Annotated in this window: 81 protein-coding genes and 1 pseudogene; 34 read left to right on the top strand and 48 right to left on the bottom strand. The window is 72.7% G+C overall.

Features of this window, described 5'->3' with window-relative positions:
• Positions 1–452 precede the first annotated feature (452 nt).
• Positions 453–815: a chaplin gene (locus J7E86_RS10480; protein WP_215081293.1), complete on the top strand. Its 363-nt coding sequence runs from the start codon at positions 453–455 to the stop codon at positions 813–815.
• Between the two features lie 352 nt (positions 816–1,167).
• Here the strand turns inward: J7E86_RS10480 and J7E86_RS10475 are convergent, their stop codons facing one another.
• Entirely contained in the window at positions 1,168–1,980 is an 813-nt protein-coding gene (locus J7E86_RS10475; RefSeq protein WP_215081292.1) for a sigma-70 family RNA polymerase sigma factor, read from the bottom strand.
• Between the two features lie 403 nt (positions 1,981–2,383).
• Between J7E86_RS10475 and J7E86_RS10470 the strand changes: the two genes are divergently transcribed.
• Together J7E86_RS10470 and J7E86_RS10465 are read left to right on the top strand one after the other, a co-directional pair.
• Positions 2,384–4,786: a phosphoketolase gene (locus J7E86_RS10470; RefSeq protein ID WP_215081291.1), complete on the top strand. Its 2,403-nt coding sequence runs from the start codon at positions 2,384–2,386 to the stop codon at positions 4,784–4,786.
• 49 nt (positions 4,787–4,835) lie between these two features.
• Complete coding sequence (locus tag J7E86_RS10465) at positions 4,836–5,759, top strand: ribokinase (protein WP_215081290.1); 924 nt, start codon at positions 4,836–4,838, stop codon at positions 5,757–5,759.
• A 63-nt stretch (positions 5,760–5,822) separates the two neighbouring features.
• Here the strand turns inward: J7E86_RS10465 and J7E86_RS10460 are convergent, their stop codons facing one another.
• From J7E86_RS10460 to J7E86_RS30930, 7 genes are all read right to left on the bottom strand, one after another.
• Complete coding sequence (locus J7E86_RS10460) at positions 5,823–6,872, bottom strand: methyltransferase (protein ID WP_215081289.1); 1,050 nt, start codon at positions 6,870–6,872, stop codon at positions 5,823–5,825.
• 60 nt (positions 6,873–6,932) lie between these two features.
• Positions 6,933–7,772, bottom strand: a complete 840-nt coding sequence (locus J7E86_RS10455; RefSeq protein ID WP_308312545.1) for an NAD(P)H-binding protein — start codon at positions 7,770–7,772, stop codon at positions 6,933–6,935.
• Positions 7,773–7,831: 59 nt separating this feature from the next.
• The gene (locus J7E86_RS10450; protein WP_215081287.1) at positions 7,832–8,863 is read right to left on the bottom strand and encodes a histidinol-phosphate transaminase; all 1,032 of its coding nucleotides are present in this window, start codon (positions 8,861–8,863) and stop codon (positions 7,832–7,834) included.
• Positions 8,864–8,877: 14 nt separating this feature from the next.
• A complete protein-coding gene (locus J7E86_RS10445) occupies positions 8,878–10,473 on the bottom strand; it encodes an FAD-binding oxidoreductase (RefSeq protein ID WP_215081286.1) in 1,596 nt (531 codons plus the stop codon).
• Positions 10,474–10,498: 25 nt separating this feature from the next.
• Positions 10,499–12,265 carry a thiamine pyrophosphate-binding protein gene (locus tag J7E86_RS10440; RefSeq protein WP_215081285.1) on the bottom strand — a complete coding sequence of 589 codons (1,767 nt, stop codon included), beginning with the start codon at positions 12,263–12,265 and terminating at the stop codon, positions 10,499–10,501.
• Complete coding sequence (locus J7E86_RS10435) at positions 12,252–12,962, bottom strand: hypothetical protein (RefSeq protein ID WP_251018929.1); 711 nt, start codon at positions 12,960–12,962, stop codon at positions 12,252–12,254. The genes J7E86_RS10440 and J7E86_RS10435 overlap by 14 nt, the downstream gene beginning before the upstream one ends.
• A 158-nt stretch (positions 12,963–13,120) precedes the next feature.
• Positions 13,121–14,137 carry a 3-oxoacyl-[acyl-carrier-protein] synthase III C-terminal domain-containing protein gene (locus tag J7E86_RS30930; protein WP_215081284.1) on the bottom strand — a complete coding sequence of 339 codons (1,017 nt, stop codon included), beginning with the start codon at positions 14,135–14,137 and terminating at the stop codon, positions 13,121–13,123.
• Between the two features lie 225 nt (positions 14,138–14,362).
• Between J7E86_RS30930 and J7E86_RS10425 the strand changes: the two genes are divergently transcribed.
• Positions 14,363–15,385, top strand: a complete 1,023-nt coding sequence (locus tag J7E86_RS10425) for a helix-turn-helix transcriptional regulator (RefSeq protein ID WP_215081283.1) — start codon at positions 14,363–14,365, stop codon at positions 15,383–15,385.
• 157 nt (positions 15,386–15,542) lie between these two features.
• The gene (locus tag J7E86_RS10420) at positions 15,543–16,049 is read left to right on the top strand and encodes a hypothetical protein (protein ID WP_215081282.1); all 507 of its coding nucleotides are present in this window, start codon (positions 15,543–15,545) and stop codon (positions 16,047–16,049) included.
• A 222-nt stretch (positions 16,050–16,271) separates the two neighbouring features.
• On the opposite strand, the gene J7E86_RS10415 is transcribed toward J7E86_RS10420, so the two are convergent.
• From J7E86_RS10415 to J7E86_RS10400, 4 genes are all read right to left on the bottom strand, one after another.
• Entirely contained in the window at positions 16,272–18,344 is a 2,073-nt protein-coding gene (locus J7E86_RS10415; protein WP_215081281.1) for a SpoIIE family protein phosphatase, read from the bottom strand.
• Between the two features lie 211 nt (positions 18,345–18,555).
• Positions 18,556–19,089, bottom strand: coding sequence for an ATP-binding protein (locus J7E86_RS10410; RefSeq protein ID WP_215081280.1), 534 nt, complete (start codon positions 19,087–19,089; stop codon positions 18,556–18,558).
• A gap of 343 nt (positions 19,090–19,432) precedes the next feature.
• On the bottom strand, positions 19,433–20,083 hold the full coding sequence (locus J7E86_RS10405) for a DUF4360 domain-containing protein (RefSeq protein ID WP_215081279.1): 651 nt from the start codon (positions 20,081–20,083) through the stop codon (positions 19,433–19,435).
• A 354-nt stretch (positions 20,084–20,437) separates the two neighbouring features.
• The gene (locus J7E86_RS10400) at positions 20,438–21,367 is read right to left on the bottom strand and encodes an NADP-dependent oxidoreductase (protein ID WP_215081278.1); all 930 of its coding nucleotides are present in this window, start codon (positions 21,365–21,367) and stop codon (positions 20,438–20,440) included.
• Positions 21,368–21,432: 65 nt separating this feature from the next.
• On the opposite strand from J7E86_RS10400, the gene J7E86_RS10395 reads away from it, so the two are divergent.
• A complete protein-coding gene (locus tag J7E86_RS10395; protein ID WP_215081277.1) occupies positions 21,433–21,846 on the top strand; it encodes a helix-turn-helix domain-containing protein in 414 nt (137 codons plus the stop codon).
• Positions 21,847–21,929: 83 nt separating this feature from the next.
• Positions 21,930–22,076, top strand: a complete 147-nt coding sequence (locus tag J7E86_RS10390) for a hypothetical protein (protein ID WP_215081276.1) — start codon at positions 21,930–21,932, stop codon at positions 22,074–22,076.
• Here J7E86_RS10390 and J7E86_RS10385 read toward each other — a convergent pair.
• The 4 genes from J7E86_RS10385 to J7E86_RS10370 all read right to left on the bottom strand — a co-directional run bounded on the left by J7E86_RS10385 (position 22,047) and on the right by J7E86_RS10370 (position 26,686).
• Positions 22,047–24,044: an ABC transporter ATP-binding protein gene (locus J7E86_RS10385; protein WP_215081275.1), complete on the bottom strand. Its 1,998-nt coding sequence runs from the start codon at positions 24,042–24,044 to the stop codon at positions 22,047–22,049. The two genes, J7E86_RS10390 and J7E86_RS10385, sit on opposite strands and share 30 nt — an antisense overlap.
• 475 nt (positions 24,045–24,519) lie before the next feature.
• Complete coding sequence (locus tag J7E86_RS10380; protein WP_215081274.1) at positions 24,520–25,467, bottom strand: serine hydrolase; 948 nt, start codon at positions 25,465–25,467, stop codon at positions 24,520–24,522.
• Positions 25,468–25,680: 213 nt separating this feature from the next.
• Positions 25,681–26,448, bottom strand: coding sequence for a CbtA family protein (locus J7E86_RS10375; protein WP_215081273.1), 768 nt, complete (start codon positions 26,446–26,448; stop codon positions 25,681–25,683).
• 19 nt (positions 26,449–26,467) lie between these two features.
• Positions 26,468–26,686 (bottom strand): CbtB-domain containing protein, encoded by a 219-nt coding sequence (locus tag J7E86_RS10370; protein ID WP_215081272.1) that lies wholly within the window; start codon positions 26,684–26,686, stop codon positions 26,468–26,470.
• A 333-nt stretch (positions 26,687–27,019) separates the two neighbouring features.
• On the opposite strand from J7E86_RS10370, the gene J7E86_RS10365 reads away from it, so the two are divergent.
• The 3 genes from J7E86_RS10365 (at position 27,020) to fes (ending at position 31,337) form a co-directional block, all read left to right on the top strand.
• A complete protein-coding gene (locus J7E86_RS10365) occupies positions 27,020–27,607 on the top strand; it encodes a histidine phosphatase family protein (RefSeq protein ID WP_215081271.1) in 588 nt (195 codons plus the stop codon).
• A gap of 73 nt (positions 27,608–27,680) precedes the next feature.
• Positions 27,681–29,867, top strand: coding sequence for a Fe(3+)-hydroxamate ABC transporter permease FhuB (gene fhuB / locus J7E86_RS10360; protein WP_215081270.1), 2,187 nt, complete (start codon positions 27,681–27,683; stop codon positions 29,865–29,867).
• A gap of 246 nt (positions 29,868–30,113) precedes the next feature.
• Positions 30,114–31,337: an enterochelin esterase gene (gene fes / locus J7E86_RS10355; RefSeq protein WP_215081269.1), complete on the top strand. Its 1,224-nt coding sequence runs from the start codon at positions 30,114–30,116 to the stop codon at positions 31,335–31,337.
• A gap of 81 nt (positions 31,338–31,418) precedes the next feature.
• On the opposite strand, the gene J7E86_RS10350 is transcribed toward fes, so the two are convergent.
• The 3 genes from J7E86_RS10350 to J7E86_RS10340 are packed head-to-tail and all read right to left on the bottom strand — an operon-like array spanning position 31,419 to position 40,262.
• Complete coding sequence (locus tag J7E86_RS10350) at positions 31,419–32,837, bottom strand: DHA2 family efflux MFS transporter permease subunit (RefSeq protein ID WP_215081268.1); 1,419 nt, start codon at positions 32,835–32,837, stop codon at positions 31,419–31,421.
• A gap of 5 nt (positions 32,838–32,842) precedes the next feature.
• Positions 32,843–33,043: an MbtH family NRPS accessory protein gene (locus J7E86_RS10345; protein ID WP_215081267.1), complete on the bottom strand. Its 201-nt coding sequence runs from the start codon at positions 33,041–33,043 to the stop codon at positions 32,843–32,845.
• A gap of 4 nt (positions 33,044–33,047) precedes the next feature.
• Entirely contained in the window at positions 33,048–40,262 is a 7,215-nt protein-coding gene (locus J7E86_RS10340; RefSeq protein WP_215081266.1) for a non-ribosomal peptide synthetase, read from the bottom strand.
• A 139-nt stretch (positions 40,263–40,401) separates the two neighbouring features.
• On the opposite strand from J7E86_RS10340, the gene J7E86_RS10335 reads away from it, so the two are divergent.
• Positions 40,402–41,532, top strand: coding sequence for a M20 family metallopeptidase (locus J7E86_RS10335; protein ID WP_215081265.1), 1,131 nt, complete (start codon positions 40,402–40,404; stop codon positions 41,530–41,532).
• A gap of 101 nt (positions 41,533–41,633) precedes the next feature.
• On the opposite strand, the gene J7E86_RS10330 is transcribed toward J7E86_RS10335, so the two are convergent.
• Positions 41,634–42,629: an ABC transporter substrate-binding protein gene (locus tag J7E86_RS10330; protein ID WP_215081264.1), complete on the bottom strand. Its 996-nt coding sequence runs from the start codon at positions 42,627–42,629 to the stop codon at positions 41,634–41,636.
• Between the two features lie 198 nt (positions 42,630–42,827).
• On the opposite strand from J7E86_RS10330, the gene J7E86_RS10325 reads away from it, so the two are divergent.
• From J7E86_RS10325 to J7E86_RS10310, 4 genes are all read left to right on the top strand, one after another.
• A complete protein-coding gene (locus J7E86_RS10325) occupies positions 42,828–43,628 on the top strand; it encodes an ABC transporter ATP-binding protein (protein ID WP_215081263.1) in 801 nt (266 codons plus the stop codon).
• A gap of 312 nt (positions 43,629–43,940) precedes the next feature.
• A complete protein-coding gene (locus J7E86_RS10320) occupies positions 43,941–45,140 on the top strand; it encodes an MFS transporter (RefSeq protein WP_374223785.1) in 1,200 nt (399 codons plus the stop codon).
• Between the two features lie 66 nt (positions 45,141–45,206).
• A complete protein-coding gene (locus J7E86_RS10315; protein WP_215081262.1) occupies positions 45,207–45,773 on the top strand; it encodes a TetR/AcrR family transcriptional regulator in 567 nt (188 codons plus the stop codon).
• A gap of 13 nt (positions 45,774–45,786) precedes the next feature.
• Positions 45,787–46,425, top strand: coding sequence for a DUF4865 family protein (locus tag J7E86_RS10310; protein ID WP_215081261.1), 639 nt, complete (start codon positions 45,787–45,789; stop codon positions 46,423–46,425).
• Here J7E86_RS10310 and J7E86_RS31825 read toward each other — a convergent pair.
• The 5 genes from J7E86_RS31825 to J7E86_RS10285 form a co-directional block, all read right to left on the bottom strand.
• The gene (locus tag J7E86_RS31825) at positions 46,377–46,961 is read right to left on the bottom strand and encodes an RNA polymerase sigma factor (RefSeq protein WP_215081260.1); all 585 of its coding nucleotides are present in this window, start codon (positions 46,959–46,961) and stop codon (positions 46,377–46,379) included. The two genes, J7E86_RS10310 and J7E86_RS31825, sit on opposite strands and share 49 nt — an antisense overlap.
• Positions 46,962–47,154: 193 nt before the next feature.
• On the bottom strand, positions 47,155–48,366 hold the full coding sequence (locus J7E86_RS10300) for a hypothetical protein (RefSeq protein ID WP_251018928.1): 1,212 nt from the start codon (positions 48,364–48,366) through the stop codon (positions 47,155–47,157).
• Positions 48,367–48,434: 68 nt separating this feature from the next.
• A complete protein-coding gene (locus J7E86_RS10295; protein WP_251018927.1) occupies positions 48,435–48,848 on the bottom strand; it encodes a GntR family transcriptional regulator in 414 nt (137 codons plus the stop codon).
• Positions 48,849–48,876: 28 nt separating this feature from the next.
• Positions 48,877–49,872 carry an ABC transporter permease subunit gene (locus J7E86_RS10290; protein ID WP_215081259.1) on the bottom strand — a complete coding sequence of 332 codons (996 nt, stop codon included), beginning with the start codon at positions 49,870–49,872 and terminating at the stop codon, positions 48,877–48,879.
• Entirely contained in the window at positions 49,869–50,831 is a 963-nt protein-coding gene (locus J7E86_RS10285; protein WP_215081258.1) for an ABC transporter ATP-binding protein, read from the bottom strand. Before J7E86_RS10285 ends, J7E86_RS10290 begins: the two co-directional genes overlap by 4 nt.
• Positions 50,832–51,209: 378 nt before the next feature.
• On the opposite strand from J7E86_RS10285, the gene J7E86_RS10280 reads away from it, so the two are divergent.
• Complete coding sequence (locus tag J7E86_RS10280) at positions 51,210–51,779, top strand: papain-like cysteine protease family protein (protein ID WP_215081257.1); 570 nt, start codon at positions 51,210–51,212, stop codon at positions 51,777–51,779.
• An 11-nt stretch (positions 51,780–51,790) separates the two neighbouring features.
• Positions 51,791–52,633: a hypothetical protein gene (locus J7E86_RS10275; RefSeq protein ID WP_215081256.1), complete on the top strand. Its 843-nt coding sequence runs from the start codon at positions 51,791–51,793 to the stop codon at positions 52,631–52,633.
• 102 nt (positions 52,634–52,735) lie between these two features.
• Here J7E86_RS10275 and J7E86_RS10270 read toward each other — a convergent pair whose 3' ends face one another.
• The 10 genes from J7E86_RS10270 to J7E86_RS10225 all read right to left on the bottom strand — a co-directional run bounded on the left by J7E86_RS10270 (position 52,736) and on the right by J7E86_RS10225 (position 62,666).
• Complete coding sequence (locus tag J7E86_RS10270; RefSeq protein WP_251018926.1) at positions 52,736–54,052, bottom strand: MFS transporter; 1,317 nt, start codon at positions 54,050–54,052, stop codon at positions 52,736–52,738.
• Between the two features lie 173 nt (positions 54,053–54,225).
• Positions 54,226–55,452, bottom strand: coding sequence for a cytochrome P450 (locus tag J7E86_RS10265; protein ID WP_215081254.1), 1,227 nt, complete (start codon positions 55,450–55,452; stop codon positions 54,226–54,228).
• A 52-nt stretch (positions 55,453–55,504) separates the two neighbouring features.
• Complete coding sequence (locus J7E86_RS10260; protein ID WP_374223784.1) at positions 55,505–55,687, bottom strand: rubredoxin; 183 nt, start codon at positions 55,685–55,687, stop codon at positions 55,505–55,507.
• A complete protein-coding gene (locus tag J7E86_RS10255) occupies positions 55,684–56,544 on the bottom strand; it encodes an alpha/beta fold hydrolase (RefSeq protein WP_215081253.1) in 861 nt (286 codons plus the stop codon). Before J7E86_RS10255 ends, J7E86_RS10260 begins: the two co-directional genes overlap by 4 nt.
• A complete protein-coding gene (locus J7E86_RS10250) occupies positions 56,541–57,644 on the bottom strand; it encodes a fatty acid desaturase (protein WP_215081252.1) in 1,104 nt (367 codons plus the stop codon). The genes J7E86_RS10255 and J7E86_RS10250 overlap by 4 nt, the downstream gene beginning before the upstream one ends.
• A 14-nt stretch (positions 57,645–57,658) precedes the next feature.
• Positions 57,659–57,955, bottom strand: coding sequence for an acyl carrier protein (locus J7E86_RS10245; RefSeq protein ID WP_215081251.1), 297 nt, complete (start codon positions 57,953–57,955; stop codon positions 57,659–57,661).
• Positions 57,956–58,030: 75 nt separating this feature from the next.
• On the bottom strand, positions 58,031–58,978 hold the full coding sequence (locus J7E86_RS10240) for a fatty acid desaturase (protein ID WP_308312543.1): 948 nt from the start codon (positions 58,976–58,978) through the stop codon (positions 58,031–58,033).
• A gap of 17 nt (positions 58,979–58,995) precedes the next feature.
• Complete coding sequence (locus J7E86_RS10235) at positions 58,996–59,958, bottom strand: acyl-CoA desaturase (protein ID WP_215081249.1); 963 nt, start codon at positions 59,956–59,958, stop codon at positions 58,996–58,998.
• Between the two features lie 12 nt (positions 59,959–59,970).
• Positions 59,971–61,713 (bottom strand): fatty acyl-AMP ligase, encoded by a 1,743-nt coding sequence (locus J7E86_RS10230; RefSeq protein WP_251018925.1) that lies wholly within the window; start codon positions 61,711–61,713, stop codon positions 59,971–59,973.
• A 155-nt stretch (positions 61,714–61,868) separates the two neighbouring features.
• Positions 61,869–62,666, bottom strand: coding sequence for a thioesterase family protein (locus tag J7E86_RS10225; RefSeq protein ID WP_308312542.1), 798 nt, complete (start codon positions 62,664–62,666; stop codon positions 61,869–61,871).
• A gap of 705 nt (positions 62,667–63,371) precedes the next feature.
• On the opposite strand from J7E86_RS10225, the gene J7E86_RS10220 reads away from it, so the two are divergent.
• From J7E86_RS10220 to J7E86_RS10195, 6 genes are all read left to right on the top strand, one after another.
• Complete coding sequence (locus tag J7E86_RS10220) at positions 63,372–64,370, top strand: beta-ketoacyl-ACP synthase III (RefSeq protein ID WP_374223786.1); 999 nt, start codon at positions 63,372–63,374, stop codon at positions 64,368–64,370.
• Positions 64,371–64,556: 186 nt separating this feature from the next.
• Positions 64,557–65,327 (top strand): 2OG-Fe dioxygenase family protein, encoded by a 771-nt coding sequence (locus J7E86_RS10215; RefSeq protein ID WP_215081247.1) that lies wholly within the window; start codon positions 64,557–64,559, stop codon positions 65,325–65,327.
• Positions 65,328–65,478: 151 nt separating this feature from the next.
• Entirely contained in the window at positions 65,479–66,750 is a 1,272-nt protein-coding gene (locus tag J7E86_RS10210; protein WP_215081246.1) for a beta-ketoacyl synthase, read from the top strand.
• Positions 66,747–67,967 (top strand): ketosynthase chain-length factor, encoded by a 1,221-nt coding sequence (locus tag J7E86_RS10205; protein WP_215081245.1) that lies wholly within the window; start codon positions 66,747–66,749, stop codon positions 67,965–67,967. Before J7E86_RS10210 ends, J7E86_RS10205 begins: the two co-directional genes overlap by 4 nt.
• A gap of 41 nt (positions 67,968–68,008) precedes the next feature.
• Positions 68,009–68,293 (top strand): acyl carrier protein, encoded by a 285-nt coding sequence (locus tag J7E86_RS10200; protein ID WP_215081244.1) that lies wholly within the window; start codon positions 68,009–68,011, stop codon positions 68,291–68,293.
• A complete protein-coding gene (locus J7E86_RS10195) occupies positions 68,290–69,243 on the top strand; it encodes an aromatase/cyclase (RefSeq protein ID WP_308312541.1) in 954 nt (317 codons plus the stop codon). Before J7E86_RS10200 ends, J7E86_RS10195 begins: the two co-directional genes overlap by 4 nt.
• A gap of 62 nt (positions 69,244–69,305) precedes the next feature.
• On the opposite strand, the gene J7E86_RS10190 is transcribed toward J7E86_RS10195, so the two are convergent.
• The 3 genes from J7E86_RS10190 to J7E86_RS10180 are packed head-to-tail and all read right to left on the bottom strand — an operon-like array spanning position 69,306 to position 71,834.
• Positions 69,306–70,451 (bottom strand): hydrolase, encoded by a 1,146-nt coding sequence (locus tag J7E86_RS10190; protein ID WP_215081243.1) that lies wholly within the window; start codon positions 70,449–70,451, stop codon positions 69,306–69,308.
• A 5-nt stretch (positions 70,452–70,456) separates the two neighbouring features.
• Positions 70,457–70,849 (bottom strand): DoxX family protein, encoded by a 393-nt coding sequence (locus tag J7E86_RS10185; protein ID WP_215081242.1) that lies wholly within the window; start codon positions 70,847–70,849, stop codon positions 70,457–70,459.
• 28 nt (positions 70,850–70,877) lie between these two features.
• The gene (locus J7E86_RS10180) at positions 70,878–71,834 is read right to left on the bottom strand and encodes a DUF6081 family protein (RefSeq protein ID WP_215081241.1); all 957 of its coding nucleotides are present in this window, start codon (positions 71,832–71,834) and stop codon (positions 70,878–70,880) included.
• A gap of 178 nt (positions 71,835–72,012) precedes the next feature.
• Between J7E86_RS10180 and J7E86_RS10175 the strand changes: the two genes are divergently transcribed.
• The 3 genes from J7E86_RS10175 to J7E86_RS10165 are packed head-to-tail and all read left to right on the top strand — an operon-like array spanning position 72,013 to position 75,076.
• Positions 72,013–72,903: an NmrA/HSCARG family protein gene (locus tag J7E86_RS10175; protein WP_215081240.1), complete on the top strand. Its 891-nt coding sequence runs from the start codon at positions 72,013–72,015 to the stop codon at positions 72,901–72,903.
• Positions 72,900–74,054, top strand: coding sequence for an acyltransferase (locus J7E86_RS10170; protein WP_251018924.1), 1,155 nt, complete (start codon positions 72,900–72,902; stop codon positions 74,052–74,054). Before J7E86_RS10175 ends, J7E86_RS10170 begins: the two co-directional genes overlap by 4 nt.
• A complete protein-coding gene (locus J7E86_RS10165; RefSeq protein ID WP_215081239.1) occupies positions 74,051–75,076 on the top strand; it encodes a methyltransferase in 1,026 nt (341 codons plus the stop codon). The genes J7E86_RS10170 and J7E86_RS10165 overlap by 4 nt, the downstream gene beginning before the upstream one ends.
• Positions 75,077–75,220: 144 nt before the next feature.
• On the opposite strand, the gene J7E86_RS10160 is transcribed toward J7E86_RS10165, so the two are convergent.
• Positions 75,221–76,726, bottom strand: a complete 1,506-nt coding sequence (locus tag J7E86_RS10160) for a DHA2 family efflux MFS transporter permease subunit (RefSeq protein ID WP_215081238.1) — start codon at positions 76,724–76,726, stop codon at positions 75,221–75,223.
• Between the two features lie 64 nt (positions 76,727–76,790).
• Here J7E86_RS10160 and J7E86_RS10155 point away from each other — a divergent pair, with 64 nt between their 5' ends.
• Positions 76,791–77,555: a TetR family transcriptional regulator gene (locus J7E86_RS10155; RefSeq protein WP_215081237.1), complete on the top strand. Its 765-nt coding sequence runs from the start codon at positions 76,791–76,793 to the stop codon at positions 77,553–77,555.
• A gap of 239 nt (positions 77,556–77,794) precedes the next feature.
• Here the strand turns inward: J7E86_RS10155 and J7E86_RS10150 are convergent, their stop codons facing one another.
• Positions 77,795–78,706, bottom strand: a complete 912-nt coding sequence (locus J7E86_RS10150) for a TIGR03619 family F420-dependent LLM class oxidoreductase (protein WP_215081236.1) — start codon at positions 78,704–78,706, stop codon at positions 77,795–77,797.
• Positions 78,707–78,897: 191 nt separating this feature from the next.
• Between J7E86_RS10150 and J7E86_RS10145 the strand changes: the two genes are divergently transcribed.
• Together J7E86_RS10145 and J7E86_RS10140 are read left to right on the top strand one after the other, a co-directional pair.
• Complete coding sequence (locus J7E86_RS10145; protein ID WP_215081235.1) at positions 78,898–79,749, top strand: SAM-dependent methyltransferase; 852 nt, start codon at positions 78,898–78,900, stop codon at positions 79,747–79,749.
• A gap of 3 nt (positions 79,750–79,752) precedes the next feature.
• Positions 79,753–80,301, top strand: a complete 549-nt coding sequence (locus J7E86_RS10140; protein WP_215081234.1) for a hypothetical protein — start codon at positions 79,753–79,755, stop codon at positions 80,299–80,301.
• 220 nt (positions 80,302–80,521) lie between these two features.
• On the opposite strand, the gene J7E86_RS10135 is transcribed toward J7E86_RS10140, so the two are convergent.
• The 3 genes from J7E86_RS10135 to fabG are packed head-to-tail and all read right to left on the bottom strand — an operon-like array spanning position 80,522 to position 83,135.
• Positions 80,522–81,553 (bottom strand): LLM class flavin-dependent oxidoreductase, encoded by a 1,032-nt coding sequence (locus J7E86_RS10135; RefSeq protein ID WP_215081233.1) that lies wholly within the window; start codon positions 81,551–81,553, stop codon positions 80,522–80,524.
• Positions 81,554–81,609: 56 nt separating this feature from the next.
• A complete protein-coding gene (locus J7E86_RS10130) occupies positions 81,610–82,350 on the bottom strand; it encodes an SDR family NAD(P)-dependent oxidoreductase (RefSeq protein WP_215081232.1) in 741 nt (246 codons plus the stop codon).
• On the bottom strand, positions 82,350–83,135 hold the full coding sequence (fabG, locus tag J7E86_RS10125; RefSeq protein ID WP_215081231.1) for a 3-oxoacyl-ACP reductase FabG: 786 nt from the start codon (positions 83,133–83,135) through the stop codon (positions 82,350–82,352). The genes J7E86_RS10130 and fabG overlap by 1 nt, the downstream gene beginning before the upstream one ends.
• Before the next feature lie 228 nt (positions 83,136–83,363).
• Between fabG and J7E86_RS10120 the strand changes: the two genes are divergently transcribed.
• A complete protein-coding gene (locus tag J7E86_RS10120) occupies positions 83,364–83,795 on the top strand; it encodes a nuclear transport factor 2 family protein (protein WP_215081230.1) in 432 nt (143 codons plus the stop codon).
• 244 nt (positions 83,796–84,039) lie between these two features.
• Here the strand turns inward: J7E86_RS10120 and J7E86_RS10115 are convergent, their stop codons facing one another.
• The gene (locus tag J7E86_RS10115) at positions 84,040–84,855 is read right to left on the bottom strand and encodes an AfsR/SARP family transcriptional regulator (protein WP_215081229.1); all 816 of its coding nucleotides are present in this window, start codon (positions 84,853–84,855) and stop codon (positions 84,040–84,042) included.
• A gap of 323 nt (positions 84,856–85,178) precedes the next feature.
• On the opposite strand from J7E86_RS10115, the gene J7E86_RS31820 reads away from it, so the two are divergent.
• On the top strand, positions 85,179–86,324 hold the full coding sequence (locus J7E86_RS31820; protein WP_215081228.1) for a histidine kinase: 1,146 nt from the start codon (positions 85,179–85,181) through the stop codon (positions 86,322–86,324).
• Here J7E86_RS31820 and J7E86_RS10105 read toward each other — a convergent pair.
• Positions 86,263–86,898, bottom strand: coding sequence for a DNA-binding response regulator (locus J7E86_RS10105; RefSeq protein WP_215081227.1), 636 nt, complete (start codon positions 86,896–86,898; stop codon positions 86,263–86,265). The two genes, J7E86_RS31820 and J7E86_RS10105, sit on opposite strands and share 62 nt — an antisense overlap.
• Positions 86,899–87,109: 211 nt before the next feature.
• Between J7E86_RS10105 and J7E86_RS10100 the strand changes: the two genes are divergently transcribed.
• Entirely contained in the window at positions 87,110–88,039 is a 930-nt protein-coding gene (locus J7E86_RS10100; RefSeq protein WP_308312540.1) for an MBL fold metallo-hydrolase, read from the top strand.
• On the opposite strand, the gene J7E86_RS10095 is transcribed toward J7E86_RS10100, so the two are convergent.
• From J7E86_RS10095 to J7E86_RS10085, 3 genes are all read right to left on the bottom strand, one after another.
• Positions 88,009–88,521, bottom strand: coding sequence for a flavin reductase family protein (locus J7E86_RS10095; protein ID WP_215081225.1), 513 nt, complete (start codon positions 88,519–88,521; stop codon positions 88,009–88,011). The genes J7E86_RS10100 and J7E86_RS10095 overlap by 31 nt on opposite strands.
• A 113-nt stretch (positions 88,522–88,634) precedes the next feature.
• A complete protein-coding gene (locus J7E86_RS10090) occupies positions 88,635–90,197 on the bottom strand; it encodes an FAD-dependent oxidoreductase (protein ID WP_215081224.1) in 1,563 nt (520 codons plus the stop codon).
• 126 nt (positions 90,198–90,323) lie between these two features.
• Positions 90,324–90,485, bottom strand: a complete 162-nt coding sequence (locus J7E86_RS10085) for a hypothetical protein (protein ID WP_215081223.1) — start codon at positions 90,483–90,485, stop codon at positions 90,324–90,326.
• A gap of 221 nt (positions 90,486–90,706) precedes the next feature.
• Between J7E86_RS10085 and J7E86_RS10080 the strand changes: the two genes are divergently transcribed.
• Together J7E86_RS10080 and J7E86_RS10075 are read left to right on the top strand one after the other, a co-directional pair.
• Entirely contained in the window at positions 90,707–91,792 is a 1,086-nt protein-coding gene (locus J7E86_RS10080) for a glutamate--cysteine ligase (RefSeq protein WP_215081222.1), read from the top strand.
• 139 nt (positions 91,793–91,931) lie between these two features.
• A pseudogene (locus J7E86_RS10075) lies at positions 91,932–92,119 on the top strand (beta-aspartyl-peptidase); the annotation flags it as partial.

The raw sequence follows: 92,119 nt of genomic DNA, 5'->3' as shown, positions 1-92,119 counted from the left end.
GGCGCACGGCCAGCGCGCCGACGGCGCCGATGGTGGCCGCGCAGCCGCCCACCGCCCATTCCAGGGCGGTGACCGGGCCGATGAGGACGAGGTCGAACAACAGAAGCAGCGACCACCACACGGCGAACATCCCTGCGCCCGTGTACGTCCCGGTCCTGTGGCGCATGGTCCCCGGACCTCCTCCGACTCGCCCTACCCGACATTCAGCGCATAACGGGTATACCGGCCGGGCGCCACCCGGCCAACGCCCCGCGCCGTAACGGCCGGACCCGTGCGGGACTGCGGGTTTCCCGCGGAGGGGCGGCCAAACGCCCCTTCTCAACCCTCCAGTCATTCCATACGACTTATTGGGCTTACCGGGTTAATTATGGCCTTTCATGCCCGAATTGAATGAGTCTCTCCGGATTCTCTGGCAACAATTGCCGCTCACCACCCATTAGAAAGGTTTAGCCATGTCGCGTATCGCCAAGGCCGCCGCACTCACCCTCGCCACTGGTGTAGCTGTCTCCGGTGCCGCGGGAGTCGCCGTAGCCAACGCCGGAGCGCAGGGCGCGGCCGTGGGCTCCCCCGGCATCATCTCGGGCAACGTCATCCAGGTCCCGATCCAGATCCCGATCAACCTGTGCGGGAACACGATCGACATCATCGGCCTGCTCAACCCGACCTTCGGCAACACCTGCATCAACGCCGACGTCGAGGAGCACCAGCACCTCCACCAGCACCGCCACCACCAGGGTCGTCACCACGAGGGCGGCCACCACGACGACCACCACGGTGACCACCACCACGGCGACGACGACCACGACAAGTGGTAAGCCCCGCGTCCGGAGCGGCCTAGCCGCATCCGCGCGGTAGCGCGGGGAGGGTCACAGTCAGCCGCCGGAACCCTCGTCTGCGCGTTCGTGGCGCCCATCATGCTCATGGTGGGCGCCACCGCCATGACCGGACGCCTCGGGCCCATCGGCGTCCTCGGCCTTCCCCCGGACGCGGCGGGGTCGCTGGGCACCGGGGAGATCGGGCACCTCGACGGTCGGCGGCAGGTCGGGGGTGAGATGGGTGTGACCGGACGTCATGATGATGCGCCTGTCTGTCGGGGCGGGGAGAGACGGGGGAGACGGGGAGACCGGAGAAACACGGACCGGGAACGGCGAGTGCGCGGCGGCCGGCTCAGCCGGCGGCGCGGGTCCGGCCCGGCGGCGCGGCCGTGCCCAGCAGCTCGCGGCGCAGCCGGGCGCACGTACGGCTGAGGATGCGGGAGATCTGCATCTGGGACACTCCCAGCCGGGCGCCGATCTGCTTCTGGGTGAGGTTGCCGAAGAACCGCCAGTACAGGACGTACTTCTCGCGCTCCGGCAACGCGCTCAACAGGGGCCGCAGGGACTGCCGGTCGATCACCAGGTCCAGCGCCAGGTCGGCGCAGCCGAGGGTGTCGGAGAGCGGGAGGTCGTCGGCGCCGAGCACCGGGTGGTCCAGCGACAGCGTGTGGTGCACGCCCTCGGCGGCGAGTCCGCGCCGCACCTCCTCCTCGGACAGCCCGCATTCGACGGCGAGTTCGGCCGGGCTCGTACGGGTCCGGGCGCCGCGCTGCCCCAGGGACACCTGGGCGGAGCGGACGGCCGTGCGCAACTCCTGGTCCCTGCGCGGAATGTGGACGGACCAGGCGTGATCACGGATATGGCGCTTGAGTTCGCCGTTGATGGTGGGGACGGCGAAGGTCTCGAAGGCGTAGCCGAGCCGTGGGTCGTAGCGGTCCACGGCGTTGACCAGGCCGAGCGCGGCCACCTGCCGCAGGTCCGCGGGGCTCTCGCCGCTGCTGCGGAACCGCAGGCTGATGCGTTCGGCCATGGGCAGCCAGGCGGCGATGACCTCCTGCCGCAGTCGGTCGCGCTCCGGCCCCGGGGACAGGGTCACCAGACGCTCGAAGGCTTCCGCGGTGTCGGGCGCGTCGCGGTGGCGACGCCGGGGCGTTGTCTCTGCCATGGTCACAGCTGTCCCTTCGCTCCTGCGCAAAGGAGTGCCCGCCGGCCGAGGCACATTCCAGTTCTTGCGGCTGCCCGCGCGAGGCGCTCGGTGACAGGCCGGGCGCTGGGGCGCCTCCGGGCCGGGGCGGCCGGTGCCGGCCACGGTTCCCTCAGCATCACCCGCCTCAGGACGTCCCGCGACTCGGAGCGTGCGACCTCTGGCAGAGGGTCACCGGCACCGGCTCGTACACCCCGCGTCGGCAGCGCCCCGTTTCCCGCTCCGGACAGGGGGTACCCCGTCCAGATCCCGGACGTCGGCCCCGGGAGCGCCCCGGCCGCGGGGATTCACTCCACCGGCGGAACGGCGCCGCGCGCCGGTCACGTGGGGCGACCGTCACCGGCCGTCACGACGAGGAGGCTCCATGACGACGCGCCCCCAGCCCGCCGGCCGCACCGCCGGACCGGCGGCGGAGCTCACCGAGGCCGAGGTCGCGGCCCTGGACGCGCACTGGCGCGCCGCCAACTACCTGGCGGTCGGCCAGATCTATCTGATGAGCAATCCCCTGCTGGCCGTGCCGCTGGAGCCCGAACACATCAAGCCCCGGCTGCTGGGGCACTGGGGCACCTCCCCCGGGCTCAATCTCGTGCACACCCACCTCAACCGCGTCGTCAAGGCCCGCGGCCTCGACGCCATCTGCGTGTGGGGGCCCGGGCACGGTGGACCGGCCGTGCTCGCCAACTCCTGGCTGGAGGGCAGCTACTCCGAGGTCTACCCGGACGTCGGCCGTGACGCGGAGGGGATGGAGCGGCTGTTCCGGCAGTTCTCCTTCCCCGGCGGCGTCCCCAGCCATGTGGCACCGGAGACGCCCGGCTCCCTCCACGAGGGCGGCGAACTCGGCTACTCCCTGGCCCACGCCTACGGCGCCGCCTTCGACAACCCCCACCTGCTCGTCGCCTGTGTGATCGGCGACGGCGAGGCCGAGACCGGCCCGCTGGCCGCCTCCTGGCACGCCAACAAGTTCCTCGACCCGGTCCACGACGGCGCGGTCCTGCCCATCCTCCACCTCAACGGCTACAAGATCGCCAATCCGACGATCCTGGCCCGTCTCCCGGAGGAGGAGCTCGACAGGCTGCTGCGCGGCTACGGACACGAGCCCCTGCACGTGTCCGGTGACGACCCGCGGCAGGTGCACCGCGCCCTGGCCGCCGCCATGGACCGGGCGCTGGACCACATCGCCACCGCGCAGCGCGTCGCCCGCGAGGACGGCGTGCGCGACCGGCCGCACTGGCCGCTGATCGTACTGCGCACCCCCAAGGGCTGGACCGGCCCGGCCGAGGTCGACGGGACGCCCGTCGCGGGCACCTGGCGCGCGCACCAGGTGCCGCTCTCCGGTGTCCGCGACAACCCCGGGCACCTGCGGCAGCTGGAGGACTGGCTGCGTTCGTACCGACCGCGGGAGCTGTTCGACGACGACGGCGGGCCGCTCCCCCAGGTCCTGGAGTGCGTGCCGGAGGGCGAGCGGCGCCTGGGCGCCAATCCGCACGCCAACGGCGGCCTGCTCACCCGCAGCCTGCCCCTCCCGCCGCTGGAGCACTACGCCGTGCCGGTGGACAAGCCCGGCGCGGCCGCGCACCAGCCCACCCAGGTGCTCGGGGGCCTGCTGGCCCAGATCATGGCCGACACCGCCCGCAGCCGGAACTTCCGTCTCGTCGGGCCCGACGAGACCGCCTCCAACCGGCTGGACGCCGTCTACGCGGCGACCGGCAAGGCGTGGCAGGCGGCGACCCTGCCCACCGACGAACACCTCGCCCACGACGGGCGGGTGATGGAGGTGCTGTCGGAACACCTGTGCCAGGGGTGGCTGGAGGGCTACCTCCTCACCGGCCGGCACGGGCTGTTCTCCTGCTACGAGGCGTTCGTCCACATCGTCGACTCCATGGTCAACCAGCACATCAAGTGGCTCAAGACCTCCCGCGGCCTGTCCTGGCGCCGCCCGATCCCGTCCCTCAACTACCTGCTGACCTCGCACGTCTGGCGGCAGGACCACAACGGCTTCTCCCACCAGGACCCCGGCTTCGTCGACCACGTCCTCAACAAGTCCCCCGACGTCGTCCGCGTCTACCTCCCCCCGGACGCCAACACCCTGCTCTCCGTGGCCGACCACGTCCTGCGCAGCCGCGACTACGTCAATGTCGTCGTCGCCGGCAAACAGCCCTGCTTCGACTGGCTCGGTCTCGACGAGGCCCGCGCGCACTGCGCGCGCGGCGCCGGCACATGGGCCTGGGCGGGCACGGAGACGGGCGAGCGGACCCCGGACGTGGTCCTCGGCTGCGCGGGCGACGTCCCCACCCAGGAGGTGCTCGCCGCCGCGAGCCTCCTGCGCCGGCACCTGCCGGAGCTGTCCGTACGGGTCGTCAACGTCGTCGACATGACGCGGCTGCTGCCGCGGGAAGAGCACCCCCACGGCATGCCGGACGCGGAGTACGACGCGCTGTTCACCACCGACAAACCGGTCGTCTTCGCCTACCACGGCTACCCGTGGCTGATCCACCGCCTCGCCTACCGCCGCACCGGCCACGCGAACCTCCACGTCCGGGGCTACAAGGAGCAGGGCACCACCACGACGCCGTTCGACATGGTCGTGAGCAACGACCTCGACCGCTACCGCCTCGTCATGGACGTCATCGACCGCGTCCCCGGCCTCGGCGTCCGCGCCGTCTCCGTGCGCCAGGCCATGGCCGACGCCCGCAGCCGCCACCACGCCTGGATCCGCGAGCACGGCACCGACCTGCCGGAGGTCGCGGACTGGTCGTGGTCCGGCTGAGCGGGCCGCGGCTTGACGGAAGGGGCCGGTCGCGCGTAGGGCTGGGGCGATGAGCGAGCGGCGAGAGACGTACGACGTGCTGGTGATCGGGTCGGCCAACGCGGACCTGACGGTGCGGGTGGACAGGCGGCCGGACGCGGGCGAGACCGTGCTCGGGACGGACCTGGTCGAGTCGGCCGGCGGCAAGGGCGCCAACCAGGCCGCGGCGGCGGCACGCCTGGGAGCCCGTACGGCGCTGCTGGCGCGGATCGGCGACGACGCCTTCGGGGAACTGCTGCTCGCGGGCCAGCGCGAGGCCGGTGCCACGACGCGGCACGTGCTGGTCGAGAAGGGCGCCCGGACCGGCACGGCGATGATCGTCGTCGGGCCGGACGGCGACAACACCATCGTCGTGTCCCCCGGGGCCAACGCCCGCCTCTCCCCCGCCGACGTCGAGGCGGCGCGGCCGGTGGTGGCGGCCTCGGCCGTGGTCTCGCTCCAGCTGGAGATCCCCCCGGAGACCGTGCGGGCGGCGGTCGGGCTGGCGCGGGAGGCCGGTGCGCGCGTGGTGCTCAACCCCTCGCCGGTACCGGACCGGCTCGCCCCCGAGCTCCTGGCGGCCGCCGATCCGCTGGTCGTCAACGAACACGAGGCGCGGCTGCTGTCGGGGCTCACGGACGGCGGCCCCGCCGGGTGGGCCCGCGCCCTGCGGGACCGGGGTGCCCGCTCGGTCGTGGTCACCCTGGGCGGCGACGGCGCCGTGGTCCTGGACGGCGCGGAGGCGGTGCCGGTGCCCGGCGTCGCGGTGGAGGCCGTGGACACGACGGGCGCCGGGGACGCCTTCACCGGCGCCCTCGCCACGCGGCTGGCGGACGGTGCGCCGCTGGTGGAGGCGGCCCGGTTCGCCGTACGGGTCGGCGCCGCGTCCGTCACCAGGCCGGGAGCGCAGCCGTCGTACCCGGCGGCGGACGAACTGCCGGGGGCGGGAACGTAGGCGGGCGTCGCCCGCCCGGCGACGCCGCGCCCCCCGGGCGGGGGTGTGCGGCGTCGCCGGTGGTCAGGGCTTGCGGGCGATGAGCGCGCCGTTCGCCAGGGGCGCGTCGATGACGAAACCGACGCGGCGGATGTCGGTGAACCCCGCCCCGGTCAGCAGCGCCGTGTACTCCGCCCGGCTGCGGTTGGCGCCCTCGGCCGTCTCGACCAGCATGTTCAGGCCGGCGACGGCGCCGGCCACCGGGCCGGTCCCGTCGTCGTCGAGGAACGCCTCGCCGATGATGACCTCGCCGCCGGAGCCGAGCGCGGTGTGGCACTTGGCCAGCAGCGCCGCGCCCTGCTCGGTGTTCCAGTCGTGGAGGATGTTGGTCAGCAGGATGGCGTCGTAGCCGGTGGGCAGGTCGTCCGCGAAGAAGTCGCCGCCCTTGGCGTCGACCCGGTCGGCCAGGGGTGTCTCCGCGAGGCGTTTCTCAGCCATCCGGGCGACGAACGGCAGATCGTAGACGGTGGCCCGCAGGTGCGGATGGTGCGCGCAGAGCTCGCCGCAGAACGAGCCGAGGCCGCCGCCGACATCGAGCAGCCGCCGGTAGGGGCGGAAGTCGACCGACAGGGCCATGGCGCGCGCGGTGAACACCGCACCGGCGTGCGCCGCCTTGGGAAAGAGCTCCGCCATGTGCTCGTCCTGCGGGTCGAACAGCGTCTCGTCCGTCTCCGGATTCCAGGTGGTCGGCCGGTTGGTGCGGATCGCGACGTCCAGCTTGGCCCACGCGTCGTACTCGCGCCGGTCGGTGAAGGTGACCAGGTCGCCGAAGAAGTAGTGCTTGCCGCGGACCAGGAACTCCTCGGCCATCGCGGAGTTGACGTAGCGCCCGTCGTGCCGGTCGAGCAGGCCGAGCGAGGCGCACGCGGTCAGCAGCAGCCGCGCGGGCCGCTCGGCGATCCCCTCGGTGCGGGCCAGCTCGTCGGCCGTGATGCCGTCGGTGCCGCTCACCTTGGTGAACAGGTCGAAGTCGAGGGCGACGGCGAGCACCTTGGCGACGCGGAAGCCGTCCGCCATCGCCATCAGCGGTGCGGGAGTCAGCGGGCGGACCCCGGTGTACGAAGTGTTGTTCATGCGACCCTCCCCGGGTGGCCGGCACCTTCCGGTGCCGGCCACCCGCATGTGTGGACGTGATCAGTCGGACGTGCCGGCCCACGCACCCGACTCGGCGGCCGCGCGCACATAGGCGTCGAAGTCGCGGGGATCCCGGCCGAGGGCGTCCCGCACACCGGTGCTCAGGTGCGCGTCCCACCCGTTGCGAATGGCCTGGAAGAGGCCCAGGAGGATGGCGGCGTGCTCGTCCGGCACACCGGCGTCGGCCGATCCCTTCAGGAAGGAATCGCTGTCGAGGTCGACGAAGCGGATCTCCCGGCCGGTCGCCGCGCCGATGCGCGCCGCCGCCTCGGCGAACGACAGCGCCTCCGGTCCGGAGAGCTCGTAGATCTTGCCGTGGTGACCGTCGCCGGTGAGCGCGGCGACCGCCACGTCGGCGATGTCGTCGACGTCCACGAACGGTTCCCGGCCCTCGCCGGCGGGCACCGCGAGGACGCCGCCCAGGATCTGCGGGAGGAAGAACGCCTCGCTGAAGTTCTGTGCGAACCAGGCGGGCCGCACGATGGTCCACTGCGCCCCGGACTCCCGCACCGTGCGCTCGGAGGTCAGGAGCTTCTCGTCGCCCGCCGCGTCGATGCCGCGGGCGGACAGCAGCACCAGCCGCCGTACGCCCGCCGACACGGCGCGCTTCACGAACGACGGGACCACCTGCTGTGCCTGGCTGGGCAGGGTCGGCGGCACCAGGTACACGGCCTGGGCACCGGTCAGCGCCGCCGCCCAGGTCGACTCGTCCCCCCAGTCGAAGCGCGTCCCGCCGCTCCGGCTCGCGGGCCGTACGTCCCGGCCGGCCTCGCGCAGCCGGGCCGTCACCCGGCGGCCGGTCTTGCCGGTGGCTCCCAGTACCAAGATTGTCTCGCTCATCATGTCCCTTCGAAGGTGTGTGCTGTGTGCGTCTTCCTGCGACTGTGTCCCTGATCGGGTCAACGGGCCATCGTCGGCGCCCCTTTCGTCGTTCCGGAGGCGACGGATCCGGCCGCGCGCAGGACGAGGTCGTCGGCCTCCCGCGAGCCGACGGTGAGCCGCAGTCCCTCGCCCGGGTAGCAGCGCACGAGGGCGCCGGCCCGGCTCAGCGCCGCGGCCAGGTGCTCGCTGCGGGCGCCGGCGTCGAGCCACAGGAAGTTGCCGTGGCTGGGGAAGCTGCTCCAGCCGAGCCGGGTGAGCTCCGCCCGCAGCCGGTCGCGCTCCGCCACGATCGCGTCGACGCGGTCGGCCAGCTGCGCCCGGGCCCGCAGTGACGCGGCCACCGCGACCTGCGCGAGCCGGCCGATGCCGAACGGCAGCGCCCGGTCCCTGACGCGCCCGGCCGTCGCCGGCGCCGCGACGGCGTAACCGACCCGGAGGGCGGCCAGTCCGTACGCCTTGGAGAACGTGCGCAGCACCACGACATTGGGGTGGTCCGCGAGATGGTCCAGGCCGTCGGCCGCCCCGGGGTCACGGGAGAACTCGTGGTACGCCTCGTCGAGGACGACCGTGACCCGGTCGGGCAGGGCGGCGAGGAAGCGTTCCATCGCCGGCCGGCCGATCGTCGTGCCCGTCGGGTTGTGCGGGTTGCACAGCACGACGACCCTGGTCCGGTGGGTGACGGCGGCGAGCATGCCGTCGAGGTCCTGCTCGCCGGTGGGCGTCAGGGCCACCTCGACGGGCTCGGCCCCGGCCATCCGGGTGATGAGCGGATAGGCGTCGAACGACCGCCATCCGTAGATCACTTGATCGCCCGGTCCGGTGCACATGTCCAGGACCTGCAGGGCGATTCCGACCGAACCGCTGCCGACCGCCACCTGTTCGCGGGCGACGCCCAGCCACTGGGCGACCATGGTGACGAGGGTCTCCGGGGTGAACTCGGGATAGCGGTTCACCGCGTCCAGCTCCGCCGCGAGGGCGTCGCGCACCTCGGGCAGGGGCGGGTAGGGGTTCTCGTTGAGGTGCAGCCTGAGTTCGAGTTCTCGTAACATCCGGGGCGGGCCCCTCACTTCGCCGGGAGCGACTGGGTGTGCTGGAAGACGTCGTGCGGGTCGAAGGCGCGCTTGGCCTCGATGAGGGCCTCGTAGTTCTCGCCGTAGTAGAGCCGGTGCGCGGAGACGCCCGACCGGTTGAACTCGGGGTCGTCGAGGTCGACGTCCGGGTAGTTGAAGTAGCAGCCGTCGGTCTCGGCGTTGGTGACGGGCACGCCGCCGGTGTCGGCGTACACGGCCGCGTAGAAGTCGCGGATCCACTGGAGGTGGACGGGCTCCTCGGCGTCCTCGTACCAGGCGGTGACATAGTGCATCTCCATCACCGCGTCGCGGTGCGGGAACGCCGTCGCCTCGCGCGCCCTGGTGTTGGTCTTCCCGCCGAAGGCGATCATGAGCAGCCGGGCCGCCGGGTTCGGGTACTCGACCTCCGTGAGGTACTTGTACATCGCGCGGATCTGCCGGTCCGGCAGGGTGCGGCGCTGGTACGCCGACTTGGCCTTGAACCGGAAGGTGGGGGTGTTCGGGCCGGCGAGGCCCGGCCACTGGGTGGCGTGCAGCCACGGCAGGCGCCGCTTCTCCACCCGCGGGGTCAGGCCCGTCCCCTCGTTGATCTCCGCGAAGTACGCGTCCAGCAGCCGTTCCGCGTCCGGGCCGGTGGCGTCGAACTGCGTGATCATGCTGAATGAGCCGGCGGCGCGCGGTGTCGGCTGGAACTGGCTGTAGAGGCTGTCGTAGGCCGAGCCCGCGGCGTGCCGTTCGCACCAGGAGCTGTAGTTCTTCGCGAGCCGGGTGAAGGCCGCCTCCGTCATCCCCTCCCACGACCAGGTGACGGTGGAGACGAACACCTCGCCGGGGGGCTTGGGCAGGAGCCGCCGGGGATCGTCGCCCTTGCCGCCGGGGGTGCGGAACCAGTAGCGGGTGACGACGCCGAAGTTGCCGCCGCCCCCGCCGGTGTGCGCCCACCACAGCGCGCCCTTGGGCCGGCCGTGCTCGTAGTCCTCGCGGGTGGCGACGACGGTGGTGACGCGGCCCGCGGCGTTGACGGTGACCACTTCGACGGCGTGCAGGTAGTCGGTGGTGATGCCGTGCAGCCGGGACAGCGGCCCGTGGCCGCCGCCGGCGATGTGCCCGCCGATGCCCACCGAGGGGCAGGCGCCGCCGGGCAGGACGACGCCCCACGTCTCGTACAGGGCCTCGTAGACCTCTCCGAGCGTCGCCCCGGGCTCGATGGCGAACGCCCCGCGCGACGCGTCGAAGGTCACGGAGTTCATGCTCGACAGATCGATGACGACCTTCGCGTCGGTGCCGAAGCCCTCGTAACAGTGACCGCCGCTGCGGACGGCGATCCTCTTGCCGGCCCGGAACGCCTCGCGGACCGCGTCCTCGACCTGCCGCCGGCTGTCGGCCATGCGGATGGCCTCCGGGCGGAAGACCCAGCGCAGGTTGTATCCGCGAGTCAGATCGGCGTACCGGGAGTCGCCGGGCGTGACCGTGATCGCCCCGCCGCTCGCGGCGGTGTCCGCCTCGGCCGGTGGTGTCCGCCCGTCGGCCGCGGCACCGCCGTCGGCGGCGTGCTCGGCGAGGAAGGCACGGCGAGATTCTTGCTCCATCGATTTCCCCCTGATCGTTCTGTGCTCAGCCGGCCAGTACCCGGCTGTCGGCCCGGCGTCCGACGACGTACGTCGGCTCGTCCTCCGGCAGGAAGGCCGCGAAGGGCGGCACTTCCTCGGCGGGGAGCCTCAGTTCGAGGACGCCCGGGAGGTGTGTGTGGCGGTCGTGGTAGTCGGCCAGCCGGTCGCGCAGTTCGTGCGGCGTGCCCGCGGTGCCGACCCACAGCCGGTCGGGCCCGCCCAGGCCGCACGCCACCGTGGCCACGTCCAGCGCCGGATAGCTCACGCACTCCAGGCGCGAGTCGAAGAACGTCTGCTGGCGGGTGACGCACATGCCGTGCATGTTGTTGTTGAAGACCACGTACAGGACGGGCAGCCGCTCGGCCACGGCGGTGTGGACCTCGAAGCCGTTCATCAGGAAGGCCCCGTCACCACAGAGGACGACGGTCCGCGCGTCCGGGGCCGAGCCCAGCTGGGCGCCGATCGCCGCGGCGATGCTGTAGCCCATGCCGCCCATGCCGAGGGCGATGGTCGACGAGGCGCCCTCGGGCACCTGCGCCAGGTGGATGGCGGCGGAGGCGCAGTTGCCCGCGTCCAGCAGGATGTTGCCGCCGCGCGGCAGGTAGTCCTCGATGACCCGGATCGCCTCGCTCTGGCGCAGGGTGTCGCGTGTGGTGCGCGCGTCGTGCGGCCTGCCGGTGACGGGCGCCAGGCGCGGGCGGTACCGGCGCAGTTCGTAGCCGTCGGGCGGAGGCGCGGTGAACGGCTCGGCGTCGAGGAGCGCCGACAGGGTGCGGAAGGCCGCTTTGGCGTCCTCGGCGACCACGATGCCGGGCGCGGTGGCCCGCTCGGCCTCGCCGGGGTCGATGTTGACCACGGCGAGCCGTCCGGGGTCCAGCCTGCCGAGCGGCGCCCGGGTCATGACGCCGAGCCCGGTGCCGACCGCGACGACGAGGTCGGACTCCTTGAGGTAGGTGTGCGCCGAGGGGTGGCCCGCGGCGCCCGCGACCCCCAGGAACAGCGGGTCGTCGTTCGGGAACTCGCCGCGCGCCGCCATGGTGGCGGCCACCGGGACGCCCGCGCGGCGGGCGAAGGAGGTGATCTCGTCGGCGGCGCCGCTGCGGCGCACGCCGTGTCCGATGAGCAGGACCGGACGGTGGGCCGCGCGGAGCGCGTCGAAGAGCGGGCGGACGGTGTGCCGATCCACCGCCCGGGGCGTGAGCAGGGCGGACAGGTCGGCCGGCCAGTCCGCGGGCCGGGGGCCCACGGGCAGGTCGAAGACGTCGCGGGGCAGCAGCAGCGCCACCGGGCCGGGGCGGCCGGTGAGCGCCGCGACCGCGGCCGCGCGCAGCTCGGGCCAGAAGTCGGCCGGGTCCTCGATCTTGGCGACCCGCTTGGTCGCCGCCCGCAGCAGGCCGGTGGCGTCGACCGTGCGGCCGATCCCGGACGAGTCCTGGAAGGCGCCGCGCCCCTCGAACTGCCGTGGCGGCTGTCCGATGAGGGCCAGGACCGGGACCGACTCCGCGTACGACTCGGCGAGTCCGGCCAGCAGGTTGACCATGCCGCCGCCGGAGGTCGCGCAGCAGACGCCGAGGGTGCGGTGGACGCGGGCCCGGCCGTCGGCCATGAACGCGGCGCCGTCCTCGCGCCGGGCCATGACCGACCGCAGCCGGTCGCCGCCGAGGCGGTGGATCGCGTCGTGGACGTGCTCGATGTTGGCCCCGCTGACGCCGAAGACGTGCCGGACGTCCCAGTCGCGCAGCGTGGAGACCAGTGCGTCAGCCAACCGCATCGGACCGTCCTGACGCCGTGGCGGAGCCGGCCGGACCGACGGCGCCGACCGAGAAGCGGTGTTCGAGGATCCGCTTGAGGTTGGCCATCTCGACCTTGTGGATCGCGTCGAACTGGGGCCAGATGTCCCCGACCCAGTAGCGGTCGGTGCGCGCCCGGCCGGCGGCGATGTAATCCGGTACGTCCGTGACGTCGCGGTCGTAATAGGGGTGCCGGCAGTTCGTCCAGACGATCAACGTTCCGGGGCGGCGCAGGGTGCGCCAGGCGTCGACGACGGTGAAGTAGTAGCGCATCCACAGCTCGTGCCCCTGGTCCCAGGCACAGGGCCAGACCACCTGCCCGTGCTCGGGGCCCTTCAGCACGTCCGCGCGGATGAAGATCTCGGTGCCGGGCTGGATGGCCTCGCGCCCGCGGTAGAGGCCGCCGCCGACGTGCTTCAGTTCCCGCATGCTGTACGACCATTCCTCCAGGGAACGGATATCGGCCAGGTAGTCGAAAACCACGTCGTACGGGACGTCGATGTGCTCGCCGAGGGTACAGAACGAGCCGAATACCTCGTCGTGCGAGTAGGACTCCTTGGTCATGTCGACCATCAATTTGTGGATGTCCTCCGCGTCGGTGTTCTCACAGCGGATGAGATCCAGCCGGGCCAGGTCGGAACCGGCCGGCTCGGTGGCGGGATTCAGCTCAGGCGTCATGGCGCCCCCTTGAATGCGAAAGATGCGAAGCAACGGAAAGGAGAAGCGGAATTCGCGAATTCGGAAACGCGCGGGCAGCGCGCGGCGACCGAAACGGAATCACGCGTATCAGTGGAATCACCCCGGGGTCCGGTGCGGGACCGCGCCGGATCCGCGGCTCACACCCGGGCCGCGGGCCAGCGCAGCGTCATCGCGCTGACCATGTCCCCGCCGTTGGAGAAGGTGCCCAGCGCCAGCACCTCGCCCGGCTTGACCAGGGAGTTGTCCAGCGCGTCGGCCAGGGTCACCGGGATCGAGCCGGCGAACAGGTTGCCGTACTTGGCGAGCGTGTCGTGCGCGCGCGGCGGTTCGATGCCACAGCGCCGGCGCCACTCGGCGAGGTACTCCTCGTTCGGCTGGTGGGTGATGAGGAGCGCGACGTCCCGGCTTTTGAACCCGGCCCGGTCGAGGCTGATCGCTACGGCCTCGGGTACGAGGCTCATCGCGTTCTCGCGCAGCGCGTCGATGCGCTCACGGGTGAAGCTGACGGTGATGGGGCCGCAGCCCCGCTCCCAGTAGTCCTTGAACACGCCGTCCACGACGTCCGGTTCGAAGCGGAGCAGTCCGTAGTGCTCGCCGTGCGACCGCTCGTACGTGGACAGGATCGTCCGCTCCCCCGGCGCCAGCAGCGTCGCGGTGGCGCCGTCGCCGAGGACGCGCGACCGCGCGGACTTCTGGAATTCCGGCAGCCGCGAGACGAAGTTGGTGACGGTCAGGACGACGACGTTGCGGTGCTGCCCGGACTCGATGAACGCCGCGGCCGTGCGCAGCGCGGACAGCCAGGAGCAGCAGCTCGTGTCGACCTGCAGGATCGCCGCGCGCCGCGCGCCGACGCCGTGCTGCACCGCCGGCCCGATGCCGGGCCAGAAGGTGTCGTTGAAGACGCAGTTGTAGATGATGAGGTCGATGTCGGCGGCGTCCAGGCCGGTGCGGCCCAGGAGTTTCCCGACCGCGCGGGTACCGAGGTCCGCCGACGTGTGGTCGGGCGAGGCGAACCGGCGCTCGGCCACTCCGCGAAAAAATGGATCTTCCCCCAGTTCGTCGCCGGCGTCCCCCGAGCCATTGGCGACGACACGTTCGGGAAGATAGCTGACCACATCAATGATCTGGGCATACGTCGCCCGGTTGTTGCGCACCCCGTTGTCCCCCCTTGTGGCATTTCCCCCGTCACGGACACGGGTGCGTGGCGCGGCACCGGCCGTGACACATCGAGTATGCGCAGTGTCCCGACCGCCGGGCCACGACGCAGCGATGTCCTATAGTGACCTGGCAAAAACCGGAAAGCGGTGTCCTATAGTGACCTGGCAAGAAGTGGAAATCGGGGGAGCGATCAAGGACGTTGAGAATACCGGGGGCAAAAGTTGACAGAGCTGGATTCCACCTGCGTTTCCGCCTACACGCTGGCTCTTCGGCACGGTTCCTTCCACGAGGCCACGATCATGGAGAAGCTCGGCATCTCCCCAGGTGAACTGGCACATGCCCGTGACGCGCTCCGCGCGATGGGCCTGCTCTCCTCGGCCGGCGGCGGGAGCCCGCTGGTCGCCGTGCACCCGGAGGTCGCCGAGGCGATCGCGTGCGGCCCGCTGGAGCGCGACATCCACGAACACGAGCAACGCATCGCGCGGATGCGCGGCCAGTTGCACGCGCTGGTGCCCGTCTACCAGGACAGCGCCGGGTCGGCACAGCCCGCGGACGGCACCCGTACCGTCCATGACCCGGCGGAGGTACAGCGCCAGTTGGCCGCGGCCGCCCGCCGCTGCCGGCACGAGGCGGTGGCGATCCAGCCGAGCAACGGCCGCGACGCGGAGGCCGTACAGCACGCGCGCGCCTGGAGCCTGGCACTGCTGCGCCGGGGCGTGCGGATGCGCATCCTGTACCAGCACGCCGAGCGGGCCAGCCTGGCCACCCGCGCCTATGTGTGCCAGGCGGCCGAGGCCGGGGCCGAGGTGCGCACCAGTGCCGAGGTCTGCGAGCACCTCGTGGTGTTCGACCGGTCCCTGGTCTTCGTGCCGCAGTCGACGGCGGACGGCGGGGGCGGCGGCGCGGCGTTGGTGACCAACACGACCGTCGCCGAGTTCATGTACCGCCGGTTCGAGGACGTCTGGATGCTCGGGCAGCCGTTCGACCCGCAGGAAGCGCCGTACGAGAAGGTCGCCGACGAGCTGAACCGGACCGTACTGCACCTGATGGCGGCCGGGTTGAAGGACGAGGTGATCGCACGCCGGCTGGCCGTCTCGACCCGGACGTGCCGCCGTTACATGAAGGCCGCGATGGCGGAGCTGGGCGCGGTCAGCCGCTTCCAGGCGGGCGCCCGCGCGGCCGAGCTGGGCCTGCTGCGCACGCCCGTTCCCCATGTCCCCCGGACCCTGGACACCGCGACCTGAGCCCCTGGCGGGAATGGCGGTATCTGATGGGTGACTTCGTGTCGGCGGACCGTCGCTCCGCGATACCGTCGGCGTCGAGGTGAACGCAGCGCCGGACGGGGCGGGTGGGGGAACCGTGACTCGGGGGCGCTGCACCGGACTTGACCTGGAGGCCCCCATGTTCCGTGACCGTCCCCGCCGCGCCCTGACCGTCCTCGCCGCCGCGGCGGCCGTCGCCGGTGCCGTGACGTTCAGCGCGCTGTCCTCGTCGTCCGCAGCGGCGGACGGGGATCGCGAGCTCCGGCTGACGGCGGTGCAGAAGGTCGGCACCCAGCCGGACAACCCGAGGACCGGTGACAGCTGGGTCACCTACTTCGACCTGCACACCACCGCCGTCGACCGGGCCGGCAAGGAGAGCGCGGGCAGGCGCGTCGGGGACGCGAGCGACCGCTGCGAGGTCGTCCTCGCGCGGTACGAGGGCGTGGTGACCCAGTGCCAGCGCGTGCTGCGGACCGACGACGGCACGCTGGTCCTGACGTCCATGACCGACCGGTTCGGCCGCGGCCCGTGGGTCACGACCGCGGCGGTCACGGGCGGCACCGGCACGTACGCGGGTGCGACCGGCGAGGCCCGCATCACGCTGGACGGCGAACGGGCCTCGTACCGCGTGCGGCTGACCGGCTGACCGGCTGACCGGCTTCCGGGCTCTACGCGGGCCGTGTCGTGCGCAACGCCGCTGCGCGGTGGTGTCCTCAAGCGCCGGACAGGCTTGATTGTGGCTGAGCTCAGCCGAAATCAAGCCCGTTGGGGGCACCTCCCAGCGGTAGCTGGGGGAATTTGAGGACGCGCCCGCAGGGCGCCCGCCGCCGCAGGCGGCAAAGACAGCCCGCGGGCGAGGAGCCGCCGGTCACACCCGACCCGTGACGCGGGCGATCAGGAGAGCCACGTCGTCCTGGTCGTTCCCGGCGCGCAGGGTCGACAGCAGCAGATCGCAGGTCCCCTCCAGGTCCGCGGGGGCGGCGTCGTCGAGAACGGTGAGCAGGGTCTCCAGCCGGCTGTCGATGTCCTGGTCACGCGTTTCGACCAGGCCGTCGGTGTAGAGGACGAGCTCGTCGCCGGGGACGAGATCCACGGAGACGCTCTCGAAGGGCACGCCCCCGACGCCCAGCGGGGCGCCGGCGGGCAGGTCCAGCAGGGCCGGGCGCCGGCCGGGGCGTACGAGGGCGGGCGGCAGGTGGCCCGCGTTGGCCGCGCAGCACCGGCCGCGCTCCGGGTCGTAGACCGCGTAGAGACACGTGGCGATCATCTGGTCCAGACCACTGGCGGTGCGGTCGAGGTGGTGCATCACCTCGGCGGGGTCCAGGCCCAGCTGGGAGAGCGTCCGGGCGGCCGTGCGCAGCTGGCCCATGGCGGCGGCGGCGTTGATGCCGCTGCCCATGACGTCGCCGACGACCAGGGCGCTCTTCTCCCCGTCCTGCGGGATGACGTCGAACCAGTCGCCGCCCACCTGGCTGGCGGTGCCGGCGGGCTGGTAGCGGTAGGCGATCTCCAGGCCGGGCAGCCGCGGGGGCCGCTGCGGGAGCAGGTCGCGCTGGAGGGTGAGGGCCGTGGAGCGCTCGCGCTGGTACCAGCGGGCGTTGTCGATGCAGACGGCGGCGCGGGCGGCCAGTTCCGCGGCGAGGGCGACGTCCTCCTCCCCGAAGGGCTGCGGGTTGCTCAGGCGCTTGAGGTCCAGGGCGCCGAGCACCTCGCCCCGGGCGATCAGCGGCACCGCCAGGTAGGAGTGCAGGCCGGCGCGGTCCAGCAGCGCGGCGGCCTCGCTGTCGCGAGCGATGCCCGGCAGGTCCTCCTTCCGTACGTGGGGGACGTGGACGGGGTGGCCGGTCCGCACGCACCGGGTGACCAGCCGGTCGGCGGCGTACTGGGCGATCTGGCCGGGCGGGTCGGCGGCGCGGACGGCGTCGGGGGCGTCGTTCGCGGCCACGGCCAGCGCCCGGAACACCGCGGCCCGCCCGTCCGGCGGAGCGTGCTCGCCGCCGAGGACGGTGTCCAGGATGTCGACCGCGGCGACGTCGGCCAGGCCGGGCACCACGACCTCGGCGAGCTCCCGGGCGGTCTGGTCGAGGTCGAGCGTGGTGCCGATGAGCACGGAGGCGTCGGCGATCAGGGCGGTCCGGCGGCGCGCCTCGGTGTCCACGCGGTGCCGGTCGGTGACGTCGACCACCGAGGTGGCGAGGCCGAGCGGCCGGCCGGCCGGGTCCTCCAGCCGGTAGTAGGAAACCAGCTGCGCCGTCTCCTCGGTGGCACCCCCGCCCCTGGCGCCCACGGCGAACCGGTCCAGCAGCGGGACGCCCGTGGCCAGCACTTCACGCATGGCCGACTCGATCTCCTCGACGTCGGCTTCCGGCAGCGCCTCGCCGACCCGGCGGCCGAGGTGCGCCTCGGAGGGCAGGCCGTGGATGCGTTCCAGGGCGGGGTTGACCATGACGAAGCGCAGGTCGTTGTCCAGGACGGCCAGCCCGATCGGGGACTGGGCGACGAGCCGGATCGAGAGGGCGAGATCGCGCTCGACGTGCCGCAGGACCTCCTGGTCGGTGGCCATGCCGAGGGCATAGAAGCTCCCGCTCTGGTCCTCCAGCCGCATGTTGCGGAACTCCACCAGGCGGGCGGTGCCGTCCTTGTGGCGGGCGGGGAAGACGCCGGCCCAGGACTCGCCGCCCATCACCTTGGCGAACAGTTCCAGGACCGCGTCGAGGTATTCGTCGAGGACCAGCAGCTGGGCGGCGTAGCGGCCGAGCGCCTCCCGGGCGCTCCAGCCGAACAGTTCCTCCGCCTGGGGGCTCCACAGGACGATCCGCCCCTGCTCGTCGAGGACGACGGCGGCCACGCTGAGCACGTCCAGCAGTCCGCCCGGCTCGAAGGGGGCTCCCGTGGGCCGGACGGGTTCCGACCGGAACGCGTCGGCGTCGGTCGTACCCATCGGGGTCCTCCTTCCGCCCGCCGTGGGTGGTGCGGCGGCCCCGCGCCGACCGGACCCGTGTCGTCGGGTGCGCCGTGTGCGCCGCAGTGTCTTCCATCGTCTCTCCGAAGGGGCCCACCGCGCAGCCCGCGGCACAGGGCCGGTGCGTCGGCAACCGGAGGGGGCCGGCCAAGGGGAGGCCCGGAAAAGGAAGGGAGAGGAGGTGCGGGGGCTACGGAAGACGGAGGGTGAACCAGACGGTCTTGCCGTTGCCGGAGGCATGGTGGCCCCAGCGGGCGGCGATCTGCTCGACGAGCCACATGCCGCGGCCGCCCTCGCTGTCCGGGCCCGCCCGCCCGCAGCGGGGCAGGTGGCCGCCCGCGTCGGTGACCTGGGCGATCAGGTGGCCCTGGGAGCGGGTCAGGACGAGCTCGATGCCGGCCGCCTCGGGGACGTGCACGATGGCGTTGGTGACGAGCTCCGAGAGCAGGAGGGCCGCGTCGTCGGCCAGTTCCTGCAGTCCCCACTCGGCCAGCATCAGGTCGCAGAAGCGGCGGGCGGCGGAGACGGACCGGGTCGTCGCGGGAAGCGAGACGGCACGGGAGGGGTGGCCCGGCGGGAGCAGGTGGTGCAGCCGCCAGCGGGTGGGCGGGCTGTGCATGCACAGGGGGATTCCGGGGCCCCAGGGGCCCGCGGCTCCGCGCGGGGGAAGGAACCGGTCGACGACCGGGTCGTGGGCGCCGGTGAAGGCGTCGGCCGTATGCAAGGGACTCACGGTGTCGCGTCTGGTAGCAGGCATGAGGCTCAATGCGATCGAGGTAGCGCGAAGGGCGCTGCGTGAGAACTCGTCTCCGACGCCGGTACGGTCCTGTGAGGGGGCTCCGGGGCCGTTCTGTCTTCGCGTGGTTCCCCCCACATTCGCTTGCTTTTCGCCAGAGGTCTATACCCTCTAGGTCACCGGGAATCAGCGGAGCGCGATCGCCGCAGGTAGGGGCGGTATCGCCGGGAATAAAGTCCCCGTCAAGAGCTCACCAAGTCCGCGTCCACCGCACCGGTGCCCGTCACCGGCCCCCGGAGACGCTCCGGGAGCCGGTGGACGCGCCTACCCCTTACGTGTGGGGGCACTCCTTCCAGGCCAGGTGGTAGACGGTGTTGATGTCGGTGTCCGTCGAGTCCATGGTCATGAAGCTGGTGGTCTTCGTCGGGTCCGAGGTGCCGGCGTTGACGCGCACCTCGGTGTTGATGTTGAAGTTCCGCTTCTCGCCGCAGGGCGACCAGACCAGCGCGGCGACGTCGACTCTGTCGGTCGCCTGCCAGTTGTCCTCGTAGTTGCCTCTGAAGTTGTGGACGCTGGGCACGGTCGTCGACGAGCCCTGGAAGTAGTACGACGCCTTCTGCTGACCGATGGCGCCGCTCTCCAGCTTCGCGTAGCCGCGGTAGTCGGCGCTGGCGATGGCGTAGGTGAAGCCCTGCGGTACGTGCACGATCAGGTTGAGCTGGCAGTTCTTACGGGCGTCCGTCGGCTTGGACCCCACGCCCACCTGGGCGAGGTAGTCGCTGTAGGTGACGGTGAAGGCCGTGTTGTCGGGCGAGACGGCCACCGCGGCGGTGCCTGCGCGACAGCCCGATCCGTTGACCGTCGCGAGCTCGATGACGATCTTGTCCGGCGGCGGGTTGACGATGATCGAGGCGTCGTACGTGGAAAACGGCGAGGCGAACAGGGTCGCTATCGCGGCTCCTGCGAAAAGAACGCCGGGCATGGCTCTCCAATCGATGGTCCTGGGGACGAACGGCTGCGGGCGGGCCGGATACCAGAGCGGGTACGGCCCGAATCGATCGAGGGACACGAGCAATTCAGGGCATGCCCATGACAATCTTCGATCCCTCGAACGCCCGTGGGACGGGGAGCGTTCGAATGGTAGGAGGCCCTCACCCGCTCCGCCATACCGCGCGCAGCGCGTGCCCGCCCTTGGCTCGTAATGGCGCCTGGCGCCTTCATCCGTCGGCCACGGCGACGCTCCGCGGCGAGGCGGCGCCCGATCACGGCACGGGCAGGGTCCGGGCCCCGTTGTCGGCCGGAGGAGACGAAGCCCTCCGACCGGTTCGCCGCTTCGTCAGGGCACGAGCACGATCTTGCCGCGCACCCGGCCCGTCTCGCTCAGTTCGTGCGCCTTGGCCGCCTCGGTCAGAGGCAGCGTCTCCTGGACGGCCGGCCGCAGGTCACCCCGCGCCACCAGGCCGGCCAGGCCCGCCAGGTCGGCCGGGGTCGGCTCCAGGTAGTACTCGACGAACCGCAGCCCGCTCGCCTCCGCCCGCTCCTTCACGGCCGTACGGTCGATCCCGACGCCCACGACGTCGATGAGGATGCCGCCGGGATTGAGCGTGCGCAGTGACCTCGGCCCGTAGTCGTTGCTGATCGTGTCCAGCACGACGTCCACGTGCCGCGTGTTCGCGAAATCGGTCGTCGTGTAGTCGATGAGCTCGTCGGCGCCCAGCTGCCGCAGGAAGTCGTGTTTGGCCGCCCGCGCCGTGCCGATGACGTGGGCGCCGCGCGCCTTGGCGACCTGGACGGCCAGGTGCCCGACGCCGCCCGCCGCTCCGTGCACCAGGACCCGCTGACCAGGCCGCACCTGCGCGATGTCGACCAGCGCCTGATACGCGGTCAGCCCCGCGATGGGCAGGGCAGCGGCGTGCACATGGTCGATGTTCGCCGGCTTCGCGGCGAGGGAGGTCTGCGGTACGAGCACGTAGTCGGCGTAGCTGCCGTGCGGCGGGGTCACCCACCCGAAGACCTCGTCCCCGGCCCGGAACGCGGTCACCTCCGGCCCCACCCCGGCCACGACCCCGCTGAACTCATGGCCGAGGACGAACGGTGGCTCACCGAACCACCGCACATGACCGGAACGGACCTTCCAGTCCGCCGGATTGACGCCGGTGGCCCGCACGCGGACCAGGACCTCGCCGGAGGAAGGACGGGGCCGGTCGGTCTCCGCGACCTCCAACACCTCGGGACCGCCTATGGATTGCTGAGTGATCGTTCGCATGCGCCCATCCTCGAATAGACAGTATCCGCTGTAAAGTAGGCACCTTGATGAAAGGTAGGTACCTGATGGATACTGCCCCTGGCGAGGCAAAGGGCACCTGGACCGTGCCGGCGGTGGAATGTCCTTCCCGCACGGTGGTCGAGGTGCTGGCCAACAAGTGGGCGCTGTACGTGCTCGGCGCACTCCGACAGCAACCGCGGCCCCTGCGCTTCAACCAGCTCGGCCGCACCCTGCCCGGCATCACCCAGAAGATGCTGACCCAGACCCTGCGCACGCTGGAGCGCGACGGCCTGGTCACCCGCACGGTCTACCCGACGGTCCCGCCGCGCGTGGAATACGGCCTGACTCCCCTCGGGCACGAGGCCGGACTGCTGACCGTCGCCATCGGCGAATGGGCGCTCGCCCACGTCGATCACATCCTGACCGCCCGTCAGGCATTCGACGCCCAGGCGGGCACCGAGCCGCGGCCGGTCGGCTGACGGCAGTCGGCTCGATTCCGGCCCCGCACCCGCGTCATTTGGCCGAGAGTCCGGGAAAGGCGTGACCCAGGAGGACGCAGAGCATGGAGATGAGCACCGCCGCCGTGATCACTCCCAGGCATCCGAAGACATCGCGCAAGGTGCTCGCCAACGGCCCCATCGGCTCCCGGGGCGGCTCCGGCGGGGCGGCGGGGCGGTCGTCAGGTCTGGGCGGGCTGTGCATGCGGTGAGCCGTCGCGCCGAGCGGTGCCGGAGGCGGCGGGCACGGCGGAGCCGATGCCGTACTGGGCCGCCTGGAGTTCGTACATCGAGCGGTAGAGGCCGCCCTCGACGGCCATCAGCTCCTCGTGCGTGCCCTTGCCCACCAGGCGGCCGCGGTCGAGGACGTAGATGAGGTCGGCGGTCGCGGTCGCGGCGAGGCGGTGGGTGATCAGCAGCACGGTCGTGCCGTCGTCGGTGAGGGTCCGCAGCGACTGGAACGCCTCGATCTCCGCCTTGGGGTCCAGCGCCGACGTCGGCTCGTCCACGATGAGCAGGGGCGCGCGGCGGTAGCGGGCGCGGGCGCTGCCGAGCCGCTGCCACTGCCCGCCGGAGATCTGCGTGCCGCGCTCGAACCCCTTGATCACCAGGCTGTCCCACTGGTGCGGCAGGGACTCGACGACCTCGGTCGCGTCCGCCTCGGCGGCCGCGCGGTCGATGCGGCCCTGGTCCATCGGCTGGCCGGGGCGGCCGATGTGCACATTGGCGCGGGCCGTCATGGGCCAGCGCGGGAAGTCCTGGGACAGCACGGCGACCCGGTCGAAGAGCTGGTCCCGGTCGGCCTCCTTGATGTCGACGCCGTTCCACGACAGCCGGCCCGACGTCGGCAGATACAGGCCGGCCACCAGCTTGGACAGCGTCGTCTTGCCGGAGCCGTTCTCGCCGACGAGGGCGACGACCTTGCCGGGCGGAATGGCCAGGCTGACGTCGCGGAGCGCCGGGGCAGGGGCGTCGGGATAGCGGAAGGACACCTTCTCCAGCCGGATCTCCCGCACCCCGCCGGCCAGTGGCGTGCCGCCGGTCGGGATCGCCTGCCGCTCGGCGGCCGCGCAGGCGTCCTCCAGGTCGCCGAGGTACATGGCCTCCTCGTAGAGGCGGTTGACCTGCATCACCAGGGAGGTGAGGACGGAGCTGGAGGAGCGTACGGCGAGCACGGCGGTGCCGGCGACGGCCAGCGGCATGCCGCCCGCGGCGAGCAGCAGCCACAGCACGCCGTACGCGGCGAGGGCCGCGAGCCCCGACAGCGCGGAGGCTGCACTCTGGGTGGCGGCCTGGGCGCGGGCCAGGCGCTGCTGTTCCTTCTCCATGGTGGCGGACATGTCGTCGTAGGCGTCGACGAGCATCCGGCCGGCGCCGTGGACGCGGATCTCGGCGGCGGAGTCCTGGCCGGTGAGCGTGGAGGTGATGACGGAGATGGCGCGCCGGTGCTCGATCCAGGTGTGGCGCGAGGCGTACTGCCGGCGGGCGGAGACCACCGCGCCCCAGCCCTTGGGCGCGGCGACCAGCACCAGCATGCACACCAGCGCCGGGTGCAGCAGCGCGAGGACGCCGGCGGCCGCGATCAGCCCGATCAGGGCGTTGAGGACCAGCACCGAGGAGCTGAGCATCATCCGCACGGAGTCGGTGCCGAAGCGCCCGGCGTCGAGCATGCGGTGGAACTCCTTGTTCTCCAGCGCCGCGAGTTCGACCCGCACCGCCGTCCGGTAGAAGCGGGCGGTGCAGACCCGTTCCACCTTGGGCTCCAGCTGTCCGGCGGCCGCGAGGGAGACGGCCGAGAGCAGGGCGGAGGCGGCGGTGACCACCGTGACCGCCAGCAGCGCGGGCAGGGCCGCGCGCAGCCGTTCGGGCGTGGGCCCGGCGGAGAACAGGGCGACGAGCACCTGGCTGGTGGCGATCAGCCCGAAGGCCCGTGCCAGGCCCTGTCCGAGCTCGGCGCCGAGCAGCGTGAGCAGGGCGGCGGGGTCCTCCCGCCAGGCGGCGCGTGCCACGGTACCGATCATGGCCGGGAACTGCCTCGCCATGGACCAGAACGTCATCCGCAGCAGGGGCCGCTCGCGGGTCGCGAAGGGGCCTTCGTAGCGCAAGGCCCCGCCGAACAGGAGGAGTTCGCTGGAGGACACGGGGATGTCACCGGTGGTCGGCCACCTGAAGAGCGTCATCGCCCCTCCGGCCCGTCGCTCGCCGCGGCCGCCGGGCCGTGCGGGGCGAGCCGCCTCGGCGCCTCGGCGATCGGGCGGTGGGCTCGGAGCCGGTTTCGGGCGGGCATGACGCCTCCAGGGGTCGCGGGACGAGGGGGTGGTAGCGCTCCCGTTCTCGGGCAGGGGTACGGCCCATGGGCACGAGGAAGCCGCGGTCGCGGTGACGTGCCGAAGGAGGAAGGGTCGGGCTCGGGGTGGTGAACGGCCTCCGGGGGTCGGTGGTTCATTCCGACACCGCCGGCTGAGGCGGTGGCCCGGCGCCCGATTCCGGACAGGAAGACTCTATCCGGCCTGGCCCCGGGGGGAGTTCACCATCCTCCACATCCCTGCTGACGGTTCACTCGTTCAGGTATAAATCAAGCCCGGACCCTCGTGGGGTCCGGGCTCGTGGGACACGCGCGGGAGGAGCCGGCCGACGCCCGGAGGGGGTGGAGCGTCAGTCCTCGTGCGCCATCGACGGGAGCTGACGGAGCTTCAGCGGCGTGTGCTTCCTGTACGCGAAGTCCAGCATCCTGGCGGCATCGGGGTAGCGGCCGCCGGGATCGTCGAGGAGGACGCCGATCACGGTCCGGCCGGAGCGCTTGGCGGCGAAGACGAGGCAGGGGCCGGCGGCCGAGGTGGTGCCGGTCTTGATCCCGATCACGCCGCTGTAGGAGCCGAGCAGCTTGTTGGTGTTGTACCAGGTGTAGAGGCGGTTGACGTTGACCGCCTTCTGCTGGGTGCTCATGGTGCCCATGACACCGGCCAGGGTGCGGTCGGCGAGCGCGTGACGGGAGAGCTTCGCCAGGTCCCGGGGCGTGGTGAGGTTTCCGCCATGGGAGGAGATGCCGTCGAACGAGTCGTACGTGGTGTCCCGCAGCCCCAGGCGCGCGGCCTGCTCGTTCATCCTGGCCACGAAGGAGGCGGTGCGCTCGGCCTCGCTGTCGCCGCTTCCGAAGGCGTCGGCGAGCGCGTACGCGGCGTCGCAGCCCGACGGCAGCATCAGCGCGTACAGGAGCTGACGAACGGTCAGCTCGTCGCCGGTGCGCAGGTCGGCGGTGCTGGCGCCGGTCCGCGCGACGTAGTCGCGGTAGGACTGCTTGATGGCGATCGGCCTGCCGAGGTCGACGCCCGGGCTGTCGAGCACCACGACCGCGGTCATGATCTTGGTGGTGCTGGCCATCTGCCGGCGGGTGTTCGCCTCCTTGCCCCACAGGGGGCGGTTGGTGCCGCCGTCGAGCAGATAGGCGCCCTTCGCGGAGATGCCCGACGGGCCGTGCGTGGCCTCCGCCCCGGACGCCGGGAGGACGAGGGCAAGGGCCGCGGCCGACACGGTCAGCGACACCCCCCAGCGACCCCGCCTGGTGGCCGGTACTCCCCCACAGTGCTCCACAGTGCGCTCCATTCCCTTGCGTTCCGGTCGGGGCGAGCGCATCGTCGCACCCGGCGCTGTACGTCGGGAAATCGGAAAACCCTAATGGGTGAGGGCACTTGGGGCGGTGACGGCCGGGGCCGGGGACCGGTCCGTCCGCGACCGCCCCTCACATGCGAGAGCCCGCCCGGGGTCACCCCCGGACGGGCTGCGGTGTCGGCGCGAGGTGTGCCGGCACACCGGCTCTCAGTGCGCCGACGCGGCCGTTCGCGCCGCCGCGTCGGACTGCCGGTCACGTGCCGGCCCGGGAAGGAGCAGCCGCTCGGCCAGGTGACCGAAGAGGAGGCCGAACCCGGTCCACAGGAAGGCCTGCATGGCGAGGGCGGACAGCCGGAACCGCCAGAGCAGGGTGGCGGAGAACTCCTCCGGCACCTCGTTGATCGCGGGCAGGAAGGCGTAGGCGAGCCCGACCGCGACGAGGAAGGCCGCGCCCGCCGCCACGGTGGCGTTCCAGTTGCCCAGCCGGGGTGCGAGCCGCCGGCCGAGGACGACCGCGCCGACCGCCAGCAGCACGCTGAGCGCGATCATCAGGAAGTACAGCGTGGTCCGTTTGCCGATGGTGCCGGGGTCGCCGATGGAGGGCGGGTTGGCCGGGTACTTCAGGAACGGCACCACATAGACGGCCAGGAGCGCGCCGAGGGAGACCAGGGCGGCCGTCGCCCGGGGGCCGAACCGGCCGATGCGGCCCAGCGCGACGGAGAAGGCCAGCGAGGCGATGCCGCCGAGCGCGACGCCGTAGACGAGGATGCCGGTGGCCAGTCCGGCGGTGGACTGGAGGGTGCGGCTGACGGCCTCCTCGCCGCCGTGCTCATGGCTGTGCGCCTCTTCGAAGGCGATGGCGGAGTCCACCTGGGGCTCGCCCAGGAGATAGGCGACGATCAGGGCGAGGACGCCGGCGGCGAGGCCGGCGAGCATGCCGCGTACGAGCAGCGCTCTCACGGAGACGGAGTTCACGAGTCGGTTCCCGTCGCCGTCAGTGGCAGGGGAAGCCGAGCAGGTGGCGTCCGTCGTGGAGCCACTCGTGGACGTCCTCACCGGCGATGAGCGAGGTGGCGCCCTGCTCCGCGCCGACGAAGTACAGCAGGACGAGCATCAGGACGCCGACGAAGAGCGCCCACGGGGCGATCGCCTTCAGCGAGATGGGGGCGACCGCCGGTATGGCGGGGCGGGCGGGCGCGGCTGACTGAGCCATGGCAGAACCTCCTGGGGAACACGCGTCCCGAATCATTGGGCCTGGGACGACAGTGCCGGGTCTGACTTCCCCGTCGAGGCCCGTGAGCGGGGGCCGTGTCGGCGGGTTCACAGTGGCGCGACCGTTCCGGATTCTCACCGGCTTCCGTCACACCGTCGTCATTGCCACGTGACCGTACCGCGCGCCGAGGTCATGCGCCACGGCGTGCGGGCGCACACCCCGGCGTGCGCCCTGCGCGGGGCCCGTGATCTGCTGTGACGCCGGTCGAACGGGCCCGGACGAGTGGGTGGAAGACGGGCACGGGGGAACAAGGGAGAGGATCCGAGGGAGACGATGACCGCACGTGTGACGCTGATCTCACCCGCCGCCGGTGCCGCCCTGCGGGAGGCGCGCTTCGACGACGGCTTCCCTCTCGACGAGGCCGGCAGGCGCGGGGCCGCCGCGGTCGCGGGTGCGCTGCCGCCTGCCGGCACGCATCTCACGGCACCCTCCGTCCGCTGTCGCGAGACCTGTACCGCGCTCGGCCTGGACGCCCGGGCGGTGGACGGCCTGCGCGACCTCGACGTCGGCCGCTGGCGTGGCCGTTCGCTCACGGAGGTGGGCGCGGCCGAACCCCGGGCGGTGGCGGAGTGGCTGGCGGATCCGGCGGCCGCGCCGCACGGCGGCGAGTCGGTGCTCGCGCTGGCCGGCCGGGTCGGTGCCTGGCTGGAGGAGCGTACCGCCGAGGGGGGCAGGGTGCTGGCCGTCGTCGAACCGGCGGTGGTGCGCGCGGCCGTCGTCCACGCGCTCGGCCTGCCGCCGGAGACCTTCTGGCGGCTCGACGTCCCGCCCTTGTCGCTGACCGAGCTCACGGGGCGCGCCGGCCGGTGGAACCTGCGCTGCGGAACACCCTTGCGCGCGGCGGACTCCGCCGGCGCGTGACCGCGGGGACGCCGACGCCCTGATCGGGCCCTCCGCCTGCGGAAACCCAACCCGCTTAGGCTAGCCTTACCTTATGACTTTGTCGCAAGTGGGCCCTCCGGAGGTGCGGCCCGCCGGCCAACAGGCCCCGGCGGGCCGCCGGAACGGCACCCGGACCATCGCGGTCGCCTCGGTCGCCCTGGTACTCGCCGTTCTCGCCCTGTCCGCCCTCTCGCTGTCCGTGGGCGCCGGCGAGGTCGGGCCCGGCGACGTCCTGGACTACCTCCTGGGCCGGAACGGCGCTCGCGACAACTCCCGTCTGTCCCTGGTCGTCGGAGACCTGCGGATCCCCCGCACGCTCACCGCGCTCGCCGTCGGCGCCGCGCTCGGCACGGCCGGCTGTCTGCTCCAGGCCGTCACCCGCAACCCCCTCGCCGAGACGGGACTCCTCGGCGTCAACGCCGGCGCCTCGCTCGGCGTCGTGGTCGCCATCGCCTTCCTCGGCGTGCAGAGCGGCTTCGGCCACCTGCTGTGGGCCTTCGGCGGAGCCGTGGTCGCCAGCGCGCTGGTGCTGTTCATGGCGGGCCGCCGGGGCGGGGGTTCACCGATGCGGCTGGTGCTCGCCGGATCCGCGCTGGGCGCCACCTTCGGCGGCATCACCAGCGTGGTGATCGTGAACTCCGCCGAGACCTACGACCGCTTCCGGTTCTGGGTGCTGGGCTCGCTGGCCGGCGTCGAGGGCTTCACCAAGCTCGGCAGCCTCGTGCCCGTCCTGGCCATGGGCTTCGTGGTGGCCCTGCTGGTCGCCCGGCCGCTGTCCGCGCTCGCCCTCGGCGACGACCTCGCCCGCGGACTGGGCCACCGGCCCGGCGCGATCCGGGTCGTGGTCGCCCTCGCGGTGACCCTGCTGACCGCCGCGTCCGTGGCGCTGATCGGCCCGGTCTCCTTCCTCGGCCTGCTCGCGGGCTTCCTCGCGCGCGCCGTCACCGGGCCCCGGCTGACGGCACAGATCGCCCTCGCCGGGCTCATCGGCGCGGGCGTCCTGACCGGCTCCGACATCCTCGCCCGCGTGGTCTCCCGGCCCTTCGAGGCGCCGGTGTCCGTCATCATCGCGCTCTTCGGCGCCCCCGTCCTCATCGGCGTCGTCCGCTCGAAGCGGCTGGGCGCGATGGGCATGACCGACCCCGCCACCGCCGAGGGCGGCACGCCCGGCCGGCGCCGGCTGCCCCGGCTCCCCCGCCCGGCCCGGGAGCGCGCCGACAGTCTCGTCCTGCGGCGCGGCGCGCTGTCGCTGCTCGTACCGCGCCGGGCGGCGCTCGCCGCACTGCTGCTGACCGCCCTGTTGGTGGGGGCCGTCGTGCTGTCCGCGTACGCCGGGCAGAGCGAGATGAGCCTGAGCCGCACGTTCGGCGCGGTCTTCGGCTCCGGCGACCGCTTCGACGTCCTGCTGGTACAGAAGTTCCGGCTCGGCCGCATCGTGGCCGGCCTCGCGGCCGGCGCGGCCCTCGGGCTCGCCGGCTGCCTGACCCAGACCCTCGCCCGCAACCGCCTCGCCACACCCGAGCTCCTGGGCGTCAACGACGGCGCGACGGCCGCCGTGCTGCTCTCCGCCACCCTCAGCGGCACGTTCGGCGCGTGGTGGGCGGGGCCGGTCGGCGCGCTCGCCGCCGTCCTGGTCGTCACCACCGTCTCCGGCGGGCTGGGGCAGCGCGGGTACCGCGTGCTGGTCGTGGGCCTGGCCATGTCGGCACTCGCCTCCGCCGTCACCCAGGTCGTGCTCTCCCGCCGTTCCCTCAACTCCGCGAGCTCCCTGTACGTGTGGACCTCCGGCAGCCTCAACGGGCGCGGCTACTCCGTGGCCGGCCCGGTCCTCATCGGCCTGGCCGTCCTCGTACCGCTCGCCCTGGTCGTGGCCCGCCGCCTCGACGTGCTGCGCTTCGACGACTCGACGGCCGCGTCGCTGGGCGTCGCGCCCGCCCGGGTGCGGCTGCTGTGCCTGCTGCTCGCGGTGGGCCTGGCCGGCCTGGCGGTGGGGATCTGCGGGCCCGTCGGTTTCGTGGCGCTGGCATCGCCGGTGATCGCGGGGCGGCTGGCGGGGCCGCTGCGGGTGCCGGTGCTGGGGTCGATGCTGGTGGGTGCCGTGCTGATCGTCCTCGCGGACACGGTGGGGCGGGTCGTCTTTTCCGGGGTCGAGGTGCCGGTGGGCATCGTGACGACCGTTCTGGGCGGGCCGTTCCTGCTGTGGGTGTTGCTGGGGCGGTCGGGGGCGGCGCGGGTGTAGGTCGCCGGCGGTTCCTTCCCCGACCCGCCCCTTCCCGTAACCGGGGCTCCGCCCCGGGCCCCCGACCGCGCTGCGCGCGGTGGCCTCAAACGCCGGCCGGGCTGGATTTCCGCCGGTTCCGGGCACCATTCAGCCCGTCCGGCGATTGAGGACTGGGGTCCGGGGCGAAGCCCCGGTTACGGGAAGGGGCGGGATCGGGGCTCTTCACTCCGGCACCTCCGGGTACCTGCCACCGAAAGGAAGTCCATGGAGACCCAGAGCCCGACACTGCGCAAGCTCGCCGACGACATACGAGCCGGCGAGCCCCGTGCCGAAGAGCACTTCTGGCAAAAGGCGCAAGCCACCGGCACTCCCCTCGTCGAACCCGACCGGAACGGCGATCCCGCCTACCGCCTCGTCACCTTCCTCTGGCGGGACGCGCTCGCCACCGACGTGCTGGCCCTCCTGCACACCGTCACCGACAAGGACCGGCACGCCGGCGACCTGAGCCCGCATCTGATGCGCAGGGTGCCGGGTACGGACGTGTGGGCGATCAGTCACCGGCTGCGTGCCGATCACCGGGCGTCGTATCAGTTCTCCGTGCGGCGCGGCCCCCGCGCGGAGGCGCCGCGCACCGATCGCCGGGCCTGGCTGGGCGTGCTCGACTCGGCCGTGCCGGATCCGCTGAACGGGGCGCCGGTGCTGCCGTCGCGCGACGGCCGGCACCCGTCGTCCGTACTGGAGCTCTCCGACGCCCCGGCCCAGCCCTGGGCGCACCCGCGTCCGGACGTACCGCGCGGCGAGCGGATCGAGGCCGTGGTCGACGGCCGGCGCGTGGGGGTCCATCTGCCCGCCGGGCACCGCGCGGCGGACGGCCCGTACGCCGTCGCCGTGCTGCTGGACGGCGAGATGTGGGGCCCGGTGCTGGACTTCGGGGACACGCTCGACAATCTGCACGCGGAGAAGCGCGTTCCGCCGACGGTCACGCTGCTGGTGGAGACCATGGGCCGGGACCGGCGGATGGCCGACCTCAGTTGCAGTGAGGAGTTCGTGGACTGGCTGGCCGATGTGCTGCTGCCGTGGGCCGTGCGGGAGTACGGGGCGGCGGAGGATCCGGCGCGGACGGTCGTGGCCGGGCAGAGCGCGGGCGGGCTGACGGCGGCGTTCGCCGCCTTCCGCAGGCCGGAGCGGTTCGGGAACGCGCTGTCGCAGTCGGGCTCGTTCTGGTGGCCGGACGGGACGGAGTTCGACAGCGGCAGCGAGTGGCTGACCCGCCAGTACGCGGCGCGGGAGCGGCTGCCCGTCCGTTTCCACCTGGAGGTGGGTCTTCAGGAGTGGATGCTGCTGCCGCAGAACCGCCATCTCCGGGACGTCCTGCGGGCACGCGGCTACGAGGTCGCGTACGAGGAGTTCAACGGCGGCCATGACTATGCCTGCTGGCGCGGCGGGCTCGCCACCGGGCTCGCCGGCCTGCTGGCCGACCGCTCCTGACCGCCGGTCCCGTACACCCGCACAGGTCCGCCCCCTGCCGACGCGAGCCGGCAGGGGGCGGAGCGGTGCGGGGCGGCCGGGTCAGGCCGCCGCCGGTGTCTCCCGCTCCCGCGGTTCGTCGTCGAACAGTGGGGGCGCGGGGGCGTCCTTGGGCAGCTTCAGGGCGAAGAGCGTGCCGAGGGCGACCAGGCCGGCGGTGGTGAGGATCGCCGCCCGATAGGGGCCGGGGGCCGCGTCGCCGCCGTCTCCGTCCCCGCCGCCGGCCGCGGCGATGACGCCCGCGGTCGCGGCGATGCCCAGCGCGCCGCCCAGGGTGCGCACGATGGTGAACAGCCCCATCGCCTGGCCCATGGCCGGGGGCGCGACGTCCGCGAACCCGGCGATCTGGACGGTGAGTACGGCCGTTCCCAGCACCAGGCCCACGCAGAACATCAGGGCCCGGACCGCCCAGGCGTTCTCGGCCACGCCGGGCAGGGCCAGCGCGGCGAAGACCGCCGTCGCCAGGATCAGGGCGGGTGCGGCGAGCAGGCGGGGTCCGAGCCGGGGCAGCAGTCGGTCGACCGCCTGGGAGGCCAGCATCAGTCCCAGCGCCTCCGGGAAGACGCTCAGCCCCGCGTCCAGGGCCGAGGCCCCCAGGGCCGCCTGGTAGAGCAGCGGGAAGGCGAAGAGGACGCCCATCAGCCCGGCCGAGGTGACCAGGGCGAGAACCGTGGCCGACGCGAAGACCCGGTCGGTGAGGAGTCTCAGGTCCAGCAGCGGCGCCTTCGCCTTCCGCAGGTGGACACAGGCGGCGACGAGCAGGGCGACGCCGAGCACGGCGCTCGCCGCGACGGCCGGCGAGGTCCACCCGTGGGCGGGGCCGAAGCCGAGCGCGTAGGTGAGCAGGCCGAGGGCGGGCGTGGCGAGCAGGAAGCCGGTCCGGTCGAAGCCGTCCTCGGTGCCCTCCACCTGCTCTCGCAGCGCGAGCGCACCGAGCAGAACGGCGGCGGCGCCGATCGGCACGTTGACGAAGAACAGCCAGTGCCAGGAGAGGTGCTCGGTCAGGAAGCCGCCGAGCGGCGGGCCGAGAGCGGGCATCAGGGCCGTCGGCACGATGAGCACCTTCGACAGCTTCACCCGCTCGTGCGGGGGGAACGTGCGGAAGAGCAGGGTCATGCCGACGGGCGTGAGCAGCCCGCCCGCGATGCCCTGCGCCACACGGGCGAGCACCAGTTCCGGCAGCCCCTGGGCCAGTCCGCAGGCGGCGGAGGCCGCGGTGAAGACGGCCAGCGCGCCGAGGAAGACGCGCTTGGTGCCGAGGCGGTCGCCGAGCCATCCCGCGGCGGGCAGGGCGACGGCGAGCGCGACGAGGAAGGCGACCTCGACGGTGTTGGCGGCCGACACCGGTTCGCCGAAGTCCCGGGCGATGGTGAGCAGCGCCGGGTTGACGATGGTGGAGTCGAGCCCGTTCATGCACATCGCCGCCGTGTAGACGATCACGACGGCGATGCGCGGCGTCATGCCTCTCACCGGGCCGCCGGCGTCAGATCGGTCCAGTGCTCGGTGATCCAGTCGAGGGCGGCCTGCCGCTCGCACGGGCCGTGGACGACGGTCCAGCCGCCGGGCACGGCGGCGAACCCGGGCCAGAGGCTGTGCCGGCCCTCGGCGTTGACGAGGACGAGGAACTCTCCGTCGCCGTCGAAGGGGTTGGCGGGTGCGTCGCTCATGGGGTCAGTTCTCCAGGTTCCGCAGGTGGTCGGCGATGACGCTCGCGATGTGCGCGATCGGTTCGGGCAGGGTCATGTCCTTGTGCGAGCAGGCGACGTCGGTATTGACGATGCGCCCGGTCACATAGGGGGTCCAGGTCTCAGGGGTGAGGGCGTCGTCGATGGTGTCGATGGTGGCCCGGAAGAAGAGCACGTCGCCGTCGAAGACGCGGTGGTCGAACTCGCGCACCAGGTGGTTGGTGTTGAGGTAGGTGCGGTTGAGGGCCTCGATGGTGGCGTCGTCCAGGCTGGCCAGCGGCGAGCCCTCGCGGCGCAGCACCTCGGTGACGTGGGCGAGTTCGAAGGGCTTGCCCTCCAGGCTGTCCGGTCCGTAACCGCCCATGGCGAGCAGGGCTTCGAGGGCCTCGGCCTGGTCGGGCACGGGCAGCTCGCGGAAGCCCTCGGCCGGGTAGGCGTCGAGGATGGCGAGCAGCTCGACCTCGGCGCCGAGGTCCTGCAGGCGGGTGGCCATGGCCTGGGCGATGATGCCGCCGGTGGACCAGCCCATCAGGCGGTACGGGCCCGCCGGCTGGACCTCGCGGAGCCGGTCGGCGTAGTGCGCGGCCAGCTCCTCCAGGGTCCGGGGCAGCGGGAGGGCGGCGGTGGCCGAGCCGACGCCCTGCGCCTGGAGGCCGTAGATCGGCACGTCGGCGGGCAGATGGCGGATGAGTCCGGCGTAGCACCAGCTGAGGCCGCCGGCGGGGTGGACGCAGTACAGCGGTGATTTTCCCGAGAGGCCGGCCTCGTTCGCCGGGCGCAGCGGCAGCAGGACGTCCAGCGCGTCCGTGCCCTCCGTCGCGTCGAGCGCGGCGTCGAGGGCGGCCACCGTCGGCGCCTGGAAGACGGTGCCGATGCCGACCTCGGCTCCGACGGCCTCCTTGACGCGGCCGGCGAGGCGCACGGCGAGGAGCGAGTGGCCGCCGAGGTCGAAGAAGTTGTCGTCGACGCCGACCCGGGGCAGGCCCAGGACATCGGCGAAGATCGCGCACAGCTGTTCCTCGCGGGGGCCGCGCGGGGGCCGGCCGCCGGTGACGGCGGCGGCGAGGTCGGGTGCGGGCAGGGCCTCGCGGTCGAGCTTGCCGTTGGCGGTCAGCGGCAGCCGGTCCAGGAGCACGACGGCCGACGGCACCATGTGGGCGGGCAGTCCGGTGCCCGCGTGCTCGCGCAGCAGGGCCGGTGTGGTCTCGCGGGCGGGCACGGCGTAGGCGACGAGGCGCTTGTCGCCGGGGGTGTCCTCGCGGACGACGACGGCGGCGTCGGCGACGTCCGGGTGATCGGCGAGGACGCCCTCGATCTCGCCGAGTTCGATACGGAAGCCGCGGATCTTGACCTGGTGGTCGGCGCGGCCGAAGTAGTCGAGGTCGCCGTCGCGGCGGCGGCGGGCGAGGTCGCCCGAGCGGTACATCCGGGTGCCGCTCTCGCCGAAGAGGTGGGCGAAGGGGTCGGCGACGAACCGTTCGGCGGTCAGGGCGTGGCGGCCGAGGTAGCCGCGGGCCAGGCCCTCGCCGGCGACGTACATCTCGCCGGTGACGCCGGGCGGCACGGGCTGGAGGCTGTCGTCGAGGACGTAGACGCGCAGGTCGGGGATGTTGACGCCGATGGTGCTCGACGCGCCGGCGGCTGCCTTGGCCCGGTCGAGGGCGATGTGGGAGACGTGCACGGTGGTCTCGGTGATGCCGTACATGTTGACGAGGGTGGGGGCGTCCTCGGCGTGGCGGTCGTACCAGTCGGCGAGGCGGGCGAGTTCGAGTGCCTCGCCGCCGAAGACGACGTAGCGCAGGGCGAGGTCGCTGCCCGGGTGCTCCTTGTCGGCCGCGCTGAGCTGGTAGAAGGCGGACGGCGTCTGGTTGAGGACGGTGACGCGCTCGGCGGCGAGGAGGCGCAGGAACGCGGCCGGGTCGCGGCTGACGAGGTGGGGGACGACGACGAGCCGGCCGCCGTGCAGGAGGGCGCCCCACAGTTCCCAGACGGAGAAGTCGAAGGCGTAGGAGTGGAAGAGCGTCCAGACGTCGTCGGCGCCGAAGCCGAACCACCGGTCGGTGGCGGAGAACAGCCGGGCGACGTTGTGGTGGGTGACGGGGACGCCCTTGGGGCGGCCGGTGGAGCCGGAGGTGTAGATGACGTACGCGACGTCGCCGGGCCGCAGGGGGCGGGCGCGTTCGCCGGGTGCCAGGTCGGTGGGCTCGTACGCGTCGGCCTCGGTGCCGTCGACGAGGACGGTCGGCAGGTCGTGGGCGGGGATGCGCGCCGCGGTCGCGGTGTCGGTGACGACGGCGGCGGGGGCGGCGTCCCGGAGCATGTACGCCAGGCGGTCGGCCGGGTAGTCGGGGTCCATCGGCAGGTAGGCGGCGCCGGACTTGGCGACGGCCAGCAGGCCGGTGACGAGTTCGGGCGACCGGGGCAGGGCGAGCGCGACGATGGAGCCGGGGCCGATGCCGCGCGCGGTGAGCAGGCGGGCGAGGCGGTTGGCGCGGGCGGACAGCTCGGCGTAGGTGAGGCCGGTGCCCTCGCAGGTGACGGCGGTGCGCCCGGGGTGGCGGCGGGCGGCGTCCTCGTAGAGCTCGACGAGGGTCTGCTTGACGGGTTCGGGGGCGGGCGTGCCGGTGTTCCACTCGACGAGGGAGCGGTGGCGCTCGGCGTCGTCGAGGAGCGGCAGGCGGCCGATGGGGGTGTCGGGGTCGGCGGCGGCCGCGGCGAGCAGCCGGGCGAGGTGGGTGGAGAGGGCTTCGGCGGTGGCGGCGTCGAAGAGGTCGGTGCGGTATTCGAGGAAACCGGTGATGCCGCCGCCCGGCCGCTCACCGGCGTTGAGGGTGAGGTCGAACTTGGCGGTGCCGGAGGGAACCGTTCCCATGCGGGCGGTGAGGCCGGGGCCCATCGCGAACTCGGCGTCGGGCACGGACTGCCAGGCGAGCATCACCTGGAACAAGGGGTTCCGCGCGCGGGAGCGGGACGGGTTGAGTGCCTCGACGAGCCGGTCGAAGGGCAGGTCGCCGTGGTCGTGAGCGGAGAGCGTGGCGGTGCGGACGCGGTCGAGGAGAGTGCGGAAGGTGGGGGCGCCGGTGGTGTCGGTGCGCAGGACGAGCGTGTTGACGAAGAAGCCGACGAGGTCGGCGGTCGCCTCGTCGTCGCGCCCGGCGACAGGGGTGCCGATGGGGATGTCCGTGCCGCAGCCGTAACGGGAGAGGAGGGCGGCGAGGGCGGCCTGGACGACCATGAAGACGCTGGTGCCGGTGGTGCGGGCGAGCGCTTCGACGGCGGCATGGGCGGGGCGGTCGAGGTGGAAGGGGACGGTGTCGCCGTCGTGGGAGGCGACGGCGGGGCGGGGGCGGTCGGTGGGGAGTTCGAGCTGGTCGGGCAGGCCGGCGAGGGCCTGCTTCCAGTGGTCGAGCTGCCGGGTGGCGAGGGGGGTGGGGGCTTCGGTGGTGCCGAGGAGGCACTGCCGCCATGCGGTGTGGTCGGTGTACTGGATGGGCAGGGGCGGGAGTTCGGGTTCTCGGCCCGCGGCGCGGGCGACGTAGGCGGTGGCGAGGTCGCGGGCGAGGGGGGTGGTGGAGGCGCCGTCGCCGGCGATGTGGTGCAGGAGGAGGAGAAGGGTGTGGCTGCCTTCCCCGTCGGAGAAGAGGGTGGCGCGCAGTGGGGGTTCGGCGGCGAGGTCGAAGCAGTGGCGTACGGCCTTGGTGATGTCGGCCTGGTCGGCTGAGGGCGCGATGTGCAGCTCGGGGCAGGCCTCGTCGGGGGCGAGAATCCGCTGGTAGGGCTCGTTGTCAGTGGCGGGGTATACCGTCCGAAGTGTCTCGTGACGCTGGGTGAGGTCGCGGAGGGCGAGGCCGAGTGCGTCCCGGTCGAGGGGGCCGGAAAGGGTGAGGAGGAGCGGGATGTTGTACGTGGGGCTGGCGCCTTCGAGGCGGTACATGAACCACAGCCCCTTCTGGGCCGGGGACAAGGGCATCCGGTCCATACGGGGTACGGGCACGAGGGCGGGCTGGTCGTCGCTGCTGCTGTTATTACTGTCGCTGTCGCTGTTGCCGAGGAGGGCCGCGAGGGCAGCTGGGGTGGGGTTGCGGAAGACGTCGGCGAGGCGGATGGTCCCGTCGACGGCGTCGCGGATCCGGGAGGCGAGGCGCCCGGCGAGCAGCGAGTGGCCGCCGAGGGCGAAGAAGTCGGCGTCTGTGGACGGCGGGGCGTCCAGGCCCAGGACGTCGTGGAAGAGAGCGCACACGATCTCTTCCTGCGGGGTGCGCGGTCCCCGGTGCGCGGAGCTCGTCAGGAGCTCCGGGTCGGGCAGGGCGCGGTGGTCGAGCTTGTCGTTGGCGGTGCGGGGCAGGGCGTCGAGGAGGACGATCGCGGCGGGCACCATATGCGCGGGGAGCCGGTCGGCGAGGTGGGCGCGCAGGTCATCGCCGAGGTCTGACATACCGGAGGCGTCGGCGGTAGGCACGGCGTAGCCGAGGAGCCGCTTGCCGTGGGCGGTGTCGCGGGCGATCACGGCGGCCTGGGCGACGGCCGGGTGGTCGGCCACGACGGCCTGGATCTCGCCGAGTTCGATGCGGAAGCCGCGGATCTTCACCTGGTCGTCGGCGCGGCCGAGGAACTCCAGGGTGCCGTCGGGGCGGCGGCGCACGAGGTCGCCGGTGCGGTACATGGCGGCGCCGGGCTCGCCGTGGAGGGCGCCGAAGGGGTCGGCGGTGAAGCGTTCGGCGGTGAGGTCGGGGCGGCCGAGGTAGCCGCGGGCGAGGCAGGCGCCGGCGATGTAGAGCTCGCCGGTGACGCCGGTCGGCGCGGGCCGCAGGGAGTTGTCGAGGACGTAGGCGCGGGAGGCGCGCACGGGGCTGCCGTGGGCCTGCCCGTCCTCGCCGGGCACCCAGTAATAGGCGTCGACGGTGGTCTCGGTGGGGCCGTAGAGGTTCAGGGGGGTCAGGCCCTCGGTGGCGGCCAGGCGGCGCCACAGGGGTTCGGGCACGGTCTCGCCGCCGACGACGACCATGGCCGGGTGGTGGCGGCCCTCGTCCAGGAGCCCTTCGGCGAGGAGGGCCTCGGCGTAGGAGGGGGTGACGTCGAGGTAGTCGACGCGTTCGGTGTGGACGTAGGCGGCGAGGGCGGCCGGGTCTCGGTAGCCGGCGTCGTCCAGGAGGTGCAGTTCGTGGCCGTGGACCATCCAGATCAGCGGGTCCCAGGAGGCGTCGAAGGCGAAGGAGGCGCTGTGGGCGACGCGCAGCCGGTCCCGGCCGGTGCGCCGGACGGCGGGTGCGATGTGGTCGGTGCCGTGCCCGGCGTGGAGGTTGGCGAGGGAGGCGTGGGTGACGACGACGCCCTTGGGGCGGCCGGTGGAGCCGGAGGTGTGGATGATGTACGCGGCTCGGGCGAGTCCGGGGGCGGGGGGTGCCGTGGCGGGCCGGGCGTCGATCCGGGCGCGGGTGGCCGGGTCGTCCAGGAGCACGATAGGCATGGAGTGCGCGGGCAGCCCGTGGACGGCGTCGGCGGTGCCGAGGAGGCAGCCGGGGCGGGTGTCGTCGAGGACGGCGGTCAGGCGCTGTTCGGGGTGGCCGAGGTCGAGGGGCTGGCAGACGCCGCCCGCCTTGAGGACGGCGAGCAGGGCGACGACGGTGTCCGCGCTGCGCGGCAGGGCCAGGGCGACGGAGGTCTCCGCCTGCACGCCGGAGGCGGTGAGTTCGTGGGCGAGGCGGTTGGCGGCGGACTCGAGTTCGGCGAAGGTGAGGGTGATGCCGCCGCTGCGGACGGCCACGGCGTCGGGAGTACGGGCCGCCTGTGCGGTGAAGAGCTCGGGCAGGGTGCGGTCGGGGGCCGGTTCGGCGCGCCCGGCGGTGGCCCGGTGGATCTCGTCGGCGTCGAGGAGGTCGAGGGTGCCGATGGGACGGTCCGGGGCGTCCAGGAGCAGGCCGGTGAGGGCGTCGAGGTAGCGGAGCAGCGCCTGTTCATGTCCGGCGAGCGATCCGGCGTCGTAGCGTGCCGGGTTGGCGTCCAGGCCGATCCGCAGTGCGCCGTGCGGGGCGGGGACGACGGAGACGGCGAGGTCGTCGACGGGGCCGGCGGCGAGGTTGTGTACGGTGCCGGGCAGTCCGGCGAAGTCCAGGTCCTCGCCCTCGAACGCCTTGATGTTGACCATCGGCCCGAACAGAGGCTGTTCGCTGCCGGTGAGGCCGAGGTCCCGGCGGAGGTCCTCCAGCCGGTAGCGCCCGTGACGGTTGACGGCGCGCATCTCGCGGACGACGCGGCGCAGGAGTTCGGCGCCGGTGTCCTGGGGGCGTACGGCGATGCGCAGCGGCATGACGTTGACGGTCATGGCGGGGGTGCGCAGGGCGGCGCCGCGGCGGTTGGCGAGCGGCAGGCCGAGGACGACGTCCGGGGTACCGGTGAGGCGGTGCACATAGCCGGCTGTGGCGGCGACGAAGAGCTCCACCCAGGTGGCCTTGACGGTGTCGGCGGCCTCCGTCAGGCGGTTCTGGGTGCCTGCGGGGAGGGTGCTGGTGCGGCGCACGACCGCGCGCGCGGAGGCGACGGGCCGGTCGGAGAGCGAGACGGGTTCGGGCCGGTCGGCGAAGCGCTCGCGCCAGAAGTCGCGGTCGGCGGTGCGCTGTTCACCGGCGAGGTAGGCGGCTTCGTCGTCGGCCAGCTCGCGCAGGGTGCCGAAGGGGTTGGGGGCGGGCTCCTCGCCGGCGGCGAGGGCGGTGTAGACCTCGGCGACGCGGCGGCCGATGAGGGTCAGGGCGTAGGCGTCGACGGCGAAGTGGTGGACGCGCTGGTACCACCAGTAGCGGTCGTCGGCGAGGCGCAGGAGGGCCTGGGTGACCAGCGGACCGCGGGTGAGGTCGACGGGCCGGGCGAGGTCCGCGCGCGTCCACGCCGCGGCCTCGGCGCGCGGGTCGGCGGCGGTGCGCAGGTCGATCCGCCGAAGTGCCGACGGTCCTGCGGAAACGCGCTGCGCGGGAGGTGCGTCACCGGCGCCCGCGGTCACGAGGAGGCCCAGGCTCTCGGCTTCGCCGGCCGTGCGGCGCAGGGCCCGTTCGAAGCGCTCCTCGTCCAGGGGCCCTTGGATCTCCACGCGGTCACCGGTGTTGTAGACCGGGCTGTCGGGGGCGAGTTCCTGCGCGTACAGGATTCCGGCCTGGGCGGCGAGCAGCGGCAGCGCGGCAGGATCGGTCTCGGCCTGGTGGTGACGCATGGCGTGGGGACTCCCGTTGTATGACAGCGATCTGGCCACACCGGACCCCCGGCATGTCAGCTTAGGTAAGCCTAAGCTATTTTTTTACCCGCCCGTGAGAGTCTCCGTCACAGCGGGCGATACGAACAGGAGCCAGACCATGACCGCGGCCGACGACCTCAAGCCCGCCCTGCGCGCACGCGTACTCGCCCACCGCGAGGATCTCCTGACGCTGAGCCGGCGCATCCACGCGCACCCCGAGACCGCCTTCGCCGAGCACCGCGCCGCCGGCTGGTGCGCGGACTTCCTGCGCGGGCACGGCTTCGACGTCACCGCACCGGCGTACGGGCTCGACACGGCCTTCACCGCGACGGCCGGTTCGGGCCCGGTGACCGTGGCCATCGCCTGCGAGTACGACGCCCTGCCCGGACTCGGCCACGCCTGCGGGCACAATCTGATCGCCGCCGCCGGCGTGGGCGCGGCGCTCGCCCTTGCGCCGCACGCCGACGAACTGGGGCTGACGGTACGGGTCGTGGGCACCCCGGCCGAGGAGCGCGGTGCGGGCAAGGCGCTGCTGCTGGAGGCCGGCGCGTTCGACGGGGTGGACGCGGCGATGATGGTGCATCCGTGCCCGTTCGAGGTGGCGGAGTTCCGCTCGTTCGCGCTGGGCACCCTCTCGGTCGCGTACACCGGGAAGGCCGCCCACCCCAGCCTCAATCCGCACGAGGGCCGCAACGCCGCCGACGCCCTGACGGTCGCCCAGGTCGCGCTCGGCCTGCTGCGCCAGCAACTGCCGCCGCAGTGGAAGGTGCACGGCGTGACCACCGGCGCCGGCACGGCGCCGAACCTGATCCCCGACCGGGCGACCGCCGAGTACGAGATCCGCGCGTCGGCCGCGGAGGACCTGCGCGAGCTGCGGGAGCGGGTCGAGGCGTGCTTCCGCGCGGGGGCGCTGGCCACGGGGTGCGAGGTCGCGCTCACCCGCCCCGAGCCGGACTACCTGGACTTCCGCACCGACCCCGGGCTCATCGCGCTGTGGCGGGCCAACGCGCGGGAGCTGGGCCGCCCGGAGCCGCAGCGGCGGGAGGCGTTCGCCTGCACGGACATGGGCAACGTCTCGCACGTGGTGCCGTCGATTCATCCGGTGCTGGACATCACGGGGGGCTCCTGCGGGCCGCACGAGCCGGAGTTCGTGGAGGCGGCGGTGTCGCCCATGGGTGAGCAGGCGCTGCTGGACGGGGCGGTGGGCATGGCCTGGACGGCGGCGGATTTCGCGGCGGCGCGCGCATAGCCCGACCGCACTGCCGCGCGGTGTCCTCGATCGCCGGACAGGCTCCAGAGGAGCCTGTCCGGCGATCGAGGACCAGGACCCGGGGCGGAGCCCCGGTCACTTCACGACTTCGTCAGCGCCTTCGTGATGTCGTCGATGACGACCTCGCTCGCCAGCGGCCCACCCCGCGTCGACCACACCGAACCGTCCACCGTCACGGCGTGGTTCTTCTTGACCGCGTTCAGGTCCTTGTACGCCGGCTTCTCCTGGACCTCCTTCAGCGCCTTCTCACCGTCGGAGGTGAGGGTGGAGAGGAAGAGCCAGTCGCCGTCGATCTCGTTGATCCTCTCCAGGCTCAGCGCCGGCGTGTGCGCGTTGCCGTCCTTGTCCTGGGACTTCGGGCGCTTGAGGCCCATGTCCAGGGCGACGCCACTGGCGAACTGCTTCCTCTCCATCCAGCTGGGGCCGTCCGGGTTCCAGCGCACGATGCTGACCTCGGCGCCCTTGTTGCCGCCCAGGCCCTCTCCGGCCTTCTTGGCCTTGGCCTCGTAGCCGGAGATGACCTTGTTGGCCTTGTCCAGGGCGTTGACGGCGTTGCCGACGCCACGGAAGGACAGCTTCCAGTCGTCGGTCGGGGCCATAGTGACCAGCGTGGCGGGCGTGATCTCGCGCAGCTGCTTGAGCATCTGCTCGTCCTGCATGTCGCCGGCCAGGATGAGGTCGGGCTTGGCGGCGACGACCTTGTCGATCACCGGCTGGAGCAGGTTGCCGACGACCTTGATGTCCTTGACCTTGTCCGCGAGGTAGGCGGGCGGCTTGGCGAGGCCCTGGCCGTTGGTGATGCCGACCGGCTTGATGCCGAGGGCCAGCACCGCGTCGAGGTCCTCCTGAGTGAGCGTCACGACGCGCTTGGGGTGGGCCGGGACCTGGATCGCCTTGCCGGTCGCGTCCTTGACCGTGCGGCTGTCGGCGGAGTCGGACGCCGCCTCCGACGCGCCGGAGCCCTTGCCCGAGTCCGAGCCGCAGCCCGTCACCAGCACGGCCGCCGCGCCGACGGCGGCGCATACCTGCACCACACGGCGCGGGGCGGACAGCAGGAAGCGGTGGGGTGAGGTCATCGAAAGCTCCGGGCGTGTAAGGAGGGGTGGAGAAAAAAGAGGTGAAGAAAGGGGTGCGGCAAAGGAAAACGCGTCGACCGGCCGCACAAGGGTTCCCTCGCACGGGTCGACGATGGACATTAGGTTAGCCTTACCTTAAAGCTCTCCGGCCAGGAGGGTCCATAACAATCCGGCGATCGTCCCGAAAGGCCCCCGCCCGTGGAGCTCCGCGTCGAACAGCTCATCGCCGGTTACCCCGGCCACCGCGCCGTGGCAGGCGTCGACCTCACCGTCCCCTCCGGCGAGGTCGTCGCCATCGTCGGGCCCAACGGCTGCGGCAAGTCCACGCTGCTGCGCTCCATCGCCCGCCTCCACCAGCCCGAGTCCGGCCGGATCCTCGCGGGCGACGCCGACATCTGGCAGCTCCGGCAGCGGCAGGCCGCCCATCGCATCGCGCTCCTCCCCCAGTCCCCGCTGGCCCCCGAGGCCGTCACGGTCGCCGGGCTCGTACGCTACGGACGCCACCCGCACCAGGGCCTGTTCCGCCAGTGGTCCCGCGAGGACGAGCGGGCCGTCGGGGAGGCGCTGCGCGCCACCGGCGTCGCCGGCCTCGCCGACCGCCGCCTCGACCAGCTCTCCGGGGGCCAGCGGCAGCGCTGCTGGCTGGCGATGGTGCTGGCCCAGGAGACCCCGGTGGTCCTCCTCGACGAGCCGACCAGCGCGCTCGACATCGGCCATGCCGTCGAGGTCCTCGACCTCGTGCGCGAGGTGGCCGTGGCGGGCCGTACGGTCGTGATGGTCCTGCACGACCTGGCCGGCGCGGCCCGCTACGCCGACACCGTCGTCGCCATGAAGGACGGGCGGATCGTCGCCCAGGGGGCGCCCCGCGACGTCGTCGACAGCGCCTTGGTGCGCGAGCTGTACGGCATCGAGGCCGACATCCTCCAGGCCCCGGACGACGGCTCCCCCGTCGTCGTCCCGGCCGCGCGGCACGCGGCAGCGGCGGTCGCCGCGCGCTAGCGGTGTCCGGTGGATCGGGTGCGGGCGGCTGCGGGCCGTCGTCGTGCGCACCACCGCTGCGCGGCGGTGTCCTCAATCGCCGGACGGGCTGGAATTGGCTGAGCTCAGCCGAATTCAAGCCCGTTGGGGGTACCTACCAGCGGTAGCTGGGGGAGTTTGAGGACGCGCACGCAGGGCGCCCGCCGCCGCAGACGGCAAAGACGGCCACGGCTCGCCGGACACCATGAGCGGTCCCCGCCAACCGCCATTTCGCAGCGATTCGCCCCGGTATGGCAAGCCCGTCAAGGCCGGCCATCCGGCAAGAATGGCGGCGTGATCGCTCAAGACGTGGGACAACGTCGCGCCCAGGACTGGTATCTCGCGGCCGCAGGGGTGTTCGCGGTCGGCATGGCGGGGACCACGCTGCCGACGCCGCTGTACGGGCTCTACCAGGAACGGATCGGGTTCTCCGAGCTGATGGTGACCGTGATCTTCGCGGTCTACGCGTTCGGTGTGATCGCCGCGCTGCTGGTGGCCGGCGACTTCTCCGACGTTCTGGGCCGGCGCCCGGTGCTGCTGTCCGCTCTGGGGCTGTCGGTCCTGAGCGCGGGGTGCTTCCTGGGGGAGAGCGGACTGCCGCTGCTGTTCGCGGGACGGCTGCTCTCGGGATGCGCCGCGGGGCTCTTCAGCGGGGCCGCGACGGCCGCCGTACTGGAACTGGCGCCTCCGGAGCGGCGCGGACAGGCGGCGTTCGCCGCCACGGCCGCCAACATGGGCGGCCTGGGCTGTGGTCCCCTGCTGTCGGGGTTCCTGGCGCAGTACGCACCCTGGCCGCTCCGGCTGCCCTTCCTGGTGCACATCGCTCTGCTCGCGGCGGCCTTCGCCGTCACCCGCGCCCTGCCGGAGACCGTGGAGCCCCGCACTCCTCGCCCGCCGCTGCGCCCTCAGGGCATGGTCGTACCCCAGGAGACGCGCGGAGCGTTCGTGCCGGCCGGGCTGGCCGCGTTCGCCGGCTTCTCCGTCCTGGGACTGTTCACCGCGGTGGCGCCGGGCTTCCTCGCCCAGACCCTGGGAGAGCACGACCTGGCCGTTACGGGCCTGGTCGTCTTCTCGGTGTTCTGCTCCTCCACGGCCGGCCAGTTCTCGATGGGCCGGGTGGGCGCGCGGCGCGCGCTGCCCACCGGTTGCCTGGTACTGACGGCCGGCATGGCCGTCGTGGCGACCTCCCTCCTGGTGGAATCCCTGCCGGTGCTGGTCGTCGGCGCGGTGGGCGTGGGCCTCGGCCAGGGACTCGCCTTCCGCGCGGCCCTGACCAGCGTGAGCGCGGTGGCCCCGGACGAGCGCCGGGGCGCGACGATCTCGGCCTTCTTCGCCGTCGCCTACGTCGGAATCTCCTTGCCGGTGATGGGAGTCGGGGCCCTCACCCTGGCTCTGGGGCTGCGCGGGGCGGGCCTGGTCTTCGCGGGGTGCGTGATGGTCCTGACGGCCACCGTGGGCGCGTACCTCCTGCGCCGGCCCCTACGGACGGACTGACCGAAGGCGCGGTGCGCGCGCCCCCGGGACTCGCTCCTGTACCTACCAGTATGTAAAGTGCTCCGCGTGAGCACCTCGGAACGTCTGATCGACAGCACGCGCGAACTCCTCTGGGAACGCGGCTACGTGGGTACGAGCCCCAAGGCCATCCAGCAGCGCGCCGGCGCCGGACAGGGCAGCATGTACCACCACTTCACCGGCAAGCCGGATCTCGCCCTCGCGGCGATCCGGCGCACGGCGGAGGAGATGCGGGCCACGGCGGAGGAGCGGTTCGCGGGGCCGGGCACGGCCCTGGAGCGGATCTCCGCCTACCTGCTGCGCGAGCGCGACGTCCTCAAGGGCTGCCCGATCGGCCGCCTCACCCAGGATCCGGACATCGTCGCCGACCCCGTGCTGCGCCGGCCGGTCGACGAGACCTTCGACTGGCTGCGCGGCCGGCTCGCGGAGCTCCTCGCCCAGGGCCGCGAACGCGGTGAACTCGACGCCTCGCTCGACCCCGTGGCCACGGCCTCGACCGTCGTCGCGGTCCTCCAGGGCGGCTACGTCCTCGCCCGCGCGGCCGACTCGGCCGAGCCGTTCCACCAGGCCGTCGAGGGCGTCCTCGGCCTGCTCACCCGCCACGCCCGCGCATAAGGGAGTTCCGCACGTGTACGCCATGCAGTACGAGATCACCCTGCCCGCCGACTACGACATGAAGGTCATCCGCAACCGGGTCGCCCGCTCCGGCCACCTCCTCGACGACCGGCCCGGACTCGGCCTCAAGGCGTACGTCATCCGCGAACGCGGCACCGACGGCTCGCCCGTCAACCAGTACGCCCCCTTCTACCTCTGGAACGACACCGGCGCGATGAGCCACTTCCTCGTCGGCGGCGGTGGCTTCCAGAACATCCTGCGCGACTTCGGGCGGCCCGCCGTACGGCACTGGACCGGCGTCGCGTGCGAGGCCGGTCCGGCCCGCGGCGGCACGCCCCGGGCGGCCTCCCGGCACATCACCACCCTGCCGTCCGGCGCCGATCCGGCGGCGGCCGTCGAGGAGGCGCTCGGCGCGCTGCTCCTGACGGCGCGGGAGGAGGGCGTGCACACGACGGCGCTCGCCTTCGATCCGTGCGGGTGGCAGCTGCTGCGGTTCACGCTGTGGCGGGACGCGGTGCCGGAGGCGGAGCCGGCCACAGAGCGCTACGAGGTCCTGCACCTGTCGGCGCCGGGGCTGCGGTCACCACTCCAGGGCCCCGGGCCTCACACCCCGGCCGGGCTGGATTCCACGGCCGGTGCGGCGGGCACCTGACACGGCGTCGCCCTGCCGCGGTGCCGCGCCGCCGGTACGGCGGCGAGCGCGCGTCGCGCGTGGCCGATGTGGGAACGGGCCGTGGCCTCCTCGACGCCGAGGAGTTCCGCGACCTGCCCCACGGTGTAGCCGATCACGAAGTGGAGCACGAGGGCGTCGCGCTGCCGTTCGGGCAGCCGGGCGACGGCCGCGCACAGCTCCATCTCTTCCTCCGGCGGGCCGGACCGCCATGGGTGCTCCTCCCGGAGCGGGTGGGCGGCCGTACCGCGGTCGACCGGGTGGCGGTCGAGGTGCTCCCGCAATAAGGACCACGCGCAGGACTCCGCCGACGGCTGCCGCAGGACGTGCGGCCAGCACGGCCGCAGCCGGGCGAAGACCTCCGCCACGATCCGCTCGGCGGCCTCCCGGTCCCCGGTGCGCACCCGGGCGTACGCGCCCCACTTGGCGGCGTGCAGCTCGTGGAAGGCCACGAAGGTGACGGCCAGGCGACGGCGGCGCGTGCCGGCCGGCGGAAGCCGCTCCCAGTCTCCAGTCACAGATCCCTCGATCCGTAGAACCGCCGCGCGGCGTGGATGTGCGTGCCGGCCGGTGCCGCTGCCCGGCGCACCGGAGGACCGGGCCTTTGATGCGGCAACACGTCAAAAATCTTAGCTCTCCGCGTCCGGTCGGTGACGGGTTTGCGGTCAGCGCTTCCCTGCCGGACGGGCGGAACCGCTCGGTCGCCGCGGTTCAAATGGCGTAGTGCCAGGTGGTGAGCATGTAGGCGCCGTACCAGCAGCCGAACAGGGTGGCCGCGCCGAGGGTGACGGCCGCCGTACGGGTCCGGGCCCGGGCCAGCGCGCGGGCGGCGGGGACGAGGAAGAGGACGGCGGGGACCAGCAGCCGCAGTTTGGAGTGGGAGTAGTTGCTCTGGCAGAGGGTCAGCACGACGATGCCGGTGCCGTACACCAGCAAGGGCGGCCAGGTGACCCGGTGCCAGGTGAGCAGGGTGGCGCAGACCAGTCCGAGGAGGAGGACGGCGGCGCTCACCGGCACCCAGCCCTCGCCGTGGCGAAGCGTTTCCGCGAGGAAGTCCAGGAACGCCGCGCCGTTGTCCCAGTGGGTGCCCCAGCCGGCCTCCTGGATGCGGAACCACGCGTCCGGCTCGCCCACCCGCTCCCCCACCCACCACAGGTACAGCGGGGTGCCGGCGCAGGCGAGGGCGACCGCCGCCACCGGGCGCCGGATGAGGCGGCGTTCGCGCAGCAGGTGCAGGCCGGCGGCGACGGCGAGGGCGGCGACGGCCGCGACGGCGGCGGGCCGGGTCAGGCCGGTGAGCAGCGCCAGGGTGCCGGCGGTGAGCCAGGCGCGGCGGTGCGCGGCGAGGAGCGTTCCGGCGGCCAGGGCCAGGAACAGGGCCTCGCTGTAGGACATCAGGAAGGCCAGGGCCATGGGCTGCGCCCCGGCCAGCAGCACGAGGGCCACGAGCGCGGTGCGGCGCCCGTACAGCCGGGTGAGCAGCTCGCCCACGACGACGAGCGCGGCGATCAGCGAGAGGTGGGCGGCCACGATGCCGGCCGTCCCGTGGTCGAGGCGGGTGACCGTGTGGACCACGCGGATCAGCAGTGGGTACAGCGGGAAGAACGCCAGGTTGTTGCCGGTGAGCCGGCCGTCCTCGCCGTAGGAGAAAGCGTCCGGGTAGCCGTTGGCCGCGATGTCCGCGTAGAGGTTGCCGTCCCAGGACAGCAGGCGCCGGCGCAGGCCGGGGTCGTCGGGGCCGCCCATGGCGGCGAGCAGCACGAGGTGGAGCACGGCGGTGACCGCGTAGATGGCGAGCGCGGGCCGCACCCGAGTGAAGAATCGTTTCGGCAGAGGGGTGTGCCCGGGCTCGCTCCACGAGGGCCGGGCGCGGGGCACCGTCGTGGAGGAGCCGGGTATGAGGGCCGGGTTCATCGTTGTCATGCCGTTCCGTCTGGTGTGCTCGTGCTGCGTCCGGGGCGGACCGAGCCCGTGGTGGGCCGGCCGGTTCCTCAGGGCGTCGGGTAGTGCTCGGCGCGTGCCGCGGTGACGAGGGCGGAGACGTCCGCCCAGTCCAGGCCCGCTCCGCGTGCCCGGCGCATCCACTCCGAGAGCTCCCCGCGCAGCGGGGAGTCGGCGAGTGGCCTGGTCTGCGCCGGGATGGCGCTGACGAAGGTTCCCACGCCGGGGCGGGGTTCGACGAGACCCAGGTGTTCGAGCTCCCGGTACGCCTTGAGCGTCGTGTTGGGGTTGAGCCGGGTGTCGCGGGCGACCCGGGCCGCGGTGGGCAGCTGGTCGCCGACGGCCAGGATGCCCAGCCGGAGGGCCTCCTGGACCTGCTGGACGATCTGCAGGTAGGCGGCCATCCCGCTGTGCCGGTCGATCCTGAACTCGACCATCTGCGGCCGCCCCCTCATTCCGTCCATGTGCGCGACGACCGGAAGGTCCCGCGGCTCACAGCGGTCGCCGGCGGGCCCACCACAGGGTGAGGCCGGTGATCGCGGCGGTGACCGCCAGCAGGATCGCGGCGCAGGTCCACTGCATGGCGCTCATCTGGTCGTAGCCGAAGTATTCCAGGCGTTCGGCGACGATCCCCTTGTTGGCCCGGCAGGCGGCGCCCGTGCGCTCGTTGAAGCAGGTGCCGAAGCCGTGGAACCCGCCGTTCGCGTCGACGGTCCAGTTGTCGTACGCCACGGCGGCCCGGGGTACGTGGGGCTGTCCCAGCTCGACCGGGTTGGTGATCACGCGGGGCGTGAACGGCAGCAGCCGGACCCGGTCCCACACCTCCGTCATGGCGAAGGCGAAGCCGAAGGTGAGGACCATGGCGGGCAGCGTCCGGCGGACGAGCACACCGGCGGCGACACCGACGGCGAGGTGGAGCAGGGCCATCGCCACCGGCATCGGTCCGGTGTGGTCGAAGATGGTACCGCCCGACCACTCCCCCACGTTGACGACCTCGTGCGCGGGCTCCCACCACCAGGTGAAGACGGCGGAGAGCAGGGCCGAGCACACGACGGTGACCAGCGCCGCCATGCCGAGCTTGGTGGCCAGCCAGCGGCCGCGCGTGACCGACTGGGTGGTCACCAGCTTCACGGTGCCGCGCTCCCGGTCGCCGGAGATCAGCGGGGCGCCGAGGAATACGCCCGCGACGATGGGCACCATCGACAGGATCCAGGACCCGTCCTGGAAGGCCGCGCCGTACGCGTCCTGCATCTCCATCAGCAGGTCGCGCGGCACGGGGGTGGCCACCTCGTGCCGGCGCAGCCAGTCGTTCATCGAGGCCCGCTGCCAGAGCATGTTCACGCTCGCGGCGGCGGTCAGGAGCAGACAGGCCACGAAGGCGGTGCGGTGCTGGCGCCACACCAGCCACGCCAGGCCGCGCAGGACGCGCGGCGGCTGCTTGCCGGCCTCGCCCGCGCGCCCGGCCGATTCCTCTGCGGTCGCGCTCACGCGGCCTCCTCCTGCGGTTCGCTCTGTTCGTCTTCGGGGTGCTCGACGCGGGCGCCGGGCGTCACCAGGGCCGGGGTGCCGGGTGAGCGCAGGTAGCCCAGCAGCACCTCCTCCAGGGAGGGCTCGGTGACCCGCCAGTCGCCCTCCACCGGTCCGTGCCGCCGGATCAGGGCGGTGAACTGGCGGCCCGTGGCGCGCGATTCGACGACGGTGTGCCGGGCGATCTCCTGCGGGACGCCGTCCACGAGGTGGGCGCCGGTCACCAGACGGTGGGCGCCCAGCAGCTCGTCGATCTCGCCCGCGAGGCGGAGCCGGCCGTCGGCGACGGCCAGCAGGTGGTCGCACATGGTGGCCACGTCGGACAGCTGGTGGGAGGACATGAGCACGGTCGTGCCCTGTTCGGCCGCCTCGGCCATCAGCAGGCCCGCGATGTCGTGGGCGGCGAGCGGGTCCAGTGCGGCCACCGGTTCGTCGAGCAGCAGCAGTTCGGGCCGCTTGCCGAAGGCCAGCGCGAGCGCCAGCCGGGAGCGCTGGCCGCCGGAGAGGGCTCCGACGCGGGTGTGCGGGGCCAGCCGGCCGGACCGTACGATCCGCTCGGCGATCCCCTGGTCCCAGCGCGGATTGAGCTCCCGGCCCAGGCGCAGGGTCTCCTCGACGGTGAACCTCGGGAACAGCGGCTTGTCCTGTGCCACGAAGGCGCACCGGGCCGGCGCCGCCGGGCCGGTGACGGGCATGCCGAGGATCCGCAGGCTCCCGGTCGTCGGCCGGGTGATCCGCGCCGCGATGCTCAGCAGCGTGCTCTTGCCCGCGCCGTTGGACCCCACGAGCCCGCAGACGGCCCCGGCCGGCAGCCGGAACGAGCAGTCCCGCAGGGCCCACCGCCGCCGGTACCGCTTCCCCAGCCCCCGCGCCTCGATCGCCCAACGGCTCACGCCGTCGGCTGACGTCGTCCCACCCATGACCCACCTTGCTTGCTAATTAACTAGTCAGCTAGTGGAATGAGCATTAAGGATCACCGGGTCGCATGTCAATACACGGAATGAAAGTCACAAGTCGCCCAGATCGCCATCATTGGTGCACACCGTGCGCTCATTGGGGTGAATCATCTCCGCGCCCTCTGCCCGAGGTTGACGCATGATGCTGTGCTGACATCGCGCCCGGCGACAGGGAATCACCTCCGGGCCGGGGCACGGGCCGGCCACGGTTCGCCCGGCCCGATCGAGCGCGAGACGCGCGTATCGCTTGCCGCCCGGCGGATCCGGCAAGTCATCGGTCTCCATCCCCCGAGAGAACTCACCCCGTCGCGGCCGGCGCGGCGCGGGTCCAGGGAGGACGTCATGAGACGCAAGCTCATCGCCGGAGCGGCGGCCGCGGCACTGGCCGGCCCGGCCCTGCTGACGGCCACCGCGGCACCGGCCCGGGCCGAGCAGCGCTGGCTCGGCATCACCATGCTGAAGCAGGAGAAGTCCCAGTGGTGCTGGGACGCCTCCGGCCTGACGATCGCGCGGTACTTCGGCCACACCCAGTACAGCCAGACCGATTTCTGCGACCTCGCGGCCAAGAACAGCGGCCTGAGCTGCAACAATCAGCCCGCCACGCTCGACGACATGGCCAACGCCTGGTCCAACATGGGCTTCCGCAGCACCGGGCAGGGCCTCAGCCGCGCCGCCACCTTCAACGAGGTCGGCCAGGAGATCGAGGGCATCCGGCCCGTCGCCGTCCGCATCGGCTGGAAGTCCGGCGGCGGCCACATGAACGTCGTCTACGGCTACGACCCGAACCAGTCGACCGTGGGGGTCGGCGACCCCTGGCCGGACACCGCCACGTACACGTGGTGGGACTACGACGCGTACGTCAACAACAGCTCGTTCAGCTGGACCCATTCCCGCATCGGCGAGACAGGCTGAGGCAGGCGGTCATGCGCGGCACGCGAATCTCCCCCGAGCTGTTCCTCGGCCTGCCCCTCGGCGCGGCGGCACTGCTGGCCGCCGTCTGCGCACCGGCACAGGCCGCCGGCGGCCCCAAGGACGTCCCCGACTACCAGGGTGCCCTCACGGTGCTCCACTCGGCCCCGGTCAAGGACAAGGTCTGCCGCTTCCTCACCATGATGGCCAAGAGCGGTGGGAAGACCGGTGAGCAGAAGGCTCCCGTCAAGGCCGGGCCCTGCGATCCGAAGCAGACGTTCAGCACGCAGGACCCGATCGCCCTGAACGAGATCACACCCGATTTCGTCGCCGGAAAGGCGAAGCCGGACCTGCTGGAGGCGGTGCGGCTCACCTATCTGGTGTCCCTGGTGACCAGCGCCGACGGCAAACAGGCCACCGTCATGCTCGTGCTCCCCGGCGGGGGCGGCGAATGGCGGCTGGCGGCCGTGCGTGACGGTGACGGCGACTTCACCTTCGCCGGCAGGGCCACGCCGGCCATCACGGTGTTCGCCGAGCCGCAGATCCGCGCCTGGTACCGGGTCACCCTCGACAGCGTCGCCCCGCTCAACGACGCGGCGACCGCCGGGCTCGGTGGCAAGGACAAGGTGTCGCTCGCCGAGTACCAGAAGCTGGTGACCGCCCGCTACGCGGACAAGTTGCCGGGCTCGGAGTACGACACGAAGGGCCTCTCCAGCGGCTACCGGCCCACCGCGGCGGCGCGGGACAGCGAGTCCCCGGCGCCCCTGGTGCTCGGCGGCTCGGGCGCGGCGCTGACGCTCGCGGGCGGCGCGTTCGCCCTGCGCGCGTACCGCGGGCGGACCCGGCCGCGGTCGTGAACCGGTAGAAGACGAAAGGGCCGGGCGGTCGTACGCGGACGGGGGGCGCCGCATACGACCGCCCGGCAGGGCCGGCTCGGGAGTCTCCCCGGGTGCGGGGCGTCAGGCCGCCGTCTTCTTGGGACGGGGGATGAAGACGCACGCCAACGCCGCCGCCGCGGTCGACGCGAGGGTGAACTCCCAGCCGTGGTCGAAGGAAGTGATGGGGTCGCCGTCACCGGGGGTGCCCAGGAAGGCGACGAGCAGGGCCACGCCCAGGACCGAACCGACCTGACGGGCCATGGTCACCACCGCCGAGCCGGTGGAGAAGCTCTGCGGCGGCAGCGCGGCCACGGCGGCACCGACCAGGGTCGGTACGACCATGCCCACACCGACTCCGGTGAGGAGCATGCCGGGGAGCAGTCCCCCGGCGTAGTCGTGCGCGGTGTCCAGGCGGTAGATCCACCAGCCGATGCCGGCGCCGAAGAGCACCGACCCGGTGGCGGAGACCGCGCCGGAGCCGAACCGCCGGATGACCGGGCCGACCCCCATGGCCAGGAAGGGGACCATCAGCGGGCCGGGCGCGATGGCGAGGCCGGTCTTCAGCGGGGACCAGTGCCACACCTGCTGGCACCAGAGCACCGAGGACAGGAGCATCGCGCCGAAGGCCACCGCGAAGAGGAGGTTGGCGAGGGTCGCGGGGCCCACCGGGCGGATCCGCAGCAGGTCCAGGGGCAGGATCGGGGACGGGTGGCGGGCCGAGCTCAGGACGAACAGGCCGAGCAGCACCACGCCGATCGCCAGCGAGCCGAGCACCTCGACGGAGATCCAGCCCCAGTCCTCGCTCTTGACCAGGCCGAGCGCCACGACGGCGATGCCGAGGGTGAGCAGCGCGGCGCCGACGAGGTCGAGCCTGTCGGTGGTGGCGCGCTTGGGTGTGCGCGGCAGCGCGCGGGCGCCGACGAGCAGGGCGAACAGGCCGATGGGCAGGTTGATCAGGAAGACCCAGCGCCAGTCGAGCTCGGTCAGCAGACCGCCGGCCACCGGGCCGAGCGCCGCGGCCAGGCCGCTGATGGCGGTCCAGGCGCGCACCGCGGGCACCCGCTTCTCGGGCGGGGCCGCGGCGAGCAGGATGCCCAGCGACGCGGGGATGAGCATCGCCGCGCCGACCGCCTGGACGACGCGGGCGGCGACCAGGATCCATACGCCCGGTGCCACCGCGCAGGCGGCGGAGGCGACCGTGAAGACGGCGATGCCGAGCAGGTAGGCCTGGCGGGGGCTGGTGCGGTCCGCGAGGCCGCCCGCCGGGATGAGCAGGGCGGCGAAGATCACGGCGTAGGCATTGAGGATCCACGACAGCGATGCCAGCGAGGACCCGGAGAACTGTGCGCCGATGTCGGGAAGGGCAACGTTGACGATGAACATGTCGAGGTTGGACATCACAACCCCGGCTACAACGACGGCGAACACCAAGGCAAAGCCGGGCTTCGTCGCACTGCCCGCTTGAGCAGCGGCAGTCTGAGTCATCGCTCTCCTCGTTAGTGGGTTGGCTTTTCCAACTCACCTGAGCATACAGCTCTCCGGAGGCTCACTCCGCAGTTGTCCGAGAGGCGTCAGCCACACTTCACGGGCAGTTGGTCGAAACCGCGCTGGACCAGCTGGTCGCGGAAGGTCGGCTCACCCGCGAGCGTGATCCCGGGGAAACGGCGCAGGACTTGGGGGATCGCCCGCTCGGCCATCATCCGGGCCAGTGCCGCCCCCAGGCAGAAGTGGGCACCGCCGCTGAAGGTCAGCGCGTGGTTGCCGCTGCGGTAGGGGTCGAACGTCAACGGGTCGGCGAACCGGCGCAGGTCGCGGTTGCCGGCGGCGATCAGGAGGGTGACCTTCGTCCCCGCGGTGAGCGGCACGCCGAAGAAGTCCAGGTCGGTCGCGGCCATGCGGTTCAGCGCCTGGGCGGCGGGGTCGAAGCGCAGGGTCTCCTCGATGAAGCCGGGTGCCAGCTCCGGGTCCTCGCGCAGCCGGTCGGCGTGCTGGGGGTGCTCGACGGCGAGCCGCATCGCGTTGCCGATGAGGTCCATCGGCGCCTCCGTGCCGGCGACCAGGAGCAGCATGAAGTTGGCGATCAGCTCCTCCTCGCTGAGCTCGCCGCCCTCGTCCCGGGCCCGCGTCATCTGGCTGACCAGGTCGTCCGTGGGGTCCGCCCGGCGCTTGGCGACCAGATCCGCGAAGTAGTCGGCCATCCAGTCCATTCCGCCGTCGCCCCGGTCGAGCTGGGCCAGGTCCCGGATCGGCTCCAGGGCGGTGGTGATGTCGCCGACGGGGCCGCGGAAGTCCGGCCAGTCCTCCTTGGGGATGCCGATCAGGTGGCCCACCACGGCCATGGGCACCCGGAAGGCGAACTCCGCCATGAAGTCCACCGGCCGCCCGTCCGCGCCCAGCTCCGCCAGCCGGTCGACCAGCTCGTCGATCAGGCGCTCCACCACGGGCCGCATCTCGGCGATCCGCCGCGGGGTGAACGCGCCGCTGAAGAAGCGCCGGTAGCGCTCGTGGTCCGGGGAGTTGCTGAAGAGCATGTTCTGGGCGAGCCAGACCCACGAGGAGTGGTCGCGCCACCCGGGCATCATCCGGTCCTGCACCGGCCCGTCGGTCGACAGCAGCCCGGGCTCGCGCAGCGCGCGGAAGCACTCGGCGTGGCCGGTGACCACCAGCTGGTCGGGACCGAGCCGCAGCAGCGGTCCGTACGAGCGCAACGCCTCGTACAGGGGGTAGGGGTCACGCTTGCCCTCCCGCGTCATCAGCGTCATCATCGCCGTGCCGGGGTCCATCACCGATGTGCTCATCTGCTCTCCTCTGGAAAATTCCGGACGTGGTACGCGCTGGAGCCCGCCGCCGTTACAGCGGAGCCATGACGAAGTCCTCCTTGGTGGTGCCGCAGTCCGGGCACTCCCAGTCATCCGGTATCTCCTCCCAGGGCGTGCCCGGTGCGATGCCCTCCTCGGGCAGGCCCAGTGCCTCGTAGTAGACCCAGCCGCACACGAGGCACATCCATGCCCTTTTCCCGGCTTCTTCGCTCACGGGATGGTCTCTCCAGTTCTTGTTCCGTGTTCGGCGACGAACGCGGAGATGGCGCTTTTCACTTCGGGCGACATGAGGATGCCCATGTGCCCCCGGCCGGGGGCCGTCAGGAGCCGTGCGTCGCGCAGGCCGGCGACGACGTTCTCGGCCTCGCAGAACGGCACGACGGGGTCGTCGGGATCGTGGATCGCCAGCACGGGGATGTCGAGGTCGCGGCCGAGGCCCACGACGTCCCAGTGGCTGACGGGTACACCGTTGCGGCGGTGCAGCTCGCGGTAGATGCGGTCGACGATGGGTCGGGCCAGCCGCAGTTCGCCCTTCGACCAGCTCTCCAGCACGGCCGTCAGGGTGCAGGTCGGCGCGACCAGGGCGACGCAGTCGACGGGCTCCTCGGGCCGCAGCGCCACGGCGCCGACCGCGGCGATGGAGCCCAGCGAGTGGGCGACGATCACCCGGGCCCCGCCGAGGGAGTCCAGGGCGGCCCGGACGGCCGCCGTGTACTGGGTCATCGTCGCCTGCTTGCCCTCGGACACCCCGTGGGCCGGCGCGTCGAACGCCGCCACCCGGTAGCCGAGTTCGCGCAGCGGGGTGATGAGGGAGTACATGCTGGTGCTGTCGGCGCCCCAGCCGTGGACGAGCAGGGCGGTCGGCCCGTCGTCGCCCCACAGGTACCCGCCGCTCACATCGGGGTTGCCCTCGATGGTGAAGCGGCGGGCGCCCAGCGGCAGGACGTTGTCGGGTTCGGTGCCCAGCGCGCGGGTGCGGGAGAAGACGTCGGTCGCCCAGCGGCCGCCGACGCCCGGTATCAGGGCGCCGACCGCCGCGTGGGCGAACCTCCTCAGTGCGATCGAGGTCATGACGGGGTCTTCACCGGCACCGGCTCGGCGTTCGCCGGATCGATCTTCGTACGTTCGAAGTCGGTGTAGAAACCGGACTCGGTGTCGTAGAAGTGCAGCCGTCGGATGATCTTGGCCAGCTGGCTGACCTTGACCTTCTCCTCGCGGACCATGCCGGGGTACGCGTCCTTCAGCGCCTGCTGTGCCTTGCGCAGGTTGTAGTACGGGACGACCGGGGCGACGTGGTGTGCCGTGTGGATGGAGATGTTGTGCGTGAGGAACAGCAGCCACTTGGGGTACACGAAGTCGGTCGTCACCAGCAGCCGGCTGGCGTTGCGCGTCCAGTGCTCGTTGGTCAGGTACGGGATGTCGCTGGAGCTGTGGTGCATCAGCGTCGTCGCGCTGAACCACGCGTGGGTGGCGAGCCACGGCGCGACGAAGTAGATCAGGAAGCCCGTGACGCCGGTGAAGTAGATCAGCGGCGCGAAGTACAGGACGCACACGGTCAGCACGAAGGCCATCGACCGGCGCACGTCGCGGCGCGCTTCCTTCTTGGGGAAGTAGCTCGGCCGGAAGCCGGACTCCCGCCAGTAGTTGATCGTGCCGCCCCAGAACGCCCAGGTGCGCGTCGCGTGGTAGATGACCTTCTCGTGGAAGGGCATCCGATCGTACAGCGCGGCCGGGACCGGACGCCAGTCGGTGTCCAGCTCAAGGTTGTTGGTGTGGCTGTGGTGCAGGTTGTGTACGTGTCGCCAGGCGTGGAAGGGGTAGATGAGCGGAAGCAGCGACACATGGCCGATGGCGAAGTTGAACTTGCGCGACCGGGAGAAGGAGCCGTGCCCGCAGTCGTGCGCGATGCAGTGCAGTCCCCAGCCGCCGAGGCCGGCGACGATCCACAGCGGGATCCACAGCGACCAGTGCGGTGCGAAGGCGATCCCGACGATCGCCCCGATGTAGAGCACCCAGCTGACGACGAAGCCGAGGAGTCCGCGGCCCACCCGGGGCTCGAAGTAGTCCCGGGGGATGGCCGACTGAAGGCGCTCGCCCTCGATCTTCTCCGACTTGCGGAGGAATTCCTGGAAGTGTTCGTCGGGAGACGACGGAAAATTGTACGCGGCCATCGTGACTGATCCCTTCAGCCGGTCCGGTCGGACAGCCGGAGTTCCTTCGCCAGGTAGCGGCTCAGGTCGTCGATGGTCTGGTGCTCGTAGAGCAGACCCGGGGACAGGCGGCGCTCGACGATCTTCTCGAGCGACCCGGAGACCTGCACGGCGACACGGGAGTCGAGCCCGTACGCCTCGAACGACTTCGCGGTGTCGATGTCGGAGGGCGACACCTCGATGCGCTTCGCCAGGTGGTCGACCAGCCACTGCCGGAGGGATTCCTCCGTCAGCGGACCGGTCGGCTGGGCTTCCTTCTTACGTCCGAACATGTGTGGTTTACGCTCCTGCCGGGATGTCGTTCTCGGTACGTGTTACGGGAGGGGTGACCAAAAGGCCGCGGCGGCCTAGGCCGCGGTCTTCATGGCCCGTTTTCTGGCGATGGTCGCCTGGTCCGGCTCACGCAGGTCCCACACGACGCGCGCCTTGCCCAGGCCGAAGAGCACCCAGCCGCTCAGGTCCGGCTCCCACCACGTCACGCCGTGGCGGTACGAACCGGGGAACGCGTGGTGGTTGTTCTGCAGGCCCTCCCCGAAGGTGAAGGCGGCGACGGGCCAGTTGTTGGCGCTGCGGTCGTCGTTGTCGAACGGACGGCTGCCGATCGCGTGGCAGATGGAACCGACGCACCAGGCGGCCTGGTTGGCCACGAAGATCCGGGCGAAGCCGCCGAAGACCAGGGCCGTGAGCGCGGACATCGGGGTCTGGCCGACCGCGAAGCCGATCACGGTGGGGATCAGCACTCCCGTGAGCACCCAGATGGGGTACGTGCGGGAGTACCACATCAGCCGGCGGTCGCGCAGGACGTCCGGGGCGAAGACGGTCCACTTGGACGTCTCGTCGCTGAGCATCCAGGGCATGTGCGCGTACCACAGCCCGCGCAGCCGGGCCTTGATGCTCCAGCCGTGCAGGTTCGGGGAGTGCGGGTCGCCCTCCTGGTCGCTGAACCGGTGGTGGCGGCGGTGCGTCGTCACCCAGAACATGAGCGGACCCTGGGCCCCCATGGACCCGGTGATCATCATGACGCCCTCGAAGAAGCGCGAGGTCTTGAACGCCTTGTGCGAGAGGTAGCGGTGGAAGCCGATGGTGATGCCGCCCATGTGGACGAAATACATCGCGACGAACAGGACGATGTCCGTCGTCGTGAACTGTCCGGTCCACAGGAAATAGACCGCGGCGAGCGTGCCGATGAGCGGCAGCGTCATCGTGGTCAGCGCGGAGAAGCGTTTGATGCGGCGACTGGCAGGGTCGAGCTTGACGATTGCCGCCGCGACGGGATCAGCTGTTGCCGAGGACACGAGAACCAACTCCTTTTCTACTCGGACCGTGCGCGTTTCGGATATTTGACGTTGTGGACCAGGCCCAGCACGTCCAGGAGCCGGATGAACCCTCCCGCGATGTCGATCTGCCAGAAGGTGTGCCGGTTGTGTGCCAGGGCGGGCTTGGCGTGGTGGTTGTTGTGCCAGGAGCCGCCGACGGAGAACGGTGCGAGCGCGGCCACGTTGCGGCTGTTGTCGCGCGTCCGGTGCGGACGGTTGCCCAGCGTGTGACCGATGGAGTTGACGCTCCAGGTGACGTGGTCGAGCAGGAAGATCCGGGCGAGACCGCCCCAGAGCAGGCCGCCGACCGCGCCGCGTACGGTGCCGCCGGTGAGCGCCCAGCCCAGCAGGGCGGGCAGCGCCAGGCCGGCCAGGACCCAGACGAAGTAGAGCTCGTTGATCTTCATCACGAGCCGGTTCTTCATCAGGTCCGGTACGTACTTGCTCCAGTTCTGCCGGCGGACGGTGAACAGCCAGCCGACGTGGCCGTGCCAGAGGCCGCGCGCCTTGGGGAAGCGGCGGCCGTCCTCCAGGGGCCGGGGCGAGTGCGGGTCGCCGTCACGGTCGGTGAAGGCGTGGTGCTGGCGGTGCGTGGCCACCCAGAAGACGACCGGGCCCTGCGCGGCCATGCTGCCGGCGATCGCCCAGAACGCGGTGATCCCCGGCTTCGCCGCGAAGGACAGGTGGGAGAAGAAGCGGTGGAAGCCGCCCTCCACGCCCAGCGAGGTCAGGAGGTACATGCCCACCAGCAGGCCGATGTCGACCGCCGTGAAACCGTATGCGAGGGCGAACACCACCGCCCCGATGAAGCCGAGGGTGGGCACCCCGACGGTGAGGTACGCCAGCCTGCGGGCCGAGGCGTCGGTGTCCCCCGCCGGTGCGTTCGGCACGGCGGCCGGGGCGGGGCGTGGTGTGGTGCCGGGTGAGGTCTCGGGAGAGGTCTCGGGAGAAAAGGTCATGGTGGACTCCAGTCACCGCACAGACAGCGGCTTGTCGTCGGTGGCCAGGGCCAGCTTCTTCAGCGTCCCCTGGGCGTATGCCTTCCGTGTCGCGTCGCGGCGGACCTTGCCGCTGGTCGTCATGGGAATCGCACCGACCGGCCCGAAGTGCACATCGGCCGGCCGTACGCCGTGCTCGGCGGTGACCGCCGCGACCACGGCGTCGAGGACCTCGTCGGCCTCCGCCGCCAGCTGCCGGGCCGTGCCGCGGTACTCGGCGACGACGACCAGCTCCTCACCGGTCTCGCCGGGCACCGAGAAAACGGCCGAACCGCGCAGCTTGTCGTGGGCCTCGCGCACGCTGTGCTCGATGTCCTGCGGGTAGAGGTTGCGGCCGGCGATGACGACGAGGTCCTTCAGCCGCCCGGTGATGTAGAGCTCGCCGTCGAGCAGGAACCCGAGGTCCCCCGTGCGCAGATACGTTTGTTCACCTTCTGAATCCGCCAGGCGCGCGGTGAACGTCTCCGCCGAGAGCTCCGGCCGGCCGAGGTAACCGGCGGCGACATTGGGGCCGCTCACCCAGACCTCGCCGATCCGCCCGGCCTCGGCCGGGCGTCGGCTCTCCGGGATGACGATGACCACCTCGTGCCCCTGGGCGACGGTGCCGCAGCTGACGATCCGCGCGGCCGTCTCCGGTGCGGCCCCGCTCGCGGACCGGACCAGGCCGTTCTCCAGAGCCGTGCGGTCCAGCCACTGGGTCCGCACGGCGTCGCCCGTGGGCTTGCCCGAGACGTAGAGGGTGGCCTCGGCGAGCCCGTAGCACGGGATGAGCGACGTCTCGTCGTAGCCCCGGGGGCCGAACCGCTCGCGGAACTTGTCGAGCGTGGCCCGCGAGACGGGCTCCGAGCCGCAGAAGACCTGTCGCAGGGTGCCGAGGTCGAGCGTCTCCAGCTCTTCGTCGGTGATGCTCGACGTACACAGGTCGAACGCGAAGTTCGGGCCGACCGAAATCGTCACCTTGTGGTCGGTGATGGCCTTGAGCCAGCGGTACGGCTGTTGCACGAAGTGCGCCGGGGACATCAGGACCAGCGGCCAGCCGCCGTGGACGGCGAGCATGATCGTGCCCATCAGGCCCATGTCGTGGTACGGCGGCAGCCAGGTGCAGCCGACCCGGTCGGGCTCGTAGCCCATGTTCTCCTCGAGGGCGACGCAGTTGCTCACGAGGTTGTCGTGCGTGAGCACGATGCCCTTGGGGTCGCCGGTCGAGCCGGAGGTGTACTGCAACAGCGCGGGCTCGGCGACCCGCGCGGGCCGGCGGTCGGCCTCGGTCTCCTCGCGGAAGTACGCGTCGTCGACGAACACCCAGCTGGGGCGGCGTACGGACGGGGCGAGTTCGGCCTCGAACTGCCCGACGCGGTTCTCCAGGCGGCGGTCGGCGATGATCACGTCGGGCGCGCAGTCCTCGATGATCGAGGCGAAGCGGGCCACCGCGCGCTTTCCGGTGGGCGGGAAGGACGGCACGGCGGTGGCGCCGGCCTGGAATATCCCGAAGAGGGCGGCGACATAGTGCACGCCGGGGTCGAGTGCCAACACCACGCGGCGGCCGGTGAGTTCCCGGCGCAACAGGTCGGCGGCAATGCGACCGGCGTGGTCGGCGAGGTCGTGATACGTCCAGTCCACGACGTCGTCGCTCGTGCCGTCGGGCAGAAAGCGAAAGGCCAGCTGCCGCGGCCTGCTCGCCCGGTACTCCAGAATCTCCGGCAATGACGTGGGCAATGACGTACGATCCCAGCCCGCTATGCGGTCCACAGCGCCCCCGTAACCTTCAGCCTCGTGACTGAGACCCGTCATTGCGCCAATGGCGGGCCCTGATTTCCTTGTGTGTCCTGCACTGTGGAGCTGTTGGGCCCGTGTGTACGGGCCGTGCCGTCCTAGTCGGTGCGTACGACGCGGAGCTGCTGGGCGGAGCCCAGGTGGCTTCCGTCCGGTCCCCAGGCGTCGATCTGCTCGTCCACCCAGCCGTCGGCACTCGCCGCGCGGGTCCGCGCCCGCAGCAGAATCCAGGGCGACGCTGCCCTGGCGAGGTTTTCGCTGGGCCGCACCGTGAGTTCGACGGTCGGCACCAAGGCCAGCGTCGAAAGTACCGCGGCGTACGAAGGTGCCAGTGAATCCATCAAAAAGACGAATCGCAAGGCATCCGGCGGCTCTTCATCCTCCAGCAACCTTATCCATGCCACGAGTTCGGGTTCGGCACCGCCCGCATAAGGGCGACTTGTCCCGACCGGCCGTATCTCCAGGTAAGTGGAGATGGCGACGAACTCCGGTGGAATAGCGAAGATTTCACACTCCTGTGGCGGTGGCGCCACCGGGGCGACCGGAGCGAACGTCTGCCAGTCCGCCGGTTTCAGGGATCCGAAGATCGCCTGCCCCTCGACATGAATGCCTTTCGCGGTCACCGCGCGGGCGCCGAGCGTCGTGACGCTGCGCCCGGCGCGAATCAGCGAGGTCTCCAGCGTGAAATCGTCGCCGATCGGCCGGTGAAAGCGGGCGGTGGCGCTCTGCAGCGGAATGCCCGGTGCCGCGCCCTGCATCGCCGATGCCATCAGCGCGAGAGTGAGGCCGCCGTGGAACCCTCCGAAGCCGTGCAGATGCGTTCCGGCGGCGATGCGTCCGTCGGCCGGCAGACGGAGGAGAGTCGCAGGTGACAGCGGTGCGGCGGTGTTCGTCACGCTGCCTCCGATCCGAGGACCGGCAGCACGGAATCGGCGGTTCCAAGGGGCACCGAGCACCTCGGCACATGGCGGTGGAGCCCGGTCGTCGACAACAAGCCAGTCTTTGCTCGGAGTTGGATCACACCAGGACCGTAGAAGGGCCGCACACCGCCAAGCAAGCGATATTTTTTGTGACCCGCATCACGACGATTTGAATCCTCGGAAGGGCGTGACCTTCAACACTCGACAACCGCAGCTCAGTGGGTTGCGTACTCCAACGGACCCGGCGATAGTCTCCCCGCGAGTGATTTCTCGTTCTGGCTTGGGGGGGCCTGTATGCGTGGCACGTCGATCGTCACAAGAGCTCGTATACGAGCCGCGGCAAGCCCGTTGTCATGGTGCCGCCCCAGGAGCGCGCGGGCATCCGTGCGCATCGGCAACCCCGGCCGGAACGCCCTTCCCGGACCCTTCCATCGGCCCGAGCGGCCGGCCGCCATTGATCGCGGCCGTAACCTCCACGACCCGGAATGTTCTCGTCCAGATGGGCTCGCGTCATTTCACGCGGGGGAAGAGCGCGGTACGCGGCCGGGTCCGCGCACCGTGGACAGGACCGGTGTTCGTGTCAATGCCATGGGGACCGGCCCCCGTTAGTGGCAGACGAAACACCGTCCCACCACAGACGGCCACGCGAGGCCCAGCATCCAGGACGGACCGAGGGTTGGTATTGCCATGCTGATACAGCGAACTGCCGCACAGGACGTAGGAATTCTGGGGATCGGTGCCTACCGCCCGCATCGTGTGGTCGGCAATGAGGAGGTGGCCGCCCGCACGGGCCGGCCCGCCGATTGGATACAACGCCGGACGGGCATCGTCGAGCGCCGTTTCGCCGCCCCCGACGAGGGCGTGGTGGACATGGCGGTGGAAGCCGCGCGGAAAGCGGCGGCGGACGCCGGCGTCGAACCTGACAAACTGCAAGCGGTCGTCCTGACATCCATGTCGGGTCTGCGGCAGAGTCCTGGTGACGCGACCGAGATCGCCGACCGGCTCGGTACGCGCGGCGCCGCCTTCGACCTGAACGCCGCCTGCGCCGGCTTCTGCTACGGCCTGGCCCTCGCCGCGTCGATGGTCCGTGACGGCGCCGCCCGCTATGTCGTCGTCATCGGCTCCGACAAGATGACGGACATCATCGATCCCGAGGACCCCGCCGCCGCCATTCTGTTCGCGGACGGCGCCGGGGCGATGGTGGTGGGGCCGCGCGAGGAGTGCGGCATCGGTCCGGTCGTCTGGGGTTCCGACGGCAGCCGCGGCGGGCTGATCGCGCACTCGGCCAGCTGGCTGGAGTACCGCGACGAGCCCGGGACCGACTGGCCGACGATGAAGATGGCCGGGCCGGAGGTCTTCCGCTGGGCCATCGAGGAGATGCCCAAGGTGGCCCTCCAGGCCCTCGAAGCGGCCGGAATCGGACCCTCCGACCTGGCCGCCTTCGTCCCGCACCAGGCCAATCTGCGCATCATCGATACCGTGGCGGAGCGGATGGGGCTGCCCGAACGGGTCGTCGTGGCCCGCGATGTGATCCACACCGGTAACACCTCCGCCGCGTCGATCCCGCTCGCCGTGGCCCGGCTGCGCGAGTCCGGCGCCGTGGCCAGCGGCGATCTCGCGCTATTCCTCGGCTTCGGTGCGGGGCTCACCTGGGGGGCGCAGGTCGTCCGCCTCCCATGACGCCGGAGGGACCCGGAACGCGGACCGGGCCCGGCAGCACGGCCGTTCAGCGCATTTTCGGCCACCGGGCCCGGATGTCGTCCTACTGTCGTCGGAGGGGGCCCACCCCGCCCGGACCCGCCATCCGGCGCAGGTCCGCAACCGGGCCCGCGACGGGGCCCGTACGAAGGCGAGGACGACGACGCCATGACATCGATCCGCACCCGTGACCTGCCCGACGCGTCCTGCGGTGCTCCCCGTGCGCCGGAGCCGCCGCCCTTCGCGCACTTCGGGCCGGGCCCGCTGACGGCCGCGCTGGCGGGGATGCCCGCGGCCCGCGTCGAGGAGTTCACCGCTTCCTGGGACGACCTGCCGGCCGACGCGCACCTGGGCACCGACACGCCGTACCGCTTTCGCCGGTACGGGTCCTTCCGCCTGCGCGGGGACCGGCTGGAGCGGCTCCCGCACGCCGCGTTCTTCCAGGACAGGTCGGTGAACAGGGTGAACGGCGGGGTGAACCGCCTGTTCGCACCGCTGCGCGAGCCGGTGGCGGCCGGTGAGCCGCTGCGCGCGGTCGTCCTCGCCCTGCGGGACCGGCTGCCCGGCCCGAGCACGGGCATCGACACCTGCGGCGTCCACCAGATACGGGTCACCGCGACCGTCGGCGCCGAGGGACATCCCGCGCCCGAGGGCGTCCATCAGGACGGCCACAGTTACGTGGCCCAGGTGCTGATCCGCCGCCGGGACGTGCGGGGTGCCGAGTCCTGTCTCTATGACCTCCGGCGGCGTCCCGTGCACCGGGCGCTGCTGACCGCGCCCCTGGAGACGATCGTTCTCGACGACCGCCGGGTCCTGCACGGCGTCTCCCCCGTCCGGCCGGCGCCGGGCGCCACGTCCGGGGTGCGGGACATGCTGCTGGTCGACTTCTTCGCCGGTGCCGAGGAATCGCCGGAGGCCGGCCCGACGGCTGACGGCTGACGGCTGAATCCCCCTTCAGCAACGACGAGTCGTTTCCGAGCGCCGCTCCAGGGGAGGTCGAGGCGGCGCGCCGAGTCTGCTCGGAGCCCCGGCACCACGTCCGGCCGGGGCTCCGGGACGCCCGTACCGGGCGCAGGCGAAGGGAACGACCGTGGGGGAACGGCGCGTAGTGATCACGGGCATCGGGGTGCGCGCCCCAGGGGGCGTGGGCACCAAGGAGTTCTGGGAACTGCTGACCAACGGCCGGACGGCGACCCGCAGGATCTCCTTCTTCGACCCCTCGCCCTTTCGCTCGCGGGTCGCCGGTGAGGTCGACTTCGACGCGCGGGCCGAGGGGTTCAGCCCGCGGGAGATCCGCAGAATGGACCGGGCGACCCAGTTCGCCGTCGCCTGCACCCGCGACGCCGTGGCCGACAGCGGCCTGTCCCCCGGTTCGGTGCCGCCGCACCGGATCGCGGTGGCCCTGGGCACGGCGGTCGCCTCGGCGACCAGCCTGGAGAACGAGTACCTGGTGATGTCGGACAGCGGGAAGGACTGGCTGGTCGACCCCGGCCACCTCTCCCCTTATATGTTCGACTACCTCAGCCCCGGGGCGATGCCGGCCGAGGTCGCCTGGGCGGTCGGCGCGGAGGGGCCGGTCACCATGGTGTCCGACGGGTGCACCTCAGGGCTCGACGCCGTGGGGTACACGGTCCAGCTGATCCGCGAGGGCACCGTCGACGCCGCCGTCGCGGGTGCGACCGACACGCCCGTCTCGCCGATCGTCGTGGCGTGCTTCGACGCCATCAAGGCCACCACCCCGCGCGACGACGAGCCGTCCGGGGCGTCGCGCCCCTTCGACGGGACGCGCAACGGATTCGTCATCGCCGAGGGCGCGGCGATGTTCGTACTGGAGGAGTACGAGGCGGCGCGGGCGCGCGGGGCGCCCGTCTACGCCGAGGTCGGCGGCTACGCCACCCGCTGCAACGCGTACCACATGACCGGGCTGAAGAAGGACGGCCGCGAGATGGCGGAGGCGATCCGGGCGGCGCTCGACGAGGCCCGGCTGGACCGTAGCGCCGTGGACTACGTCAACGCCCACGGTTCGGGCACCAAGCAGAACGACCGCCATGAGACGGCCGCGTTCAAGCGCAGCCTCGGTGACCACGCCTACCGGGTGCCGGTCAGCTCGATCAAGTCGATGATCGGGCACTCGCTCGGCGCGATCGGGTCCATCGAGATCGCGGCCTGCGCCCTGGCGATCAAGTACGACGTGGTGCCGCCGACGGCGAACCTGCGCACGCCGGATCCCGAGTGCGATCTCGACTACGTGCCGCTGACCGCGCGCGAGCAGCGGGTGGACACGGTGCTGTCGGTGGGCAGCGGGTTCGGCGGTTTCCAGAGCGCGATGATCCTCCGGGGGCTGGAGGGCTCGGTCCGATGACCAGTGCGGTGATCACGGGGATGTCGGTGGCCTCGCCCATCGGCCTCGGTACGGAGGAGTTCTGGAAGTCCGTCCTGGCGGGCCGGCACGGCATCGGGGAGGTGGACCGCTTCGACGTCTCCGGCTATCCGTCCCGGCTGGCCGGGCAGATACGGGACTTCGACGCGGCGGACCACCTCCCGGGCCGGCTGCTGCCGCAGACGGACGTGTCCACCCGTTACGCGCTGGCCATGGCGGGGTGGGCGCTGGAGGACGCCGGGGTGGAGGCCGGCGCCCTGGCGGACTACGACATGGGAGTCGTGGTCTCCAGCGCGCAAGGGGGTTTCGACTTCACGCACCGGGAGTTCCGCAAGCTGTGGAGCCAGGGGCCGGAGTACGTCAGCGTCTACGAGTCCTTCGCCTGGTTCTACGCCGTCAACACGGGCCAGATCTCCATCCGGCACGGGATGCGGGGGCCGAGCGCCGCGCTGGTGGCCGAGCAGGCGGGCGGTCTCGACGCGGTCGGGCACGCCCGGCGCACCGTACGCCGGGGCACCCGGCTCGTCCTCAGCGGCGGGGTGGACTCGGCGCTGGACCCGTGGGGCTGGGCCGCCCAGCTGGCGGGCGGCCGGGTGAGCACCGCCGACGATCCGGCCCGCGCGTTCCTGCCGTTCGACCGGGACGCCGGGGGGCATGTGCCCGGCGAGGGCGGCGCCGTCCTCGTGGTCGAGGACGCGGCCTCGGCGCGGGAGCGCGGCGCTCCGCGTTCGTACGGGCGGATCGCCGGCTACGCCTCGACGTTCGACCCGCGACCGGGCAGCGGCCGGCCGCCCGGGCTGCGGCGGGCCGTCGAACTGGCGCTCGTCGACGCCGGGTTGGGCGCGGGCGACATCGACGTGGTGTTCGCCGACGCCGCGGGCGTCCCCGAGCTCGACCGCGCGGAGGCCGGGGCGCTGCGGGCCGTCTTCGGCCCCCGGGGCGTCCCGGTCACGGCGCCCAAGGCGCTGACCGGGCGGTTGTACGGGGGCGGCGGGCCGGTGGACCTGCTCTGCGCCCTGCTGAGCCTGCGGGACGGGGTCGTCCCGCACACCGCGCACACCACGCGGGTGCCCGAGGACTACGGCCTCGACCTCGTGCGGGAGGAGCCGCGCGGCCTGCCCGTCCGTACCGCCCTGGTGCTCGCTCGCGGCCGCTGGGGCTTCAACTCGGCCGTCGTCGTGACCCGTCCGGATTTCTGACGGACCGTCGGACGGTCGCTCTCACCAGGAGGCAAGACACCATGACAGCACTGATGGACCTCGACACGCTGCGCGCGATACTCGTGGCCTGCGCGGGTGAGGACGAGGCGGCCGGCCTGGCCGGTGACATCCTCGACGTCCCGTTCGCGGACCTGGGCTACAACTCGCTCGCCCTGATGGAGAGTGCGGCCCGGATCAAGCGGGAGTTCGGCGTGGACATCGCCGACGACGTCCTGAGCGAGCTGGAGACGCCGCGCGCGGTGCTCGACCTCGTCAACGCGTCGGCCGGGCAGGAGCGGGTGGACGAGGGGGTGAGGGTCGCGTGACCGGCTCGCGCCTGCCGCGGGTGCACCGCACCGAGCACTCGCTCATCGTGGCCGCGCCGCCGGCGCAGCTGTACGACCTGATCGCGGACGCGGCGTCCTGGCCGGCGGTCTTCGGCCCGTGCGCGTACGTCCGGCACCTGTCCCGCACCGGTCACTCGGAGCGTTTCGAGCTGTGGGCTGAGGTCAACGGCGAGGTGAGGAGGTGGACTTCGCGGCGGACCCTCGACCCGGAGCGGTTCTACGTCGGTTTCCGCCAGGAGCACTCCAGCCCGCCGGTCGCCTCGATGGGCGGCGGGTGGCTGCTGCGGCGGCTGCCCGGCCGGCGCACCGAGGTGGTGCTGCGGCACCGTTTCACCACCGTCGGCGACGATCCGGTGGCGCCGGCCGGGCTGCTGGAGGCCCTCGACCGCAACAGCCGCTCGGAGCTCGCCGCCCTGGCCCGGGTCGCCGAGTCCGGGCACCCGGTGCGGGAGGTCGTCCTCACCTTCACCGACACGATCGAGCTGGCGTGCCCGGCGGAGACCGCGTACACCTTCGTCGAGCGTGCCGACCTGTGGGCCGAGCGGCTGCCGCACGTGTCCCGGAGCGAGCTGACGGAGACCGCTCCGGGCGTCCAGGAGCTGGCCATGGAGACGGTCACGCCGGACGGCTCCGCGCACACCACGCGCTCGGTGCGGGTGTGCCACCGGCCGGGGTGGATCGCGTACAAGCAGCGGGTGCTGCCGAAGCTGCTGCTCGGCCACAGCGGTCTGTGGACGTTCGAGGAGGACGCGGCGGGGGCCAGGGCCTCGGCCCGGCACACGGTGGTCATCGACCCGGCCGCGGTGCCCGCGGTGCTGGGCGAGGGCGCCGGACTGGCCGACGCGCGCTCGTACGTGCGCAAGGCGCTGGGGGACAACAGCCGGACCACACTGTCGCTGGCGGCGGGGATCGGAACCGCGGCCCGCTGACGCGGCACGACGGAAGGGCCCGCCGGGATCACCCGGCGGGCCCTTTCCCCGTCACCTCCCGGTCACCCGTCGGCCAGCACCTGCTCGGCGTAGGCCATGGCGGCCGCGTCCAGGCGCAGCACGAGGTGGCTGGTGGCGGAGTTGACGTCCCGCCAGGAGCGCTCGAATCCGCCGGCGGCCTGGCCGGAGGTGCCCGTCGCGCGGAACATCCGGTTGACGGCGGTCAGCAGCGTCTCTGCGGCGAGGGCGCAGTCACGGGCGCCGCGCGCCGTCAGCAGCGCGGTGCAGCCGCCGGAGTCGGCGACGGCCGCGGCGCGGCGCACCAGGAGTTCGGCCGCGTCCAGCTCCCCCGCCGTCCGGGCGAGGACGTCGCGGAAACCGGCGTCGTGCGCCGCTCCCCCCGTGCCGGCCGCCCTGGCCGCGCCCCAGCCGGTCCACCGGGTGAGCATCCCGCGCGCGGCGCCCAGGACGGGGACCACGAACGACAGGCCGTTGACGGCCTTCAGCGGTACGCGGTGGCAGGCGGCCGGGGACGGGGAGCCGGAGCCCTCCATCACCCGTTCGCGGTCGAAGGACAGGTGCTCGGGCACGAACGCGCCGTCCAGGACGAGGGTGTTGCTGCCGGTGCCGCGCATGCCCACGGAGAACCAGGTGTCGAGGACGGTGTAGGCGGTGCGGGGCACGGCGAAGTAGCGGGCCGTCGGCGGTCCGTCCGCGCCGTCGGGTGCCGGTGTCGTCGCGCACACCAGCGCCCAGCGCGAGTAGTCGACGGCGCTGATGAACGACCATGTGCCGGACAGCCGCCAGCCGCCGGGGACGGCCTCGGCCCGCCCGACCGGCATCAGCGCGCCCACCAGCAGGGCGTCGGGTCCCTCCGCCCACAGTTCCGCCTGGCCCTTCTCCGGCAGGTGGGCCGCCATCCGGGCGACGGTCGCGCCGAGCGACGCCACCCAGGCGGCGGCGGTGCACTCCTCGCCGACCGCCGTGACGGCGTCCACGAGCTCGCCGAAGGTGCCCGCCGCGCCACCCCGGCGCTGGGGGACGAAGTGCCGGGCGAATCCGGCGTCGACGACGGCGCGGACGACGTCGGGGCGCAGCCTGCGCTCCCGGTCGGCGTCGGCGGCGTGGGCCGCGGCCAGCCGTGCGGCGTCCTGGGCCCGTGCGGCGAGGGGCTCCGCGGTGTGTCCGGTGTGTTCCCGTGTCGGCATGGTGTTCACTCCTTGCCGGCCGCGAGCGCGTCGGCGGCGGCGATCGCCAGCGCGCCGAGCAGGCTGAGGTTCTTGAAGAACTCGTTGCGCTGGGTGACGCGGCGGGCCGGGTCCTGCTGCCGCCAGAAGTCGTGGACGGTCACGGTCGTCGGCACGAGGCAGGCGGCCAGCAGGCAGACGCTGATCGGCGGGCGGAAGCCCGCGCCCAGGGCCACGCCGCCGACGAGCATGCCGGCCGCCGTGGCGCGGGTGGCGGTCTCCGGCAGGGGGATCCCGTGCCTCCCGGCCAGGGCGGGCAGCGGTCCGGGGTCGCGCAGGACGCTGTAGCCACCGGTGACGAAACTGGCGGCCAGCAGGGGCCTGGCCAGGCCCCTTACGGTCTGGTGTGCCGTCTTCATGGTTCCCTCGTCCTCCTCTCGGGCCCGGTCACCGGGCCGGTGTCGTGGTGACGGTCAGCCGGCCGAGGGTCAGCCGCACGCCCTGTCCCCACAGCCGGTGTTCGCGCCGGCCCTGCTCGTAGCGGAAGCCCACGGGCTCGGTGTAGGGGTCGGCGGAGAGCCGTACGAGCCCCCGGCCGTCCGCGCCGGCGGCGTCCAGCAGGGCGAACAGGCCGAGTCCGAAGGTGAGTTGACGCGGCGTGGCGCGGCGCGGGGTGCCGCCGTGGTCGATCACCAGGTGTTCGCGGGCGAGCGAGGGCAGGCCGAGCCGCCCGGCGGACAGCGCGCGCCCGCCGTCCACCGTCCAGTGGACGGTGTCCGCGGCCCGGTCCAGCGTGATCCCGAGCCGGTGGGTCCGGCCGGGGCCGCGGTCGGCGACCGGGACCGCGTAGGTGAACGCCGCCCAGTCCGCGCCCGGCGGCCGCATCCGCTCGTACACGGCGTACACGCGCCGGTTGGTGAGGAAGAAGTCGAAGACCAGGCCGGTCTCGCGGTCCAGTGCGAGCAGGGCGCCGGCCCCGAGCCGTACGTCGGCCTCGGGGTCGGTGACGGCGTCGCCGAAGGGGTGCCGGCCGGCGTTGAAGACGCGGACGGACAGCTCCGCCGTACCGGTCAGCCCGCCCGTGGCGGGCGCGTCGAAGCCCGGCATGCCGGACGAGGCCGTACGGGCCGCCAGGGCGCACCACTTGAGATGGTCGTCGGGCCCGCCGGGCCCCGCGGCGTAGGCGAACGCCGGGGTGCCGGTGTCCGGGTCGATGGCCTCGGGCTGGACGACCAGGCCCGCCGCGGTGGTCCGTACGACGGCGTCCCCGAGCGGCAGTGGTCCGATGGGCCGGATCTGCCAGTCGGGGTCCGGGCCCGTGGCGCGGAAGCCGGCCCGGCCGTCCCGGTCGAACAGAACGCGGCCGGTCGCCGCCGGGGAGGTCGTGCCGGGGCCGTGATGCATGATCGGCCGCTCCCTTCGCCGTGGTGTGCGGGGTGACCGACCCTCCCGGTGCGGGCTCGAAGGCCGCTCGACGCTCGCTGGACAGCCCGCCGTTCGCTCTCGACCCCGCCTCCAGCCGTTTTCCAGCCCGCGCGGCGAGCGTGTTGCGCCGGAGGAACGACTCTCAGGAGGGCATGCGATGGCAGTCGGGGACACGGACACCGATCGCTGGGTGCTGGTGCTGGGCGCGACCGGCCGGCAGGGAGGGACGGCGGCCCGGCACCTGCTCGACCGGGGCTGGGCGGTCCACGCGTTCGTACGCGACCCGGAGCATCCCCGCGCCCGGGAGCTGCGGGCCAGGGGCGCGCGGCTGGTGCGGGGCTCGCTGGACGACCCGGCCGCCGTACGGAAGGCGGTGGCGGGCGCGTACGGGGTGTTCACCGTCTTCACACCGACGCACGGCAACGGCCTGGACGGCGAGGAGCGGCACGCGGCGCTGGTGGCCGAGGCCGCGCGGGACGCGGACGTGGCGCACCTGGTGCACAGTTCGGTCGGTGGGGTGGAGAACCCCGGCGGCGTCGGCTGGCGGGAGACCAAGCTGCGGGTCGAGCGGACCGTACGGGCGGCGGGGCTGCCCACGACGTTCCTGCGCGCGGTCTACTACATGGAGAACTTCCTGGACCTACCGCCCGTCCTGGACGCCTCCGGGCAGCTGGTGCTGAGCCGGGGCCTGCTGCCGGGGACGCGGCTGCAGGTGATCGCCTCCCAGGACATCGGCCTGTTCGTCGCCGACGCCTTCGACGACCCGGGCCGCTTCGCCGGCCGGAACGTGGAGATCGCCGGTGACGAGCTCACCGGGCCGGAGATCGCCGAGGCGTTCGCGCGCCACACCGGGCGGCCGGCCCGCTTCGAGTCGGTGCCCATCGAGGAGATCCGGCGGCAGAACGAGTGGATGGCCAAGACCTTCGTCTGGTTCAACGAGGTCGGCTACACCGCGGACCTTCCCGCGCTGCGCGCGGAGCACCCGGAGCTGCTGACGTTCGACGCGTTCCTGCGCGGGTCCGGCTGGTCGCCGCGAGAGCCGGGATGAGCGCCCCGGCCGTGGAGCACCGGGACGGCCGCCGGCCGGGGCTGCCGTCCCTGACGGGCATGCGCTTCCTGGCGGCCGCCGCGGTGTTCTTCTCGCACTCCTTCTTCCAGTTCATCCCCAGCAGTTGGGGGTCGGACGAGGGGGTGGCGTTCTTCTGGAGCAAGGCCGGTTCGACGGGGGTGTCGTTCTTCTTCGTCCTGAGCGGGTTCGTGCTGACCTGGTCGGCACGGCCGGATCAGGGGCCCCGGGCGTTCTGGCGCAGACGCGCCTGCAAGATCTACCCCAACCACCTGGTGACGGCGGCGGCCGCCGTCGCGCTGGCGCTCTCGCAGAGCCGTACGGTGACGGGCCATCAGCTGTTGCCGAACCTCCTGCTGCTCCACACCTGGCTGCCCCGCTTCGACGTCCTGACCGGCGTCAACGCGGTCAGCTGGTCGCTGGGGTGCGAGGCGTTCTTCTACCTGTCGTTCCCGCTGCTGCTGTCGCTGCTGCGGCGGGTGCCGGTGCGGCGGCTGTGGTGGTGGGCCGGCGGGCTGGCGGCCGCGGTGTGGTGCGTGCCGCTGGTGTCGGAGCTGTTCCTGTCGGGCGGTACGGTCCTGTCGCCGCGGATGCCGTACTCGGTGACGCAGCTGTGGTTCGTCTACTTCTTCCCCGTGACGCGCTGCCTGGAGTTCGCGCTCGGCATGGTGCTGGCCCGGCTGGTCGCGGAGGGGCTGTTCCCCCGGGTGCCGTTGGTGCCGGCCGGGGCGCTGGTCGTCGGCGCGTACATCGGGGCGCTGCACGCCCCCGGGCAGTACGGCACGGTCGCCGTGACCGTGGTGCCGCTGGGCCTGCTGATCGCCGCCGGGGCGTCCGCCGACATCGGCGCCCGGGCGTCGGCGCTGCGCGGCACCACGATGGTGTGGCTCGGCGAGGTGTCGTTCGCGCTGTACATGGTGCACGAACTGCTCATCGACCAGGTCGCGCGCGCCCTGGGCATCGGCCCCCGGGACGACCTGAGCGGCTGGCAGGCCGCGGGCCTATCCCTGCCGGTCCTGGGCGGCGCGGTCCTCCTGGCCTGGCTGCTGTACACGGGCGTCGAGCGACCGGTGATGCGCCGGTGGAGCCGCGCCCGCAAGCGAATCCCTCTCGAAGTGGGTGAATTCTCATGACCTCAGCCCCGGACAACGGGACGTCCGCGAGCGACGATGTGTTCCAGCTGGTCTTCCGGAGCGCTCCGTGGACCTTCCAGAGTCTGTACGTGACCGCCCGGCTCGGGCTCGCGGATCTGCTGGCGGACGGGCCGCGGACCAGCGACGAGCTGGCCGAGGTCACCGCCAGCGACCCGGACGCGCTCTACCGCTTCTGCCGCGCGGTGGCCGCGCTGGGGCTCTTCCGCGAGCACGCCGGACGGGTCTTCGAACTGGCCCCGGCCGGTGAGGCCTTCCGCAGTGGCGGCCTCGCGCAGTTCACGATGGTCAACGGCGCCGAGAACTTCCGTTCCTGGGCCGACGTCATGTACAGCGTACGGACCGGGAAGCCCGCCTTCGACCAGATCTACGGCATGCCCGCCTTCGCCTTCCTGGACCGCAACGAGGAGGCGCGGAAGGTGTTCCACGCGATGGTCGGCCGGGGCACCGTCCCGCCGGCCGTCGATTCCTGCGACTTCTCCGCCGACAGCACCGTGGTGGACCTGGGAGGGAGCGTGGGGACGCTGATCGCCCACGTCCTGCGGGACCGCCCGGGGTTGCGCGGCGTGCTCCAGGACCTGCCGACGGTCGTCGACGAGGCGCCCGCCGTGCTCGCCGGGCACGGGGTGGCGGACCGGGTGGAGATCGTGGGCAGGAGCTTCTTCGACGGGGTGCCGGCCGGTGGGAGCACGTACGTGCTCTCGCGGGTCCTGCACGACTGGGGTGACGACGACGCGCTGCGCATCCTGCACAACGTCCGTGAGGCCATGACGCCGGACGCGCGGCTCGTCGTCATCGACCAGGTGATCCCGGAGGGCGGGGGCTTCCATCCGGGCAAGTTCTCCGACCTCCAGATGCTGGTGGTCCTCGGCGGGCGGGAACGGACGGTCGAGGAGTTCCGCGGGCTGCTCCTGCGGGCCGGGCTGAAGATCAGGGAGGTGCGGCCTCCCGAGGAGACGGGCGACAGCCCGCGTACGGAGGCCGTGATCGAGGCGGGTCTGTGAGGGTGGGTCCGTGACGGTGGCGGTGGGTCCGGCGCGCGCGGGGGGACGCGACACCGGACCCCGGCGGGCCGCCGCCGGCCCGGCCGGTGCGACGTCGCGCGTCCGCTCCGGCCGGGCACGGCCCTTCCGGCGACGGCCTGGTCCTCAGGTGGCGGTGGCGCTGTGCGCCTCCGCGCCCGTGCCACCGGGCGCCTCCGCCTCGGCCGTCCGCGCGCGGCGCTCCAGGGCGGTCATCAGGAGGGCCGGGAGCGTGGCGACCACCGCGGCCGCCAGCACCCAGATGAAGGTGGTGCCGAAGCCGGACGCCTGCTCGGAGACGCGGGTGCCCGCGTCGTCCAGATGCTGCTGGAGCACGACGACGAAGAGCGCGGTGCCCATCGAACCGCCCACTCGCTGCAACATGTTGAGCTGCGGCGTGGCGTCGCCCACCTGGGCCGGCTCCAGCGCCCGGAAGGCGGCGGTCATGGCCGGCATGCCGGCCATGCCGATGCCGAAGCCGCGGGCCACCATCGCCAGGCTCAGCAGCCAGTAGGAGCTTCCGGAGGTGATGAGCACGAAGGGCACGGTCGCGGCCACGCAGATCGCGCCGCCGATGACGGCCGTCAGGCTGCCGATCTTCTCGAAGAGCCGCCCCGAGATCACCATGGCGACCGCGGCGCCGACGCCCTGGGGCGCGAGCAGCAGACCGGTGTGGACGGCGTCCTCGTGCCGGACGACCTGGTAGTACAGCGGCATCAGGATCATGCCGCCGAAGATGGCCGCGCCCATCGCGAAGGTGGTGAAGGACGCCGCGCTGAACATCTTGTTCCGGTAGAGCCGCAGGTCCAGCAGCGGATGCTCCGCCCGCAGGGACCGCAGCACGAAGGCGACCATCAGGGCCAGTCCGACGAGGAACGGCAGCAGGACGTCGGCGGCGAGCAGGTCCGCCTTCTGGCCGGCCTGGGCCAGTCCGTAGGTGACGCCGACGACGCCGACCGAGATCAGGAACAGCCCGACCGCGTCCAGCGGCCCGGCGTCCTCGGTCTCGTCGCGCGGGAGCAGGCGCACCGTCAGGTAGAGGGCGAGCAGGCCGATCGGCACATTGATCCAGAAGATCCACTCCCAGCCCGCGTGGTCCAGGAGCAGCCCGCCGATGGTGGGCCCGAAGACAGGGGTGAGCACCATGGGCACGCCGATGGCGCTCATCACCCGGGCCAGGCCCTGCGGCCCGGCCGCCCGGACCAGGATCATCTGGCCGACGGGCATCATCAGCCCGCCGCCGATGCCCTGAAGCACCCGGAAGACGATCAGGAGCTCTGCCGACGAGGCCAGGCCGCACAGGGCCGAGGCCACCGTGAAGACGGCGAGCGACCACGCGTACAGCCGGCGGGGGCCGTAGCGCCTGGCGGCCCAGGCGGACAGCGGGATCACCGCCGCCAGGGCGAGCAGATAGCTGGTGACCACCCACTGGACGGTGTCCAGGGAGGTGTCGAAGTCGAGGGAGAGGTGCCGGAGCGCGACATTGACGACGGTCGAGTCCAGGAAGGCGAGGATCGCCCCCAGCAGGACGACCAGCACCGCTTGCCGGGCTCGGGGTGTGAGGCCGGGCTTCTCCGCCGGGGCCGTCGCGGCCCCGTCGGACGTGCCCGCTCGGTCATCGTTTGCAGCCATGACCCCATGGTCATCCATCGAGGTGGCACTGTCAACCAACCGGATGATTGAGTAAAGTGTCCGCATGACGACGAAGAGGACCGGGTCCGGGTCCGCCCCGGAGGCCGACGAGCTGCCCGACCGACCCCGGCCGCGCCGGGCACCGAAGACCGAGGAGCGCCGACGGGACGCGGAGCGGTCCCGGAAGCTGCTGCTCGACGCGGCGCTGGAGGAGTTCGCCCAGCACGGCCTGGCCGGCGCCCGGGTGCAGGACATCGCCGCGCGGGCGGGCGTGAACAAGCAGCTGATCAGCTATTACTTCGGCGGGAAGGACGGCCTCTACCGCGAGCTCCAGCGCGAGTGGGCCGAGCGCGAGGCGCTCTTCGTCGAGGAGTACGCGCCGCTGGAGGAGGTCGCCGTCCGCTATCTGGAGCGCGGCCTGGCCGACCCGCGGCCGGCGCGGCTCGCGATCTGGCGCGGCCTGTCGGGCGACTCGCAGGAGATCCCCGAGGAGACGTCGGCGATCACCGCGGACCTGGCGCGGCTGCACCGCGCCCGCGAGCGGGGCGAGATCTCCCCCGACCTCGACCCGGGCTTCCTGCGGCTGGCCGTCATGGGGATGGTCATGGCGCCGATCGTGATGCCGCAGATCGCCAGGGAGGCGTCGGGGCTCGACCCCCGGTCGGCCGAGTTCCAGGAGCGGTACGGCGAGCAGATCCGCCGGCTGCTGCGGCATCTGTCCGCACCCAAGGAGACCGAGCCCAAGGAGACCGAGCCCAAGGAGGCCGAGCCCAAGGAGAACGGGTCCGCAAAGGCCGAGGGGTACGAACCGGCCGGGTGCGAGTCGTAGGTGGGAGACGCCGGAGGCGCCAGAGTGCCGGGCACGCCGGCCCTGAGCGCGAGGTACCCGAGCCGGGTACCTCCCAACCGCCGCGCCCCACCGGCATAGGCGTCTCCCGGGGCCCCGGTCCGCGCGGACACCGGCACGTCCCGAGGGCCGCGGGCTGCCCAATTGAACGGCTCGCGGGAGCCGGGCGGGCCGCCGACACGGGAGAAACCGCGTCGGCGCCCAGCGCAGCGCCTACGCACCTACCAGAGGCCGTCCGTCAGCTCCCGGAAGCGAGTGAGACGTGAGATCTCCGCATCCGCACCGCCCGCCCCCCGCCGGTTGGAGAGGGTGACATGCGTGGCACCGGCCTGACGCCAGGTCTCCAGGCGCTCGGTCCATGCCTCCTCCGGCAGCAGCTGGAGCGGCATGCGCGCCTCGACGCCGAAGTCACCGGGGTCCCGGCCGTGGTCGGCCACCAGGGCGCGCAGCCGGCGGATCACGTCCACGCCGGCGTCGACGTCCCGCATCAGCGGCCCGAACATCTTGTATCCGTCGGCGAGCCGGGCCATCCGGTCCAGCACCGCCGGCCCCGGCACCCCGCCGCCCTCGAAGTCACCGCCGCCCATCCACACCGGAATGGGCCGCTCCGGGCGGGGGTTGACCGCCACGTCCACGATCTCGATCAGCTTGCCGCGGTAGGTGACGTACGGCTCGGTCCACAGCAGCCGCATCACCTCCACCTGCTCCTCGATGAGCTGTCCGCGGGTCGCGGGGTCGACGCCGAGCGCGCGGACCTCCTCGCGGTTCCAGCCGACGCTGACGGACAGCCGCAGCCGGCCCTCCGAGAAGAGGTCGATCTCGGCGGCCTGCTTGGCCGCGATGCCGGCCGGGCGCAGCGGCAGCAGCACCGACGCGGCGATCTCGATCCGCGAGGTCAGCGCGGCGACGAAGGCCGCCTGGGTGAAGGACTCGTGCCACGGCTCGCACGGGGAGATGTCCGAGGGCCAGTTCGGCGCCCGGGCCGGCAGCACGTGCTCGCCGAACCCCAGATAGTCGTAGCCGAGCTCCTCGAATGCCTGGACGTAGTCCCGCAGTTCGTGGCGGCTGTCGAAGTAGGGCAGGTCACCCCCGATCCGCAGCCGGCGGGACGGGCGTTGCTGAGAGCTGGTCACGCGAGGAACCTCCGTGAGCGCGTAGAGCTTCTTCCCTGTCCCCGTCCACGATGGCACCGATCGCTGGAGCGCGGCTACTGCGGCCCTCGAACGGCGCGTCGGGATCGGGGAGTTCCAGCGGGCTTCGAGCCCTGCTCCAGCCGCCGGGGCGATCGTCGCGCACACCATCCGCACATCGAAGGGAGCGTCGGATGAACGACAGCGGGACAGGGGCGGCCGGACCCGGTGGAGCGCCGGAACTGCCCAGGGGCGTCAGCCTGACGGCGGTGGGCATCGCCGCCGGGCGCGCCTTGGAGAGCGACCGCGCGCAGCCGCTCTTCCACGACCCCTACGCGCGGGCCTTCGTGGAGGCCGTCGGGGCGAGCGCCGTGGACGGCATGCGGGACTTCGCCGGGTACGTGGCCGTGCGCACCCGCTTCTTCGACGACTACCTGGCCGGCGCGGCGGACCGCGGCTGCCGGCAGGTGGTGATCCTGGCCGCGGGTCTGGACACCCGGGCGTTCCGGCTGCCGTGGCCGGCCGGTACGCGGCTGTTCGAGGCCGACCTGCCGGAGCTGCTGGACTTCAAGGAGGGCGTGCTGGCCCAGGAGCGGGCGAAGGCCGGCTGCGAGCGGACGGTCCTGGGTGCCGACCTGCGCGGGGACTGGCCCGGGGCACTCCTGTCGGCCGGCTTCGATCCCGGGTCGCCGTGCGCGTGGCTGGTCGAGGGACTGCTGCCGTACCTGTCCGCCGCCGAGAACGACGCGCTGCTGCGGGAGGTGGCCGGGCTGTCGGCCCCCGGCAGCGAACTCGCCATGGACCACATCGACTCGGGGACCAAGGGCGGCGATCTGGCGGAGGTCTCGGACACCCTCGACGGACTGGGCGCGACCTGGCGGTCGACCCTCGACGATCCGGCGGCCTGGCTCACCGGGCACGGCTGGCACGTCAGGGACGCGCCCACGGTGGCCGGGCTCGCGGCCCGCTACGGGCGCGGCGGCGACCTCGCGGCGCGCGTCGGGGCCCGGCCGAGCGGGCTCGCCGCGGCCGTCCGGGAGGGCTGAGCCGTGCCGACCGACGCCCTGACGGCCGACCTTTCGCTGGCCCTCGTCTGCCGGGTGCACACCGAGCCGGACGGCGACGACCACACCATCCCGTACACCCTGCGCTTCGCCGTGACCGCTCCGCGCACGGTGGCCGCGGGCGAGGAGTTCGGCGTGCTCCTCGCGCCCGCGCCGATCACCTTCAGTCCGAAGCTCAGCAGTGGCATCCGTGACCTCACGCTGTGCTTCCGGGCGCCGACCGGCGCGCGGGTCGTGCGGCACGCGCTGGAGGGCGGGGAGGGCGCGCCGTACGCCGAACCGCTCGCGGGCGGCGGGCTCGCGGTGCGTGCACCGGGGCCGTTCGGCCCGGGGGTGCCGTTCACGCTTCCGGCGGTGCGCTGGACGCTGCGGGCCGACGGCGGCGGCGCGGTGGAGACCGGCCTGGCGGGAACCGGTTTCGCCGACCCGGCGTGGAGCTATCACTGGGCCCGGACCTCCGACGCCCGCCGGGGCACGGTGGTCGGCTATCCGCAGCCGACGGGCACGCTCACCCGGACCCTGCCGGTGCCTTGACGCTCGCGCGACGGATCTGTGCGCACCACCGCTGCGCGGCGGTGTCCTCAAACTCCCCCAGCTACCGCTGGGAGGTGCCCCCAACGGGCTGATTGTGGCTGAACCCAGCCACAATAAAGCCCGTCCGGCGCTTGAGGACGCGCCCGCAGGGCGCCCGCCGCCGCAGGCGGCAAGGACCGGCCCGCAGCCGAAGACCCGCACGGCACACGGTCGTGCCCCCTCACCCGCCCGTGTCCGCCAGCGCCTCCGCCGCGGCGCGGAGGATGCGGGTCCGGCCCTCCAGCGTGGTGGCCGCCGCCGAGACCATCACCCCGAGTGTGGTGACGCCGGCGTCGGCGTACGCGCGCATCCGGTCCGCGAGCCTGGGCACCGGCCCCACCAGGGCCGTGCGGTCGATGAACGCGGCGGGCAACGCGGCCCCCGCCCCCTCGCGGTCACCGGCCGCGAGCCGCTGCCGCAGCAGGGCGGCCTCGCGGCCGTAGCCCATCCGCCGGGCCATGGCGCAGTAGAAGTTCCGTTCGGGGTCACCGATGCCGAGCAGATACACGTACTGCTCGCGCAGGGCGTCCACCGCGCTGGCCACGTCGTCGGCGACGGCCGTGGGCAGGCTGGGCAGGACGTCGAACCCCGCCATGCCGAGCCCCGCCCGCAGCCGGCCCGCCCGGATTCCGGCGACGGACTCGGCCACGGACTCGGGCGAGGTGAACACCCCGATCCACCCGTCGGCGATCTCCCCCGCCAGTTCGAGGGCGCGCGGCCCGACCGCCGCCAGGTAGACGGGGACCGTGGGCCGCGGCCGTTCGGTGTGCAGGTACAGGGGCGCGTCGCCCCCGGTGCCGGGCGCGGGCAGCTGGAAATGTTCACCCTCGTAGGTGACGGCCTCGCCCGCCAGGGCCCGCCGGACGATGTCCACGTACTCCCGGGTGCGGGCGAGCGGCCGGTCGAAGGGCACTCCGTACCAGCCGTGCGACACATCGGGGTTGGAGACCCCGAGCCCGAGCCGGAACCGGCCGCCGCTGAGGGCGTCCAGCGTCGCCGCGGTGAGCGCGGCCGTGCCCGGCGGGCGGGCGGGGATCTGCATGACGCCCGAGGCGAGGCCGATGCGCCGGGTCGCCCCGGCGGCGAGCCCCAACACGCTGACCGCGTCCGAGCGGTAGCCCTCCGGTGCCAGCACCACGTCGTAGCCGAGCTCCTCCGCGGCGCGGGCCAGTTCGCCCGCGCCCTGATAGGTGAGATTCGCGCCGAGCCGCATGCCGTCTCCCTCCGATCGTGTCCCCGGACGCCGGACGGCGTGTCGGATCGGACGTGTCAGATCAGGTGGGCGCCGCCGTCCACCAGCAGCACCTGGCCGGTGGTGTACGTGGCGTCGGCGAGGTTCAGCACGGCCTCGGCGACGTCCTCGGGCAGGCCCACCCTGCGCAGCGGCGTGCTCGCGCGCACCTTCTCCGCGATCGGGGCGAAGAAGTCGCTGTCGCGGGTCCAGGGCGTCTCGATCAGGCCGGGTGCCACCGCGTTGACGCGGACGCGCGGGCCGACGGTGTTGGCGAGCAGCACGGTCATGTGCTCGATCGCCGCCTTGCTCACCGCGTAGGGGATGGAGCTGCCCGCGGGCCGGCTGCCGGCGACGGAGGAAATGTTGACGACCGCTCCCGACCCGGACGCGCTCAGGTGGGGCATCGCGGCGACGGTGGTCTGCCAGGTGCCGAACACATTGAGCGCGAAGATCTCCCGCCAGACGGCGGGGGACGCGCCCTCCAGGTCGGCGTGCGGGACGACACGGGTCAGGCCCGCGTTGTTGACGAGCAGGTCGAGCCGCCCGTAGTGCTCCACCGCGGCGGCCACCAGCCGCCGGGCCTCGGCCTCGACGGAGACGTCGGCCCGTACGTACACGGCGTCCGGCAGGGACCGGGCGACCTTCTCGCCGGCCTCCGCGGAGCGCGCGGAGTTGACCACGACGCGGATCCCCTCGGCGGCCAGCCGGGTGGCGATGGCCGCCCCGATGCCGGACGAGGACCCGGTGACCAGGGCGACGCGCGCGGGGGCGGACATCAGTAGTTCCCCAGTCCGCCGCAGACGTTCAGGGCCTGGGCCGTCACCGCGGCCGCGTCGTCCCCCACCAGGTACTCGACCATCGCGGCCACCTCGCGGGGCTCCACGTAACGGCCCATCGGCACCCGGGTGGTGATGCGGTCGTGCGCCTCCCGCTCGCTGACGCCCCAGATGCCCGCGTAGTGCTCGCGGACCCGTTCGGCCATCGGGGTCTCGACGAAGCCGGGGCACACGGCGTTGACCGTGATGCCGGTGCGGGCGAGCTCCAGCCCGAGCGCCTTGGTGAAGCCGACGACGCCGTGCTTGGAGGCGGAGTACGGGGCGGCGTGCACCACGCCCTGCTTGCCGCCGGTGGAGGCGATGTTGATGACGCGGCCGCTGCCCCGGGCGAGCATGCCGCCGGTGGTCAGCACCTCCTTGGTCATCAGGAAGACGCTGTTGAGGTTGGTGTTGATGACGTCGAACCACAGCTCGTCCGGGATCTCCGCCGTCGCGCCGCCGCCGCTGCGGCCCGCGTTGTTGACCAGGACGTCCACCGGGCCGAAGCGGTCCACGGCCGTCCGTACGTACTCCCGGATCTGCTCGGGCCGCGAGACGTCGCACGTCGCGCCCTCCGCCTCGTGGCCCGCCCCGCGCAGCTCCGCGACGGTCGCCTCCAGCTCGTCCTTGCCGCGGGCGCAGATGTGCACGCGCGCCCCGCGCGCCGCGAGCCGGTGCGCGATCTCCTTGCCGATGCCGCTCGTGGCTCCGGTCACCAGGGCCACGGGCCTGACTGTCTCGCTCATGCGTCTTCGGTCCCGCCTGTCGTCGGATGGTGGCCCGGCGAGCGTGCGGCACCGGCCTAGAGGCGAAGTCGACGGCGGCTGGAGCGCCGGCGCGTCCCGCTTCGAGCCCGCTTCGAGGCGGGGCGGCGAGGGTGGGCCTCCCGGCCCCGCCCCGCCCGGCCGTACGCACCCGCCGGCATCCCGCACCCGCACCCGCCGTGTTCATCCGCACGCACCCGAAGGAGCGCCATGAACGACACCGCCGTGGAGACCGGCCTGTACGCCCGGGTTCAGCATTTCTACGCACATCAGATGCAGGCCCTGGACGCCGGCCGGTTCGAGGAGTACGCCCTGACCTTCACCGAGTCGGGCACCTTCCAGCATTCCCCGTCCGCCGAACCGGCCCGCGGCCGGGCGGCGATCGTCGCCGAACTGGTGAGGTTCCACGAGCGGTTCGCGGACGACCCGGTACAACGACGGCACTGGTTCAACCACATCGCGCTGACCCCGCTGCACGACGGCGCCGTCCGCTCCACGGTGTACGCGCTCGTGGTCACGGTCCGGCCCGGCCGGCGGGAGCCGGAGATCGCGCCGAGCTGTGTGGTGCACGACGTCCTGGAGACGGGCGGGGACGCCGTCCTCACCCGGTCCCGGAGCATCACCCACGACCAGCTCGGCTGAGCGGGGCCGCGGCGGCGGGCGCGGGTTTTCGGCCGCGGGCCGTCTTGCCGCCTGCGGCGGCGGGCGCCCTGCGGGCGCGTCCTCAAGCTCCCCCAGCTACCGCTGGGAGGTGCCCCCAACGGGCTTGGTATCGCTGGGCTCAGCCGCTGTCAGCCTGTCCGGCGTTTGAGGACATCGCCGCGCAGCGGTCGGTGCGCACGACACGGCCCGCAGCCGCCCGCTCACATGACCCGCCGGACACGGCCTACGCGGACCGGGCCCGCACGAACGCCTCTCCCCCGTCGAGCTCGGGCGCGCCCGAGAGCACGGCCTGGTGCAGCCGCTGGAGCCGGGGCGACGGCTCGACCCCCAGCTCGCGGCGCAGCCGCTCGCGCAGCTGCCGGAACTCCTGGAGCGCCCGCCAGGGGCTGCCCGAGCGGCACAGGGCGGTCATCAGCTGCGCGCAGAGGTTCTCGTGCAGGGGGTGCCGGGCCACCAGGGTGCGCAACTCGCCCAGCAGGGCGGCGTGGTAGCCCAGGCGGAGGTCGGCCTCGATGCGCTCCTCCAGCGCCTGCATGCGGGTCTCCTCCATGTAGAGGGTCTCCAGCCCCAGGACGCGCCCGACCGGTACGTCGACCAGCGCCGGGCCGCGCCACAGGGCGAGGGCGCGGGTCAGGTGCGCCGAGGCCGCGCGCGCGTCGCCGGCGGTCAGCGCGTCGTGCCCGCGGCCGGCCAGGAGGCGGAACTGCGACCAGTCGCAGCTCTCGGGCGCGACGGTGACGCGGTAGCCGCCGAACGCGGTGGCCAGGACGTCCTTCGGGGAGCGGCCCGGCGGTTCGGGCGCGTCGCGCAGAGCCGCGGCTATGCGGCGGCGCAGCTGGAGTATGTAGGTCTGCAGGGTGGTGGCGGCGCTCCGGGGGATGTCGTCGCCCCACAGCTCTTCCATCAGTGTCGACACCGGTACGACGCGCCCGGCCCACAGGGTGAGCAGCGCGAGGATCTGGCGCGGCTTCCCCGCGCTGGGGACGATGGACGTCCCGTTCTCGTGAACCGTGAGTTCTCCCAGCACCTCGATGTCCATTGCGTCCTCCACTCGGAAGCGAACCGTCGGGCTTCGCTTCGAAGACTCGCATCGAGGGGCGTCCGCCGCCCAGTGAGGCCGTCACCAGAGCGACGGTGAAATCGGCACGTCCGCCGTGAGGAATTCACAGCTCCATTTTCGTACGTCCGTCATGAGGTCGTCACAGGGGTGTGTGAGGTTGACAACAGGAGTGCTCCTCGCGAGTCGTATCCTGATTCACTGCACACAAACCCCTTGGAACGTCCCTCGATCGGGCAGGTCGCATGGTGGTGTTATCCAAGAGTGAGCCCCCCACATGGCTCGCCACAGGCATCGTTCTCTCCGTGCAGTCCGCGGTGGCCGTGCTGGGCTTCCTCAACCTCCTGGCAGGGCGTCGGCCGTCGGCCCCCGACATCGTCCTCTATCTCGCCGCCTTCGTGGCGGTGTTCATTCTCCAGGCCGTCCACTGCGCCCCGCGGGCCGAGCGGTTCCGGGCCCGCCACGGCCGCCGGACCCTGGCGCTCCAGGCCCTGCTGACCTACGCGCCCCTGCTCGCCCTGGGCCTGACCTGGGCCGGCATGCCCGGCTTCCTCGCCGGGTCCGCGCTGCTCATCCTCGAACCACCGTTGTCCTTCGCCGCGTTCGGCGTCGCGGCGGCCCTCACCGGGCTCTGCGCCATGCTGGCGGGCCAGCAGCCGCTGGGCATCGCCATAGGAGTGCTCTCGTGCGGGGTGAACGGACTGATGGTGTACGGAGTCACGCGCATGGCCTCGTGGAGCGCCGAGGTGCGCCGGGCCCGGGACGAGGTCGCCCGGCTGGCCGTGGAGGGCGAGCGGCTGCGGGTCGCCCGGGACCTGCACGACCTGCTCGGGTACAGCCTGTCCGCCATCACCCTGAAGGGAGAGCTGGTGGCCCGGCTGTTCGACAAGGACGCCGCGCGGGCGCACGCGGAGCTGCGGGAGGTGCTGGACATCTCCCGGCAGGCCCTGGCCGACGTGCGCTGCGTCGCCAACGGCTACCGTCAGCTCTCCCTGACCGCCGAACTGGACTCCGCGGCCCGGGTGCTGAGCACGGCCGGTCTCGCGGTGGAGGTGCACGACGAGCGGCTCCCGCTGCGCGAGGGCACCGGGACCGTCCTGGCGACCGTGGTCCGTGAGGGGGTGACCAACATCCTGCGCCACAGCGCCGCCCAGCGCTGCCGGATCGCGGTGACCCGTACCGCCGGCAGGCTGGTGCTCGACATGGCCAGCGACGGGATCCCCGCGGACACCGAGGCGAGGATGGCGCGCCGGACGGGCGGTGGGCTGGACAACCTCGCGCGGCGGTTGGAGGAGATCGGCGGAACGTTTCGCGCGTACGCCGACGAGGAGGGGTGGTTCCGGCTCTTCGCCGAATGCCCGGCCGATCCGGCCGGGCCGCCGTGGAACGTCAGCGAATCCAGCCCTTCCCCTTGGCGATCCGGACGGCGTCCAGCCGGTTCCGTGCGGTGAGTTTGGTGACGGAGGACGTCAGGTAGTTGCGGACCGTCCCCGTGGAGAGGTGCATCTCGCGGGCGATCTCCCGTGCGGAGTTGCCCTCGGCCGCCAGCTGGAGGACATCGGTCTCCCGCCGGGTGAGCGGACTGTCCGTCGGGCGGGAGGCGAGCGGGCAGTCCTCGACCTCCCAGGCGGTGGGCGGGATCCGCGAATCGATCACCCGCCGCCCGGAGTTCACCATCCTGATGGCGGCGGCGAGTTCGCCGGGCGGGGCGTTCTTGGGGAGGAACCCCCAGACGTGGGCGTCGATCGCCCGGCGGACCGTGCCCCGCTGTTCCAGGGCGGTCAGGATGATCACCCGGCAGTCCGGGGTCTGTTCGTACAGCCGCATGGCGGCGTCCAGGCCGTTGGTGCCGGGCAGGTCGATGTCGACGACCGCGACGTCGGGCTGCAGCTTGATCACGGCGGGCAGTATGCCGCGTCCGTCCGCGACCTCCGCGACGACGCGGAAGTCCGGCTCCAGTTCGAGGAGCGCCACCAGCGCCCCCCGGACCATGTGCATGTCCTCGGCCAGCAAGATCCGGATCACCGGTGTCCCCCCGTTAGGCTCTTGCCGGACCCCCGTCTCCCCCAACAGGCGTGCCCGACAGGTGACTTCACTCCAAGCCTACGTCGCCCACGCGAGGAGACCCGTACATGTTTTCCCGTCGACATCACCGTTTCGCGGGCGTCGCTCCAGCCGTCCTCGATCCTGCGGTACGAGCATGGCGGCTCGGCGTCCCGATCGGTCAGGAGGCACGGTGTCCGAGGTCCGGCAGAACCAGTGGGAACGATCAGTGGGCAGGCTCGTCGAAGTGGCCGACGGCGTCTTCGCCTACCTCCAGCCCGACGGCGGGTGGTGCCTGAACAACGCGGTCCTGATGGTCTCCCAGGGGCGGTCGGCCCTGGTCGACACGGCGGCGACCGAGGCCCGCGCCCGGGCCCTGCGGGCGGCGGCCCTCGGCGTCTGCGCCGCGCCGCCGCGGGTCCTGGTCGACTCGCACTTCCACGGGGACCACACGTTCGGCAACTTCGTCTTCCCCGAGGCGCTGGTCGTGGGCCACGAGCGGGCCCGCACCGAGATGGCCGAGGCCGGCCTCCACCTGACCGGGCTGTGGCCCGACGTGGAGTGGGGCGAGCTCGCCCTGGCCCTGCCGGAGCTCACCTTCCGGGACCGGCTGACGATCCATGTCGGGGAGCTCCGGGCCGAGTTGATCCACCTGGGGCCCGCGCACACCACCAACGACACCGTGGTGTGGCTGCCCGAGCGGGAGGTGCTCGTCACCGGCGACCTGGTGATGAGCGGTGTGACGCCCTTCTGCCCGATGGGGTCGGTCACCGGCACCCTGGACGCCGTGGCGCGGCTGCGCTCCCTCGGCGCGGGCACCGTCGTCACCGGCCACGGCCCGGTGGCCGGGCCCGAGGTCTTCGACGTCACCGAGGGCTACCTGCGGTGGGTCCAGGGGCTGGCCCGGGAGGGGATCGCCGCCGGGCTCACCCCGCTGGAGGCCGCCCGCGCGGCGGGCCCCGGTCCGTACGCGCATCTGCTCGACTCCGAACGGCTGGTGCCCAATCTGCACCGCGCCTACGTGGAGGAGCGCGGTGCGGCGCCCGGCGTGCCGCTCGACATCGGCGCGCTCTTCGGCGAGATGGTGGAGTTTCACGGCGGGCTGCCGACCTGCCGGGCCTGACCCTCCCAGACCGTGAACGTCCCCCGGTGGTAGAGGACCGGCGGCAGCGGATACGACTCGGCGTGCTCCACCCGGCCGATGAAGATCCAGTGGTCGCCGGCCTCCACCGTGCGGACGACCACGCACTCGGCGTGCGCGAGGGCGACGCCCACCAGCACGGGGGCGCCCCGGGCGTGAGCGGCGGGCACCCATTCCACGTGCGCGAACTTGTGCTCGGAGCGGTCGGCGAAGACCCGGGCCGCGTCCTGGCCGCCGTCGGCCAGGACGTTGACCACGAAGGCCCGGGAGTCCCGCAGGGCCGGCAGGGTCCGCGCGTCGCGGTGCACGCACACCAGCAGCAGCGGCGGGTCGACGGAGACGGCGGAGACGGCGTTGCAGGTCAGGCCGCGTGGTCTGCCGTCACCGTCGGTCGCCGTCACGACGGCGACCGCCGTCGGAAAGGATCCGAACAACGCGCGAAACCGCGCCGCGTCCACTGCCATGCCGCTCCCGCCTCCGGCCGGTCCTGCTCGGGCGATCCTGCCGTCACGGTCACCGGCGCGGCTGGAGGGCCGGTGGACCGGCGCTGGAGGGTACGGCCCGCGGCTCGCCGCCGTCAGGAATCCCCGGTGGGGCCGGGGATCTCGCGGGGTTCGAGGGGGTGGACGGCGGGGCCCTGCAGGACCGAACCGTCGGTGGCGAACCGGGAGCCGTGGCAGGGGCACTCCCATGCCTGCTCGGCGTCGTTGAAGTGCACGAGGCAGCCCAGGTGCGTGCACCGCGCCGAGACGGCCCGGGCCTCCCCCGAGGGGGCGCGGTAGACGGCGCACCGGCGGCCGCCGAGGCGGACGACGGCGCCGGTGCCCGGCGGGATGTCGGTGACCGCGTCGACGTGGGCGGTGTGCAGCCGGTCCCCCACGAAGTGTTTGCCGACGGTCAGCTGGTCCTTCAGCAGCCCGGGCGTCTCCTTCAGCGGCGGCAGCCTGCGCGGGTCGAAGAGCTGGGCCCAGTCGGGGAGGGTGCCGTGGGTGATGCGGGCGGCGAGCAGCCGGCCGGCCATGACGCCGTTGGTCATGCCCCAGCCACCGAAGCCGGTGGCCACGTGGACGTGCCGGGTGCCCGGGTGGGCGGGGCCGACGTAGGGCAGGTGGTCGTCGGAGTCGTTGTCCTGGGTGGCCCAGCGGTAGCGGTCCGCGGAGTCGGCGAAGCCCGGCAGGCGCTCCTCGGCCCAGCGCTGGAGCCGGTCGAACCGCTCGCTCACCCCGCCGGCTCCGGGCTCGAAGGACTCGCCGGTGACGATGACCAGCCGCCGGGCGTCGTCGTAGGGGGCGGTGCGCACCGAGCGGGTGTTGTCCTCGGGCGTGATGTACATGCCGCGCGGAGCCTGCCCGGCCGGGACGGCGGCGGCGACCACCAGCTCCCGGCGGGGCCGCAGCCGGGCGAAGAGCAGGGCCCGGTCGAAGACCGGGTAGTGGGTGGCGACGACGACGTCGCGCGCCTCGACCACGGCACCGGACTCGGTGGTGAGGCGGCAGCGGGCCCCGTCGTGGAGGCCGGTCACGCGGGTGCGCTCGTACAGGCGCCCGCCGGAGGCCGTGAAGCGGCCGGCGAGGCCCAGCAGGAACTTGCGCGGGTGGAACTGGAGTTGGCCGGGCAGGGAGACCACGGCGGCGACCGGGAACGGCAGGTCGGTGCCGGCGACGAGCGAGACGTCGAGTCCGGCCTCCCGCGCGGCGCGGGCCTCCTCCTGGATGCCGGCGGCGCCTTCCGCCGACTCCGCGTAGGTGTGGGCGGTGGCCATCTCCAGCTCGGCGTCGATGTCCAGGTCGGCGCAGAGCTCGGTGACGTGCTCGACGGCGTCCCGCTGGGAGCGGGCGTAGAGGGCGGCGGCGTCGGCGCCGTGGGCGGCGCGCAGGCGCGCGTAGACCAGCCCTTGGAGCGCGGAGACCTTCGCGGTGGTGTTGCCGGTGACGCCGGCGGCGATCCGGTCGGCTTCCAGGACGATGACGTCCCGGCCGGCGCGCGCCAGCTCCCAGGCGGCGCACAGCCCGGCGATACCACCGCCGACGACGGCGACGTCCGCCTCCACCTCGGTCCCCGGGCCGAGGTGCGGATAGGAGGTGACGGGGGTCGTGTCCATCCAGTAGGACTCATACGTCGTACGAGGGGGCTTCGGCATGCCCCTCCATGTTCCCGGTGCGCCCCGCCGTTAACGCGCGCCGCCTCGAACGGCGCAATCTCGGGCGGGGCCCACCGGTCCCGTCGGGTCCCCGTGCCTCCGCGCGGCGGTGCGGGCCGCGCGGTGTCACACGGGGCGTTCGCTCGGCTCGTGCTGCTGGGGCTCCACGGTGTGGAAGCACTGCCCGCAGACATAGCCGCCGACCGGCCCCTCCTGCACCGACCAGCCGCAATGGGCGCAGTGCATCAGGGCCGCGTTGGCATGCGGGAAATCGTCCGACTCGGTCATCCGGTACCTCCACAATTCGCGCACGCCCAGTCCCCCTTGGGTCCTTGACGCATCTCCGCACCGCACTGCGAGCAGTTCATCACACACCGCCCTCTGACAGAGAACCTCCGAAAAGTACATACCACGGGACGGCGGCCCGTTGAATGCCCGCCGGTCCCGAACAGGAGCACGTCGGCCGTGCCTCCTTGGTTCCGGGGCCCGTCCCGGGGCACCCTCCAGTCATGAGGACCCTGGGTGTCGAGGAGGAGTACCTGCTGCTCGACCCGCACAGCGGGCTCCCCGTCCCGCTGGCGGAGAAGGTGCGGGCAGCGGCGGGCCCTCGCCCTCTTCGGGCGGAGGGCGAGCTGCACTCCGAGCTGCTGCAGTCGCAGATCGAGGTCGCGACGGCAGTGTGCGGGGACCTGGGCGAGCTGGAGGAGCACCTGCTGCGGCTGCGGCGGGCGGTCGGCGAGGCGGCGGCCGGCGCGGGGTGCAGGGTCGCGGCGTCGGGCACGGCGCCGTTCGCCGGCCCCGTGCCGCCGGCGGTGACCGACGACCGGCGCTACCGGGGGATCCACGCCGACGCGCCGCAGCTGGTGGACGAGCAGCTGATCAACGGCATGCACGTGCACGTCGGCATCGCGGACCGCGCCACCGGTGTGGCCGTGCTGAACCGGATCCGCCCCTGGCTGCCCGTCCTCGTGGCGATGGCCTCGAACTCCCCGATGTGGACCGGGCACGACACCGGCTTCGCCAGCTGGCGCACGGTGGTCTTCGGACGCTGGCCGGTCAGCGGCCCGCCACCGGCCTTCGAGGACGCCGAGGACTACGACCGCCGGGTACGGGCCCTGATGCGCACCCGCATCCTGCGCGACCGCGGCCAGCTGTACTGGCAGGCGCGCCTGTCGGAGCGCTATCCCACGGTGGAGGTCCGCGCGCTGGACGTGCAGTTGCGGACCGGGGACGCGGTGATGTTCGCGGGCCTGGTGCGCGCCCTGGTGGACACGGCCCTGGAGGAGAGCGAGCGGGCCGCGCCGTTCCCGGTGCCGGCGCCGGAGCTGCTCGCCACCGCCAACTGGCACGCGGCACGGCACGGCCTGAGCGGCGAGCTCCTCGACGAGCGGGGTGGACGCCGGCCGGCCGGCGAGGTCGTCGGCCGGCTCGTCGACCACCTCTCCCCCGCCCTGGAGCGGTCCGACGGCGGCGGCGAGGTCGCCGCCTTCGCCGGCCGGCTCCAGGAGCGGGGCACCGCCGCCGACCATCAGCGTGCCGCCCTCGCGGAGGGCGGCTGGCGGGCGGTGCTGGAGCTGATCACTACCCTGACGTGAGGGCGCCGGCGGCCCCACCGGTCACCGGACGATCGTGCGCCGTTCCCGGCCGTTCACCGGTCACGGCGTTCCCTCCGCGCCCGGCCCACGGCAAGGTGCGTCCCGTATCCGTACCCGTGCCGTCCCCCGAGGAGGACCCATGCGCGCGCGTTCGAGAGGGTGGATCGTTCCGGCCCTCGCCCTGCTGGTGGCCGTGGTCACGGTGCTGCCGGGGTTCGCTCGGGGCGACGCCGGGGCGGGCGAGGCGGTCTCCGCCGCCGGCCGCGCGGGCGGCCCGGCATCCCGGGAGCCCGGTGCCCGCGACGTGGTGCTGGCCGTGCACGGCGG

It is taken from the genome of Streptomyces sp. ISL-11 (assembly GCF_018614525.1).
Lineage (GTDB): Bacteria > Actinomycetota > Actinomycetes > Streptomycetales > Streptomycetaceae > Streptomyces.
This window is presented reverse-complemented; position numbering and strand designations above follow the sequence as displayed.

Coding starts and splice junctions, on each gene's coding strand:
- J7E86_RS10480 (WP_215081293.1), top strand. CDS start 453: ATGTCGCGTATCGCCAAGGCCGCCGCACTCACCCTCGCCACTGGTGTA.
- J7E86_RS10475 (WP_215081292.1), bottom strand. CDS start 1,980: ATGGCAGAGACAACGCCCCGGCGTCGCCACCGCGACGCGCCCGACACC.
- J7E86_RS10470 (WP_215081291.1), top strand. CDS start 2,384: ATGACGACGCGCCCCCAGCCCGCCGGCCGCACCGCCGGACCGGCGGCG.
- J7E86_RS10465 (WP_215081290.1), top strand. CDS start 4,836: ATGAGCGAGCGGCGAGAGACGTACGACGTGCTGGTGATCGGGTCGGCC.
- J7E86_RS10460 (WP_215081289.1), bottom strand. CDS start 6,872: ATGAACAACACTTCGTACACCGGGGTCCGCCCGCTGACTCCCGCACCG.
- J7E86_RS10455 (WP_308312545.1), bottom strand. CDS start 7,772: ATGAGCGAGACAATCTTGGTACTGGGAGCCACCGGCAAGACCGGCCGC.
- J7E86_RS10450 (WP_215081287.1), bottom strand. CDS start 8,863: ATGTTACGAGAACTCGAACTCAGGCTGCACCTCAACGAGAACCCCTAC.
- J7E86_RS10445 (WP_215081286.1), bottom strand. CDS start 10,473: ATGGAGCAAGAATCTCGCCGTGCCTTCCTCGCCGAGCACGCCGCCGAC.
- J7E86_RS10440 (WP_215081285.1), bottom strand. CDS start 12,265: ATGCGGTTGGCTGACGCACTGGTCTCCACGCTGCGCGACTGGGACGTC.
- J7E86_RS10435 (WP_251018929.1), bottom strand. CDS start 12,962: ATGACGCCTGAGCTGAATCCCGCCACCGAGCCGGCCGGTTCCGACCTG.
- J7E86_RS10420 (WP_215081282.1), top strand. CDS start 15,543: ATGTTCCGTGACCGTCCCCGCCGCGCCCTGACCGTCCTCGCCGCCGCG.
- J7E86_RS10415 (WP_215081281.1), bottom strand. CDS start 18,344: ATGGGTACGACCGACGCCGACGCGTTCCGGTCGGAACCCGTCCGGCCC.
- J7E86_RS10405 (WP_215081279.1), bottom strand. CDS start 20,083: ATGCCCGGCGTTCTTTTCGCAGGAGCCGCGATAGCGACCCTGTTCGCC.
- J7E86_RS10400 (WP_215081278.1), bottom strand. CDS start 21,367: ATGCGAACGATCACTCAGCAATCCATAGGCGGTCCCGAGGTGTTGGAG.
- J7E86_RS10395 (WP_215081277.1), top strand. CDS start 21,433: ATGGATACTGCCCCTGGCGAGGCAAAGGGCACCTGGACCGTGCCGGCG.
- J7E86_RS10390 (WP_215081276.1), top strand. CDS start 21,930: ATGGAGATGAGCACCGCCGCCGTGATCACTCCCAGGCATCCGAAGACA.
- J7E86_RS10385 (WP_215081275.1), bottom strand. CDS start 24,044: ATGACGCTCTTCAGGTGGCCGACCACCGGTGACATCCCCGTGTCCTCC.
- J7E86_RS10380 (WP_215081274.1), bottom strand. CDS start 25,467: ATGGAGCGCACTGTGGAGCACTGTGGGGGAGTACCGGCCACCAGGCGG.
- J7E86_RS10370 (WP_215081272.1), bottom strand. CDS start 26,686: ATGGCTCAGTCAGCCGCGCCCGCCCGCCCCGCCATACCGGCGGTCGCC.
- J7E86_RS10365 (WP_215081271.1), top strand. CDS start 27,020: ATGACCGCACGTGTGACGCTGATCTCACCCGCCGCCGGTGCCGCCCTG.
- fhuB (WP_215081270.1), top strand. CDS start 27,681: ATGACTTTGTCGCAAGTGGGCCCTCCGGAGGTGCGGCCCGCCGGCCAA.
- fes (WP_215081269.1), top strand. CDS start 30,114: ATGGAGACCCAGAGCCCGACACTGCGCAAGCTCGCCGACGACATACGA.
- J7E86_RS10350 (WP_215081268.1), bottom strand. CDS start 32,837: ATGACGCCGCGCATCGCCGTCGTGATCGTCTACACGGCGGCGATGTGC.
- J7E86_RS10345 (WP_215081267.1), bottom strand. CDS start 33,043: ATGAGCGACGCACCCGCCAACCCCTTCGACGGCGACGGAGAGTTCCTC.
- J7E86_RS10340 (WP_215081266.1), bottom strand. CDS start 40,262: ATGCGTCACCACCAGGCCGAGACCGATCCTGCCGCGCTGCCGCTGCTC.
- J7E86_RS10335 (WP_215081265.1), top strand. CDS start 40,402: ATGACCGCGGCCGACGACCTCAAGCCCGCCCTGCGCGCACGCGTACTC.
- J7E86_RS10330 (WP_215081264.1), bottom strand. CDS start 42,629: ATGACCTCACCCCACCGCTTCCTGCTGTCCGCCCCGCGCCGTGTGGTG.
- J7E86_RS10300 (WP_251018928.1), bottom strand. CDS start 48,366: ATGACAACGATGAACCCGGCCCTCATACCCGGCTCCTCCACGACGGTG.
- J7E86_RS10295 (WP_251018927.1), bottom strand. CDS start 48,848: ATGGACGGAATGAGGGGGCGGCCGCAGATGGTCGAGTTCAGGATCGAC.
- J7E86_RS10285 (WP_215081258.1), bottom strand. CDS start 50,831: ATGGGTGGGACGACGTCAGCCGACGGCGTGAGCCGTTGGGCGATCGAG.
- J7E86_RS10280 (WP_215081257.1), top strand. CDS start 51,210: ATGAGACGCAAGCTCATCGCCGGAGCGGCGGCCGCGGCACTGGCCGGC.
- J7E86_RS10275 (WP_215081256.1), top strand. CDS start 51,791: ATGCGCGGCACGCGAATCTCCCCCGAGCTGTTCCTCGGCCTGCCCCTC.
- J7E86_RS10270 (WP_251018926.1), bottom strand. CDS start 54,052: ATGTCCAACCTCGACATGTTCATCGTCAACGTTGCCCTTCCCGACATC.
- J7E86_RS10265 (WP_215081254.1), bottom strand. CDS start 55,452: ATGAGCACATCGGTGATGGACCCCGGCACGGCGATGATGACGCTGATG.
- J7E86_RS10255 (WP_215081253.1), bottom strand. CDS start 56,544: ATGACCTCGATCGCACTGAGGAGGTTCGCCCACGCGGCGGTCGGCGCC.
- J7E86_RS10250 (WP_215081252.1), bottom strand. CDS start 57,644: ATGGCCGCGTACAATTTTCCGTCGTCTCCCGACGAACACTTCCAGGAA.
- J7E86_RS10245 (WP_215081251.1), bottom strand. CDS start 57,955: ATGTTCGGACGTAAGAAGGAAGCCCAGCCGACCGGTCCGCTGACGGAG.
- J7E86_RS10235 (WP_215081249.1), bottom strand. CDS start 59,958: ATGACCTTTTCTCCCGAGACCTCTCCCGAGACCTCACCCGGCACCACA.
- J7E86_RS10215 (WP_215081247.1), top strand. CDS start 64,557: ATGACATCGATCCGCACCCGTGACCTGCCCGACGCGTCCTGCGGTGCT.
- J7E86_RS10205 (WP_215081245.1), top strand. CDS start 66,747: ATGACCAGTGCGGTGATCACGGGGATGTCGGTGGCCTCGCCCATCGGC.
- J7E86_RS10200 (WP_215081244.1), top strand. CDS start 68,009: ATGACAGCACTGATGGACCTCGACACGCTGCGCGCGATACTCGTGGCC.
- J7E86_RS10190 (WP_215081243.1), bottom strand. CDS start 70,451: ATGCCGACACGGGAACACACCGGACACACCGCGGAGCCCCTCGCCGCA.
- J7E86_RS10185 (WP_215081242.1), bottom strand. CDS start 70,849: ATGAAGACGGCACACCAGACCGTAAGGGGCCTGGCCAGGCCCCTGCTG.
- J7E86_RS10180 (WP_215081241.1), bottom strand. CDS start 71,834: ATGCATCACGGCCCCGGCACGACCTCCCCGGCGGCGACCGGCCGCGTT.
- J7E86_RS10175 (WP_215081240.1), top strand. CDS start 72,013: ATGGCAGTCGGGGACACGGACACCGATCGCTGGGTGCTGGTGCTGGGC.
- J7E86_RS10170 (WP_251018924.1), top strand. CDS start 72,900: ATGAGCGCCCCGGCCGTGGAGCACCGGGACGGCCGCCGGCCGGGGCTG.
- J7E86_RS10165 (WP_215081239.1), top strand. CDS start 74,051: ATGACCTCAGCCCCGGACAACGGGACGTCCGCGAGCGACGATGTGTTC.
- J7E86_RS10160 (WP_215081238.1), bottom strand. CDS start 76,726: ATGGCTGCAAACGATGACCGAGCGGGCACGTCCGACGGGGCCGCGACG.
- J7E86_RS10155 (WP_215081237.1), top strand. CDS start 76,791: ATGACGACGAAGAGGACCGGGTCCGGGTCCGCCCCGGAGGCCGACGAG.
- J7E86_RS10145 (WP_215081235.1), top strand. CDS start 78,898: ATGAACGACAGCGGGACAGGGGCGGCCGGACCCGGTGGAGCGCCGGAA.
- J7E86_RS10135 (WP_215081233.1), bottom strand. CDS start 81,553: ATGCGGCTCGGCGCGAATCTCACCTATCAGGGCGCGGGCGAACTGGCC.
- J7E86_RS10130 (WP_215081232.1), bottom strand. CDS start 82,350: ATGTCCGCCCCCGCGCGCGTCGCCCTGGTCACCGGGTCCTCGTCCGGC.
- fabG (WP_215081231.1), bottom strand. CDS start 83,135: ATGAGCGAGACAGTCAGGCCCGTGGCCCTGGTGACCGGAGCCACGAGC.
- J7E86_RS10120 (WP_215081230.1), top strand. CDS start 83,364: ATGAACGACACCGCCGTGGAGACCGGCCTGTACGCCCGGGTTCAGCAT.
- J7E86_RS10115 (WP_215081229.1), bottom strand. CDS start 84,855: ATGGACATCGAGGTGCTGGGAGAACTCACGGTTCACGAGAACGGGACG.
- J7E86_RS10095 (WP_215081225.1), bottom strand. CDS start 88,521: ATGGCAGTGGACGCGGCGCGGTTTCGCGCGTTGTTCGGATCCTTTCCG.
- J7E86_RS10090 (WP_215081224.1), bottom strand. CDS start 90,197: ATGCCGAAGCCCCCTCGTACGACGTATGAGTCCTACTGGATGGACACG.
- J7E86_RS10085 (WP_215081223.1), bottom strand. CDS start 90,485: ATGACCGAGTCGGACGATTTCCCGCATGCCAACGCGGCCCTGATGCAC.
- J7E86_RS10080 (WP_215081222.1), top strand. CDS start 90,707: ATGAGGACCCTGGGTGTCGAGGAGGAGTACCTGCTGCTCGACCCGCAC.